Annotated in this window: 93 protein-coding genes and 2 pseudogenes (1 of these 95 cut by a window edge); 49 read left to right on the forward strand and 46 right to left on the reverse strand. The window is 61.5% G+C overall.

The window, feature by feature from the left end; all coding sequences use genetic code 11:
• Positions 1–70: 70 nt before the first annotated feature.
• The 5 genes from LFT47_RS09105 to LFT47_RS09125 all read left to right on the forward strand — a co-directional run bounded on the left by LFT47_RS09105 (position 71) and on the right by LFT47_RS09125 (position 6451).
• Positions 71–1117, forward strand: a complete 1047-nt coding sequence (locus tag LFT47_RS09105; RefSeq protein ID WP_236817415.1) for a zinc-dependent alcohol dehydrogenase — start codon at positions 71–73, stop codon at positions 1115–1117.
• Between the two features lie 78 nt (positions 1118–1195).
• Positions 1196–2701 (forward strand): aldehyde dehydrogenase, encoded by a 1506-nt coding sequence (locus LFT47_RS09110; protein ID WP_236817416.1) that lies wholly within the window; start codon positions 1196–1198, stop codon positions 2699–2701.
• 50 nt (positions 2702–2751) lie between these two features.
• Complete coding sequence (locus LFT47_RS09115; protein WP_236817418.1) at positions 2752–3513, forward strand: alpha/beta fold hydrolase; 762 nt, start codon at positions 2752–2754, stop codon at positions 3511–3513.
• Between the two features lie 244 nt (positions 3514–3757).
• The gene (locus LFT47_RS09120) at positions 3758–4522 is read left to right on the forward strand and encodes an SDR family NAD(P)-dependent oxidoreductase (protein ID WP_236818487.1); all 765 of its coding nucleotides are present in this window, start codon (positions 3758–3760) and stop codon (positions 4520–4522) included.
• A 348-nt stretch (positions 4523–4870) separates the two neighbouring features.
• Positions 4871–6451 (forward strand): ABC transporter substrate-binding protein, encoded by a 1581-nt coding sequence (locus LFT47_RS09125; protein WP_236817420.1) that lies wholly within the window; start codon positions 4871–4873, stop codon positions 6449–6451.
• A gap of 712 nt (positions 6452–7163) precedes the next feature.
• Here the strand turns inward: LFT47_RS09125 and LFT47_RS21365 are convergent.
• The 5 genes and pseudogenes from LFT47_RS21365 to LFT47_RS09155 form a co-directional block, all read right to left on the reverse strand.
• Complete coding sequence (locus tag LFT47_RS21365) at positions 7164–7523, reverse strand: ATP-binding protein (protein WP_272909621.1); 360 nt, start codon at positions 7521–7523, stop codon at positions 7164–7166.
• Positions 7524–7763: 240 nt separating this feature from the next.
• Positions 7764–7976 (reverse strand): annotated as a pseudogene (locus LFT47_RS09135) (IS21 family transposase); the annotation flags it as partial.
• Positions 7977–8302: 326 nt separating this feature from the next.
• Positions 8303–9511, reverse strand: coding sequence for a flavin reductase (locus LFT47_RS09140; RefSeq protein WP_236817399.1), 1209 nt, complete (start codon positions 9509–9511; stop codon positions 8303–8305).
• 231 nt (positions 9512–9742) lie between these two features.
• The gene (locus tag LFT47_RS21480) at positions 9743–10453 is read right to left on the reverse strand and encodes a GntR family transcriptional regulator (RefSeq protein WP_442863448.1); all 711 of its coding nucleotides are present in this window, start codon (positions 10451–10453) and stop codon (positions 9743–9745) included.
• Positions 10454–10839: 386 nt separating this feature from the next.
• Positions 10840–11163, reverse strand: a complete 324-nt coding sequence (locus LFT47_RS09155; RefSeq protein ID WP_236817422.1) for a carboxymuconolactone decarboxylase family protein — start codon at positions 11161–11163, stop codon at positions 10840–10842.
• Positions 11164–11336: 173 nt separating this feature from the next.
• Here LFT47_RS09155 and LFT47_RS09160 point away from each other — a divergent pair, with 173 nt between their 5' ends.
• From LFT47_RS09160 to istB, 11 genes and pseudogenes are all read left to right on the forward strand, one after another.
• Positions 11337–12632 (forward strand): LLM class flavin-dependent oxidoreductase, encoded by a 1296-nt coding sequence (locus LFT47_RS09160; protein ID WP_236817403.1) that lies wholly within the window; start codon positions 11337–11339, stop codon positions 12630–12632.
• 2 nt (positions 12633–12634) lie between these two features.
• Positions 12635–13723 carry an LLM class flavin-dependent oxidoreductase gene (locus LFT47_RS09165; protein ID WP_236817424.1) on the forward strand — a complete coding sequence of 363 codons (1089 nt, stop codon included), beginning with the start codon at positions 12635–12637 and terminating at the stop codon, positions 13721–13723.
• A 7-nt stretch (positions 13724–13730) separates the two neighbouring features.
• Positions 13731–14717, forward strand: a complete 987-nt coding sequence (locus LFT47_RS09170) for an ABC transporter permease (protein ID WP_236817407.1) — start codon at positions 13731–13733, stop codon at positions 14715–14717.
• Positions 14718–14786: 69 nt separating this feature from the next.
• The gene (locus LFT47_RS09175; RefSeq protein ID WP_236817409.1) at positions 14787–15686 is read left to right on the forward strand and encodes an ABC transporter permease; all 900 of its coding nucleotides are present in this window, start codon (positions 14787–14789) and stop codon (positions 15684–15686) included.
• Positions 15687–15694: 8 nt separating this feature from the next.
• The gene (locus LFT47_RS09180) at positions 15695–16579 is read left to right on the forward strand and encodes an ABC transporter ATP-binding protein (RefSeq protein ID WP_236817411.1); all 885 of its coding nucleotides are present in this window, start codon (positions 15695–15697) and stop codon (positions 16577–16579) included.
• A gap of 14 nt (positions 16580–16593) precedes the next feature.
• Positions 16594–17445, forward strand: coding sequence for an ABC transporter ATP-binding protein (locus tag LFT47_RS09185; RefSeq protein WP_236818491.1), 852 nt, complete (start codon positions 16594–16596; stop codon positions 17443–17445).
• 481 nt (positions 17446–17926) lie between these two features.
• Positions 17927–18469, forward strand: coding sequence for an NADPH-dependent FMN reductase (locus LFT47_RS09190; RefSeq protein ID WP_236817427.1), 543 nt, complete (start codon positions 17927–17929; stop codon positions 18467–18469).
• A gap of 706 nt (positions 18470–19175) precedes the next feature.
• Complete coding sequence (locus tag LFT47_RS09195; protein WP_236817439.1) at positions 19176–20738, forward strand: Re/Si-specific NAD(P)(+) transhydrogenase subunit alpha; 1563 nt, start codon at positions 19176–19178, stop codon at positions 20736–20738.
• Positions 20735–22198, forward strand: a complete 1464-nt coding sequence (pntB, locus tag LFT47_RS09200) for a Re/Si-specific NAD(P)(+) transhydrogenase subunit beta (RefSeq protein WP_236817441.1) — start codon at positions 20735–20737, stop codon at positions 22196–22198. Before LFT47_RS09195 ends, pntB begins: the two co-directional genes overlap by 4 nt.
• A gap of 645 nt (positions 22199–22843) precedes the next feature.
• Positions 22844–24060: pseudogene (istA, locus tag LFT47_RS09205) on the forward strand (IS21 family transposase).
• Positions 24060–24848 (forward strand): IS21-like element helper ATPase IstB, encoded by a 789-nt coding sequence (gene istB, locus LFT47_RS09210; protein ID WP_236817443.1) that lies wholly within the window; start codon positions 24060–24062, stop codon positions 24846–24848. The pseudogene istA and the gene istB overlap by 1 nt, the downstream one beginning before the upstream one ends.
• Before the next feature lie 463 nt (positions 24849–25311).
• On the opposite strand, the gene LFT47_RS09215 is transcribed toward istB, so the two are convergent.
• The 4 genes from LFT47_RS09215 to LFT47_RS09230 form a co-directional block, all read right to left on the reverse strand.
• A complete protein-coding gene (locus tag LFT47_RS09215) occupies positions 25312–26481 on the reverse strand; it encodes an acyl-CoA dehydrogenase family protein (protein ID WP_236817445.1) in 1170 nt (389 codons plus the stop codon).
• On the reverse strand, positions 26478–27305 hold the full coding sequence (locus LFT47_RS09220; RefSeq protein WP_236817446.1) for an HpcH/HpaI aldolase/citrate lyase family protein: 828 nt from the start codon (positions 27303–27305) through the stop codon (positions 26478–26480). Before LFT47_RS09220 ends, LFT47_RS09215 begins: the two co-directional genes overlap by 4 nt.
• Positions 27302–27787, reverse strand: a complete 486-nt coding sequence (locus tag LFT47_RS09225) for a MaoC family dehydratase (protein WP_236817448.1) — start codon at positions 27785–27787, stop codon at positions 27302–27304. Before LFT47_RS09225 ends, LFT47_RS09220 begins: the two co-directional genes overlap by 4 nt.
• An 82-nt stretch (positions 27788–27869) precedes the next feature.
• Positions 27870–29798, reverse strand: coding sequence for a flavin-containing monooxygenase (locus LFT47_RS09230; RefSeq protein ID WP_236817450.1), 1929 nt, complete (start codon positions 29796–29798; stop codon positions 27870–27872).
• A gap of 364 nt (positions 29799–30162) precedes the next feature.
• On the opposite strand from LFT47_RS09230, the gene LFT47_RS09235 reads away from it, so the two are divergent.
• Positions 30163–31215, forward strand: coding sequence for an NAD-dependent epimerase/dehydratase family protein (locus tag LFT47_RS09235; RefSeq protein WP_236817452.1), 1053 nt, complete (start codon positions 30163–30165; stop codon positions 31213–31215).
• Positions 31216–31579: 364 nt separating this feature from the next.
• On the opposite strand, the gene LFT47_RS21485 is transcribed toward LFT47_RS09235, so the two are convergent.
• Both LFT47_RS21485 and LFT47_RS09240 read right to left on the reverse strand, forming a co-directional pair.
• The gene (locus tag LFT47_RS21485) at positions 31580–32212 is read right to left on the reverse strand and encodes an enoyl-CoA hydratase/isomerase family protein (protein WP_442863463.1); all 633 of its coding nucleotides are present in this window, start codon (positions 32210–32212) and stop codon (positions 31580–31582) included.
• 96 nt (positions 32213–32308) lie between these two features.
• A complete protein-coding gene (locus LFT47_RS09240) occupies positions 32309–34393 on the reverse strand; it encodes a CoA transferase (RefSeq protein WP_236817453.1) in 2085 nt (694 codons plus the stop codon).
• Positions 34394–34892: 499 nt separating this feature from the next.
• On the opposite strand from LFT47_RS09240, the gene LFT47_RS09245 reads away from it, so the two are divergent.
• Positions 34893–35639 (forward strand): IclR family transcriptional regulator, encoded by a 747-nt coding sequence (locus tag LFT47_RS09245; RefSeq protein ID WP_236817455.1) that lies wholly within the window; start codon positions 34893–34895, stop codon positions 35637–35639.
• A gap of 56 nt (positions 35640–35695) precedes the next feature.
• Here the strand turns inward: LFT47_RS09245 and LFT47_RS09250 are convergent, their stop codons facing one another.
• The 12 genes from LFT47_RS09250 to aceA all read right to left on the reverse strand — a co-directional run bounded on the left by LFT47_RS09250 (position 35696) and on the right by aceA (position 50575).
• A complete protein-coding gene (locus LFT47_RS09250; RefSeq protein WP_336885433.1) occupies positions 35696–36040 on the reverse strand; it encodes a hypothetical protein in 345 nt (114 codons plus the stop codon).
• Between the two features lie 526 nt (positions 36041–36566).
• Complete coding sequence (locus LFT47_RS09255; protein WP_236817457.1) at positions 36567–37499, reverse strand: cytochrome b/b6 domain-containing protein; 933 nt, start codon at positions 37497–37499, stop codon at positions 36567–36569.
• A 37-nt stretch (positions 37500–37536) separates the two neighbouring features.
• Positions 37537–38508: an electron transfer flavoprotein subunit alpha/FixB family protein gene (locus tag LFT47_RS09260; protein ID WP_236817465.1), complete on the reverse strand. Its 972-nt coding sequence runs from the start codon at positions 38506–38508 to the stop codon at positions 37537–37539.
• A 17-nt stretch (positions 38509–38525) separates the two neighbouring features.
• Entirely contained in the window at positions 38526–39305 is a 780-nt protein-coding gene (locus LFT47_RS09265) for an electron transfer flavoprotein subunit beta/FixA family protein (RefSeq protein WP_236817467.1), read from the reverse strand.
• A 132-nt stretch (positions 39306–39437) separates the two neighbouring features.
• Entirely contained in the window at positions 39438–40013 is a 576-nt protein-coding gene (locus LFT47_RS09270) for a nuclear transport factor 2 family protein (protein WP_236817469.1), read from the reverse strand.
• Between the two features lie 43 nt (positions 40014–40056).
• On the reverse strand, positions 40057–40857 hold the full coding sequence (locus LFT47_RS09275) for an enoyl-CoA hydratase/isomerase family protein (RefSeq protein WP_236817471.1): 801 nt from the start codon (positions 40855–40857) through the stop codon (positions 40057–40059).
• The gene (locus tag LFT47_RS09280; RefSeq protein ID WP_236817478.1) at positions 40854–42470 is read right to left on the reverse strand and encodes an enoyl-CoA hydratase-related protein; all 1617 of its coding nucleotides are present in this window, start codon (positions 42468–42470) and stop codon (positions 40854–40856) included. Before LFT47_RS09280 ends, LFT47_RS09275 begins: the two co-directional genes overlap by 4 nt.
• 107 nt (positions 42471–42577) lie before the next feature.
• The gene (locus LFT47_RS09285; protein ID WP_236817492.1) at positions 42578–43345 is read right to left on the reverse strand and encodes an SDR family NAD(P)-dependent oxidoreductase; all 768 of its coding nucleotides are present in this window, start codon (positions 43343–43345) and stop codon (positions 42578–42580) included.
• 25 nt (positions 43346–43370) lie between these two features.
• Positions 43371–44510, reverse strand: a complete 1140-nt coding sequence (locus tag LFT47_RS09290; protein WP_442863464.1) for a thiolase family protein — start codon at positions 44508–44510, stop codon at positions 43371–43373.
• A gap of 565 nt (positions 44511–45075) precedes the next feature.
• Positions 45076–46476: an MFS transporter gene (locus LFT47_RS09295; protein ID WP_236817496.1), complete on the reverse strand. Its 1401-nt coding sequence runs from the start codon at positions 46474–46476 to the stop codon at positions 45076–45078.
• Between the two features lie 1007 nt (positions 46477–47483).
• Positions 47484–49136, reverse strand: coding sequence for a malate synthase A (gene aceB, locus LFT47_RS09300; RefSeq protein WP_236817498.1), 1653 nt, complete (start codon positions 49134–49136; stop codon positions 47484–47486).
• Between the two features lie 95 nt (positions 49137–49231).
• Positions 49232–50575: an isocitrate lyase gene (gene aceA, locus LFT47_RS09305; protein ID WP_236817499.1), complete on the reverse strand. Its 1344-nt coding sequence runs from the start codon at positions 50573–50575 to the stop codon at positions 49232–49234.
• Positions 50576–51122: 547 nt separating this feature from the next.
• Here aceA and LFT47_RS09310 point away from each other — a divergent pair.
• On the forward strand, positions 51123–51536 hold the full coding sequence (locus LFT47_RS09310) for a carboxymuconolactone decarboxylase family protein (RefSeq protein ID WP_236817501.1): 414 nt from the start codon (positions 51123–51125) through the stop codon (positions 51534–51536).
• Positions 51537–52049: 513 nt separating this feature from the next.
• On the opposite strand, the gene LFT47_RS09315 is transcribed toward LFT47_RS09310, so the two are convergent.
• Complete coding sequence (locus LFT47_RS09315; RefSeq protein WP_236817503.1) at positions 52050–53540, reverse strand: aldehyde dehydrogenase family protein; 1491 nt, start codon at positions 53538–53540, stop codon at positions 52050–52052.
• Between the two features lie 656 nt (positions 53541–54196).
• On the opposite strand from LFT47_RS09315, the gene LFT47_RS09320 reads away from it, so the two are divergent.
• The 11 genes from LFT47_RS09320 (at position 54197) to LFT47_RS09370 (ending at position 66967) form a co-directional block, all read left to right on the forward strand.
• The gene (locus LFT47_RS09320; protein ID WP_236817505.1) at positions 54197–55591 is read left to right on the forward strand and encodes a glutamine synthetase family protein; all 1395 of its coding nucleotides are present in this window, start codon (positions 54197–54199) and stop codon (positions 55589–55591) included.
• Positions 55592–55767: 176 nt separating this feature from the next.
• Entirely contained in the window at positions 55768–57147 is a 1380-nt protein-coding gene (locus LFT47_RS09325) for an aspartate aminotransferase family protein (RefSeq protein WP_236817507.1), read from the forward strand.
• 157 nt (positions 57148–57304) lie between these two features.
• On the forward strand, positions 57305–58753 hold the full coding sequence (locus LFT47_RS09330) for an APC family permease (protein ID WP_236817510.1): 1449 nt from the start codon (positions 57305–57307) through the stop codon (positions 58751–58753).
• A gap of 147 nt (positions 58754–58900) precedes the next feature.
• Positions 58901–60100, forward strand: a complete 1200-nt coding sequence (locus LFT47_RS09335) for a cytochrome P450 (RefSeq protein WP_236817517.1) — start codon at positions 58901–58903, stop codon at positions 60098–60100.
• Between the two features lie 28 nt (positions 60101–60128).
• Positions 60129–60317 (forward strand): ferredoxin, encoded by a 189-nt coding sequence (locus tag LFT47_RS09340; protein ID WP_236817519.1) that lies wholly within the window; start codon positions 60129–60131, stop codon positions 60315–60317.
• Between the two features lies 1 nt (position 60318).
• Positions 60319–61539 (forward strand): NAD(P)/FAD-dependent oxidoreductase, encoded by a 1221-nt coding sequence (locus LFT47_RS09345; RefSeq protein WP_236817521.1) that lies wholly within the window; start codon positions 60319–60321, stop codon positions 61537–61539.
• 43 nt (positions 61540–61582) lie between these two features.
• Positions 61583–63031, forward strand: coding sequence for an aldehyde dehydrogenase family protein (locus LFT47_RS09350; RefSeq protein WP_236817523.1), 1449 nt, complete (start codon positions 61583–61585; stop codon positions 63029–63031).
• A gap of 309 nt (positions 63032–63340) precedes the next feature.
• Positions 63341–64135, forward strand: a complete 795-nt coding sequence (locus LFT47_RS09355; protein ID WP_236817524.1) for a substrate-binding periplasmic protein — start codon at positions 63341–63343, stop codon at positions 64133–64135.
• Between the two features lie 142 nt (positions 64136–64277).
• Positions 64278–65033 (forward strand): type 1 glutamine amidotransferase, encoded by a 756-nt coding sequence (locus LFT47_RS09360; protein WP_236817526.1) that lies wholly within the window; start codon positions 64278–64280, stop codon positions 65031–65033.
• A 223-nt stretch (positions 65034–65256) separates the two neighbouring features.
• A complete protein-coding gene (locus LFT47_RS09365) occupies positions 65257–65628 on the forward strand; it encodes a hypothetical protein (protein WP_236817528.1) in 372 nt (123 codons plus the stop codon).
• A gap of 193 nt (positions 65629–65821) precedes the next feature.
• Positions 65822–66967 carry a LacI family DNA-binding transcriptional regulator gene (locus LFT47_RS09370; RefSeq protein ID WP_236817530.1) on the forward strand — a complete coding sequence of 382 codons (1146 nt, stop codon included), beginning with the start codon at positions 65822–65824 and terminating at the stop codon, positions 66965–66967.
• Here LFT47_RS09370 and LFT47_RS09375 read toward each other — a convergent pair.
• The 7 genes from LFT47_RS09375 to LFT47_RS09405 form a co-directional block, all read right to left on the reverse strand.
• Entirely contained in the window at positions 66939–67340 is a 402-nt protein-coding gene (locus tag LFT47_RS09375) for a (R)-mandelonitrile lyase (protein ID WP_236817532.1), read from the reverse strand. The two genes, LFT47_RS09370 and LFT47_RS09375, sit on opposite strands and share 29 nt — an antisense overlap.
• An 8-nt stretch (positions 67341–67348) precedes the next feature.
• Positions 67349–67681 (reverse strand): carboxymuconolactone decarboxylase family protein, encoded by a 333-nt coding sequence (locus tag LFT47_RS09380; RefSeq protein ID WP_236817545.1) that lies wholly within the window; start codon positions 67679–67681, stop codon positions 67349–67351.
• 52 nt (positions 67682–67733) lie between these two features.
• Complete coding sequence (locus LFT47_RS09385) at positions 67734–69314, reverse strand: Na+/H+ antiporter (protein WP_236817547.1); 1581 nt, start codon at positions 69312–69314, stop codon at positions 67734–67736.
• Between the two features lie 63 nt (positions 69315–69377).
• The gene (locus LFT47_RS09390) at positions 69378–69719 is read right to left on the reverse strand and encodes a nuclear transport factor 2 family protein (protein ID WP_236817553.1); all 342 of its coding nucleotides are present in this window, start codon (positions 69717–69719) and stop codon (positions 69378–69380) included.
• A 20-nt stretch (positions 69720–69739) separates the two neighbouring features.
• Positions 69740–70768 (reverse strand): aldo/keto reductase, encoded by a 1029-nt coding sequence (locus LFT47_RS09395; RefSeq protein ID WP_236817559.1) that lies wholly within the window; start codon positions 70766–70768, stop codon positions 69740–69742.
• A gap of 153 nt (positions 70769–70921) precedes the next feature.
• Complete coding sequence (locus LFT47_RS09400) at positions 70922–71953, reverse strand: zinc-dependent alcohol dehydrogenase family protein (protein WP_236817566.1); 1032 nt, start codon at positions 71951–71953, stop codon at positions 70922–70924.
• A gap of 103 nt (positions 71954–72056) precedes the next feature.
• The gene (locus LFT47_RS09405; RefSeq protein WP_236817568.1) at positions 72057–73508 is read right to left on the reverse strand and encodes an MFS transporter; all 1452 of its coding nucleotides are present in this window, start codon (positions 73506–73508) and stop codon (positions 72057–72059) included.
• Between the two features lie 102 nt (positions 73509–73610).
• Between LFT47_RS09405 and LFT47_RS09410 the strand changes: the two genes are divergently transcribed.
• From LFT47_RS09410 to LFT47_RS09430, 6 genes are all read left to right on the forward strand, one after another.
• Entirely contained in the window at positions 73611–74492 is an 882-nt protein-coding gene (locus LFT47_RS09410; RefSeq protein ID WP_236817570.1) for a helix-turn-helix transcriptional regulator, read from the forward strand.
• A complete protein-coding gene (locus tag LFT47_RS09415; protein WP_236817572.1) occupies positions 74489–75277 on the forward strand; it encodes an SDR family oxidoreductase in 789 nt (262 codons plus the stop codon). Before LFT47_RS09410 ends, LFT47_RS09415 begins: the two co-directional genes overlap by 4 nt.
• A gap of 136 nt (positions 75278–75413) precedes the next feature.
• Positions 75414–76241 (forward strand): SDR family oxidoreductase, encoded by an 828-nt coding sequence (locus LFT47_RS09420; protein WP_236817573.1) that lies wholly within the window; start codon positions 75414–75416, stop codon positions 76239–76241.
• A 273-nt stretch (positions 76242–76514) separates the two neighbouring features.
• The gene (locus LFT47_RS09425; RefSeq protein ID WP_236817576.1) at positions 76515–76661 is read left to right on the forward strand and encodes a type II toxin-antitoxin system RelE/ParE family toxin; all 147 of its coding nucleotides are present in this window, start codon (positions 76515–76517) and stop codon (positions 76659–76661) included.
• Positions 76662–76742: 81 nt separating this feature from the next.
• Positions 76743–77027, forward strand: a complete 285-nt coding sequence (locus LFT47_RS21490; protein ID WP_442863449.1) for a helix-turn-helix domain-containing protein — start codon at positions 76743–76745, stop codon at positions 77025–77027.
• A gap of 128 nt (positions 77028–77155) precedes the next feature.
• Positions 77156–77425, forward strand: coding sequence for a hypothetical protein (locus tag LFT47_RS09430; protein WP_236817578.1), 270 nt, complete (start codon positions 77156–77158; stop codon positions 77423–77425).
• Positions 77426–77526: 101 nt separating this feature from the next.
• Here LFT47_RS09430 and LFT47_RS09435 read toward each other — a convergent pair whose 3' ends face one another.
• The 4 genes from LFT47_RS09435 to LFT47_RS09450 form a co-directional block, all read right to left on the reverse strand.
• Entirely contained in the window at positions 77527–78255 is a 729-nt protein-coding gene (locus LFT47_RS09435) for an IclR family transcriptional regulator (protein ID WP_236817580.1), read from the reverse strand.
• Positions 78256–78372: 117 nt separating this feature from the next.
• Positions 78373–79044, reverse strand: coding sequence for a TetR/AcrR family transcriptional regulator (locus tag LFT47_RS09440; RefSeq protein ID WP_236817582.1), 672 nt, complete (start codon positions 79042–79044; stop codon positions 78373–78375).
• 13 nt (positions 79045–79057) lie between these two features.
• The gene (locus LFT47_RS09445) at positions 79058–81493 is read right to left on the reverse strand and encodes a glycoside hydrolase family 3 protein (protein WP_236817584.1); all 2436 of its coding nucleotides are present in this window, start codon (positions 81491–81493) and stop codon (positions 79058–79060) included.
• A 9-nt stretch (positions 81494–81502) separates the two neighbouring features.
• Positions 81503–82774: an MFS transporter gene (locus LFT47_RS09450; protein ID WP_236817586.1), complete on the reverse strand. Its 1272-nt coding sequence runs from the start codon at positions 82772–82774 to the stop codon at positions 81503–81505.
• A 459-nt stretch (positions 82775–83233) separates the two neighbouring features.
• Between LFT47_RS09450 and LFT47_RS09455 the strand changes: the two genes are divergently transcribed.
• Positions 83234–84709: a PAS domain S-box protein gene (locus LFT47_RS09455; protein ID WP_236817588.1), complete on the forward strand. Its 1476-nt coding sequence runs from the start codon at positions 83234–83236 to the stop codon at positions 84707–84709.
• A gap of 20 nt (positions 84710–84729) precedes the next feature.
• Here LFT47_RS09455 and LFT47_RS09460 read toward each other — a convergent pair whose 3' ends face one another.
• On the reverse strand, positions 84730–86019 hold the full coding sequence (locus tag LFT47_RS09460; RefSeq protein WP_236817590.1) for an amidase: 1290 nt from the start codon (positions 86017–86019) through the stop codon (positions 84730–84732).
• A 328-nt stretch (positions 86020–86347) separates the two neighbouring features.
• On the opposite strand from LFT47_RS09460, the gene LFT47_RS09465 reads away from it, so the two are divergent.
• Positions 86348–86968, forward strand: a complete 621-nt coding sequence (locus LFT47_RS09465; RefSeq protein ID WP_236817592.1) for a response regulator transcription factor — start codon at positions 86348–86350, stop codon at positions 86966–86968.
• A 90-nt stretch (positions 86969–87058) separates the two neighbouring features.
• On the opposite strand, the gene LFT47_RS09470 is transcribed toward LFT47_RS09465, so the two are convergent.
• From LFT47_RS09470 to LFT47_RS09485, 4 genes are read right to left on the reverse strand one after another with little or no spacing between them, the layout of a single operon-like run.
• The gene (locus LFT47_RS09470; RefSeq protein WP_236817599.1) at positions 87059–88030 is read right to left on the reverse strand and encodes a PDR/VanB family oxidoreductase; all 972 of its coding nucleotides are present in this window, start codon (positions 88028–88030) and stop codon (positions 87059–87061) included.
• A 7-nt stretch (positions 88031–88037) separates the two neighbouring features.
• Entirely contained in the window at positions 88038–88595 is a 558-nt protein-coding gene (locus LFT47_RS09475; RefSeq protein WP_236817601.1) for an aromatic-ring-hydroxylating dioxygenase subunit beta, read from the reverse strand.
• Positions 88585–89865 (reverse strand): aromatic ring-hydroxylating oxygenase subunit alpha, encoded by a 1281-nt coding sequence (locus LFT47_RS09480; protein ID WP_236817603.1) that lies wholly within the window; start codon positions 89863–89865, stop codon positions 88585–88587. The genes LFT47_RS09475 and LFT47_RS09480 overlap by 11 nt, the downstream gene beginning before the upstream one ends.
• Positions 89866–89893: 28 nt before the next feature.
• The gene (locus LFT47_RS09485; protein WP_236817609.1) at positions 89894–90388 is read right to left on the reverse strand and encodes a nuclear transport factor 2 family protein; all 495 of its coding nucleotides are present in this window, start codon (positions 90386–90388) and stop codon (positions 89894–89896) included.
• 339 nt (positions 90389–90727) lie between these two features.
• On the opposite strand from LFT47_RS09485, the gene LFT47_RS21370 reads away from it, so the two are divergent.
• The 3 genes from LFT47_RS21370 to LFT47_RS09495 all read left to right on the forward strand — a co-directional run bounded on the left by LFT47_RS21370 (position 90728) and on the right by LFT47_RS09495 (position 94049).
• Complete coding sequence (locus LFT47_RS21370; protein ID WP_272909622.1) at positions 90728–90862, forward strand: hypothetical protein; 135 nt, start codon at positions 90728–90730, stop codon at positions 90860–90862.
• 764 nt (positions 90863–91626) lie between these two features.
• Positions 91627–93015 carry an HIRAN domain-containing protein gene (locus tag LFT47_RS09490; protein WP_236817611.1) on the forward strand — a complete coding sequence of 463 codons (1389 nt, stop codon included), beginning with the start codon at positions 91627–91629 and terminating at the stop codon, positions 93013–93015.
• Positions 93016–93260: 245 nt separating this feature from the next.
• A complete protein-coding gene (locus tag LFT47_RS09495; RefSeq protein ID WP_236817613.1) occupies positions 93261–94049 on the forward strand; it encodes an HNH endonuclease in 789 nt (262 codons plus the stop codon).
• A gap of 41 nt (positions 94050–94090) precedes the next feature.
• On the opposite strand, the gene LFT47_RS09500 is transcribed toward LFT47_RS09495, so the two are convergent.
• A complete protein-coding gene (locus tag LFT47_RS09500) occupies positions 94091–94939 on the reverse strand; it encodes a nucleotidyl transferase AbiEii/AbiGii toxin family protein (protein WP_236817621.1) in 849 nt (282 codons plus the stop codon).
• The gene (locus LFT47_RS09505) at positions 94918–95415 is read right to left on the reverse strand and encodes a hypothetical protein (RefSeq protein WP_236817623.1); all 498 of its coding nucleotides are present in this window, start codon (positions 95413–95415) and stop codon (positions 94918–94920) included. The genes LFT47_RS09500 and LFT47_RS09505 overlap by 22 nt, the downstream gene beginning before the upstream one ends.
• A gap of 2676 nt (positions 95416–98091) precedes the next feature.
• Here LFT47_RS09505 and LFT47_RS09510 point away from each other — a divergent pair.
• The 4 genes from LFT47_RS09510 to LFT47_RS09525 are packed head-to-tail and all read left to right on the forward strand — an operon-like array spanning position 98092 to position 106455.
• Positions 98092–99717 (forward strand): TIGR02677 family protein, encoded by a 1626-nt coding sequence (locus LFT47_RS09510; RefSeq protein ID WP_236817625.1) that lies wholly within the window; start codon positions 98092–98094, stop codon positions 99715–99717.
• Positions 99714–100961, forward strand: coding sequence for a TIGR02678 family protein (locus LFT47_RS09515; RefSeq protein WP_236817627.1), 1248 nt, complete (start codon positions 99714–99716; stop codon positions 100959–100961). The genes LFT47_RS09510 and LFT47_RS09515 overlap by 4 nt, the downstream gene beginning before the upstream one ends.
• The gene (locus LFT47_RS09520) at positions 100958–105088 is read left to right on the forward strand and encodes a TIGR02680 family protein (protein ID WP_236817629.1); all 4131 of its coding nucleotides are present in this window, start codon (positions 100958–100960) and stop codon (positions 105086–105088) included. The genes LFT47_RS09515 and LFT47_RS09520 overlap by 4 nt, the downstream gene beginning before the upstream one ends.
• Positions 105085–106455, forward strand: coding sequence for a TIGR02679 family protein (locus LFT47_RS09525; RefSeq protein ID WP_236817631.1), 1371 nt, complete (start codon positions 105085–105087; stop codon positions 106453–106455). Before LFT47_RS09520 ends, LFT47_RS09525 begins: the two co-directional genes overlap by 4 nt.
• 272 nt (positions 106456–106727) lie before the next feature.
• On the opposite strand, the gene LFT47_RS09530 is transcribed toward LFT47_RS09525, so the two are convergent.
• The 3 genes from LFT47_RS09530 to LFT47_RS09540 form a co-directional block, all read right to left on the reverse strand.
• The gene (locus tag LFT47_RS09530) at positions 106728–107474 is read right to left on the reverse strand and encodes a hypothetical protein (RefSeq protein ID WP_236817633.1); all 747 of its coding nucleotides are present in this window, start codon (positions 107472–107474) and stop codon (positions 106728–106730) included.
• A 1204-nt stretch (positions 107475–108678) separates the two neighbouring features.
• Positions 108679–109824 carry a DUF4062 domain-containing protein gene (locus LFT47_RS09535; RefSeq protein WP_236817635.1) on the reverse strand — a complete coding sequence of 382 codons (1146 nt, stop codon included), beginning with the start codon at positions 109822–109824 and terminating at the stop codon, positions 108679–108681.
• A gap of 868 nt (positions 109825–110692) precedes the next feature.
• Positions 110693–111028, reverse strand: a complete 336-nt coding sequence (locus LFT47_RS09540) for a hypothetical protein (protein ID WP_236817637.1) — start codon at positions 111026–111028, stop codon at positions 110693–110695.
• A gap of 574 nt (positions 111029–111602) precedes the next feature.
• Here LFT47_RS09540 and LFT47_RS09545 point away from each other — a divergent pair.
• From LFT47_RS09545 to LFT47_RS09555, 3 genes are all read left to right on the forward strand, one after another.
• Positions 111603–111809: a ribbon-helix-helix protein, CopG family gene (locus LFT47_RS09545; protein WP_236817639.1), complete on the forward strand. Its 207-nt coding sequence runs from the start codon at positions 111603–111605 to the stop codon at positions 111807–111809.
• Complete coding sequence (locus LFT47_RS09550; protein WP_236817641.1) at positions 111806–112174, forward strand: type II toxin-antitoxin system death-on-curing family toxin; 369 nt, start codon at positions 111806–111808, stop codon at positions 112172–112174. Before LFT47_RS09545 ends, LFT47_RS09550 begins: the two co-directional genes overlap by 4 nt.
• Positions 112175–113450: 1276 nt before the next feature.
• A complete protein-coding gene (locus tag LFT47_RS09555; protein WP_236817643.1) occupies positions 113451–113624 on the forward strand; it encodes a hypothetical protein in 174 nt (57 codons plus the stop codon).
• A gap of 121 nt (positions 113625–113745) precedes the next feature.
• Here the strand turns inward: LFT47_RS09555 and LFT47_RS09560 are convergent, their stop codons facing one another.
• Positions 113746–114681 carry a LysR family transcriptional regulator gene (locus LFT47_RS09560; RefSeq protein WP_236817645.1) on the reverse strand — a complete coding sequence of 312 codons (936 nt, stop codon included), beginning with the start codon at positions 114679–114681 and terminating at the stop codon, positions 113746–113748.
• 125 nt (positions 114682–114806) lie between these two features.
• Between LFT47_RS09560 and LFT47_RS09565 the strand changes: the two genes are divergently transcribed.
• Positions 114807–115343, forward strand: partial view of a PrpF domain-containing protein gene (locus LFT47_RS09565; RefSeq protein ID WP_236817647.1) — the start only. Its footprint extends 603 nt past the window's final position; only the first 537 of its 1140 coding nucleotides appear in the window; it begins with the start codon at positions 114807–114809; the stop codon falls past the right edge of the window.

The raw sequence follows: 115343 nt of genomic DNA on the forward strand, positions 1-115343 counted from the left end.
ATTGAGGAGATAACTGATGGCTGGGATGAGCAGGTCTTGGGTCCAGAGCGGCCCCCGAAAGATGTCGTTGATGGAAGTTCCGCTCCCTGACACCCTGGCCGACGGCGATGCGCTTGCTCGCGTTGAAGCGTCGGGGTTGTGCGGCAGTGACTACGAGCAATACATCGGAAATTTTGACGAATCCGGCATTCTTGAATACCCATGCATCATCGGCCACGAACCGTTGCTCCGGATCGACCGTCTCACGCCGGCCGCGAAGGAGCGGTGGAACGTCGAGGAAGGTGACAGAGTGCTCACCTGGCCGCTTGGTTGCACGGTATGCCAGAACTGCGCAGCTGGAAACCGACTGGCGTGTACTTCACCCGGCCGGATCCGGCGTGGTTACGCATCGGTCGAGCGCGGTCTCTGGGGGAGTCTCTCCGAATATATGATGATCGCGGCGAACACAGTCATCCACAAGATCCCCGAAGGTGTTCCGGCTGAGGACGTATTGCTGTTCAACCCATTGGCGGCAGGATTTGACTGGGCCGTTTCGCGTGGGGGCGTCACCATCGGGGATGATGTGTTGATTCTGGGTTCCGGCCAGCGGGGGTTGGCATCGGTTGTGGCTTGCCGTGAAGCTGGTGCAAACCGGATCATCATAACGGGCACGCCCAACAGTACTGAGAAGTTGAAGATCGCCCTCAAGCTCGGAGCTACAGACGCCATAGTCGTGGACCCCAATGAGCCGAGCAGTCTCATCGATCAGATTGGTTCCGAGGTCGTGGACGTCGCACTGGATGTCACACCAAACGCCATGCAGCCGATCATGGACTCCCTCGTTGCCGTCAGGCGCTGTGGCACAGTAGTCCTGGGGGGGCTCAAGGGCATGAATAAGCTCCCCGACTTCGTGCCGGATCAGCTTGTGCTGAAGAGTCTCGACCTGCGCGGTGCGCTCGGCTATAGTGCGCGCAGTCAGAAGCGTGCAATCGATGCCATCCTCTCCGGCCGCTACGATTTCTCAGACTGGCACACACATACTCTGCCCCTCGACCGCGCCGAGGAAGCGATTCAGATTCTCGGCGGCGAGATCAAGACGGGGCGGGCTCCAATCCACGTCACAGTTATGGGGTCTTAGAGGACGACTCGAGCTGGAACAGAGATTCGGGATGAGGCACTCAGAGCAGGGAATATCAATGAATGACAGGGATGAGACATGACCTGGAGCGGTAGGTACGACCAGCTATTTATCGGCGGTGCGTGGGTGTCACCGACCTCGTCGGAGAAGATTGCGGTGGTTTCGCCTGCAACGGAAGAGGTAATCGCCTCCGTTCCTTCTTCTTCCCACGAGGACATGAATAGGGCAGTGGCCGCAGCCCGCGATGCATTCGACCGTGGACCGTGGCCACGACTCCCACTGGAGGATCGAGTTGCGGTACTTGAGCGGTTTAGGGCCATTTACGCCCTACAGCGCGAGACTTTCGCCGAGCTAATCACCAGCGAAATGGGCTGCCCAATCACGCTGTCACGCACGATTCAGGCGACGACGCCGTTGATGGTCCTCGATACATTCTTGGAGGTCGTTCGCGAGTATCCGTTTTCGGCCATTCGCCGCTCGGCGAATGGTGCGGCCCTCGTCACGAGGGAGCCCGTGGGGGTAGTCGCAGCGATTGTTCCTTGGAACGTCCCTCAGAGCATCATTATGCAGAAGCTCGTGCCGGCGCTCCTGGCAGGTTGCACCATGGTTATCAAACCTGCTCCAGAAACCCCGCTTGACGCCTACCTGCTTGCCGAGTTGCTGCAAGAGGCAGGTCTCCCGTCAGGCGTAGTGAACATAATTCCCGCCGATCGCGAGGTCAGCGAGAGTCTCGTGACTCACCCCGGAGTCGACAAGGTGTCCTTCACGGGATCGACCCTCGCCGGTCGACGGATCGCGTCTCTCTGCGGTCAAAACCTGAAGCGGGTCACTCTGGAACTCGGCGGCAAATCGGCAGCAATCATCTTGGATGATGCCGACCTGGAAATGACTGTGGAATCGCTTCGATTTGCGTCGCTTCGCAATAGCGGTCAGGTGTGCAGCCTCAAGACACGACTGGTGGTGTCGCGGCACCGTGAGCAGGAGCTCCTCGAACGTCTCGCTGCGCTGGTGGCCTCGATGCCAGTTGGTGACCCGCAGGACCCAGCCACACAAATTGGTCCAATGGTCAGCGAACGCCAGAGGGGGAACATCGAGCGATACATCGAAGCCGGGATTGCCGAAGGTGCCCGGGCGGTGGTCGGAGGTCGACCACGAGACTCCGCTCTCGGTTGGTATGTCGAGCCCACCATCTTCGCCGACGTCCGCCCGGACATGAGCATCGCACAGGAGGAGATCTTCGGCCCGGTGCTCTCGGTAATCCCGTACGTTTCGGTGGAAGAAGCGATATCGATCGCCAACGATTCGATCTACGGACTCAACGGCGCAGTGTTCACATCGGATCTTGACCATGGATTGTCTGTCGCCAGCAAGCTTCGAACGGGGACTGTCGAGCTCAACGGCAGCCCGGCAGGACTCAGAGCGCCAATGGGCGGCTTCAAGGCTAGTGGCATCGGGCGAGAGGCTGGACCCGAAGGGATTGACCCGTATGTGGAGATCCGATCCATTGGCCTTCCGAGTGGTTTCGCTACTGTGCTCGAGGATCGTGCGTCAGCCGTTACCGATAGAAAGGCAGATGTAGTGTGAATGACCCCGTAGACGCTAATCTTCACCAAAGCGGATCCGAGCTTGACTCTGTGGCGGAGGAGCCGAGGATCCTGGCGCCGCGCAACTTCGTTCTCGTCCATGGGGCCTTTCATGGTGGCTGGTGTTGGGGTCCCGTCCGTGATCGGCTTACCGCGCTGGGGCATCGTGTCTTTACGCCTTCTCTGACGGGACTCGGAGACAGATCGCATCTGCTGGGTCCGGATATTCATGTGGAAACGCATATTAGTGATGTCGTTAACGTGATCGAATACGAAGACTTGGATGACGTGGTCCTTGTTGGCCATTCGTACGGTGGCTGGGTGATCTCCGGTGTGGCAGAAAGGGTGCTTCCCCGACTGGCTTCGATAGTATTCGTCGATGCTGTCATGCCGGAAAACGGCGACAGCATTCTTGAGCAAGCTCCGGACGCTACTGGGGAGGTGCTCACGCGCCTCCGAGCGGAGGGCCGTTGGGGCCACACTCCGCCCCAGGCCGAGTACTTTGGAATCCAGACTGCGGAGAACCGGGCATGGGTCGATTCCAAGATGAGTCCGCACCCGATCAGCCACTGGGAAGACCGGATCACTTTAACTGGTGCACGAGAAGCCGTTCCCAAGAAAGCATACGTCTGGGCAAGCGAATGGAAGCACCCTGTTCCCGAGGGCTTTGCAAACAAGCACCCCGTGCTCGAAGGGTTCGCGAAGAAATTCGAGGCTACGCCGGGCTGGGTTAGATATGACGTCCCGTGTGGCCATGACGTCATGGTTGACCGACCGGAGAGGCTCGCTGGGATCCTGATCGACTGCGCCTGAACAGTACCTCGCGGCAGCCCAGTCTCTGCTCGTGAGTGGCGGGTGGGGACCCTGCGCTCTCATAATTCCCGTGTTATATCAAAGTTAAAAATATAATATTTGTTGACAGTGTGAATCGGATCCCGCTGGCCTCGGTTCATCCTGTCGGCAAGATCGTTGGGGCGTACGCGATCAACGCAAGAAGGCATGGCGAGGGCAACACATCCAAGTGGTGCCCATCATTCAATCGAGAGGGTTTTCTGACATGTTGCTTGAGGGTCGGAAGTTTGTAGTGGCGGGCGGATCAACCGGCGTTGGGGCGGGAGCCGTGCGAGCATTTGCCCGGGAGGGAGCTCGCGTGGCAATCCTCGACATCAATGTCGCTGCAGGCATTGAGCAAGCAGAAAAACTGGGCGATGCGGCGAAATTCTTCCAGTGCGACGTGGCTTCTAAGGAGAGCGTTGACAACGCTGTCGATGAGGCCGTGGCGTGGATGGGGGGTCTGGACGGAGCCATGGATACCGCGGGCAATAACGAGCGAGTCCTGGCGCATGAAATGACAGTCGAACAATGGCAACGTACGTTTTCGATCCACGTTTTGGGCACAGTTTTCGTCAACCAAGCGGCCTTTCGTCACCTGAAGGACAAAGGCGGGCGCATAATCAATTGTGGTTCTGGCGCCTCTGAGCGCGGACAACTCGTGCTTCAGAATAGCGGTAACGCCTTGTACGCCTCAGCCAAGGGGGCGCTGGAGTCATGGACGCGGGGCATCGCGCGCGAGTGGGGGCAATATGGCATCACTGCCAACGTTGTCACCCCCGCAATTGTGACACCGCTGCATGAAGAAGTCAGAGCCCGCCAGACGCAGGAAGAGCGGGATGCTTCAGACGCTCTGAACGCCCGCTTGATTCCTCTCGGTGGGAAGTTCGGCGACGCCGATCGCGACTTTGGTCCTGTCGCAGTGTTCCTCGCGAGCGACATGAGCCGGTTCGTCACCGGAAGGACTATACGAGTCGACGGTGGGTTTTGAGCCTCAATTGAGGTTGAGCGCATCTTTGAATAAGTGAGGGCATGCCGGCCATTTGCATCCGCGCCTCTGGGCACGTCGATATGCATTGAAATCGCTGGTGCCTGCCTGCCGTAATAGACCCCGATAGGGACTCCGAACGTAGGCAGAGCGGTATGCCCGCTGCGCGGAAGCGTTCAGGGCTGAGTCTCGCCCGGATCACGGTGGCTGTGGTTACACCTTGGGCTGTTGCGATCCCGGCGGCTTTTCGCCGCAGGGAGGCGGCGACCAAACCGTTGACCACATCACATTTTATATATAGTATTAGCAAAGCCCGCCTGGGGCCAAGTCGTGATAAAGGAGAATTCGCGCATGCGCAGACGTTCTATGAAATGGTTGGCTGTGGGGGTGGTCGTTGGTGCCCTTGCCCTCTCGGGATGCAGCAACAGTTCGAGTGGCGGATCGAACACCGCCGAGAAGACGCTAATTAGCGCCGTTGGCGACAATCCCCCTAACTTCAACCGGTATCTCGGTACTGGGGCCTCGACGGTCATCATCGGTTCCGGCACATTTTACGAGGGGCTGACCCAGTTGGACGCCAACTACAAGCCCGTGCCGCTCCTTGCAAAGTCGTGGACCGTCTCTGCTGATGGCCTCGTGTACACGTTTAAGCTGCAGGATGGAATTACATCCCAGGATGGCAAGCCGTTTACCTCGGCCGACGTGAAGTTCGACTTCGAAAAGCTAATGCCGCTGAGCGCTCAACTGGCGCCGATTACGAAGCAGATTAATTCAGTCGAAACACCGGACGCCACGACGGTTGTGGTGAACTTCAAAACTCCCTACGCACCGTTCCTTAGCGCCTTGGCTGGTGCATGGATGATACCAGAACACATTTTCACTACTAAGGACATTGCCACGGACCCCGCCAACATGAAGCCAATCGGCACTGGTCCGTACAAGCTCGATAGTTTCACGCCGGGCGATAAGGCAGTTCTGTCCCGCTACGACGGATATTGGGGGCAGAAGGGTGACGTCAACAAGATCATCTTCAAAGTCATGCCTGATACAAGCGCCCGCATGCTTGCCCTGCAAAGTGGTGACATCGATTATCTGTACGGCGCATATGTGGATAAGGCACAGCAGGCACAGCTCAATAAGAGTAAGTTCGATCTGCCAGACGTTTTGGGTGGAAAGGGGAGTGAAACCGTCTTCTTCAATACCGAACGTGAGGTCGTGTCCAACCCGCAGGTTCGGCGGGCGATCTACCAAGCAATCGACAAGCAGGCCATCGTCGACAAGGCACTGTTCGGTTTAGGAGACGCCGCCCGTGGCCCGATTCCCAAGGCTTTCAGTCAGCTGATCGATGGCTCTGTTGACTTCACAAAGGAGCTGCCGTATTCCTCGAGCGCAGCTGCGGCTGCTCTCGATCAGGCGGGCTACAAGGCAGACAGCAGCGGCAACCGTTTCACTCTGCGCCTGGCGTTTGATTCGACCCAAGCGGTGTACTCGGCCATCGCAAACCTGATCCAAGCCAACCTCAAGGCAGTAGGTATCACTGTTCAGTTGGAGGCCCTCGACTCGAAGGTCTGGGTAGACAAGACTTACACGAAGCGCGACTTCGACATGTCGTTGAACGGCTTCTTTACGTTCGAGGATCCGAGCATCGGAACCACCCGCCTTTATACCTGCAACGCAGGCAAGGTCCCCTACAAGAATGCGTCCGGCACCTGCGACAATGTGATCGACGATGCCTTTACGAAGGCGGGGCAAGTCACTGACCCGACAGAACGCGCCAAATACTTCGCAATCGCTGAGAAGCGCATCCTGGAAACGATGCCCAGCATGCCTCTAGTGTCATTGAATGGCTACTCGGTCGTTGACAAGAAGTTCAACATGGACGCAGCCAACGCGGTCAGTTCAACAGCCTGGGCGACTATTCGTTCGCGCTAAGTTCTGGCTTGGCGGGGGCAGAGCGATAGATGCCCCCACCACCGGCGCACCATGTAAAAGCTACTAGCGTCGATGCCCGGACAGAGGCAAGCAAACACGCGGGTCCAAGTGTTGCAGCGCAGCTACGGTGTGTAAATGGGGCCGTAGCGTCGAAGTGAGGTCGGGCAGTCATCCGAACGGTATGACTGCCCGACCTCACTTCTTTAAAGGAGGTAGCTCCACACAGCCGCCCAGAGAAACACTCAGTTTTGCGAGATGAGCCTACGCCCTGACGGCAGCTACCGACATGTTTGACGTCTCGGTCAGCCCGGCAATACGACGCGAAAGCAGATCGCCCGAAGCATCCTTTGGTTCGCGTTGTTGGCTGAAGCTGCTTTGGCGCTCGCAGTGGGGGACTCCACTTCAGATTCACGCCCAAACAGACGTCACGGCACGAGCTCATGCCGCGTGACGAGCAAAAAGGCTGAAGTCCTGTCCCGATTGCACAAGGCTGCTGCGGGCGTTGTGGACTGGTGTGGCTCGTATTTCAATGGAGTTCCGGCGAAGTTCCATACTGGGGACGGCTTGAACCGTCGCGCGCTTGGAGCCGCGGACAGCAAACCAGGTTTCACAGCCAGATGTGCCCGCTGGTGGTTAGCAAAACTGTCCGGTGTTGGCCAACAGATTTGCCCACTCTGGTTCGGCGGGATTAGCCATCGTCGTGTTTGTTAGTTCAGTTGGGTGCCTCCTTTTCCGACGAGGCCTGGGTGAGGCGGATGGAGTCGCCGCTGGTTTGGCAGACGTGGGCGTGGTGCAGGAGGCGGTCTACGGTGGCCGTGGCCAGGGTTTTGGGGATGAGCTCGTCAAAGGCCGCCAAGTGAAGGTTCGAGGAAATCGCGACGGGGCGCCTTTCGTAGGCGTCCACGACCGGGTAGAGGCCTTCGGCGGCGTCGGTGGCCACGGGCAAGAGGCCGATGTCATCGTTCACCACCAGTTCGGCGCGAAGGATCCTGGCGACGGCCCGGGTGACGCTGTCGTCGGTGCGGTGGGCGCGGATCAGGGCGCCGAGGTCCTCGAGCCTGAACCCAGGCAACCCGCATGCCGGCTTCGACGGCTTGCTGGCCGAGGGCTTCGAGGACCACGACTTTCAGGTGCCGGAGGGCCGCAAACGACGAGATTCTCTCTGCGGCCGATACATTCCAGGGTGCGCAGGGCCCGCTGGGTCGGAGCGGGGATGGAGGAGACGGTCGGGTCCCAGACGTCGAGGGTTTTGCCTGTGGGGAAACCTGACGCTTTGCGGCGGGTGGCGAGTATGGACCGGGCCCGTCCGGCTCCGGAGGCACCGGCCCAGGGCGGCGAACACGCTCGGCGCGGGGCGGTCACGCAGCGGCGTCACGATCCGGAATCTCGAGAACGCCAGCCAGGCCACGAACAGCATGGTCTTCACTCCGCCGACCCGGGGGCCGTCGCCGAAGTCGCACTGCAACCAGATCCCCGGCTCTGTAATCCACGGCCGATGGACGCGGGTGTGGCCCAGCCGCCACGCCGTCAGTGGGAATTTTCGTGGCCGCCTACGGGCAGTTTTTCATGGCCGCTAACATAAGTCCGCGCGGCAACCTGCATGGCGTGGGGCGGCACAGATCGACTCGACCGCACCGCCTCCAGCTCATCTCATAGATGAAACGGTAGGTCAGGGGCGGCGAGGGTCGAGCTCCATCGCGAAGAAGATCGAGGCCTGTTTCAGGATCTCGTTGGATTCCTTCGGGTTACGCATTTCGGTGCGCAGGCGATTGATCTCTTCCCGTTCTTCACTGCTCGGGGCCGCCTTCTCGCGGGCATCAATCTGAAGGGCGGAGGTGTCTGGTGTTGTGGTTAGTGGGTGTGTTGTGGGGTGGCTCGGTGGTGGTTTGTGATGGATGTTGATATGGCAGAAGAGACGTTCTTGGCACGGTCGACGTAGGTGTGGATGGTGTCCAGGGTCATGTCGGCGGGGAGGTCGGAAAGGGAGAGCACGAGTGCGACGTCGCCGTCGGCGGTGAACACGGGGACTCGGATGCGCTGGACCTGGGCCGCTGTTCCTTCGTTGAGTTGGGCCAGGGCGGTGAAGTTCTCGACGCTCTTGGCGGAGGCTATCAGCTGGCGTTCGAGGGCGGGGGTGGGGCCATGGTTTTCGATTTCATCCAGCACGGCCTCGTGGGAGGGTTCCTGGGCGGAGCGCAGTGTGATGGCGAAGCCCTTGTCTCGGATGAGTGCCATTTCGGTTTCGAGCATTTCAAAGCGTTCGTCTCCGGCTTTGATGCCTTCCTTGGCGTACCAGCTCTCGCGCTGCTGCTGCTCTGCCCAGGCGAGGAAAATCGTTCCCCATGGTGGCTGGAACGGCAGTCGGCGCCCGACGCGGCGCGGGAGTCGGCCGGAATCCTGCGGTTGGGCGGAAGCGACGATGTACTGGTGATCGCCGGCAACAGCGAGTGCGGTCGTCCCGACGCCGAGGTCATCGGCCAGTCCGTCCAGATGCGCCCTTGCGCGGTCCGCGAGCTGGAGCTGTTCCATGAGCTGGGGGTTGGCTCCCATGACGAGTGCTTCGGGTGCGAACCCGCCGTAGCCTCCCTGGAAGAACAGCAGGGGCAGCGAGGGGTTTTCAACGGCGAGGTTTTTCACGGCGCCAACCACGATGAAGTGGTCGCCGGCTTCATGGATTGATTCGATGGAACACTCGATCCATGCCACAACGCCGTTCAGTATCGGGGCGCCGGATTCTGATGGCCGCCATCCTACGGCGGTGAAACGGTCTGCGTTCTTGGCCGCGAAGGCTCTGCAGACTGATTCCTGGGAGGTCGCCAGGACATTGACGCAAAAGCTTCCGGCCTGCTGGATTTTCGGGAAGGTGGAGGAGGACTTGTCCGGGAGGAAGGCCACCAGGGGCGGGTCCAGCGAGACGGAGGTGAATGAGCCCACGGCCATGCCGACGGGTTCGTTGTCTTCGGAGATGGCTGTAATGACCACCACTCCGGTTGGGAAATGTCCCAGGACATTCCGGAAGGCGCGGGGATCGAACCCGGCTTGGACTTCTGCGCCGCTCATAATCATTTCCTCCAATTGGGTTTTGGTCCGGTGCGTGTGGCCGGCGGGTCAAGAACAGGGGACGAAAGTCCCTCGCCCCTGGCCTGACAGGCCCACGCAATCGCGGGGGAGAGCCGAAATCCGGGCAAACACCACGCAACCGGCCCACCACCCACACGAGGCCTCGCGTGTAAGAGTCCTAGCCCAACGGACGGCAGCCCGCTTGTGAGTTCACCATGCGCCGCGCCCCTATTAGGCGCTCGTCTCCACGGGAGCCCACAGTCCGTTCTCCTCTAGCATCGCAATCAGCCGATCTGCGCCGCTCAAAATGTGCTGCTCCATGACTGACCTGACTGTCTTATCGTCGCCCACCACCAAGGCCGCAAGGAGTTCAGCATGGAAATCCCCTGCACTCTCGACAGAGCCTTCGAGCGTCGCATAGAAGGCATTCGGGAGGTTCTTGACTACAGTTCCAAGGAGGGCAGCTAGTCGCGGGGAATCTGCAGCCAAGTTGATTTCCCTGTGAAATTGGTGACCGAGATGGACAACGGTCGGCCCGTCGCCGATAGCCAAGGCGCGGAAGTAATCGTCAACATTCTCTTGCAGACGCGCGAGATTCTCTGGGGTTATGTTTTGCGCCGCTCGTGCCGCGAGTTCACCGGCGAATTGCGACTGAACCCAAAAGAGATCACGGACATCCTGTTGCTTGAATGGTGCCACAACAAATCCTCGCCGGGGTACCAGTTCGACATAGCCTTCGCTCTCAAGTGCTCGCAAACCCTCGCGAACCGGGGTCGTGCTCACTCCCACTTCTTCCGCGATTCGTTCTAGCCGCAGATAGTCTCCCGGCCGAACGGCGCCTGAGAAGATTAGCGTCCGTATGTGAGCAGCCACCTCCTCGGGAAGCTGCTGCCTGCGGGGGCTGTTGGTGGCGGTCAACGAGGACTGCGAAGCCATGTCCATCTCCGTTCTGGGCGAATCCAATATTTCATATATTACTCGATTTTGAACTCCGCGCGGTGACCCCAGGCATCCTTAGTTTAAAAGAACCCAAGGTAGCGAATCATGGCACCGTTACCGAGGTAAGTGAATCAATCGTCGGATACTTCCACCGCAGGAAACCAAGCGGTAAACCTGTGAGGTCCGCGATCGACTCATACGAAATGTTTGAGGGATCTTGGGAGGACTTGACGGCCTCCACAGCGGCAACGATGCTCGCTACTCGCCGACTTTCCCGCTCGGCAAGAATCTGGCTCAGCGGCTTCCTATCTTTGGACCTATGCCCTCTTTGCCAATGTGTCATTGCGTGTCGCCTTCTGTATTGCTATTACCCGGCTGTCCAGGGTCATCTACTTTTGCTGGTTGGTGTCCAGCAGTTGCTGGAGGATGCCAATTGCTGTGACGGCGCTGGGCCATCCGGCGTAGAAGGCGAGGTGGGTGATGAGTTCCACGAGTTCTGTTTCCTTGACGCCGTTTTGCAGGGCGCGTTGCATGTGGAAGCCGGTTTGCTCGGGCCGGCAGGTCGCGACGAGGGCGGCGACCGTGATGAGGCTGCGGTCTCGCTTGCTCAGGTCGGTTCGTTCCCAGACGTCGCCGTAGAGCACGTCGGAGGACAGCTGGGCCATTTTGGGTGCGAGGTGTGCGTAGGGCGCGACGTGTTTTTCGGGTTCCATCAGGGGCCTCCGCGGGGTGGTCGTGTCTGGGTGTTGGTGCCGTGTTCCTGTCATCCACCAACAGATTACTGCATAATATATGAAAGGTGAATGCGGGGTTGTGATGTGACTAACATTGCTACATTATATATTTAAGACTATTCCGGCAGGTTAGTGGAAGGCACCTCAAGAGCATGGCGAATCCGTTTCGACTGATCTTTTTTACTTCGTATACGCCTCGGTTCTGGGACCGGCTGGATGCGGAGAACGGCTATGACTGGACGCGTCCGGAGCGGTACCGCGAGATGACGCGGCTGCTGGAGCGGGGAGGGTTTGAGGCTGTGATGTTCGCTGACACGCTCTCTGTCAGTAACGTCTTCCAGGGCAAGCCTGATGTGTATGTCAAGAACGGGATCGGGGAGTCCATCCATGATGACCCTCTTCCCCTGATCGCGGCGATGTCTCAGGCGACCCAGCGGATCGGGCTGGTTGCCACAATGTCCACGACGCTGTTCCCGCCGAAACTTCTCGCGCAGGTTGCCAGTTCGCTGGATCACGTGATGAAGGGCCGGCTGGGCTGGAATATCGTGACGTCCATGGGCAAGGAGGTCGCGAAGAACTTTGGCGTGGACGACCTGCTCAGCAAGGACGAACGCTACGATATGGCGGACGAGTTCGTGGACCTTGCCGACAGGATCTGGGCCGAGGCCAAAGAGGCGTGGGCCGGCGGGGAGGGGTTGCCCGGGTCTGCGGACCGGCTCCATCTTCCCCCGATGCCGCAGGGGCGTCCGGTGATCATGCAGGCGGGCGGATCCGAGCGGGGCCGTGAGTTCGCGGCCAAGCACGCCGACATGATCATCTCGCACCGGAATTCGCCGGCGGCGATGAAGGACTTCCGGGACGACATGCGGGCGCGTATGTCCTCTATCGGCCGGGATCCTGACTCGTGCAAGATCTTCTTCACCATTCGTCCCTATATTGCGGGCTCGGTCGAGGAGGCCGAGGCAATGCGGGCCGAGGAACTGGCCCTGCCGACGAGCAACCTGGAGACGGGCCTGGCGAACTTTTCCTCAAGGATCGGCTACGACGTTTCGCGTCTTCCGATCGACGAACCCCTGCCCGCGGACCTGAAGATCGCCGGTTCTGATGGTGTGCTCCAGCAGCACACCGAGAAGGGTGCCCCCACACTCCGGGAGATCGCGATGTCCGAAATCATGAAGGACACCCACCTTGTGCAGGGGACCCCGGAGCAGATCGCCGACGAGCTGGAGGCTGTGATGGAGGAGGTCGGCGGTGACGGCTTCGCGATCCGCGGCACGATGGTTCCCTCGGTCGTGGTGCCGCTCGTAGACCAGTTGGTTCCCGTCCTGCAGTCGCGGGGGCTAACCCGCAAGGGCTACCGGTATCCGACATTCCGGGAGAACATGGCAGACCCCTATTTCAGTGAAGACATTTCCCGCGGCATCGAGACCGCCGGATCGAGGCGATAACAGTGACGGATAAGCAGATGCACATTGGATGGTTGGCAGAAATCGGAGAGCCCGTAGGAAGTGCCGGCGCGAGGGCAGCAGGGCAGGCACCGCCGTGGTGCGATCCCGACGAGTACATCAGCCGCGCACAAATGATCGAGCGGGCAGGTGTGGAGTTCCTGGTACTGGCAGAGACCGTGCGGCCCACCCTGAACCCCAGTGTCCTGGTGCCCCTGATCGCAGCGGAGACATCCTCGCTCGGCATTGTCCCGGCACTGGCAATGACCGACTACCCGCCGTTCATGATGGCCAGGCTACTGACGACCCTGGACCACATGACACAAGGCCGCGTCGGATGGGCCGTCGCGACCGACATCGACGGCTCCTACGGCAGCAGTCCAAGCCGCGATGGCAGCAAGGCAACAGCCCAGCCGCTCTCAGTCGCAAACGAATACGCCCAGGTCTGCAAGGAACTATGGGGCTCCTGGGAACCGGACGCGCTCGTCCAAGACCGCACCCGGGGCACCTTTGCAGACCCCGCGAAAGTCAGGACAATCGACCACGTCGGGGAGCACTTCCGGGTCCGTGGCCCGCTGAACACCGTGCCCTCCCGGCAGGGAACACCCCCGCTCGTCAGCGCCATGTCCTCCACGGATGAGACCGACTTCGTCAGCCGGCACGCCGAAGTCGTGCTGGTCACCGCCGACGGGCCCGAAGAATTCCGCCGCGTGCGCAACGAGATCAAAAACACCGCATCCGAGGCCGGACGCGACCCGGACGACGTCAAGGTCTACCTCGCGGTCAGTATCCAAGTCGCCGAAACACCCGATCTGCTCCCGGCCCTCCAGAACCGCGGACCGCAGCGCTCATGGCCGCCGGTAGGCACCCCCTCGGTCCACCTCACCGGCCCTACCAACACCATCGCCACCGACCTCGAAGAACTCCACGACACCTCAGGCGCCGACGGCATCGTCATTCTCGGCACCTGGCCACTCTCCGAAGTCAGCGTCATCTGCAACCGCGTCCTGGCCACCCTCCGCCGCCGCGGCCGCATACACACCACACCACACACCAACCGCTCACTCAGAGAAACACTCCGCGGCCGCCTCTAGTGTTGGGATGACACTGTTGAAACATTTGATTCTCCATTATCTTCGTTTGTTGGGTTCGTCGTTGTTGCTCATTTTTGCTGTGGTTGTGGCGATGTTTGTTTTGCTGCAGTTGGCGCCTGGGGATCCTATTCAGGGTCTGGTGGGTGATATGCCGGTGACGGATGAGTATCGTGCTGTTCTGACGAGCACTTTTGGTCTGGACCAGCCTGTTTATGTGCGGTTCTTCACGTATGTGCAGAATGTGTTGTCGGGGAACCTGGGTTTCTCTTATGCGAATAATGAGCCGGTTCTGTCGATTATTTGGGGGCGGTTGGGTAATACCTTGCTGTTGACGATTCCCTCGTTGGTTCTTTCGGCTGTGGGCGGGATTGTGCTTGGTGCTTTGGCTGCCCGGACGAGGTCGAGGCGGTTGGACGCGGCGTTGTCGTATAGCGCTATTGCGTTGTTTTCATTGCCGGTCTTTTGGTTGGCTTTGATGCTGGTTCTCTTGTTTTCGGTGCAGCTTGGGTGGTTGCCGGCGCAGGGGATGTCGGATTTCGGTTCGGACGGGGTTTCCTTGAGCCATATGGTCCTTCCGGTTCTCACTCTGGCGTTCGGTGAGCTGGCGTTCTTCCTGCGGATCATGCGGTCGAGCATGATCGATGTGCTGGGGCAGGAATATATCGATACGGCCAGGTCGAAGGGCCTGACGCCGAATCAGGTTCTGCGCCGGCATGGTCTGTTGAATTCGATGTTGCCGATGGTCAGTGTCATTGGTTACAACCTTGGCCATGCGTTGGCGGGCGCGGTGCTGGTTGAGAGTGTTTTCGGCTGGCCGGGGATGGGGCTTTTGATGTACGAGTCCATCAAGCGCAGCGAGAACATGGTGGTGCTTGGGATTCTTCTCGTGGTGGCGATAACGGTGGTTGTCGTGAACATTTTGACTGATGTTGTTTACGGTCTTGTGGATCCGCGGGTCCGGGCACGGATGCGTCGACAGATGAGTGGTGCGTGATGCAGGGTGCAGTGCGGTCTTCTTCTGCGTGGGACGCGGCGCGTTCGGGCGGCTGGTATCGGGGTCGGCATGAGTAAGGAATTGATCGGCGTGAATGGTTCTTCTATGGTTGCGGCCGACGGCGCGACTCGGGTTTCGGGAAGGCGTTCCCTCGCGGGGCGGTTTTTCTCCAGACCTGCGGCTGTCGGCTTCTGCGGACTTCTTGTTGTTATCGCTTTGGCTTCGTTCATTGGCCCGTATTTCGCTTTGTCGCCCAGTGAGCCCAAGTTCGGTGTGTTGCTGGCGCCGAATGCGTCTCATTTGATGGGCACTGACTCGCTGGGGCGCGACGTTTTTGCCCGGGTCCTGGTCGGTGGGCAGATCAGTCTCGTGGTCGGGGTCGCTGTAGGGTTGTTGTGCCTGACGTTGGGGATTGCGTTCGGTGGTCTTGCCGGCTTCTTTGGCGGTGCCCTGGACTCGGCACTGATGAGGGTTTCGGAGTTCTTCCAGGTGGTTCCTGGCCTGGTGCTGGCTCTTGTGGCGACGGCGTTGCTGGGAAGCAGCATGCCGGTTGTGATCGTGATCCTGAGCATCACGATGTGGCCCGGAGTTGCCCGTCTGGTCCGGGTCGAAACCATGAAGCTCAGTGAACTGGGATATGTCGAATCTGCCAGGGCTGCCGGGTTCAGTCCGCTGCGGATCCTGGTCTCTGATGTGTTGCCCAACGCCTTCGCGCCGGTGCTCGTGGCGACCACGATGACAGTTGGGCGGGCGATCCTTTACGAGTCGGGTCTTTCGTTCCTGGGTCTGGGGAACGCGAACACGCCCAGCTGGGGGACGCTGTTGAACGAAGCCCAGTCCTTCATGCAGACGGCATGGTGGCTGACCGTGTTCCCGGGCCTGGCGATTTTCTTGGTTGTCTTGGCTGCCAACGTCCTGGGCGATCTGCTGAACGACACTCTCAACCCCACCCTCAGCCGAGTGAAATGAGTACGAGGATGATGAACTCTGAGATTGCGCCGGGGAAGGCCCCGGTGGTCCGCGGTGACGGCCACGGTTCGCAGTCGCTGCTGGAGGTCCGTGGTCTTGGCGTGCGGTTGCCGTCTGGTCCGAAAGCAGAAGTGCGGGCAGTCCATTCCGTGGACTTGTCCGTGGGCCGCGGTGAACGTGTGGGTATTGTCGGGGAGTCCGGTTCCGGTAAATCGGTGACAGGCCGGGCCATCGCCGGCTTGTTGCCGCAGTCCGGGCGAGTGGTGGTCGAGGGTTCCATCCGGTTCTGTGATGAAGAGTATGTCGGCGCTTCACCCAAAATGTGGAGAAATGTCCGTCGCGAGCTGGTCTCGATGATTTTCCAGGATCCATTGAGCTCGCTGAACCCGACCATGCGGATCGGCCGTCAGGTCGCCGAGTGCGGGCGGCCGTTGCTGTCGAACGAGAGAGTCTTCGAGTACCTTGAAATGGCAGGCCTGTCCGATCCGGCGGGCGTCGCACGGAAGTTTCCGTTCGAGCTCAGCGGCGGCATGAGGCAGCGGGTGTCGATAGCGATTGCCCTGGCCAAAGGCCCGGAGCTCGTGATCGCGGACGAGCCGACCACTGCCTTGGACGTCACGGTCCAGGCCAAGGTGTTGGCCACGCTGAAGCGCTCCGTGGATGAACTTGGTACTTCGTTGCTGATGATTTCGCATGATCTGGCCGTCATCGCCAAGATGTGCGACCGCGTCTATGTCATGTATAACGGTCGCGTGGTGGAGTCCGGTGATACCTATTCCGTGTTCACGCGTCCTCAGGAGAACTACACCCAGAGCCTGCTGAAAAGCGTGCGGAGTCTGTCCAGCGCGGACGATGCACTCTTCTCGTTCGAGAAAGACGAGACAAGGAAATGACCGAAGTGGAAACGATGCGTCTGAGGGCCGAATCCCTGACGAAGACATTCGGCCGGAAGCAACGGCCCGGGAAGCCGGGTCTGCAAGTGCGTGCCGTGGACTCCGTAAACGTGTCAGTGAACGCGGGGGACTTCGTCACGATCGTCGGAGAGAGCGGAAGCGGCAAGAGCACCCTGGCAAGAATGATGCTCGGACTGATCACCCCCGACGAAGGCCGTGTCAGCATCGGCGGTGTCAGCATCGCCGGCACATCACGAAAGGAGCAGTTCAAGTTCCGCTCCGCGGTCCAGGCCGTTCTCCAGGATCCTTCCGGATCCTTGAACCCGCGCAAGACAGTACGCACGGCACTGGCGGAAGTGGCCAGGCTCCACGGCGTGGCCACGAACCGCTCCGACATCGACGCCAAGGTCCGCGAAACGCTCAGCCTGGTCGGACTGACACCCGCAGGAACCTACCTCGACCGGTACCCACACGAACTCAGCGGCGGCCAACGCCAGCGCGTCCTCATCGCACGCGCGCTCATCCCCGGTCCGAAGATCATCGTCGCGGACGAAGCCGTCTCCGCCCTCGACGTGTCAGTGAAGTCCGGAATCCTGTCCCTCATGTGCGACCTCCAGAAACGCCTCGGGATCGGCTACCTCTTCATCACCCACGACCTGACCGTCGTGAAGAAAGTCGCCGACTACGTCTACGTCATGCAAAACGGCCGCGTCGTGGAAGAAGCCACACCCGCCGAACTCTTCACCAACCCCCAACACGACTGCACACGATCACTCCTCAACGCCCGACTCGAACTCGACGACGTCCTCCAAGAACGCTACACCAACCACGAACAAGGCCCTCCAGCCCTATCGGTGGGTCACTAGCGCAATTGGTTTGCCCAGCGGATCGTCTGCGCGGCTTCTCGACTTCGGATGAGACTTCTGAGTGGTGTTCAAGTCGTGCGGGCCACTGTGCTCGTCATGTCTCTCTACATGGGTGATGGCGCCGTGAGGGCGTCAACTGATGCGGTGCGAAGGCCCGCATTGAGGAACCACCGCCACTCGCGATGAATTTCTTGTTGGAAATTTGTGTCGCCGATGATACTTCCGTGACGGCTTACGGCTCTGAACGGTTCCGCGTCACCGCCGCCTCGACCAAATCGCACATAATATTCCATTTGGCTGCGAACGCTGGTAGTCTGACAAATGCAACGTAAGCCGTTGCGGGCCCACCGGGCCAAAAAATCTCGGTGGTGTGTGAGACACGTTGGGTGTTGCGCGCGATGGCTCGCCGTTCCTTCGTTAGCTCCCGCTGCACTTTCCAGCTGGTCTCACTTACCGTCAACATCTAATAAGTGAGAAATTGATGACGCTCAAAGTTTCGATCATTGTCGGAAACCCCAAACCCAAATCCCGCACGCTCAAAGTGGCCGAGACTCTGGTCGAGAAATTGCTTGAGGCGGGCTCGTACGAGGTTGACGTTATCGACCTGGCCGACCATACCGATGAGATATTCTCGTGGCCAAGCGAGAAGATGGCGTCACTAAACGCCAGCGTCGCCAGCAGCGACCTTGCAGTGTTCGCTTCACCGACCTACAAGGCTACGTACACGGGCCTGTTGAAGGCCTTTCTCGACCGGTACCCAGCCAACGGACTCGCGGGCGTTACGGCCATCCCGGTTCTGACCGGGGCAGACCTGACTCACTCGATGGGCCCCACCGTCAACTTAGCGCCGCTGCTCGTTGAATTAGGCGCATCGATACCTGGCCGGGGGTTCTACTTCGTGGCAAGTCAAATGGATCACCTCGAAGAACTAGTGGAAACGGCAGCAAACGAGTACGCAACGAACCTGCGCCAGCTTTCTATCGTGGCCGCCGGGCTGCCGCACGCCACCTCATCGGTAGTCTGAGATTTCGCCACATCTCTAGCCTGGGAGGCAACGCTGTATGGCACGGGCAACTATCCGCCCCTGCGAAAGCAGCCCCTTCGTCTCTGAACTCTCCCGGACGGCATCAGCAACTGTTGGTAAGCACCGCATCAGTGGTCCAGACGTCCGCACATTGTCGTACGGATCAGGTTTCCTTGTTAGCGTCGGACCTGTTTGTTGAGTTCCCCGCCCACAGCGAGTGCATCGCACTCACTAAGGGGTGTTGGACATCCTGATTCCCTTCAGTCAATGCGAATACTTTCTCAACGGCTGTACCGGCACCCCTCAGTTGTCCGGAGAAGTGCGACCCAGGCGAGGTGTCTTTGTGGTCTGGGTGGCCGGGGAAACGTGAATGCGGGACTGTCAGCGGCCGCCGAGAAGACTGGTTCTGATGACGTATCCCAGCGCTCACGCGGAGAAACTCGACAACGGTTTGCCACGAGCGGAGCCCGTTCGCAATGCGTGAAACACCAGCCAAGGGGTTCGGGGATCTACTGACACGGAGCACCAAACCGACGATCACGCACGGGCAGGCTGGAGTCCGACCTCCGCCTTCGAAAGTGAGGCGAATGCCTCACAGCGGATCACCGCTGGCGGGTATTACAGGTGCCGGTGGGTCGCGTCAACAGCCAAGTGCCCGGGCGGTTGTTCCACGCGGGCACAACATAATAACGAGAAAGAGAGCACAGTGACACGTATCGGTATCGTGGCCGAATTGGGCCACGAGACAAGGGTGGCGGCGACGCCCGTAACGGTCAGGCAACTGGCGGAGTTGGGCTACGACGTCGTAGTCGAGAAGGGCGCGGGGGAGTCATCGTCCTTCCCTGACGACGCATACGCCGAGGCCGGCGCAATGATTGTTGGCGCAGACGAGGCATGGGGCAGCGAAGTGGTGTTGCGGATCAATCCGCCCACCGAGGAAGAAATCGGCCGGCTCGCCGACGGCGCGACCCTGATCGGAACGCTGAGCCCGGCGCTGCGACCGGAACTGGTGGAGGCCCTAGCGGCACGGCCGATCACGGCGCTGGCGCTGGACGCGGTGCCACGCATCTCGCGGGCACAGTCGATGGACGTGCTGAGCTCCATGGCCAACATCGCCGGTTACCGGGCTGTCATTGAGGCGGCACACGAATTCGGGAGGTTCTTCACGGGACAGGTGACCGCGGCGGGCAAAGTCCCGCCAGCGAAAGTGCTGGTCGCGGGGGCCGGCGTCGCCGGTCTGGCAGCGATCGGTGCGGCGAGCAGCCTGGGCGCGATCGTGCGAGCGACGGACCCACGGCCCGAGGTGGCCGATCAGGTGAAGTCCATCGGCGGCGTTTACCTCAAGATCGAGGTCGAGGAGGTCATGGAGTCCTCGGACGGGTATGCGAAGGCCACATCCGAGGCGTACAACCGGCGCGCGGCCGAGATCTACTCCGAGCAGGCCCGGGACGTGGACATCATCATCACCACGGCCCTCATCCCCGGGCGCCCGGCGCCGAAACTGCTCACGGCCGAGGACGTGGCCGCCATGAAACCGGGCAGCGTGATCGTTGATATGGCCGCCGGCCAGGGCGGGAACGTGGAAGGCTCGGTCGCCGGGGAACGCCTGGTCACCGACAACGGCGTCGTGATCCTCGGTTACACAGACCTTCCTGCCCGGTTGCCGGCGCAAGCGTCGCAGCTGTACGGGACCAACATGCTGAACCTGCTCAAACTCCTCACCAAGGACAAAGACGGCCAATTGAGGATCGACTTCGACGACGTGGTGCAGCGCTCAGTGACGGTGGTGCGAGAGGGCGAGAAGACCTGGCCGCCGCCTCCGGTCCAAGTCTCCGCCGCCCCTCCGGCACAGGCGGAGATCAAACCGGCCGGAGAGTCGTCCGGCCACAAACCAGGAAAGAAGGGGATCAGCCCGGTTGGCAGGGCCGTGCTCTTCGCCGCCGGTATAGCAGCACTTTTTGGGATCAACGCCATCGCCCCGGCCCCGCTACCGCAGCACTTCACGGTCTTGCTGCTCTCGATCGTGGTCGGGTTCTACGTCATCGGGAAGGTGGCACATGCCCTGCACACCCCACTGATGTCCGTCACCAACGCGATCTCCGGGATCATCGTCGTCGGCGCCCTCCTGCAGGTCACCTCCGACAACCTCATCATGCAGGTCATTGGAGCTGTCGCGATCCTACTGGCCAGCATCAACATCTTCGGCGGCTTCGCCGTCACCCGGCGCATGCTTGCGATGTTCTCCCGGGGAGACCGGGCCCATGGATGAGCGCCGTAACCGAAGCAGCTGGAACTTTTACGAGGAGCTTAACCGTGCCTGATATTGGCTTGACCACAGAGTCCATCGCGGGGGCCGCCTATGTTGTCGCCGCCCTGCTGTTCATCCTCAGCCTCGCCGGCCTGAGCAAACACGAGAAAGCCCGCTCGGGCGTCAGCTACGGCATCACGGGCATGGTCATTGCCCTCGCCGCCACCATCTGGCTTACCGTCCAAGGTGTCTGGGGGACAGACCAGGGCCTAACCGGCCTCGTGCTCCTGGTCCTCGCAGTATTGATCGGCGGCGCCATCGGATTGTGGCGCGCCCGCGTTGTCGAAATGACCGGGATGCCGGAGCTGATCGCCCTGTTACACAGCTTCGTTGGCCTCGCCGCGGTGCTGGTCGGCTGGAACGGCCACTTGGAGGCCCCCCACCTGCCCGGGGCACTCATGGCGGTACATCATGCCGAGGTGTTCATCGGCGTCTTCATCGGAGCGGTGACCTTCACGGGCTCGATTGTCGCCTTCCTGAAACTCTCGGCCCGCATGAAGTCCTCTCCGCTGGTGCTTCCCGGGAAGAACGCCATCAACCTCGGTGCCTTGGTCGTGTTCGCCGCCCTCACGGTCTGGTATGTCCAGAACTCCCAGCTGTGGCTCCTGGTTGTCGTCACCCTTCTTGCCCTCGGATTGGGCTGGCACCTCGTCGCCTCCATCGGCGGCGGAGACATGCCCGTCGTCGTATCCATGCTCAACAGCTACTCCGGCTGGGCCGCGGCCGCGGCGGGCTTCCTGCTCAACAACGACCTCCTTATCATCACCGGTGCCCTGGTCGGATCCTCCGGCGCCTACCTTTCCTACATCATGTGCAAGGCGATGAACCGGTCCTTCATCTCCGTGATTGCCGGCGGGTTCGGGATCGCCGCCCCCACCGGAGCGGACGCGGACTACGGCGAGCACCGCGAAATCTCGGCCGAGGCAACCGCGGACCTGCTTTCCAACGCGTCCAGCGTCGTCATCACCCCCGGCTACGGCATGGCCGTCGCCCAGGCCCAGTACCCCGTCGCTGAACTCGCCCAGAAACTTCGAGAGCGGGGAGTGAACGTACGGTTCGGTATCCATCCCGTGGCCGGCCGGCTACCAGGTCACATGAATGTTCTCCTCGCGGAGGCCAAAGTCCCGTACGACATCGTGCTGGAGATGGATGAGATCAACGAGGACCTTGACGGGACCTCCGTTGTCCTTGTGATCGGGGCCAATGACACCGTGAATCCCGCTGCGGCCGAGGACCCTGGCAGCCCGATTGCCGGCATGCCGGTGTTGCGCGTCTGGGAAGCAGAAAATGTTGTGGTATTCAAACGGTCTATGGCCGCCGGATACGCCGGTGTGCAGAACCCATTGTTCTTCCGAGAAAACTCGCAGATGCTCTTTGGCGATGCCAAACAGCGAGTGGAAGATATCCTCCGCGCCTTCTAGCCCGCCCGTTGGCCTCCCGGTGTGCCGCTCTTTGCCTTGCGTCCCTACCGGGGGGCCATCTGGTTATGTGTGCCCGGCGCATCACTTGAAGCAGTGGCCACGACTTGCTAGTGGTCGTTGACGTGTAGCGGATTTCCAGGGCATTGACCGCGATTGCGCGTGAAGCAGGCAAGTGCGAGCCTGGCTTCTTAGCGCTGTCATGGATAGCGACGGCTTGTCGCAAATGTGGACGGGGTGACTTGCCCCAGTTTGAACTCCGTGTTGACCATCTCGCAGAGGGAACCTTCCACGAAAACAATCACGATAGTACGGGAGGCGCGGGAAGGGCATGCCGGAGATCGTGAATTGCCACCCCAAGGTTGAACTATGCGGCATCACACAGTCGTATGGAGTCAGTCAGCCAGCCGCAACAAAGGCTATTGCAGAAAGCAGCCCGGTCTCGGCTTCGGTACCGGGGCGCAAACTAGGGCGAAGGACCGGCCTCGATCTCGTGGAATCCGACAGCACCAGATCGATTTGGGCCGGCTGAAGAGTTGGTAGCCGGTCTGACACATTCCGCTATCTCAGCGAGCTGTCGGTGACGGTCGAAAAGTGAGCCATTGTGACGGTTGAAAACTGAGCCACTCGTTCCAAACGATTGGGTGGGTGATCACTGTGGAGGATTGGGCGCTTATTCGGCGGTTGCATCTTGCCGAGGGTGAGTCGATGAGGTCTATAGCCGCGCGGCTGGGCATATCGAGAAATACGGTTGCCAAGGCTGTCAGTGCCGAGGGGCCGCCGGTGTATGTGCGCGCGCCGCAGGACTCCGGGATCAAAGCCGTCGAGCCGGCTATCCGGGCGTTGCTGAAGGAGAACCCGCGGATGCCAGCCACCGTAATGGCAGAGCGGGTGGGGTGGACTGGGTCACCGGCTTGGTTCAGGGAGAACGTGGCCAGGATCCGGCCAGAGTACGCACCGGTCGATCCCGCGGATCGGATCAGTTACGAACCGGGCGACCAGGCCCAATGCGACTTATGGTTCCCGGAGGTGCGGATCCCGGTCGGGTCCGGGAAGCCGAAAATCCTGCCGGTGCTGGTGATGGTGTCCTCGCATTCGCGGTTCATCATGGCGCGGATGATTCCGTCCCGCATGACCGGGGATCTGCTCGCTGGCATGTGGGAGCTCCTTAGTGGTTTGGGCGCCGTTCCGCGGCGACTGATCTGGGATAACGAAACCGGCATCGGTCGCCGGAACAGCTTCGCGGCCGGTGTGTCCGCCTTTGCGGGGGTCCTCGCGACCAAGATCGTGCAGGTCAAGCCCTACGACCCGGAGTCCAAGGGAGTGGTGGAACGAGCCAACGGGTTCCTGGAAACATCATTCCTGCCGGGTCGGTCCTTCGCTTCACCCGAGGACTTCAACACCCAGCTCGGCCAGTGGCTGCCCAAAGCCAACGCCCGGCTGGTCCGACGGACCGGGGCCCGGCCCACGGAACTGCTTCCCCAGGCAAGGCGGCGATGCTGGCCCTGCCGCCGGTCCAGCCAGTGACAGGATTCGCCGCGAGAATCAGGCTCCCACGGGATTACTACGTCCGGATGGGATCGAACGACTACTCCGTCCACCCGCAGGCCATCGGCAGGTTCGTCGAGATCACCGCAGACCTGGCCAAAGTCCACATCACCCTGGACGGCAGAAGCGTCGGAGTCCACCCGCGGTCCTGGGGCACCGGACTGACCATCACCGACCCGGACCACGTCGACGCTGCCCGGACCCTGCGCAAAGCCTTCCAAAACCCCGCACCAGCCGAAGACACCGCGGGGCTGCGGGACCTTGCAGACTACGACAGTGCGTTCGGCGTCGCACTCGATGACGGGCAGGTCGCATAATGCCCGGGACCAAAGAAACCGCCGGCCAGATCGAGTACTACTCCCGGGCCATGAAGGCACCCCGAATCCGGGAAGCGGCAGCCCGGCTCGCCGAGCAGGCACGAGAGGCCGGCTGGACCCATGAAGAATACCTCGCCGCGGTCCTCTCCAGGGAAGTCGCCGCTCGCGAAGCCTCCGGAGCCGAAGCCCGTGCCAGGGCCGCCGGGTTCCCGGCCCGCAAATCGCTCGAGGACTTCAGCTTCGACCACCAGCCCGGCCTCAAACGCGACACCATCGCCCACCTTGCCACCGGGGCGTTCCTCACCGAAGCGTCCAACATCGTCTTGCTCGGCCCGCCCGGAACCGGGAAAACCCACCTCGCGACCGGGCTGGGACTGCGCGCTACACAACTGGGCCACCGGGTTTTGTTCGCTACCGCCATCGATTGGGTTGCCCGGCTTCAGGCAGCGCATCAGAACGGACGGTTACCGCAGGAGCTCATCCGGTGGCGGCGCTATGGGCTGATCATCGTCGACGAGGTCGGCTATATACCGTTCGAGCAGGACGCAGCGAACCTGTTCTTCCAACTCGTTTCCTCACGCTACGAGCACGCCTCGCTGATCCTGACCTCCAACCTGCCTTTCGCCCGCTGGGGTGATGTCTTCGGAGACCAGGTCGTGGCCTCTGCCATGATCGACAGAATCGTCCATCACGCCGAAGTCATCACCCTCAAAGGCTCCAGCTACCGGCTCAAGCACACCCAAACGGACTCATTACCCTCGACAAGACCAGAAAATACGGGAGAATAACCAACGTCAACGTGGCTCACTTTTCAACCCACGAAACGGCTCACTTTTCGACCAGCGCTGACACGAGCTCAAAGGAATTGGGCATCAGTCCGGCGATGAGGACGTCGCGGTGGCAGTGCCTGCCTCGGATTACTAGCCGAAGGCGTGTGATAGGGCCAGCGCCCTAAGGTCAGCCCATCGTGGAGGTATCGGATTCTGCGATCTGAGCCTCTAATTTAGTTCACTTTCAACCGCTGCGGGGTTCGGTTCGAGTACCACCAACCGTTGGCGGGGCAGTGCTCGCCAGTGCGAGCACTGCCGACCGTTCTTCTTGTCTCGCCGCCACGAGAACTGTTGGGAAGCGTGGTCATGTACTCTCCTCACAAATCGACGAATCAAAACGCTCGTCGGTTGATCTGAGTCATTCCCCAGGCTCAGCCAGATTGAACTAACCGATCCGTGTGCGGCCTACCAGAGCTTCGATTCAGTACGACTTGGGTAGCCCCAGGACATGCTGAGACACATAGTTCAGGACCATTTCCTGACTCACTGGGGCCAAACGTAGGATACGCGACTCACGGAAATAGCGCTCCACGTGGTATTCGCGGGCATAACCCATGCCTCCATGCGTCTGGATAGCTTGATCTGCAGCGCGGAAACCAGCCTCCGCGCACAGATATTTCGCCATGTTTGCTTCGCGTCCGCACGGAAGTCCTTGGTCGTATCGCCACGCAGCGTTCCGAGCCATCAATTCTGCCGCATCAAGATGCGTAACTGCCTCAGCTAAGGGGAAGGCGACTCCCTGATTCATGCCGATGGGGCGTCCGAACACCTCACGCTCCTTCGCATACCGGCTCGCTCGCCGGATCGCCGCGCGGCCGATTCCCAATGCCTCATGCGCCAACAGGATGCGTTCGGGGTTCAGTCCATCGAGGAGATATCTGAAGCCGTTCCCCTCTTCTCCGATGAGTGTCGATCCGGGTACACGCAAGTCGTCGAACAGGACTTCATACGACTGGACAGCATTTCGGCCCATCTTCGGAATCGCCTGGAGGTGAACTTTGTCGGAGTCGATATCAACCAGGAACAAAGACATGCCGTCCGTCGGCTTGGTTTCGTTTCGGGGAGCTGTCCGGGCAATGAGGATCATCTTTTGAGAGTCGGCCGCTTTGGTAATCCAAACCTTTCGGCCGCTGATGATGTAATCCGAGCCATCTCTGCGTGCAAACGTTGAAATCCGAGTGGTGTCCGTGCCGGCGTCCGGCTCAGTCACTCCGAAGCAGACATGGAGGCTTCCGTCAGCGGCCCGGGGAAGGATCTCTTGGCGTAGTTCTGCACTCCCGTGCTTCACGATCGTGTTCAAGCCGAAGATAGTTAAGTGCATGGTGCTGCAGCCGTTCATGCCGGCTCCCGACGCGGCAACTTCCTCTAGCAGTAGGGAAGCTTCGAGGATGCCCAGGCCACCGCCTCCGTATTCCTCGGGTATGGCAATGCCCAGCCACCCGCCCTCTGCGAATGTCTTATAGAATTCCCATGGAAATTCGTGCTTCTCGTCGCGCTCAGCCCAGTATTCGTCACTGAATGTGGCCGCGACGTCACGCACGGCTTGCCGAAGATCTTCTTGGTCCTGACTTAGAGCAAAATCCACGGTCACTTACCTCCGCTGTTTTGGGTGGGGTTGATAATGCGTCGGGCTTGAAGCAGGAGCGGCTCGTCGATCATGCGTCCTTGAAAGGCAAAGACATCTCCGCCATGTGAGTCAGCCATCGCTAGAACTTCGGCTGCCCAGGTCAGTTCAGTCTGAGTCGGGGCGAACTGTTCACGAATAATCCCAACGTTGTTGGGGTGGATGCACGCCTTGGCGTCGAAGCCCATGTCGACGGCTTCCGAAGTCTCCTTTCGGAGGCCTTCCATGTCCGTGAAGTCAACATGGATTGCATCGATCGCGAACTTCCCGGCTGCTGCTGCCGCGAGCAGTACCGAGTGCCTCGCTTGGGCAACGACTCCGTAGTACACACCTTGCGGTGATCGGCTCCGACGACCGCCGAGGTCAGCTATGAGATCCTCGCCTCCCCAGAGCAGAGCAATGCACTGGGGATGGGAGGCGATGGCCTCACTGTGAAGAACGCCGGCGGCCGTCTCGCAGATGGCGATCACATCAAAACCCTTAAGCGAGTCCAGCTGCGAAGGGGACTCAACTTTCGGAACCATGATTGTCTGCGCAGACGCCGTCCGCAGCGCTGCGACATCGTCCTCATGCCACGGCGTCCCGGGTGCGTTTACCCGCACTATGGCGTTGTCGCCGAGTTCAGGCAGGGCTGCACAGACATCCCGCCGAGCTTGAAACTTGTCACTAGCGCCTACCGCGTCCTCGAGATCGAGAATCACACTGTCTGCACGGGCGTGGGCCTTCAAAAACCGATCAGGACGATTTCCTGGGCAGAAGAGCAATGCGGGGCCTCCAAGGAACGCCTTCATGAGAGATGCTCCTGAGGTTGGACAAGCATCATCGCCGCCCGCACGGCCAACGCGACAACCTCGCCACGCTGATTCCTGGCCGTGTGCTCCAAGCGCACGATACCTGTGCCCGGTCGGGACTTCGATACGCGCTTCTCCAGCACTCGTGTCGAGGCGTAAAGGGTGTCACCGACGAAAACTGGAAGCGGGAACTCGACTTTTTCGAAACCAAGGTTCGCCACGGTAGTGCGCTGCGTCATCTGTCCCACACTCAGTCCAACCAGTGTCGAGAGTGTGAACATACTATTGACAAGGCGCATTCCGAACTCGTTAGCGGCGCTGGCGTGAGCGTCTAGGTGAATGCTGGCCGGGTTCATTGTCATGGTGGAGAAGAGGGTGTTGTCCGCTTCCGTCACTGTGCGCCCCGGGGCGTGTTCGTAGACAACGTCCAGTTCGAATTCGTCTAAGTACAGGCCTCGTTGCCGTTTTATGCTCTCCGTCATTCCCGGCTTCCTTCTTCCGCGGCCTCATCCGAGGTTGATCGGCCAATCGACAAACTGATCCGTTGATCGCCGAGGTTCCTCGTCACGCCTCGCTCCTTGTGTTGTAGTCAGATAAGTCCGCTTCTTTAGTCATTCGCCAAAAGTCAACTGTCCGCCACGGGCTATTGACCACGACCCGACCCCTCGAGTTTCGGTAATAGGTCGACATTCCTGGGTGGGTCCAGACCATGTTCTGGTGCAGGCTATCCATGGTTGCGTTGTACTCGTTGCAAACATCCTCCCGGCACTCAACCTCCGTTGTGCCGGTGTCGAACATTTTTTCCATCATGCTCATCACATAGTTGATCTGGCATTCAGTGATGAAGATAAAGCTGCCGCCATGCCCCAGCGATGTATTCGGGCCGAAGAGCATGAAGAAGTTCGGGAATCCTGGCGTAACCGTTCCCAAGAAGGCCTTGGGGTCGTCGTCGTCCCAAGCTTCCCTGATTGATATGCCTTCGCGGCCGTAGACATCGACGGGGGACAGAAAGCGGGCAACGTCGAAGCCACTAGCGACGACGATCACGTCCAGCTCTCTGTGCGTTCCATCCGCGTTTCGGATGCCGGTCGCGTCAACGCACTCGATGGGACTGTCAACGAGCTCGACGTGAGGCCTTGTGAGAGTCCGGAACCAACCATTGTCGAGCAACATTCTTTTCCCGTACGGGGGAAATTCAGGGACGACTCGGGGCGCCAAATCCTGCCGATCACCGAGTTCGTCCAAGATGTATCGCGTAAAGAAGCGCCGGTGTCCATCATTGATGGCGTTCAGTGAACGAGCCGGATCATGCCAGTCGGGATCTTTTTGCAGGGAGTCGTACACCTTGCTGTCAAAGATCCAGCTAAGCCTCAGCCGGTACCACCATTCATACAGCGGAACTTCTGCGAACAGGAACTGGACGCCATCGGGGATCTTCTTGTGCAGCTTGGCGAAGGGAGCTGCCCATTGTTTCGAACGCTGATAGACCTTTAGTGTCTTGACACGGTCCGCGATCGCAGGGACGAGTTGCATTGCGGACGCACCGTTGCCGATGACGGCAACGCGCTTACCTTCAAGGTCGAGGTCATCGTCCCAGTCGGCCGTGTGCACGATGGAGCCACGGAAATCCTTCAAACCCGCGATGTCAGGCCACTTTGGCTTACCGAACGCACCGACTGCGCTTACTACTACCCTCGAGACCGCTGTTTCGATAGAGCCGTCGGGATTCCGTAGTTCCAATCGCCAGCACTGTTCAGCCTCGTCGTATCTGGCGGCCAGAACCTCAGTGTTGAAGCGGATGCTATCGCGGATCCCAAAGTCGTCTGTGACTCTGCGGTAGTGGTCCTTAACTTCCTGGCGCGACGCGAAGTACTGCTCCCAATGCCCCTGCGTAAACGAGTAGCTATAGAGATGGCTTGGTGTATCTACACCGCAGCCCGGGTAGTGGTTCTGCTGCCACACCCCCCCAACGTCAGAGCCCTTTTCGATGACCGTGAAAGGAATCCCGGCTTCCTTTAGCCTTACCGCCAGGGCAATGCCTGACATTCCGGCTCCTACGACCAGCACCGAGAAGCCATCGGGGACGGATCCCGCAAGAGATCGTCCTTGCGGGTTCGTGTAGGAAGTCAGCTTCGCCGTCATCAACTCGGCGTAATCCTCGGGGATTTTTTCTCCGACCGATACCCTCATCATCCGCAGCACCTGAGACTTGGACGGTTCGGGAACTGCGATCGGCTTTCCCGAATGCCAATCGAGGATCGCCTGAATCGCAGCGTTGCGAATCTCATCCTGGATCTCCGCCGGGAGTCCGCCAGAGTCGTTGTCGTCGACGCCCTTGCATCGAGTCGGCTGATATGGCGGCAGCAGCCACCGTTCATCACCGGTCAGTTGCACACACAGCATCTGCAACGTCGGAACGTTGGCCTTCGCCACAGCATCTATCAACGATGCCTCGAAGTTGAGTTCTGTTATTTCAGTCAGTGGATTCGCCACGGTTCGACTGCTTCCTTCCCACGACAGACTTGCGCTCTAAACATAAAATATATTATGCAATGATAGCAGTCGAACTCGCTCAGTGACCAGTCATGAGGGAAAAAATCGTTCCAACTGACGTATATGTATTCGATATATCGTACAAGTCGAGTCCATGCTCGACCCTCGGGCGGCTCCCCATGAGGCGCTTGACTCTCGAAGATGTTCGGAATACTGTGCGTTGATATCTCATTCTGAACACTTGTGATCTTTCTCACCCCCAGCGTCTCATTCGCGGCGATTTTGCCCGGGGTGCCGGGGGATAGCTTGGGCTGTTCAGGGGAAGAGTTCACGTCTTGTGTTGGCCAAATTAAGGAGTGCCCCGATGTCGGTGATGGTGACAGGAATAGGCTTTGTCGGCGGATATGTAGTCCGCGACTTGCTGGCCGCAGGAGAGGACGTCGTACTCTTCGGATTCTTCGGCGGAAGTGGCTCAGCGGAGGACGCATTGCCCGACCTCGTGTATTTGGAACGCTTGCTTGGGGCACAAGATTCCGACCGGATTTCCGTAGTCGTCGGCGATATTTGTGATCTGCCATTGCTTCTGAAGACGATCGATCAATACGACGTTCGGTCGATCGTGCACCTAGCCTCCCTGATGTCCGAGTCCTCGGAAGCCGATATCCCGCGAGCCGTTCGGGTGAACATCGATGGAACCGTGAACATGTTTGAGGCTGCCGTTCAGCGGAAGCTGGAACGAGTGGTTTGGGCAAGCTCTATCAATGTTTTCGGCCCCCGTTCACTCTCAGACCAGGGAGTCATTAGCGATGACAGTCCTATCGATCCCAGCACCGTGTATGGCGTTTGCAAGGCCTTCTTGGAAGGTCTCGGACGGCGCTATTACAAGAATCACGGTGCCAACGTGGTTGGCTTGAGATTGAGTCGTGTCTATGGGTTTGGTGAGCACGTGAAAGCATCCAGGGGCAGCGGCAGCAGTTGGCTCTCGAACCTCCTGGAGATCCCGGCAACCGGCAGGGAACCGGCCATTGTCCCGTTCGGCGAACGCAGTATGGACTTCCAGTATGTTGAGGACGTGTCCGACGCCTTTGTGAGAGCAATCAAAAACAAAGGCGGAGGGGGCGAGACGTATCTGACCAATGGCGATTACCGTCCGATTTCCGATGCCTTCGCCTTTGTGAGGAAGCTGCTACCGGACGCCGATATCGTGCTCACAGAAGGGTCAGCAGCAGCCGGACTTGCTCCAGGAGCGCAGACGAACTGGGCTTACCACTATGACTCACGACGTGCGTCAGATGACCTTGGTATCCGGAGGCGATTCTCCATGGAGGCGGGCTTCTATCGCACAATTCGCGCATATCGTGAATTTGCCGGCTTGACAGAAGTCCGAGAGCCTGCGGAGGCGGCCATCTCCAGCTAGGCTAGGCGGCCAGCCACAAGGCGCCCCGATCAATGCGCAAGCGCTCGGGCGCCTTGCCGTCTCTCGCTCTATCCGAAGCCGGTTAGCCTGGTGTGCATGGGTGCGAGCAGAGGCGGGGTTTCAAAGCCGGCCTATTTTGGGATTTATTGCGCCGTGACGAGAAGGTCCTGACACGTTTGGCAGACCGGTTAAGGGCCATCCTCAACCATCCCGTTGCAGCTGCTTTCTCGGACCCGTTTTGCGGGCCTATTAGCCCCTCCACTCGGTGGGCGATGCCTTAGATATTTGAAAAGGCACCGCCCACCGGCCAAACGCGACTCGAGAGACCCCCGCGGAGGTCTCGGGGCGGCCTAGCGACTGCGTTTCATGACGAGGACTTCTCGTCAGCCCTGCCCCACATGAGTCCTCGCCCCCTGCTCGTCCAGGCATTAAGTTCAAACTGTCTGAGCGCCGACCGGCGTGTATCCACAAGCGCTGACATTGAGGCACGTGGTTGTTCCGCGATGCGCCCAGCAAGGATATCCGCCTGCGCGTGCAGTTCCGTCTCGTGCACCGCCCGTATGGCCACGCCCCGGGCAGCGGCCTCCGTGCCAGAGAATGCCCGCCCGGTAGCGACTACTTCCGTGGCGAAGGAATCGCCGGCCCGGGCTTGAAGCATCCACCAGAACGAACCTGAGTTGAGTCCATGGCTTACTTCAGGGGCCCGAAACTGTGCTGACTCAGTACACAACAAGAAGTCACACAGCAAGGCAAGTCGCAACCCCGCTCCCACGGCGTGCCCGTGTACCGCAGCTATCATCGGTTTCTGGATCTCCTGCGAAAGGACCATCTCAGACATCCGCCCTAAATCCCCAGTTGGCTCCGGGGGTCCTGCCGTCGGAATCTCGCGCAGGTCTGCTCCAGCGCAGAATGCCCGGCCCGCACCGGAAATCACCGCGACTCGTGCAGAGTCGTCTGCATGGAATTCATTGATCGCTGCCCGCAAGGCCCGCATCATCTCAGGATTAATGGCATTCAGAACATGTTCCCTTCGCAGCGTGATCCGCGCGATTCCCTCGCCACCTACGTCGTAGACCACGATAGGCTCCACGGGTCAGCCGTTCTCTGCGGGATTGATCTCGGGAGCTGCCCAGATTGGTATCGTGTCCGAACCAACAAAGTGCCATGGCAGCCCAGTAACGTCGTACTCGCCGAGGGCAGCGCTCTCCACTGTTTGGAAGAGTCCTGTACTCCTCAGGAACGGGTCGCTGGCGAGTTCCTGAGCGTTGAGAACCAAGGAAGCGGCGAAGCCTGCATCCAGGATCTTCTCCGCCAGTTCATGGTCATGTGTTGCGTGCAATGCGTCCAAGGGAACATCGATCAATTCACCCCGGACCTTCATTGAAGGTAATGACAAACCAATTAGCGATTCAAAGCGCAAGATCTCTTCCGCGTTGCGCAGACTTACAGCAATAAGCCGACCTAGCTGGGGTGTTCGGAGGAAGAAGTCAGCTTTGCCCGGTTGTGCCAGGTAGGCTTCCTGGGGATCCGACCCGATCAGCGACGTGAGCTGAGCTGCCATGATTTCGGCCATCGACATGTCGGCCGCCACGCTGGACGTCCGCTCGGTGGCGAGTGACCAAGCCAGAACCCAAGTTGCGATAGCCACACTTGTCAGAGGGTCCGCCCAAGGAGTTCCAACATCGTTCATCTCGCCCCGAGCATCGCGAGTGGCGGCGACAAGACCTGCGAAAGCGTGGATATTGTGGCCGTAAGCCCTGTAATGCGACCATTCCCCGATCCGACCAAACCCGCTGGACGACACTGCCAAACGTGGGACACTGTCGGCCACGGCGGTGGACAGGTCAACGCCAACGAGCTGAGCACGGCGGGGGCTAAGATTGTTGGTCACAACGTCGAAGGAACTGAGGTCGAGAGCACCGCCGTTTTCATCGACCCTTGCGATCATCTGTGTCTTGCAGAAGTTGAGCTGATTGAAGTAAGCACTTCGGTTGACCCCGGGTACCCCAAGGCTAAAGGGTCCTCGTCGCCTGTAGAGATCAAGTCGATCGGGGTCTTCGTGCTTCGTGACCCGCGCACCCATCGCCCCAAGCCAGGACGTCGCAAGGGGGACCGCCAACACGTGCCCAGCATCCAACACGCGAAGTTCCTTAAGGGGGATGACCCCAGACCGATCCTCGGCCGGTTCTTTTCCGGGCGTTTCTTCCACAATCGCCGGAAGGTTTGGTGCGTGGGCGCTCATGACATCTAGAGGTCGGCCAACTTCCCTCAACCGTTCCAGTAGTCTTTCGATCGTGTTGACGGCGGTGCACGGGACGCCTGCGGATTGAAGGATCATTTCACAGTGGGCCGCCGTTCGAGTGGAAGCCCAGGCAGCCATGGCCAAGTTGACTTCGTGGCTCCGGGTCCGTGCCTCTTCCAAGGTGACGATCGAGTCCAGCGTTGGGTGAAGGGTTGTTCGGAACGCTGCCCACTGGTGCTGCTCGAGAGTGCACACGAAGACGCTCCCGTCGGTGCACTCGAAAAATCCGGTCGGAGCACCATACCGGCCACTGCCGCCCTCATCCGGACAGTTTGCCAAGGCATGCGCCATTTCCAGTGACATTCCATTCGCCACTACGGCGCCTTGAGCGGACAAGTCGATATGAACGGGTTGACTCGTGGCCAAATGCTCATGCACTCCGTGCAGTGCAGCCATCGCCATGACGTCACCGGCCAATGAAAGACCGAGAGAACCAGCCGGCAGTGTCGGTGGTAGGTCGTCCGCGATTCTTGAGTGGCCAAGGATTCCGCCTGCGGCGAGAAGAGTCATTTCCGAGGCGAACGCATCGGCACGGCTATTAGACAGTCCGTATGCGCTTGCCGTGACCCACACAGAACGATTGTTCCTTGAAACGTAATCGAGGTAGTTTTGGGCGTTTCCTGCTGGCAAGCCAGGCAAATCAGGTGCGGCTTCGATGCGATCGACCAAGACGATATCGGGGTTACCCCATTGATCGTTGGAACTTAGGTCTGCACCATCGATGACGTTAGCGCCAAACTGCGAGAGGACCTGCCCCGCTACCTTGAGCGGCGATGAGTCACCAATCTTGACGACTCGAAGAGCGGTGAGCCAAGACGTGCCTAAGGCCGAGGGGCCATTCGCAGTGTCCACGTTGGCGGTCGAGGTACTAAGCATTCTCGTATTATCCTTCCAGCGCATCAGACCGACAGAACGCCGGATGAGGCATTACGCCTTTGCGGCTTCGCGCGCGCCCGTCCATGGGTCGGTACGGCGTTGTCGAACTTCTGGGCAACCTTCTGGGCAGGCATCGACTTCTCGCATTCCGAACAGCCACCGGCCCAGCTTGACAAACCCAGCATACGACGGAAATTCAGCATATGATATAGCCGTTCGATATTACAAACGAAATGAGGAGGCTCAGCTGGAGATCCCCGGCTCGTGCGCTCCGCTGCAACGCTCCCCGCCGGGTTGCGGATGAACGCATCCCACCGGTCCCGTTATGATTGCGCGGTAGACGAGGAGGACTTCGAGGCGCCGAAGTCCTCTTGGCGGCTAGTGTTGACGTTCAGCCACATCCAGCGGCAACGCCTTTGAGCGTTCGCCCGGGGGCACAAGCGTTATTGACATGCGAGTAGCAGCCGAACAGCGCTAACAGGCGAAGGAGAAGTGCATTATGGCACCAGGAACAGCCGGCAACGAGAGCGCATTGCCGCGCGCTGCCGAACACCGTACGGTCACCCGTGTGATGGGAATCCTGGAGGCTGTGGTCGCTGCCGAACCCAACGGTCTCAGGCTGGGCGACCTCGCCGAGGCTGTCGAGGCACCGAAGTCCTCGATACACGGACTCGCAAAAGGCCTCGTGGCTACGGGCTATTTGAGTGAACGGAGCAGCCGCTACTTCAGAGGTCCCGCCGTGACTGGCCTGCTAGGCGGAAACCTGCCCACGTTGCCGTCCGTCTACCGCCATGCTCTGGAAGACCTCTCAAAGAAGCTAAATGAGACTGCGATTCTCGCATCACTCGTGGGCGAGTCTGTCGTCCACCTTGACGCGGTCGAGGCCTCACAGATGGTTCGAGCCTCCCCGATGCTCCATCATCGACGGGACCTGTGGCCACTGAGCCACGGAAAGTGTTTCCTTGCGTACATGCCGGCGCGCCGGCTTGATCTGTACCTTCGGCGCCACTTTGCGATCGCCGATGAACGCGATCGCGTTCGAGCAGAACTTGAGATGGTCCGAGAATCCCGTGTTGCAATTAATAGGGGGGGAAGTGATGAGTATGGTGTGGCTAGTCCCATCATTATCGGTGGATCGGACGTTGTGCTGAGCATCGGCGTTGCTGGCCCCTCCTTCCGGATGGCCGACAGGATCGACGACATTGCCAAGCAGGTGCGGGCAACAGCAGAGTCATTATCGGCATGAACAGGCGGCCGACGCTGGGGTTGAGTCATCTGTCAGGCGGCAGCGTCACCCCACCACTAAGTTCCGCAGAAGATATAGGGCAACTGAAATGCCGGCGATGTCCAAGGGAAGCGAGATCCTCTTAGCGCATTTGCGACGGGCCGGTCCGAGTGGTCGTGGGTGACGTAACAGCGGGTTGCCCGGTCAAGGATCCGCCGGATGAACAGGACTGCTGCTTCCACATAGTCACTCGCGGAACTCGGTGCGAGATCGGCAATCTTGTCCACGAACCAAGAAAGCTCATAGGACTCTCGGATCACAAGGAAAGCCCTGGCTACGGCCGCCGCAGTTGCGTTCGTCCCGTCCGTGGCGCGAAAGGCGAAGGTACTCTCGCGCAAGTTGATAATGTCGCTGGCCACCACGGTGCAAATGATCTGCCTCCGAAGAGGACAGCAGCGCCGTGAGCAGTAAGCCGAACGTCTTCTAGGACCCTGCTGAGGCGTTCGGCAAGCTCGCCAGAGACTGTTTCATCCCCACGCCTTGCCGATTTCTTCGGCACTCCAAATTTCGATTCTGCCAATGGACGACCACGGCCCTTCAACGGAGCCATTCGGGGAGGGGCTGCGCTGGACGCGAAGCAACTGGTGCGAAGACGGATCGCGAAGGACTTGAAGTCGCTTATGTACGAGTATCCGCGCCGAGGTACGGCATGTGAAAGCTCCGCGATTAGAGGGGACCATGTATGGCATATCCTCCGACACCACTGCGGTAACGCTGGCATTGAATTCGTTCAGGACCTCGACCGCGGACTGCCCAAGCGGCAGTGACCCGGCAACTCGGGCGAAGATTTGCGGGACATGTCACGACGCCCCAACCCGAAAATTACGAACCGTCGAACAAGGGCTTTCCTATCATCGCCGTCATCAGGTGAAACGTCGAGTATTTCCCTTAGCGGCCGACTTTGCCTGTAAGCGAAGCGATCGGGCGCAGAAACAGCGGGCGAGCCAAGAACCATGCCGCCACCATGGCAACCAGAGTGGCTGCAAAGATCCAGAAACCCATCCAGTTCTCGTCATCCAGCCCGGCGTACATATGGTTGAGATTTCGTAAAGCCCCCGTGGCCAGGACTAGGGCAACATGCACGATAACGAAGCCGACGAAGCCAAACATCACCGGGAAGTGGATGGCGCGAGCCGCTTCGATGGGGAAGATCCTGTTTAGTTGCTTGGCCTGCTTTGGCCAGGCTGAGGACATCCTCAAGCCGGTTACAAGAGCGAGTGGGGCCGCTATGAAGACGATAGTGAAATATGCCAGAACTTGCAGGCTGTTGTAGTTAACCCAACCGTTCTCCGTAGGCCAGTTCAACGAGGCGTATTGAATTGCAGTGGAAAGTGCATTTGGGAGCACATCCCAGCTCGTCGGAACTGTGCGCATCCACTGACCGGTTATGAAGAGCAGCACGACGAAAATGATGCCGTTCAATGTCCACAAGGCATCCAGACTGAGATGAAACCAAAGGTCCAGGCTGATCTTGCTTGGCGGGTTCTTTGTCCGAATGAGTCCCTTGTTGTTCCTGGTCCAGTAGGCCTTTGGGCGCGTGGTGGTTCGAACCAGCCAACCTGAACGGACAATGAGCACAATGAAAAATGCGTTTAGGAAGTGCTGCCACCCCATCCATGCCGGAAGCCCGGTTGGTGCGCCCGAGAGGAGGTCGGAATGTCCCGGATAGTCCAGCAGGAACTCCTGAACCGGAGACAGGGTCCGCGCCCATTTTGCCAGCAGCACCACGACCAGCAGAGCCATGATCGCCAACAGGCCGAAGACCGCGGGCTTGAACCACCTGCTGCCAACGACGGCTGGTCGTTTCGATGACGTCGACATCACTAATTACTCCTTTTTAGAAAAACCGGTTTCGGCGTCAGTTGGCGCGCGCTTTTAGCGCTGCGATCAGCTGCGGGACAACCTTGAAAACATCACCTACGACGCCGAAGTCAGCTATGTCGAAGATCGGCGCGTCCTCGTCCCTGTTGACCGCTATGATCGTCTTCGCTGTCTGCATCCCGGCCCGGTGTTGGATCGCCCCGGAGATGCCCAGAGCAACATAGAGTTGCGGTGAGACTGAAATGCCAGTCTGACCAACCTGAAGCGTCTGCGGCACGTATCCAGCATCAACGGCCGCGCGGGAAGCCCCTATTGCTGCACCTAGGGCGTCGGCCAACTGCTCCACCAAGACGAAGTTTTCCTTAGACCCGAGGCCTCGGCCACCGGATACGACCCTGGAGGCGTTTCGCAGGACGGGGCGCCCAGGAGCCGCTGCTGCCTCATTGACTGCATCGATTGCTGCCGCGTTTGAGGGCTCAAGCGACAGTTGTACGGTTGTGAGATCCGGTGCAGCTGACGGTACGGACTCGTCAACAGCTCCTTCGCGAAGGGTGATCACGGGCAAGCCGCCCTCAACGACGGAATCAACACTGAATGCGCCACCGAAAACGGAGTGCGTAGCCACGATCCTGCCTCCATCAGAACGGACATACACAGCGTCGGCGATCAACCCACCACCGATGCGGACAGCCAGCCGCGCGGCGGCTTCCCTACTCTCCACCGAATTTGCGACCACGACGGCGGTCGGGTTCAGCGCTTCGACGGCCGCGTACAGGCCTTGCGTTTGGGCTGCGGCAAACAGCCTTCCAACTTGATCGCTTTCAGCGACAAAGATGCGCTTCGCGCCCAATGCACCGAGCTCGTCTACGAAAGAGGAGCCGCCGTTGGGCGAGGTCACGACCACGGCCACCGGAGTGCCAAGGCGTCCCGCAGCCGCCAACAAAGAAGGCGCCGAGTCCTTGATGGTTCCGGCGCTCGACAATTCTATAAGTGCCAGTACGTTTGCCATTTTCAGTCTCCTCAAAATCAGATTATGCGGCCGGCCACAAGGAATTCGGCTAGCTCAGCGCCTGCGTTTCCCGTATCGACAACCTTCTTGCCAACCGCTCGAGCGGGTCGTTCAATTACAGCCAAGACGACCGAACGTGCGCTGGTTGCTGGGTCTGCGGGCTCGATGTCCAGGTCGTCCAGAGACCACGTGGCCAGTGGCTTACGCTTGGCAGTCATGATGCCCTTGAAGTTTGGGAAGCGAGCCTCCGCCGACCGTTCCGTCACGGAAATAATGGCCGGAAGCGTGGCCCTTACCGTCAGAGTTCCGGTTTCGACGCTGCATTCACCCACCACGCGCTGGTCCGAGATGTCAGCCGAGTTCAGAGAACTAAGCATTGGAAGGCTCAGATACTCTGCAATCATCGCTGGCACGACTCCACCCCGCCCGTCTGTGGACTCATTGCCTGCGATCACGAGGTCAAATCCAGTCCTCGTCAACGCTGCGGCAAGGACTGCCGAGGTCCGCATAGCGTCCGACCCGGCCAACGCGTCGTCTAGGATATGAACCGCCGAGTCAGCCCCCATGGACAGCGCCTTGCGCAGGACTGGGGTCACAGACTTTGGGCCCATCGAGATGACCTTTACTTCGGTGCCCTTGTGTACATCTTTGTAACGCAGGGCAACTTCGACTGCTCGCTCATTGATCTCGTCAGCGACACCATCAGTTGCGGCCCGATCCAGAAGGCCGGTCGCTGGGTCGATCCGGCGTTCCTCCTCGGTGTCCGGCACCTGCTTCACCAATACAACGATCTTCATGACTTTCCCTTCTTGTTAACAGCAACGAACACTAAATAGGAGACTCACGACCGCATGCCTGTTGAGTCACGCAGGAACCCTGACTGCGGAAATTCCGGATTCAACACGCTCTCCAGAGCGCGGCGGATCAGACTAGGAGTTGAGCCATTCAAGTGACTTGTAAATCAGGTCCTCTTGCCCACGAACACCTCGGGGGCCATCGCCCAACGGCATAAACCGATGGGCGTCGGAACGACTCCACTCGCGAACTACCCAGCGCTCAGCGATTGCCCAGCGGCCGCTTCGCTTCTCCATACGGTCGATCTGCCGGAATCCGCTTGTAAAGTTCAGCGGGTCCGTGCGGTCGTTCATCCAATGCACGCCCATGCCATACGTTTCCGCAACGGCACGGTTCCCGTCGATGGCTGACAAGTGGTTGCTGACAATGTGCATCATCCCGTCGTAGCGTGGAATGGTCTGCTCAAGCCAGCCGACATAGTCGTCGATTGTGCCGTCGAAACCGGTGTGATGCTCCATGGCGTCTTCGTGATATGCAGCCCTCACGAGACTCATGTCCGCGCGGTCGACACCACGGCAGTACTTCAACACGACCTCGTAGATGTCCTGTTTGACGCCGTCCATAAAGAGCATTCCTCCTATTGATGTTTCGTCCGGTTTTGCTGCCGGAGTACGGGATTCTGCAAAGATGTACCCTTTGCGAAATGCCATTGTTCTGCCCGTTTATTCCCGCGGGAGATTCCTTCTGCGGGTCTCAGGATGCGGTGAACCGGGGTTCCCGTCGCTCCGCATTAGCTAAGACTCCTTCGCGGAAGTCGTTGGTCCGCCGGAGGATTCCTTGTTCCAGCCGCTCCTGGGCGAGCGCAACTGCGACATCTGCGTTCAAGCGTTCTCTCAACGTTCGCCTAATGGATGCCACAGCTAGGGGGGCTGAGGATGCAATGTCTGCCGCCAGCCGGTGTGCCTCGCGAGACACGTCGTCTGGTTCTACTAGCCTGTCGCACAGGCCGATCTCGAATGCTTCGGCTCCCGTGACTCGGCGTCCGGTGTACAGCAGTTCGGCCGCGCGCTGGGCACCTATGACTGACGGCAGGGTTGCCGACAAGGCAAAACCTTGACTAATGCCGAGCCGGGCAAAATTGGCCGCAAATCGGGCCCTTGGGGTACCGACTCGAAAATCCGCAGCCATCACCAGGCCCAAACCTCCACCAATCGTCGCACCATTGATCGCCGCAACGAGGGGTAACGTTTGTGCGAAGAGACGCGGGACTACATCGTCGTAGATGTGTGGTCCGCCGTCGTCTTCCAGATTGCGTGGTTGAAAATTCATTCCTGCGCAGAAGTGCTTGGCAGAGCTTTCGAGAACAATGGCTCGGACCCCGGTATGTGCCAACCCTTCCATGGCCGTGACGAGACGGTCCAGCAGGTCCATGTCGAAGTAGTTGTTCGTGCCCCGCCGAAACGTGATGGTTGCTACATGAGTAGCTGAGTCTTCTCGAACGTGAACGTGGGTTTCACCCTCTTCGTTCGTCAGCTCCGCAGAGTCGGAGTTCATTTGTCTACCTTTCGTTTCCAAGGCTGGACTGCTGCCTTCACGCCAAATTCAGATTCCGAAGCCTGATACAGGTCCATCGCCAGACGGTGACCGTGAGCCATCCAGTTCGCCACACCGCCGGTCCAACCAGGAAAACCACCTGCTCGAACTGATGCAACATCCGCGTCCTCGGGGAAGACCAAGGTGCCTGACGCGACGGCATCGATGCCAGCCTGCGCGATGTGATTTAGCAGCCTACAGGCCAGGCTCACATCTTCTTGGATCGACGATCGGAAGGGTTCTTGGGAGCCCGGCGGTCGACGCGACGGCAGGTCAGCCCAGGCCAGTGCTCGATCAACGGCCGCTGCGCCATAGCCGAGGCTTTCGCAGTCTTTGACGGCTTGGGCAAGAGCAGCCGCGAGGATCCGCCCGAAAGACCCCATGCCGGGGGCGACGGGAATCGCCACGACGCCGGCGGTGGCCAACGTGGAAATGGCAGCTTCTCCTGCGCGGGAAACGCCCGCGGCATACTCAGCCACACGTTGACCGTCGCCCACGAAGTCCGGAGCTAGCCACATTTCGGGCCATTCCCCCTCGGCCATCAGGGGCAGTGCGACGTTCACATCCGGACCGTTCGCGTTTCCCACCGCACAAGTAGATTCGCCCACATCGGCTACTTCACCCCATGAACCCGCCTTCAACTTGTCAGCCGCAGACTCGTCGCGGGGGATGAGAAGGAGTTTGGAGGCGGGGAGTCCTGAAAGGTTCTTCGCGCGTTTCCTTACGGCATTAGTCGCGAAAAAGTGTGTCCGGATGCTGTTCTTCGTAGCGTCGGAGACCACAACGCTCCCAAACATATCGGACTCGAAATGCAACGCCGTCTCTAAATCTGTGTGCATAGAGCGGTTGGCTACACGGACGATCGCCCGACGGGTGGGGGTGGCCGTGGGCCGCGGCAGTGGGCGAGGCGTCTTAGGCATGGATGTTGCAGAGCGGGCAGCGACACTCGGGTTCGACAGGATCCATTTTCTTGCTGCGGCGTCGGCCGCTTCTGCCGATGCCGCTACATCATCGATAAGCCCGATATCTACGGCTTCCCGGATTGGCAAACGGCGGCCAGTGAGAAGCACGCTGTCCAGAGCCTGATCTACGCCCAGACGGCGGACAGTCCTGACAATGCCGCCCGCACCTGGAATAAGGCCCAGCGTTGGTTCCGGCAGACCGACGATTGTGCTTCCACTGTCAACGCCAATGGACCTGTGGCAACAGAGTGCCAGCTCAAGCCCTCCGCCCAATGCCGGTCCATTAATGATGGCCACCACCGGGCGTTTCAGCATTTCCAACCGTTGCGTGTACGACTTGCGCACATTGAGATCGTCGACGAACTCACGAAGTCCAGTTGGGTCGACGGCCATCAGCCTATTAAGATCTCCGCCAGCCAGGAAGGACTTCTTGGCGGAGCTCAAGATGACGCCGGCAATGCGGTCTTGGACTAGCTCCAGTCGTTCAACCGAGGCAGCGAGGGCCTCGATGAATGCGCTGTTGACAGTGTTCACGCTCCGGTCCGGATCGTCTATGACGAGACTCACGATCCCGTCATGCGATTCGTGCCAGTGGATGGCTGTGTTGAGCATGCTTCGTTGTGCTCCTTCCGGCTCGCTGCTTTCAAATCGACGCGGAACCACGAATCAGATTCGACGGCGCCGATGCGCCGACTCGGCCTAGGGTGTGGTCGATTTCTCTACGGACGCGGCGGCATTCGAACAGCGCCGTCGATGCGGATCGTCTCCCCATTCAGCATCGGATTGTCAATGATGTGTTCGGCCAGGTGCGCGAATTCAGCCGGATCACCCAGTCGTTTCGGGTGTGGCACCGGCTCGTATAGACGAGCCTTGACGTCCTCCGAGAAGCGACTGAGGATCGGAGTATCAAACACGCCCGGCGCGATGCAATTGACTCGGACTGCCCGCTGAGCAAGATCCCGGGCGGCGACCAGGGTCATGGCAACGACCGCGGCCTTCGATGCAGCATAGGGCAGCTGGCCAACTTGACCCTCGTAGGCGGCCACAGATGATGTGAGCACGATGACGCCTCGGTCATCCCCGACGATGTCATTCTTGGCCATGGAGCTCGCCGCGAATCGCAGGAGGTTATAGGTGCCATTTACGTTGGTCCGAACCACTGTCTCAAAAAGTTCAGGGTCGCCAGGACCTCCTTCCCGGTCCAGCACGCGCACGGTGCCGCCGCGGCCTGCGCAGTGGATGGCTGCACGTAGCGGGCCCCGCGATTCCGCGGCGGCGATCGCAGAAGCCAATTCGTCGCCGATGGTGACATCCGCGGGTTCGAAGTGTGCGAATTTCCCCAGTTCGAGTGCCCGAGCGGCACCCTCCGACCCGGGCAAGTCCACCAAGGTGATCGAACATCCGCGTGAAACCAGGCGGCGTGCAGTTGCAAGGCCCAGACCGGATGCCCCGCCGGTGATAATTACAGATGCGTCTTTTAAGTCCACTTTCTTCTCCTGCTTTACTTAGTTGTCAGAGACGCTCAATGACCATTGCATTAGCCATCCCGCCCGCCTCGCACATGGTTTGAAGGCCGTACCTGCCGTGTGTCGATTCCAGGCTGCTGAGAAGAGACGCAAACAGGCGGATCCCAGATGCCCCAAGGGGATGACCGAGCGCGATGGCTCCTCCGTGCGCGTTGAGCCTCTGGTGGTCGAATCCAAACTCGGACTGCCACGCAAGTGGGACCGATGCGAAGGCTTCGTTCACTTCGACGTAGTCGATTTCCTTGATGGCCAGCTTCGCTCTCTCCAACACTCTGTGCGTTGCGGGGATGATCCCTGTCAGCATCAAGAAAGGATCGTCTCCGGCTACGGCAGATGCGACGAAACGCGCCCGAGGTTGAAGGCCGAGCTGGGCCGCGCGTTCTTCGCTCATGATCAAGGCTGCGCCTGCTGCGTCCGCGAAAGAGGATGAGTTTCCAGCGGTGATCTTCCAATCAAGAGAAGGAAAACGGGTACGAGCTTCATCTGTTGCGAAAGCGGGCTCAAGCTGCGCAAGCACCTCAAGACTGGTGTTCGGGCGGATGGTCTCGTCCGTGGATACTGTGACGCCGTCGGGGCGGATGATGGGAATAATCTGCGAGTTCAGCAGTCCTGCCCGTGCGGCTGCGTCCGCTCTCGCATGGGAGTCAACACTCAGCGCATCCAAGGCACTGCGGGACAGGGAGAACTTTTCTGCTATCAGCTCGGCGGCAATTCCTTGCGAGACAAGTTCTGGGAACCGCGCATGCACCCCGGGTCCGGCGGGGTCGGAGTCCTTGCGATTTGTGCCCATGGGAATGCGGCTCATGGACTCAAGTCCACCGGCGATCACCATGTCGTAGGCGCCAGCCTGTACGCCCTGAACCGCAAAGTCAATCGCCTGTTGCCCGGACCCACACCTCCGTTCGATGGTGGTCGACGGCACGGACACCGGGAAGCCGGCTGAAAGCCATGCATGACGGCCCGGTGTTCCGGATTGCTCGCCAACCTGACCCACGCATCCGATTAGAACATCGTCGACCTGGCCGGGGTCTATACCGTTCCGGCCGACTAGACCGGAAAGAACCTGGGCAAGTAACTCGACTGGATGTAATGGCGACAGGAGGCCGCCAGGCTTGCCCCGTCCCATCGGGGATCGTACAACGTCTACGAGAACGGCCTGTGCCAAGAGCTATCTCCTTCGTCTGTGGTTCAAATCGGATTCAGTGTCCTCTGAGGGTCCATTGCCTTATTGGTTCGGGGGGACAACATGCAGGGAACACATCGTGTTCCCTATGGCCATCTGACCGGCACGCCCTCGTACACAAAGATGAACGTCTATTCGTATATACGACTGAAGATTACACCAGCCGGGCTCCTCTGGCAATGGTGGGTCGCGTTTTCAAGCGGTGCATTGGCGCGGAAGTCGGTCAGATAGGTGAGGGAAGCCCCTTCATTAGCGGGGCGGATCGTTCTGCTTCGCGTCATCGCGAAGGCTCGATACTGCGGAAGCGTGGTGATTCAATCAATGCGGGGGAGCGACGGCCATCAGAGGCGAAGCGGTCTGGTTGTCGCGTAGTGTCCAAACAACCGTGCACTAAATACGGGGCAATTTGTGCTCCGAGTCGCGAGCAAAAATTCCCGCTAAGGGTCTTCATGGAACGCCGCCCGCGAGAGTTGCGTCCGCTGTCCGCCAGCGAGGAGGGGAGCCAGGCCTATCGGAGTTCTTCTTTTGCAGATCTCGCTTGATGGTGCCAAAGAAGGTTCAAAGCCAGGGCCGCAGCAACGATAGCGCACCCGAGTGAACTGACCGCCAAGGTAGCATCGATGGCCTTCCCCACGGGGTGCAGGTCAGCGGCAAGGTGGGCACCGAGCACTGATCCGGAGACGGCGCTGCCAAACGAACCTCCGATTGTGCGAAGAACTTGATTGAAGCTGACCGCGCTGCCGAGTTCGGTGGCGGCAACTGTCCTGGTAATGAGTCCAGGCATCGCGGCATATGTCATGCCTGTGCCGGTGCCGAACAGGAGCATTCCGACCAAGATCTCCCATAACTCACCGTGGGCCATCCACAACAGGACCGTGGAGATCGTTACGATGCAAGCGCCGAAGGGGAGCAGGGTTGCCATGCGGAGGCGGTGCGATATTGCACGCACAAGCCGGTTCGCACCGAGACTTCCCATCGACAATGGGAGCATCACAAAACCTGCCCACGCCAAGGGCAACGCAGCACCGTATCCTGTCGACACAGGCGCCTGCGCAATCAGACTGACGATGGAGAGGGTAGCGTACATCGCGGCGCCTAGTCCGATCGCAGTGGCATTGGCCAGGAGCACTTCGCCGTTCTGTAGCACCCGGAGATTTATCAACGGGTGCGAGGCGTGCAGCTCAACGACCGACCATGCAGCTAGGACACCCGCAGAGAACACGAGGCAACAGACAGTCAATGGTGAATACCATCCCCAAATGGACCCTTCGCTGACGGCTACGAGGAATGAAGCGAGTCCGATCCCCAGCAGTATGGCACCTGTGTAATCGAACGCGACACTCGGTGCCCGCACGTCAGGGCCGGGGGGCACGAAGCGCAGCACAACAATGATGGCGGTAACTAAGAACAGGACTGCGAATATGAACGCGGACCGAAAGCCGAAAGCTCCGGCGAGGATACCTGTCAGAGGGTATCCCGCCCCGAGCCCGGTGGACACTGTCACTGACAAGCTGGAAATCCCGAAATGCACCTTGCCCTCTGTGAGATGACGCCGGGCTAGAGCAATGGTGACCGGAACGATGCCGTACGTCAAACCTTGCAGTGCTCGTCCCAGTAAGAACACGACAAAATTTGGCGCCGCCGTGGCAATGATGGAGCCGAGGAGTATACCTGCGAGAGCCACAAGTAGCAGGCGTCTCTTGTGCGGACCATCGCTCATCCGGCCCATTATCGGAGTGGCCATCGCCCCAATTAAGAGGTTGACCGTGAGCATCCATTGGGCCGTGCTGACGGAGACGTCCAACTCATGTGAGACTTCCGGCACGAGGAGCATGCCTAAGGAACTGACGATTGCACTCGTCAGTGCGGCATAGATGAGCGCGGGCAGTAACTTTGATTGCGATCGCATCGACCGGATTGCCCCTTTCGCCCATCCTCGTTGAGGCCGATTCAAGAGCAGGCTCCTGAATCGGCCTTGGTGGGCGACCCGCATACACCATTCCGCATCGCGAAACTGTGATGATCCCCAGTCACGCCGGTTCGATTCGTCCCAATGAAGAGAACGGCCGGCGCGCTGGCCAGCAAGTCGGTGACGAGCGAGACTTTTACAAGTGGTTCGCCAACGCACGCCCAAGGCTCCCCGAGACCGATCCTGATGGACACAAATCCGCGAGAACCGACAAGAGACCTATGAACGCCCCTGGTCGAGTTGCACTGAGCGCTTCCGCCTCGCTCGAGCCTCCGCCGACGTTGGCCTCGCACATCGCCTTGCCATCAGAGACTTCGAGTCCGAGCTGCCATCATTCGATAATACGACTTGATATTCGATATTTCAAACGGCCTGGCCGGACGGTCACCCAGTATTGCCCGCCGCCGCCGGAGCCATCAATCCACGGGAACTGAAAGTATGGTCAACTCCCCGTCATCGTTCGCGTGGACGTGGTCGATGGTGAAGCCTGATACGGGGCCGTTCTGCTTCGAAGCAGGGTTAGCAGAATCGAGCCACACTTCAAAGCCATCATTCTTAAGGAAGAGCGTACGAGGCTCCGCTCCGTGACCTTCTAACCACAACACGTCGGCGGCAGGTGTTACTGCGTCAACGCAGCCGGAGCGCACGACTCGGCCGTTCTTTGTGATCCGCACGGTCTGGCCTTCTAAGACGCTCCAGTCATTGACCGGCCCTGCGTCAGGCGCAGCCATTGTTGAGGTGGATCTTGTAGTCATCTTTCGAGAGCCTCAGCTAATAGTTCCCTTGGAAATGGTATATAAGCGCTCGCTACAGTGGCGAGCTCTCGCGGCTTTTCCACTATGGACTGCGTAAGCGGTTCGGGCGTTGAGAGTCCGCGTCGCTGGGCTGCCTCCCCGGCCATCGGGGTCACTTGTTGCGAAGAGTGCAGGCAGCCCAGCGGCGGGGGTTCAGGCGGCGACGAGTTCTTCCTTGGTGGCTTCCTCGCGGGCTTCGGTGAGGTAGCGGGCGTAGGCCGGGATGGTCAGGAAGGTAGGGAATTCTTCGGCGAGGGTGACTTCTTCGAAGATGCTGCGGGCATCGTTGAAGCGGTCGTCGTCGAAGCGTTCCAGGCGTGCGAACTCTTCGTCCAGGAGGTCGGTGACCCATTCGCGGGTGATGAGTTCTCCGGTGTCGGTGATGGCGTGGGAGTAGATCCATTGCCATAGCTGTGAGCGGGAGATCTCGGCGGTGGCGGCGTCTTCCATGAGGTTGTGGATGGCGACGGCGCCGTTGCCTCGGAGCCAGGACTCGATGTAGCGGATGCCCACTTCGATGTTGTTCCGGATGCCGGTCTCGGTGATCGTGCCCTCGGTGGAGGCGACGTCGATCAGGGCGCGGTCGTCGGGGGTGACGTCCTCGCGTGAGCGGTCCAGTTGGTTCGGACGCTCGCCGAGTACGCCGTCGAACACTTCGCGGCAGACCGGAACCAGGTCCGGGTGCGCAACCCAGGAACCGTCGAAACCGTCGCCGGCTTCGCGGGTCTTGTCCGCGCGGACCTTCTCGAGTGCCGCCGTGTTGGCGGCCTCGTCCTTGCGGTTGGGAACGGCGGCGGCCATGCCGCCGATTGCCATGGCGCCGCGGCGGTGGCAGGCGCGGACGAGTTGTTCGGTGTAGGAGCGCATGAACGGCTGGGTCATGGAGACCTGGGCGCGGTCCGGGAGCACAAAGCGGGGGCCGCGGGTGCGGAAGTTCTTGATGACGGAGAAGATGTAGTCCCAGCGGCCGGCGTTCAGTCCCGAGGCGTGATCGCGCAGCTCGAACAGGATCTCCTCCATTTCGAATGCCGCGGTGATGGTCTCGATCAGCACTGTGGCGCGGATGGTGCCCTGCGGGATGCCGAGCAGGTCCTGGGCCAGGATGAAGATGTCGTTCCAGAGGCGTGCCTCGAGGTGGTTCTCGATCTTGGGCAGGTAGAAGTACGGGCCCTTGCCCTGTGCCAGCAGGCGGCGTGCGTTGTGGAAGAAGAACAAACCGAAATCGACCACGCCGCCGGCAACGGGCTTCCCGTCGATGAGCATGTGCTTCTCCGGCAGGTGCCAGCCGCGGGGCCGGACCACGATGGTCGGCAAGTCCTCGGCAGCACGGAGCTTGTATTCCTTGCCCTCCGGGGAGGTGAAGTCGATCCGGCGTTCCAGTGCGTCCGTGAGGTTCAGCTGGCCCTGGATGACGTTGCGCCAGGTGGGGGTGGAGGAGTCTTCCATGTCGGCCAGCCACACCTTGGCGCCGGAGTTGAGCGCGTTGATGGTCATCTTCCGGTCCACCGGTCCGGTGATCTCGACCCTGCGGTCTTCCAGGCCCGGGGCCGGGGGAGCGACGCGCCAGTTCGGATCGTTGCGGATGTCCGCGGTCTCCGGGAGGAACCGCGGATCCTGGCCGCTGGAAATCTGCCCGCGGCGGGTATGCCGCGCCTGCATCAACTCCTGGCGGCGCTCCGCCGTCGCGCGATGCAGAGTTGCCACGAACTCCAAGGCATCCGGAGTAAGAACCTCGTTCTGCCGGTGAATGGGCTGGGCGGTCAGCGTGATGCCGTTGATCGTGTAATTGTCGGTGAAACTGTTCATGGGAGTGGCTCCTTGAATGGTTCCCAACTGGCTCGCAGTAGGTGTCGTTTTGAGGGCTCAAAACGACACCTACTGCTACCTAGTTGGGGAAAGTTTTAGTGGAACTGGCCTTCTTCGGTGGATCCCACCAGGGCCAGGGTGGATGCGTTCGGGTTGAGCGCAGTTGCAATGTCGTCGAAGTAGCCGGTGCCGACTTCGCGCTGGTGCTTGGTTGCGGTGTAGCCGCGGGACTCGGAGGCGAATTCCTTTTCCTGGAGTTCGACGTAGGCGCTCATGCCTTCGCGGGCGTAGCCGTGGGCGAGGTCGAACATCGAGTAGTTCAGGGCGTGGAAGCCGGCCAGGGTGATGAACTGGAAGGTGAAGCCCATGGCGCCGAGTTCACGCTGGAACTTCGCGATCGTGGCGTCGTCCAGGTGCTTGCGCCAGTTGAAGGACGGCGAGCAGTTGTAGGAGAGCATCTGGTCCGGGAATTCGGACTTGACGGACTCGGCGAACTTGCGGGCGAGCTCGAGGTCCGGGGTACCCGTTTCCATCCAGATGAGGTCCGAGTACGGGGCGTAGGCCTTGGCCCGGGCGATGCAGGGTTCGATGCCGTTGCGGACCTTGTAGAAGCCCTCCGCCGTGCGGACCGGCTGTCCGCCTTCGCGGAGGATGAATTCCTGGTCGCGCTCGTCGACGTCGGAGGTGATCAGGGTGGCCGCCTCGGCGTCGGTGCGGGCGATGACGACCGTCGGGGTGCCTGCGACGTCGGCCGCGAGGCGGGCGGCGTTCAGGGTCCGGACGTGCTGCTGGGTGGGAATGAGCACCTTGCCGCCGAGGTGGCCGCACTTCTTTTCCGAGGCGAGCTGGTCTTCCCAGTGCACGCCCGCGGCGCCGGCCTGGATCATGGATTTCATGAGTTCGTAGGCGTTCAGCGGGCCGCCGAAGCCGGCTTCGGCGTCGGCGACGATCGGGACCAGCCAGTCCTCGACGGTCTGGATGCCCTCGGAGAATTCGATCTGGTCGGCCCGGAGCAGGGCGTTGTTGATGCGGCGGACCACGGTGGGGACCGAGTTGGCCGGGTAGAGCGACTGGTCCGGGTAGGTGTGGCCGGAGTTGTTGGCGTCGGCGGCGACCTGCCAGCCGGACAGGTAGATGGCCCGCAGCCCGGCCTTGACCTGCTGCACGGCCTGGTTGCCGGTCAGCGCACCGAGGGCGTTGGTGTAACCGCCGGTGGCCGCTTCTTCGCTGAGTTGCTTCCACAGCTTCTCGGAGCCGCGCCTGGCCAGGGTGTGTTCTTCGGAGACGCGGCCGCGGAGGCGGACGACGTCGGTGGCCGAGTAGTCGCGGGTGACGCCTTCCCAACGCGGGTTGGCAGCCCATTCGAGCTCCAGTGCGGCGGCCTGCTCGGTTGCTGTCTGCTGAGCGGCGGGCTGTCCTGGTTCAAATGCTGCGGTCATTGTCTGTCTCCTTTGACGCTACTTTGGCGTGTTGCTGTCTATGTAGCCCCGGCCGATCTTCGCTGCGCCTTTGCAGTCCAGGCCGGCCGAGGGTTTCCGTAGTTCTTACTTTTCAGTACTTCCAAGAGGCTTTCTAGAGGAAAACCATGGAAAGAAATGCACTTCTTTAGATCCTGACAAGAAATGCGTCTTTATCCTCGGGTAGAATTTGCAAGTATCCACAATATGGACACTTTTTCAAAGAGGTTTCACATTGTGGAGCGCCTAGAACGGAGTCATCCACTGCATTGACAGGTCAGGGCAAAGCTCTCTAGCCTCAGTTCATGACTGGCGCGTCCACAAAATGGGCAGTTTGTTCGATGCGGACTAACTCGAACCACGGAGGCACCAGCCGTCAGAGGCCTTTCGATTGGTGGGGGCAGAGCCTGACTAGGACAGCAAGCGATTCCTTGATTAGCTTTTGAGCCCAAACGAGGGGCGGCAAGCGGCCTTTCGCGCGCGACGTGAAGACATCAGGCAACTACGAATATGACGAGAGTGAGGCAGGGTGACGAGTACCGAGAACCACCGGGAGCGCTACTTTGCTGGGCTGAAAACCCGGCAAAAGGTAATGGGGGCCTCGCACGTTGAGAAGTCACTTGGTCAAGCGAGTGAATTCTCGCTGCCGATTCAGGAAATCATCACGGAGTACGCCTGGGGGGAGATCTGGGGAAGACCTGGGCTGGACCTAAGAACCCGCAGCATGCTGAACCTGGCCATGCTGACGGCGCTCAATCGCTCCCATGAGCTGGCGGGGCACGTCCGCGGAGCACTGAATAACGGCGTCACCGAACAGGAAATTCAAGAAGTTCTACTTCAGACCATGATTTACTGCGGCGTCCCTGCGGCTCAAGAATCCTTTCGGATAGCCGAAGGGGTAGTCACGGAATTCACAAGAGCACGGGAGAGTGCCTCCATCTGAGTCAGGTGATGGAGGGGTTCCGCCGACACGTACCGACATTTCACCGTCAAACCGCCAAACCCGCTTTGTCGAAGACGAGCTTAGACCGACTGGGCCCGCCACGGACGCTCAACGCCAGGCGTGGGCGCGTTGTACGGGTCAAGAGCCGTCCAGCACGACTGGTCGGCAGCCGTGCTGGAACATCAGATCCTGACCCACACCACACTCGCACGGGCGCGGCCCCGAACAATCTCGAGGCAAGACGACCCGGCGAAGGCAACGAGTGGGCATGGGATGTCGCAAAGGGCTCTCTGGCGCTTGTCTTTCTGGACGCCCCGATCAGGTGCGGGAACGTGACATAGACGAGCCCACGACGTTGCGTTGGCCCGGGCCCAGCCGAGTTCGGATCTGGGTTCGCTTTCGTCGGTCGCTAGGATCACATCGACGTTGCCTCTTCCTGGGTGTGAGGCCAATGTATGAGAGGAGCGCACCCAGGAAGAGGCCCCCTAGGACGCCCGGGACCTTTGATGGAGGTCAGCGGTCGAGTAGGGCAACGACGGATTTGGCCTCAAGATACGCGTCGACTGCTTCGGGCCCGTTCGCGCATCCCCAACCCGACTGCTTGTAACCGCCCACCGGTACTTGCGCTCCGCCGGCCCGGTGCACATTGATACCTACCCGCCCGGCACGAAGCCTCCGCGCGATCGAGTGGGCTTCACCCACGTCACGGGTCCACACGCTGGCCGCCAAACCGTATTCCGAGTCGTTGGCTGCAGTCACCGCCTCATCGATATCGGAGAAAGGCAACGCGCCGATGACGGGACCGAAGATTTCCTCCTTCATCATGCGCATCGAAGGGGTGACGTTCGCAACGACGGTGGGCTCGAAGAAATATCCCTTCTCGCCGATCCGCGATCCTCCACTCACGATACGTGCACCCTCTGCAACGGCACCTTCGACGTACTCAGTGACCCGATCGAGCTGATTCTGGGAAATGAGAGGCCCCAGGTCCACGCCGGCATCGGTAGCGTAACCGGCCTTTAGCTTCCGTCCTTCTCTGGCGATTCCTTCCACGACTTCATCGAATATTTTCTCGTGTATGAGGAGCCGGGTGCCTGCCGAGCAGACCTGTCCCGTGTTCCAGAAGATGCCCGCTGCGATTCCCGAAATGGCGGAGGGAAGGTCAGCGTCGGCCAGTACGATTACCGGTGACTTCCCACCTAGTTCGAGGGTGAGTTTCTTCAGGTTGCCGGCCGACGCTTGCACAATCGATCTGCCGACCTCGGTGGAACCGGTGAATGCGACCTTGTCCACATCCTCATGTGCGGCGATCGCAGCGCCGACTACTGACCCAGACCCAGTCACGATGTTGACTACCCCGTCGGGGACACCGGCTTCTTGAAGTAGTGCTCCAAGCCGCAAGGCAGTGAGCGGCGTCTCGCTAGCCGGCTTTAGGACGCACGAACAGCCCGCTGCCAGTGCCGGCGCGAGTTTCTGGGAGGCAGCGATGAGCGGCACATTCCACGGGACGATCAGTCCCGCTACGCCAACAGGTTCGCGAAGCGTGTAGCCAAGGATGCGGCGTTCGGCGGAACCGACGTCGATTGTCTTGCCGTGGATCTTGTCCGCCCATCCGGCGAAGTAGCGGAACTGGTTGATCGCCTCGACCACCATGCCCCGTGCCTGCGGCAGGGGAATGCCTAGGTCGAGGCTCTCCAGTCGCGCCAGCTCGTCAGCATTTGCCTCAAGCAGTTCAGCGGTGCGCCAGAGAATGACCCCCCGATCTGCACCCGAGAGCCGGCGCCAACGTTCGTCTTCGAACGCGCGCCTGGCCGCCTGTACCGCCAGGTCGACATCCCTTTCGTCCGCCTTGGCTACCTTAGCGATCACTTCGCCCGTGCCGGGGTTGTAGACGTCGAAATAGTTGCCAGATATTGAAGGGATCCAGGATCCGTCCACGAGCATTTGCAGTGGGTGTTCCAGGCTGTCGATGGCGGTCGTCTGGTCCGTGGCTGTTTTAGTCATTTTCTCCTCCACAGGACGGTGGGTCACGCTGCCGTTAGTCGGCGAGGCGAAGCCGTCCTGCACCATGTTGACAACGCTCAGCGTTGAAGAATTGCAAAAGAGGTCAGCAGAATTGCGCCTGAAGTGGTCCAGGGGAGCTCCAGCGGGATGTAATTCTCGTTGGTTTCGCGAGGCATCCGCTGGAACGCGACATCGCGCGGGCTTTCTCCCTGATCGGATTCGCCCCGCTTCGGCCGCTTGGCTGATCACACAGTCAAGCTCAAGGAACAGCTTTACGCATTTTATATGATTCGTCAACGAGCCTGCTGTCGCGCAGCCTGAGCCAAACCCGGAGCCGACATGATCTACGCTCGCAAGGTCAAGTCGCACTTGGGGGGTTGACAATCCATATCTGGCACGCCCATCGCGCACCAAACCTCCTTGCGCCGCGGAGTTGCTCAAAATTGCCTAAATTGGCCATTGACAATAATCCTCTAACATTAGAGGATAGGTTCTTAAGTCTTCGGCTTACTGACTTCGCAACAACGAATCAGCCAAAGTACGTATGTTTCAAATGACCCCGCATCTGGTCCACTTCTACGTTGGGGGAGTGAAGTGGAGGCAGGGCCGGGGACACGGGGCTCGAAGTAGCCCGTCGCCGACAAAGGAGAAATAAGTTGCCGATTCCCACCCTTGGCCAGTTGTATGCCGATAGTGAGCGTACAGCTCGGATTTTGGAGATAGAACAAGAACTGCGGTCGGCGGGCGTTAAGCACGTATACCTGCAGTATGTCACCCTGCAGGGCCGAGTGCAGGCCAAGGTCGTGCCGACTGAGTACTGGGTCCAGGCCGCGTCGAAGGGCATGAACTGGGCGTATGTTGTCGCTGGAGGCAACCATATGACGCTCGATGGACGCACCGTCGGTTCAGGGGGTGCGGCGACCCAAGAGGGTCTCATGCTTCCAGACCTGGACACGCTGGCGATCCTTCCTTGGGACACGCGGATCGCACGTGTCTTCTGCACGCATTACCGACGGTTGGAAGAAGACGAGGCTCCGGGTGAAGTGGCCGACGATGACTGTCGGGCAATGCTCAAAATTGCGTTGGACGATCTGCAAACCGATCTTGGAATCGAGGCGGCAAGCGGGTGCGAGCCGGAGATGAGCTGGTTTAAGGACGCAGATTCGATGGACGCCTCCCGCAGCCACTTCCCGTCCCATGTCGGTACGTCTTATCACGTCCGTCATCTCGACGATGTGCGGGACGTCCTGACTAAGGTCACGGAGTACGCCACTGCTTTGGGATTCACGATGATTCAGGCGGACTACGAGGACCCCGGACAACTAGAGATCAACTTCCAGCATGACAACTTCCTTGCCACGGCCGATCGTCTGGTGACCTTCCGGCAGATCTGCCTGCAGGTTGCCAAGGAGCTGGGCATTATCGCCACCTTTATGCCCAAACCGGTCGCTGGGATCATGGCCAACGGCTGTCACCACCATGTCAGCTTCTGGCGTGACGGAGAGAACATCATGCTTGATCCGGACGTCTTTTCGCGGCGTAACCTCAACGATGTTGGACTCCACGCAGTCGGCGGACTTCTGGCGCATGCTCGGGGAATGATGGCGCTCCTCGCCCCGACAGTGAATTCCTACAAGCGCTTCCTTGATTCGAATTGGTCGCCGACCGAAACGAACTGGGGATATGACAACCGGGCCTGTGCCTTCCGCGTCGTTCCGGGCCGCGTCGAAGTTCGGAGCCCCGATGCGAGTACGAACCCCTACCTCTCGCACCTAGCGATTCTCGCTGCGGTACGGGATGGCTGGGAGAACAAAATCGACCCCGGGCCAGCACAAGACGGGGTATCCAGGGACGGAACGTTTGACTTCCCTGCGCTGCCTATGACGCTCGGTGAGGCGCTCGACGCGTTCGAGTCCGATGAGGTGATTTCGTCCGCATTGAGTCCGTCACTTCGTGAGAGTTTTGTTGATGCCAAGAGGGATGAGTGGATGCGCTTCTGCGGTGCGATCACAAGCTGGGACTTCGATAACTACCTCAACTACGTCCCGTAGGGCAGATGATTGCGGCTCCGCCATCGTATTTGCGGAGCCGTAATCGGGCCCTCGATTGCAGAGACTTCGATCCCGAGCAACGAAGTCAGCAAAAACTTGAAACCAGGTGTCCGGTAGGGGACCCGACTTGGCGTGGGCATCGCCGCGCGTTGCCAAAGACTATGAAGGAGCGACACATGATGACCGAAACACTGCGTACTGAATCGTTACCGACACTCCAGGCGGCCGCACATCGCCATCTCTGGATGCACTTTGCCGACATGTCCTCTTACGAGGATCGTGAGATCCCGACCGTGGTGAAAGGCGAGGGCGCCTACGTTTGGGACGATCGCGGGCGTCGTTACATCGACGGCCTTGCATCGCTTTACTGCGTCAATGCAGGACACGGAAGGCGTGAGATCGCGGATGCTGTCCATAATCAGCTCAAGGATCTCGAGTACTTCCCGGTCTGGAACTACGCGACCCCTCCGGCTGTCAAGCTGGCAGAGAGGGTCGCCGAATTAGCGCCCGGCAATCTCAACCGGGTGTTCTTTACCTCCGGCGGTTCGGAGTCTGTCGAGTCAGCGTGGAAGCTTGCACGCCAGTACCACCGTCTGCGCGGCCACGAGGGGAAGACCAAGATCATCGGCCGGACCGGTGCCTACCATGGGACGACGATGGGCGCGCTGTCGATCACCGGAATCCCGAGCATGCAGGAGCCCTTCCTCCCGCTCGTGCCGGGCGTCTTGCATGCGCCCAAGGTCGATAACTACCGGGCGACCGTCGGCCCCGAACAGCATGCCCTCGATTGCGCGAATGCGGTTGCCGACATCATCAAGGCCGAAGGAGCCAACACTATTGCCGCGATCATCGTGGAGCCGGTGCAGAACTCCGGCGGTTGCCTACCTGCAGATCCGATCTACTTCCAGCGGCTGCGCGAGATCTGCGATGCCAACGATGTGCTGCTTATCTCGGACGAGACGATCTGCGCCTGGGGACGGACAGGGGCCTTCTTCGGGTCCGCAGCTCTCGGCTACCAGCCGGACATCATCACCACCGCCAAGGCGATCACCTCCGCCTACATTCCCATGGGTGCCGTGATCGCCGGTGATCACGTAGTGGAGCCGTTCCTCAGCCGGGGTGCCGTTTTCGAACACGGCCTGACGTTTGGAGGCCATCCGGTAGCCGCGGCGGCTGGTCTCGCGAACATCGAGATCATCGAGAACGAAAACCTGTGCGGCCGCGCCACCGAGCTCGGCGCGCGCCTGCGCGCTGGACTTGAAGGACTCTATGACATCCCGATCGTCGGCGATGTCCGCGGCGCGGGCTTCTTCCAGGCGATCGAGTTGGTCAAGGACCAGAAAACGAAGGAGTCCCTCCCCGCTGAGACGTTGTTGAAGTGGTCGAGGGAGGTTCCAGGAATGCTATTTGACCGGGGTCTCGTGTGCCGTGCGATTCACCGCGGGGCACCCATCATCCAGTTCGCCCCGACGCTTGTCTCAAGCGAGCAAGACGTGGACGACATCGTTAGCATCGTGGACGACGTCCTCCGGATCAAGCTGGCAGAACTCGGCTGAGCCCGTCGGTTCGGTCCGTTCGGGGGAGCTGACTCCGGTCTGGTCTCTCAACTACGCCAGACCGCTGGATCCAAGCGGACCACATCGACACCTTTACGTTCGAAATATTTATCCAATCCCGTCGTCCGTCGAGGACGCCAGAATAAGGAGAAACTCGATGTTAAATCCGGAAGTTTCAGAGCTGAAGGAAGCCGAGCCGAAAACACAGCTCCCCAAAGGTCTAAAGGGAAATCTTGGCGTGTGGGGTGTGGTGGCGCAAGTCCTCGCGGTCATCGCACCGATGTTCGGCGCTTCAGCCGGCGTCGCGACCGTCGTCATCGCCGGCAACGGTATTGGCGCCGCGCTGACGATCTTGGTCACCGGTGCCGTGCTTGCGCTGTTCTCTGTCGGCTATTTGCAACTCGTTCGAGCGGTCAAGAACCCAGGGGCGTTCTATGCCTACATCACCGCTGGTCTCGGCCGTGAGTTCGGCCTCGCCGCGGGCATGCTTGCTTTGGTCACGTACTTCTTCGGCGTGGTCGCCGTTAGCGCATTTGCTGGCGCCCAAGTTGCCCATTACCTAGGCATTTTCCCGTGGTGGGTTTGGGCGGTCATTGCTACGCTGCTTTGCGTCGTGCTGGTCTCACGGGGCATCGACTTCTCGGCTCGCCTCCTCGGGGTCTATGTCGCCGTTGAACTCATAGTCGTCCTGGTGTTTATCGTCATCGCGCTCATCAACGGCGGTCCCAATGGGCTCACCACGGAACCGTTCACGTGGCAGGCATTTACTTCGTCCGGCTCGATCGCCGTCGGCGCCCTGTTCGCGATCAGCATGTTTCTCGGCTTCGAGGCTACCACCATATTCCGTGAAGAAGTTCGCGATCCGGAGCGCACGATCCCGCGCGCTACCTACCTTGTCGTGGTGCTGATCGCAGTGTTGTACGCTGCGGCGGCTTGGGCCACGATCGTGATGTTCGGCGTCGATAATGTTGTCCAACAGCTGACCAGCGATTTGTCGGGTTCATTCGCCACGGGACTCGCGATGCACACCAGTCCCGTGGTTGGCGAGGTCGCCACACTCTTGCTACTGGGCAGTGCGCTGGCCTCGTTGCTGGCCCTCTGCAACGTCGCCATCCGCTACGCATACTCGTTGGGTGCGGACGGGATCTTCCCGCGCAGTCTGGGTACCCCGCACGCCCGAATCGGTTCCCCGCACCGTGCGGCTGCCGCCCTCGGTGTGGTCGCGACAGTGCTTCTGCTGGTACTGGCGCCGTTCGGGTTCAGCGCTGACGATATCTACGTCTGGTTCGCGGGAGGCCTGGCGCTAGGCATCCTGACGACGATGTTCCTGGTGAACGTGGCCGTCCTCACCTACTTCCTTCGGCGTCGTGGAGGCGAGGGATGGTCGTGGCCCAAGATGGTAGTCCTGCCTGCAGTGAGTCTCGTGACCCTTGGCGTGTTGCTTTTCATGGCCAGCACGCAGTTTTCCCTGTTCGTCGGGGACAATAGCGCCGTCGTTCTAGTGATGCAGGGCACTCTCTATGTCGCCATCGTAGGAGGCCTGCTGTACGCGCTGTACCTGCGCAAAGCCAAACCGGACACGTATGCACGGATTGGTCGTCAGTAGCCGCGCGTAGGCGGCGTCCAAACGTCCTTTTTGCCCAAAGGGGTCTCGGCCCCGCCGGCTCAAAAGTTACCCAACTGAACTATTGAGTCTGAACATCTAAAATTACATGATAAATCTATAAAATCTTCGCTATATCAGGAGACACGCATGAGCTCTGCAACCACTGACGTTCCGTATTTCGACATGTTGGACCCCGACTTCGCGATCACCTCCGACGAAGTCCATCAGGCGCGTGAGCGCTCGTGGTATGCGGAAACGAACTACGGGCTGGCCATCCTCCGGTATGACGAGCTCACACGGCTCATCAAGCACCCCAAACTGCGTCAGGGCAGTGGTTCATGGATGGCGCTCAACGGCATCCATGACGGGCCGCTGGCCGAGTGGTGGGCTAGCTGGATCCTCCACCATGAGGGCGAGGCCCACCATCGACTGCGCCGGCTCCTGAACCCATCGTTCACTCAGAAGGTCGTCGCGCCCCTCGCCCCACGGTTCAGTGCCCTTGCGAATGAAGTCATTGATTCCTTCGCCGACAACGGAAGCTTCGACTTCGTTTCCGAGTTCGCCGATCCCTACGTGGCGCGGGCCATCTCGATCCTTCTGGGGATCCCCGAGGAGGAATGGCCGATCATCGCAGAGGATGCCACGACCCTCGGGCTGTCCCTGGGCGTTACGGTCAAGCAGGACCTTCCGAAGATCGAGGCCGCTCTGGGCCGCCTGCAGGGGTACGCCGACACCATCATCGCGGATCGACGGGCTAACGACCGGGGAGACTTCGTGAGTTCCCTCGTGGCATCGTCGAAGGAACCGAACGGCCTCACCGCCAACGAGCTGCGCGACGTTCTGGCGCTTCTGGTGCTGGGCGGGTACGACACGACTCGCAACCAACTCGGTCTCGCGATGCAGACCTTCTTGGAATACCCCGACCAGTGGAACCTGCTGGGCGAGCAGCCCGAGTTGGCCCGTGCGGCCGTCGAGGAGGTTATGCGCGTGAACCCGACGACCCGGTGGGTAACTCGTCAGGCGGTCGAAACCTTCGAATTCCAGGGCCTGGTCATCGAGGAAGGCACAACGATTCACATGATCAACGAGTCCGCCGGCACCGATACCCGTTCATTCGAAGAGCCGGAGTTCGACATCACCGCCGAGCGAAAGCCGCATTTCGGCTTCGGTGGCGGCGTGCACCACTGTCTGGGTCACTTCGTGGCCCGTAGCGACATGGGCGAAGCGTTGGTTGCCCTATCGAGTCGTCTGCGCGACCTGCGTCCGAAGACCGGCGACGGTTGGCTCCCCGACTCGGGCAACACTGGCCCGACGAAACTCCCCATCACATTCACCGCTGTCCGCTGACGGCAGCATCACTACAAGGAGCAATAGCATGCACGTGAAAGTTGATCTCGACCGGTGCCAGGATCATGGCCTTTGCGCGATCGCAGCGCCCGTGGTCTTCCAAATGGACGCTGACGGCAAGTTGGTTTACGAGGGAGATCCCGACGACTCGCAGTTGGATTACGTAGAAGAGGCCGCGGACGGGTGCCCCGTCGCAGCCATCCTCATTGGCGAGTAACATGACAGCACACATCGTCGTCGTAGGGGCGTCCATCGCTGGCCTGCGAGCGGCTGAGCAGTTGCGCAAGGTGGGCCACGACGGCCCGATAACTGTCCTAGGCAAAGAACCCCAGGGTCCGTACAACCGGCCGCCACTGTCCAAGGAAATGCTCGCGGCGCCGGAGAACCTGACGGTCGAGGACATTCATGCCCGTCTGGCGTTCCCGCGCAAGGCAGCCACCGCTGATGTCGATATCCGGCTGGCCTGCGCAGCAGTGATGGCCGATTTCGAAAACCGCACGGTGACCACACGCGACGGGGAATCGATCGCCTTCGACGGTCTCGTCGTCGCTACCGGTCTTCGCCCGCGCAGGATCGGCGCGGCTGGGCCAACGGCCGGCCGGCACGTGCTACGTACAATTGAGGACTGCATCGGTCTGCGATCCGAGGTCGGACCCGGTACCCGGGTCGTCGTCGTCGGCGCAGGGTTCATCGGCTGCGAGGCCGCTGTCACTCTTAGCGGCATTGGAGCCACCGTAACAGTGGTCGAACCGACCGCACGACCGATGCTTCGGGTCGTCGGCGAAGAGTTGGGCCTGGCAGTCCAACGACACCACGAGCAGGCGGGTATCGAGTTCCGTGTCGGTTCGTCGGTGGTCGCGTTCAAGGGTGACCAGCGTGTCACCGGCGTGGTGCTTGACAGTGGGGAAGTGCTTGCGGCAGATGTTGTTGTCGAGTCCGTCGGCTCGGTTCCGAACGTCGAATGGCTCGCAGGCACCGGCGCGTTGGACCTTAGCGACGGCGTATTGTGCGACAACAGCCTGCGCGTCGTCGGATTCCGGGCTGCCGTTGCCGCGGGCGACGTGGCGCGGTTCCCCAACCCGCGGTTCGGAAACATCCCGAGGCGTGTGGAGCACTGGACGATGTCGAACGACACCGCCAAGCAAGCTGCTCTGACTCTGCACCGTGAGCTCCAAGGGCTCGAACCGGACTGCGCCGACTTTGTTCCAATGCCGTCGTTCTGGAGTGACCAAGGCGAGTTGCGCATACAAAGTATCGGCGTCCCGGCGATTGCTGATCGTGTCGTGATCGAGTCCGGTGATCCTGCGAACCTTCGCGGCGGCCTACTCGCGATTTACCATGCCGGACCTCAGGTGTGCGGCAGTATCTCGATCAATCTGCCTGCGTCTCGACAGGTCGAGATGAGGGACGCCATGCAGATGGTCCCCATGGTCCGATGAGGCCGGCCCGAGCAACAGCCAGAACTACAAGAGGAACACATCAATGATTTCTGCACAGGACAGCGCCACAGCTGCGTTGCAATTTGACAACCTGATTGGCGGCACCTTCGTCCGCGCATCCAGCGGCGAGGAGGACGAGGTCCTCAATCCGGCGACCGGTGACGTGATTGCGCGGGTGCCGCGCGCTGGCCTCGCCGACCTCGACCTGGCCGTCGAAGCTGGCAGGAAGGCGTTCGAACGCTGGTCCCGCACAACCCCTCGCGAGCGGTCGATCCTCCTTCTGCGGTTGGCCGATGCGCTTGAAGAGCGGATCGAGGAGTTCGCGGCGATTGAGTCCCTCGATGTAGGCAAGACCATGGCCCAAGCCCGCGGTGAGGTGGAAGAGGCTGTGGACATTTTCCGGTTCTTCGCCGGAGTTGCGCGCAATCTCGGCGGTGTCGCTGCCGGTGACTACCGCGAGAACTACACCTCGATGTTGCGACGCGAGCCCCTCGGCGTTGTCGGCCTGATCAGCGCGTGGAACTTCCCTCTAATGATTGCGGCGTTCAAGATTGCTCCTGCCCTGGGTGCAGGCAACGTCGTCGTCTTCAAGCCGTCGGAGATCACACCACTGTCGACGCTCAAATTCGCCCAGCTTGCCAGCGAGATCTTTCCGCCCGGCGTGGTGAACGTCTTGACAGGTCTCGGTTCTCTCGGTGCGGGAATCGCCGGCCATCGTGGAATCAGCATGGTCTCGTTCACGGGAGGGAGCGAAACCGGACGCAACGTGGCCCGCGCTGCCGCCGGCAATTTGAAGCGCGTCTCGATGGAACTCGGTGGCAATGCGCCGGTGATCGTCCTCGACGACGCAGATGTCGACGCGCTTGTCGCACGGCTGCGTTTCGTCTCCTTCGTGAATTCCGGGCAGGCCTGTACGGCCGCATGCCGGGTGATCGCCCAGGAAGGCGTATTCGAGAAGGTACTTGAGGCACTCGTGCCGACCATCGAGTCCATCCGCGTGGGCGATCCGGCAAGCGGACCCGAGATCGAAATGGGGCCGTTGGTGTCGGCTGCGCATCAGCAGCGGGTGCTCGGCTACCTGGGACGCACCCGTGGCGAGATCCTGACCGGCGGTGGCGCCATCGGCGACAAGGGCTTCTTCGTCCAGCCCACGCTGGTCGCTGGTCTCGATCAGCGTGACGAAATGGTGCAGGACGAGATCTTCGGACCGGTGGTCACAGTCCAGCGCGTCTCTTCGCCAGAGCAAGCCATTACCTATGCCAACGACGTCAAATACGGATTGTCGGGCTCGATCTGGACGCGGGACATCGGTCGCGCCATGAGCGCGGTCCAGCGTCTCGACTTCGGGCAGGTGTGGGTCAACGACCACTTGTCAAGCGTCCCCGAGATGCCCAACGGCGGGTTCAAGGACTCTGGCTACGGTACAGACTCCTCGGCCTACGGTCTGGAGGAGTACACGCGGATGAAGCATGTTTGGATCGCAGTCAACTGATCCGTCACCGCCACTGTCCGGAAATGAGAAGTGGGTGGGGACTCTGCAGGTGCCCGTCCACTTCTCATTTTGGCTGTCTCGGGGCCCATCGTTGGGTTGAAGCCTTGATGTTTGTCCTGCGTTATTGGGCAGCGTTCGTGATCCGGGCTTTTAGTTGATCCGCGGATGTGGCGGTCGTTGGTTGAACAGCAGTACTGTGCTCGACGCCACGTACATCGGCGAGCCAGCCTGGGTTGTTGAGGAATGCGATCGCAATTCGCCGGAATTCGTAAATTTCAAACATAAATTTTGACATAGGAAAGGAATCACGTGGCAGGGAAACTTTTTGGAGACATGAACCTCGTACACGACGACTACCTGACGTTCGGCGGGTGTTCGGGTAGCGGGCCGACCCAACTGATCGGGAGCGATGGTGAACGCTCGGGCTTCGAGCCGGCTGTCGCGGAAGCGATCGGCCGCCAGCTCGGAGTCGGTGTGCGATGGAAGACGCTCGAATGGACTGATCTGTATCCCTCACTCGAAGACGGCCGGATTGATGGGGTCTTCTACAATCAGGCGATCACTCCCGAGCGACTTGAGAAGGCGGACTTCACCGAACCCTACGGCGTGTTCCACGAGGCGATTCTCGTGGCAAAGGATAGCCCGGTCCGGGGCCTTCCTGACCTGGTTGGCCTTCGGGTAGGAGCCGTTCGCCAGACGACAAACCTAACATTGGCCGAGGCGATTCCGGGCGCCGAGGTCGTTCCCTACGCACCCAGCGTGGAGGACTTCCACACTATGGTTGACGACGTTCTTCTTGGACGCATCGATGCGCTCGTCGACGACGAGCTATTCCTCGAGCAATATGTGGCGAAGGGCTACCGAATCGCCTTCACGGTCAAGACCCACAACCCCTACGGAATCGCAGTGCGCAAGGATTCGGCGCTGAGGTCCGCGCTCAACGGGGCACTGCGAACCGTCCGTGAGTCCGGTGAACTTGAGCAAATCTGGAATAGTGCTTTCCCGCACACCCCATATGAGCAGCCCACACCGAAGCCCGATAACGACCACGCCAGCCTGCGCGCGATCCTGGCCGGTCCGGATGCTATCCGGGTACGGGACTGACACAACTGCGACGGGCGTGGACGCCCCGCTCGCTCATATCGTTCGACACACAGACAGGTTTCCAAACAAATTGAGTCATTCAGCCGTCGCCGACGACGCTCGTGAGGAGGGATGCGATGTCATCCCAGAACGGATAAAGGTTATGTCGAATCAACAACCGCGCGCAGATTCCGGGAAAACGATCCTCGGACTTGTACACAAAGAAGGGGCGAGCCCGGGCTACTTCGCCAACGTTGTGAATGATCACGGATATGAATTCGAGATCGCCAACTTCACAGTCGGCGATCTTCCTGACCGCCCCCTCGAGACCTACGCCGCACTGATCGTCTTCGGCGGATCCCCCCAGGTCGATGAGGAGGATATCCACCCTTGGCTTGTCGACGAGAAGTCGTACATGCGCCAGGCGCTGGCCCTTGACCTGCCGCTCATGGGTGTGTGTCTCGGGGCCCAACTGCTCGCTGAGATCACCGGCGGCAAGGTCGGCCCGGCTGCGGTGCGCCGCCGCGGTTGGGGCGATGTCGGGGTCGACGATGAAGCATGCGACGATCCCATCTTCAGCCGTCTGCCCAAGACCTTTCGCACGCTCGTCTGGCACGCGTACGAGTTCGGATGCCCGCCGGACGCAACTCCTCTGGGTCGGAGCACAACCGCGCTTCAGGCATTCCGGATGAACGACAAGCGCGCTTGGGGCGTACAGTTCCATCCGGAAGTTGACCCCGCTGAGATGGACGAGTGGTTGGGGCTGCTGCGCGAGTCCGGCCCCGCGGCCGCGAGCGAGGCGGAATTGAAGCGCTGGGCCAGCGAGGCGTCTCTCTATGCTGACGATCAGCAGGAACTCTCACGCGTCATCTGCGGAGGTTTCATCAAAACGGCCGTCGAGGGCGGTTCTGCACGATAGTAACTTGACAACGTCGTGGCCATCGCCGGTCGTGTCACGACATCCGAGCTACTGAGGTCCCCGCCTACAGTCGGTGCGCTGCTGGCTCGCCGGACCGAACACTGCATGTTGTCGCGCGGCGAGTGCACCGGTCAGGGCGGCGATGACCTGTGCGTATGGTTTGGGCTGGTCGGCTCTTGGAGCGGCCGAGAACTGTTGGCGCAGAAGCACGATCCCCGCCGCCGTGCTTGGGAAGAGCCACATCAAGGGTCACGCCGATGTGGTTGATGTCCAGGTGGTGGAAACCCAGGCGTTCCTGCGGCCAGAAGCCGAGGGTGTGGCCGATGAAACTGAGGACATCGACAGGGTTTTTATCGTGAGGGTTTCCAGGTCTTTCTCTTTCAGTCATGGCCGACGTTGGCCGTGGCAGTTAGGTTCCTGCATCGTTCTGATACGGGGACCGCTGCTGGGCATGAGGGGCCGGAGTGCAACTTGGGGAACCGGAAACAATCCAAAAATTCGCGAGGAAATAAGTGACGAAGGAGCGCCGACCGAAGTTTTGGATTGGGTCCGGCGCGTGGCGGCCTGGTTGCGCGCAGGACCAGCCCAGCAATAATCGAGCATCAGAAATGACAAACAGCGAAGATTCTTCTGGCTATTAATGGCAGTGTCGTGGCGCGGCATGACGCAACACTTCCTGCGTGGTTCGGGCGGAACGACACCAACTAGTCCTCGGTCGGAAGGGTGCCCACATGTGCGCACGGCGCTGATACTTACCCGCAGTTGCCGACGTCGCCCGGCACGCCGGGGTGTCGCAGGCTGCGGTCTCAAAGGTCCTTAACGATGGATACGGTCTCAGCGACGCGATGCGTGCCAAGGTCGAGGCTGCGATGGAGGCCTTGGGCTATCGCCCTTCCGCGATGGCCCGGGGAATGCGCGGGCGCGGCTACACCCTCGGAGTATTTCTCGTGGACCTGCGTAACACCTTCTTCAGCGTGCTCATTGACGGCATCCGCGATACCGCCGAAGCCCAGGGATACCAGGTCTTCATCGGCCAGGCCCGGTCCGGACTCGACGCCCAGCGACGGTTGATCGAGGCCATGGTGGACCGCCGCATGGACGGCTTGGTCCTCATCGCCCCTTTCGGTCCGGCAGAGTGGCTTGAGGAAGTCGGCAGGACAACGCCCACCGTCGTCCTCGTGCGCCATGGTCCGGGCAGGAACTACGACACGGTGGCCAGTGATGACATCGCCGGCAGCGGGCACATCGTGGACCATCTGGTTTCCCTCGGCCACCGCAGGATCGCCCACCTGAAACACCTCGGGGACGAGAAGAACCAGCCGGGCATGCCGCAGGAAGTCCGGGCGCAGGGCTACATCGAAGCGATGGTTCGGAACGGACTTCAAGACGACATCGACGTAATTGAGGCCAGATGGAGCCGGGAAGGAGGCCAGCGGGCAGCGGAATTGATCCTCGACTACCCGCAGGCACCCACCGCCATCCATGCGGGATCCGACATGCCGGCATTGGGGGCAATGGAGGATTTCTCCCGCGCCAACTGGAGTGTTCCGGGCGATATCTCAATAGTGGGCTACGACAACATACCCATGTCATCCATGCATCCGCTCTCCCTGACCACCATCGACCAGGCCGGCACGGAAATGGGGTCCCTGGCCGCAACACTGCTCCTGGAACGCATCAAAGGCAGAACCTGGCCGGTGTCCACCCTGGTCACGCCCCGGCTGGTGCTTCGATCAACCACTGCCCCGCCACCAGCTCATGGGACCGCGGGCGCGGATCGGCAGAAGGAACTCGGGGCGTCCCTGAATGAAGGCACGCCCCCGCCATCACCTGAAGGAATAATCAACCGAATTCCATGGAAACGCACCCCTTCGACGTCAAGGGCTGATGAATTGCCTCCGGTGGTCAGCGACCGTTGTATTCGTCGTCGGTGATGCGCTCAGCCCAGGTGGTGGTCTTGGATGGGTCTTCGCCGTTTTGGAGCATGGCGATGTGTTCCATGAAGCAGCCTGGGGCGGCGGCGTGCCAGTGCTCCTCACCGGGCGGGGTGTAGAGCGTCTGGCCGGGGTGGACCTCGATGATCTTCCCGTCCCGGGTACCGAAACGGCCGACGCCCTGGGTGACGCGGAGGTATTGGCCGTGTTCGTGGGAGTGCCAGGCGGTGCGGGCACCGGGCGCGAACCGGACGGTCGCGACGACCATCGGCTGGTCGCTTTCATGTGGCAGTGCGATCGGGTCGAGCCAGACGTCGCCGGCGAACTGGGCGGCCGGGTTCTTGGTGGTCGGCACGGTGGGTTCGATGTTCATGGTCGTCCTTAGTTGTTGTCTGTGAAGAGTTGCTTAGCGACGCCCATCGCGGACATGCCCTTGGGCCAGCCTGCGTAGAACGTGACGTGGGTGATGGCTTCGATGAGTTCCTCCTGGGTCACGCGGTTCTCGAGGGCGCGGCCGAGGTGGAATCCCAGTTGCCCGGTGTTCCCTCCGGCGGTGAGCACGGCCACGGTGATGAGGCTGCGGTCGCGTGCGCTCAGTTCGGGCCGGTTCCAGACGTCCTCGAAGAGCACGTCGTCGGTGAGTTCGGCGAGCTTGGGGGCGAAGTCGCCGAACATCTTCCGGCCACCTCCGATTTGCTTGGGTTGGTCAGTCATGGTGTTCCTTCTCTTGATTGGTCATGGACGTGGTTGGTTGTTCGGAAGACTGTCAGTCGATGTCTTCGACGCCGGTGGGGCGTTGTTCTTCGACGTCGGGCCTGGTTTGAAGTCGCCGGGCGACCGTGTCATCGACCGTGCCGGCGAGGCGGAGGTCCAGGAGCACTTCTCGCTTCCTGTCGAGCACGGCCTGGCGGAGCGCTGTTTCTTCCTGGTGCCACTGGGTAGTTGCCGCCGGATCGGAACTGGCTTTCAGTGCCTGTGAGACCGCCAGGTGGGATCGATACTCGTCTGCGAGGCGGCCGTGCACATCTGAGCTGGTCCGGAGCTCGTGGGCGAGTTCGTCGACGGCGGAGACGGCGGCGGAAGCGATGGCCAGTTCGGCCAGGCGGAGTTCCTCCTCCTCGGGCTCCTCGGGAAGCCTGGCCCAACGGACTACCGCGGGCAACAGGGGTCCTTGGACGAGCATGGTCAACACGATCACGCCGGCGCTGATGAAGATGATGTCGTCGCGTCCCGGGAGCGGGCTGCCGTCGTTGAGCGCCGACGGCACGGACAAAGCGATCGCGAGGGACACTGCCCCGCGGAAGCCGGCAATGGAGCTGACGACCCGGGCCCGGTAGCTCATTCGGCGCTGGCGTTGGGAGGGGCGCCGGTCCAGGGCCCGGATGGCGGTGATGCTGAGGGTTTGGAACACGAACCGGATGATGATGAGCGCCAGCCACACGGCCACGGTGGACAGCACCAGGCTGCCCACATCGCGGGGGTCGATCTCGTGGACCGCGGCCTGCACTTGGAGGCCGATGAGGACGAACAGGGCACCATTCAAAAGGTAGGAACCGAGCGGCCACGCCGACTCGGTCTGGCGGCGTGATGCTGCCGTGCTGATGCGGCTGGAGGTGAAGGAGATGATCAACCCGGCGACAACAACTGCCAGCACGCCTGAGGCTCCAACTCCTTCAGCGAGCAGGAACGCAGCAAACGGAGTGATCAGCAGGCCGATGTTGATGATGAGCGGATCGCGCACCCGGACCAGCAAAAGGTAGGCGGCGCCGGCGACCAAGATGCCAGCGACCGCCCCGCCAACATAGGAGAGGGCGAACAGGCCAGCGATGTCGGCCGGCGTGTAGCTGCCGCCAAGTGTCGCACCCAGGGCGATGGCGTACAGCACCAAGGCTGTTCCGTCATTGGTGAGGCTCTCGGCCTTGAGCAGCATGAAGTTCCGACGCGGCAGCATCCGACCCAGAGCCGAGACGGCTGTCGCGTCCGGAGGAGCCAGCGCCGCCCCGAGGATCAAGGCAGCATTCCATGGCAGACCGAGGAGGTGAGCCACGCCCGCCACGGCGAGAGCGGAGGCAACGACCAGCAGAGTGCTGAGCAGAACGATGCCGCGCAGGTCCCGCCGGATGGAGCGGAGCGAGGTGGTCAGGCTCTCCCAGAACAGCATGACCGGCAGGAAGATCAGCAGCACCGTCTCCGGTGGAAGCTTGATCTGTCGCAGCTGGGGGATGAAGCCAAGGGCAAGGCCCAAGACCAGCAGCAGCAAGGGCGCGGCGAGACGGAGCCGAGGAGCCAGGATCGCGCCCGCGAGCACTGCGATACCCAGGAGGACGACGGTCTCCAGGCCCTCCATCACACTTCCTCTCTATATATGTGTTCGTTGGCTCCCGTCCGAAGGCGGTCTGCCGGTGTCTTGTTACCATGTTGATGCGACGGTGCGGGCTATGACCCAGTCGTCTCCGCGGGGGTCGAACCAGGAGCGCAGCGTCAGGCGCCACGTTGCCCTGGAACCCCAGATCGTGGCGTCGGTAAGGGTTCTGGCGGTCAGTGCGGGCATGGTCCCCTCGGTGCCGAGGGTGGCCTCGACCGTGTCCGTCCGGTGGTACTGCATCTCGCCGGACCCGATCGCCTCAAGCCATTCCGCTTTCGACTGCACGTATCCGGTCATGTGCTTAAGGGTGAAGTCTTCGGAGAGGATGCTGTCCAGTTCGGCCAGGTCTCCGGCCACCATCGCCTCACACAGGGCTTCATGGAGCATTTTTAGCTCCGCCTCCGCCGTCACGGCTGCCGCCGTCGTCGGGCCTGCGGCGTGAGTTCGTGGGTTCCGTAGCTGTTGTCGTCGGTGTTGACGGTGACTCCGGGTGCGACGAGTTGGTCGATGCGGTCCAGCACGTCTGTGCTCAGGGTGATGTCCGCGGCGGGCAGGTAGGACTCGAGCTGTTCCATGGTGCGTGGGCCGACGATGGCGGCCGTGACGCCGGGGTGGTTGATCACGAACGCGATGGCCAGCTCGATGAGCGTCATACCGGCTTGTTCGGCGAGCTGGGCCAAGTCTTCGACGATGTCGAGTTTTCGCTGGTTGGCCAGGCTGCCCATGTCGAACCGGGCGCTAGGGCGGGCTGCAGAGGTGGGTGCGGACGCGGAGTTTTTGCGCCAGCGTCCGGAGAGCCAGCCGCCGCTGAGCGGGCTGTAGGTGAGGGTGCCCATGCCGTGTCGTTGGACAGTGGGAAGGATGTCTTCTTCGATGCCGCGGACCAGGATCGAATACGGCGGCTGCTCGGTGACGAACCGCTCCAGGTTCCGTTCCCTCGATGCCCACTGGGCTTCGACGATCTGGGATCCGGAGTAGGAGGAGGAGCCGATGTACCGGACTTTGCCTTGGCGGACGAGGTCGGTGAGGGCTCCGAGGGTTTCTTCGACGTCGGTGTCGGGGCTGGGCCGGTGGACCTGGTAGAGGTCGATGTAGTCGGTGTCCAGGCGTCGAAGGGAGTTCTCGACCTCACGGATGATCCAGCGGCGGGATCCGCCGCGCTGGTTGGGATCGCGTTCGTTCATGGGCATGAAGAACTTCGTGGCAAGGAACACGCCATCACGCCGGCCGTCCAGTGCCTGCCCGACGATTTCCTCGGATGCCCCGCCTGAATAGACGTCTGCGGTGTCGATGAAGTTGATGCCCGCGTCAAGGGCGCGGTGGATGATGCGGACGGAATCGGCGATGTCGTTGTTGCCCCAGGGGCCGAACATCATCGCACCGAGACACAAAGGGCTGACTTGCACGCCGGTGCGGCCGAGGGGACGGTATTCCATGGTGTTCCTTCTCTTGGTCTTAGGTCTTGGGGTCTCAGGCTTCGGGGATGACCACGGCAAAGCGCTCCGGCCGCCAGTGCGGCCTAGACGGCCGCCGCCGTCTGCTCCGGGGCACTTCGGAAGACACCCAGGCCGGGGGCGGCATTGTTGTCGTTAGGGGCGGACGAGTACTTTGAGCGCTTCGCGGTCGGCCATGGCCTTGTAGCCAGCAGGAACGTCGTCCATGCCGATGGTGCGATCGAAGACCTTGCCAGGGTTGATGGTGCCGTCGAGCACGAGCGGCAGCAGTTCCTCGATGTATGCCCTTGCGGGTGCGACGCCACCGGTGAGCGTGATGTTGCGCATGAACTCGGGGAAGCCGAGCGGTACCTCGGAGAACTGAGGGGCACCGACCCGGCTGATGACGCCGCCGTCACGGACGACGCCGATCGCCATCTCGATCGCCGGCTTGAGGCCGACGGCTTCGAGGACGGCGTGGGTTCCGTCGCCGTTGGTGAGTTCCTTGACCTTGGCGATGCCCTCTTCGCCGCGTCCGGCGACGACGTCGGTCGCACCGAATTCGCGGCCGAGTTCGGTGCGGGCCTCGTGCCGGCCCATGAGGATGATGCGCGAGGCGCCCATGAGCTTGGCGGAGAGAACGGCGCAGAGGCCAACTGCGCCGTCGCCGATCACGGTGACTGTCTCGCCCGGCTGGATTCCGGCCTTCTTGGCCGCGTGGTATCCGGTTGACATGACATCGGAAAGGCTCAGCAGTGACGGGATCAGCTTCTCATCGAAGCCGGACGGGACGACGACGAGGGTGCCCGCTGCCTGGGGGACCCGGGCGAATTCGCCCTGGCCGCCGTCGTCGTGCCCGCCCCAGTGGGCGCCGTGGCGGCAGGATGTCTGCAGGCCTTCCTTGCAGAAGTCGCAGGTGCCGTCGGAGGCGACGAACGGTGCAATGACAAAATCACCGATCGCCAGACCGGTCACCCCGGAGCCGAGTTCCTCGACGATGCCGACGAACTCGTGGCCCATGCGGGATCCTTCGGCCGAGTCCGGCCTGGAGGCGTAGGGCCACAGGTCGCTGCCGCAGATGCAGCCGGCGACGATGCGCACGATGGCGTCGGTGGGCTCCTGGATGGTGGGGTTGGGGACGGTTTCGACGCGTACGTCTCCGGCGCCATACATCAGTGTTGCTCGCATGTTGGGATTCCTTACTGGGTAGTCGGCCGGTTTCCAGTCAACACCGGTCACGGACCTTGTGGGAGTGCATGTCAGTACCCCGTTGAAGTGCGGGGTTGATGGGTCAGTGCGTGGTCTCGGCCAGGGCCATGGGCTGCGCCGCTGGAAGTGTTCTGGTGCGGCGGGCTGCCAGGTCGGCGGGCAGGATGAGGGCCGCGGTGACGGCCAGTGCCAGGAGCAGGAGGATGCTGCCTGTCGTGAGTGCGGTGCTGGCCTGGGCGGCCAGGTGCGCGACGGCGGAACCCGCCGCCGGGACGGTGGCTGCGGCGGCGACCGCGATGCCGAGCCCGAGGCAGGTGCCCACCTGATGGAAGGTGTTCACGAGCCCGGATGCGGCGCCGGCGTCGGACGCGGGGGCTCCCGTGATGCCGAAGGAGGTCAGGGGCGCGAACGCGAGGCCCTGCCCGGCTCCGATGAGGATCATCGGCAGGGCCACCCCGGTCAGATAGCTGGAGTCGGTGCCGGCCCGGCTGAGCCAGAACATCCCGGCGAGGGTGATCAGTATCCCGGCCAGGAGCGGGAGCGAGCCCGGCATCTTGCCAACGAGCCGGGGGATGCTCATCGCGACGGCGAAGTTCACTGCTGTCATGGGCAGGAATCCGAGTCCGGCCTGTAGGGGGTCGAAGCCGAGTACTTCCTGCATGAACTGGGTGGTGAAGAAGAAGAACGCGATCATGGCTCCGAGGTACAGGAAGCGGGCGACGTAGGCGCCGGTGCGGCGGCGGCTCCGGAACAGGCGCAGCGGCATGATCGGCTGGGCCGCTCTGCGTTCGATCAGCACGAACACGACCAGGAGCACGACGCCGGCGGTGACGGCGGTGAGCGTGACCGGCGGGTTCCAGCCGGCGTCGGCGGTGTTGATGATGCCGAACACGAGCGCGCCGACACCGAGGGTCGCGCTGAGCGCGCCGAATGCGTCGAAGCGGCCGCGGGCCCGGCCTGATTCCGGGATGAACCGGGGAGCGAGGGCGATCATCGCGGCGCCGATCGGTACGTTGACGAAGAACCCGGCCCGCCAGGAGATCCAGTGGGCCAGGGCACCGCCGATGACCAGCCCCAGGCTGGCGCCGATCCCCGCGGTCGCGCCGTACAGGGCCACGGCCCGGGTGCGCTCACGTCCTTCCGGGAAGCTCGCGGTGAGCAGGGACAGTGAGGCGGGTGCGACGATCGCCGCCCCGATACCCTGGACCGCGCGGCCGGCGATCGCCCACCAGCCCTCCGGTGCGACGCCGATCAGCAGCGAGGCGATCGAGAACACCACGAGCCCGAACACGAACACCCGACGGCGCCCGAGCAGGTCTCCTGCCCGGGAGCCGAGGAGCAGCAGGCCGCCGAAGACCAGCGTGTACGCGTCCTGGACCCAGGAGAGCTCGCCGGTGCTCAGCCGCAGTTCTGCCTGCAGGCTCGGCAGGGCAGTGAAGATGACAGAGTTGTCCAGGAGGATCATGAAGTAGCTGGCGAGGATGATCGCCAGGATCGCTCCCGGGTGGGAGGCTGTTGCGCGTTCAGGTTTCATGCTTTCCATGCAACCGTGATTCCGTGCGGGCCGGGAGTCACGGCCGTTCCGGGTAACGCCAGTGCCTCCCTCGTCCCGTCGACCGCGCGTAGCGTGGATGCCATGACACACAGCGAGGACGTGCGGAAGTTCCTGACCTCCCGCCGCGCAAGGATCACCCCCGATGAGGCCGGGCTGCCGGTCTACGGCGGCAACCGGCGGGTTAGCGGGCTGCGCCGGGAGGAAGTGGCGATGCTCGCAGGGATGAGCATCGACTACTACATCCGCCTCGAGCGCGGAAACCTCTCCGGCGCCTCGGACAGTGTCCTCGAAGCCCTCGGCCGTGCGTTGAAGCTCGACGACGCCGAAACGGCCCACCTCTTTGACCTGGCCCGCGCAGCCTCCGCTTCGCCCCGGGTCCGGCGCCGGCACAGCCCGCAGACGGTGCGGCCGAGCGTGCAACGGGTCATCGAGGCGATCACGGCGGCACCGGCCTGGGTCCGCAACGACCGCGGGGATGTCCTCGCCGCCAACGAACTGGGCCGTGCCCTGTATCTGGACATGATGGCAGAGGTGACTGCCCCGCCGAACAGCGCGCGCTTCACCTTCCTGAACCCGAAAGCGCGGGAGTTCTTCGCCGACTGGGAACGCGCAGCGGACGACATCGTCGCTGTCCTGCGCTCCACCGCCGGGAAAAACCCGTACGACAAGGACCTCACGGACCTGATCGGTGAACTCTCCACCCGCAGCGAAGAGTTCCGCACCCGGTGGGCCCGTCACGACGTGAAGTACCACCGCGCCGGCCGCAAACGCCTGCACCACCCGATCGTCGGGGACCTGGACCTTAGCTTTGAAGCTCTGGAACTCCCCGCGGACCCTGGACTGCGTATCAACGTCTACACGGCGGACCCCGGGACCCCCTCCGAGGACGCCCTGAAAGTCCTCGCCAGCTGGGCCGCCACCCAGCGGGAGACCACGCACAATGCGGTCAAGGAGAAACAATGAACGGCCGTCCCTCCACTGTCCTGATCGTCGGTGCCACGGGCAGCATCGGCCGCCATGCCGTGGCGGAGGCGCTGAGTCAGGGTTACGCGGTCCGTGCGCTCGTGCGTGACCAGGCCCGCGCCGCCCGCCTTCTTCCCGAAGGGGTGGACCTGGTGATCGGGGATCTGACCCGTCCGGACACCCTCGGCCCGGCCGTCGAGGGAGTCGACGCGATCGTGTTCACCCACGGATCCACGACCAGTGAACAGGACGTGCGGGACAACGACTACGCCGGCGTCGCCAACGTCCTCCGCGCCGTGGACGGCCGCCGGGCACGCATTGCCCTGATGACCGCTATCGGCACCACCCGACCCGGCGTCGCCTACGCCCAATGGAAACTGCGCAGCGAGCGGCTCGTCCGCGCCAGCGGCAACCCCTACACGATCGTGCGGCCCGGCTGGTTCGACTACAACCAAGCCGGCCAGCGGACGATCGTCATGCTCCAGGGGGATCGGCGACAGACCGGCTCACCCAAAGACGGCGTCATCGCCCGGGACCAGATCGCCCGCGTCCTCATCGACAGCCTGCACCTCGATGCCGCCGACCACAAAACCTTCGAACTCATCGCAGACTACGGACCCGCACAAGACGACCTCACCACAGTCTTCCACTCCTTGACGCCGGACTCAGCAGGGTCTCTCGACGCGCCCGAAGACGTAATCAACCTCCCTCTGGACCGTGAACCCGAAACGTTCCGTCATGACCTCGCCACGATTTCGGCAGGGAACGACACCGCCGAAGGCTAGCGGCTGGCCTCCTCACAGGGTTGGGCTGCCGGGCTTGGCGTCACTTTCGCCGGACGGAACAGGAAACTCCGGGACGAGCCCGCCACACGCACATCTTGCCATCGCCCCATCCACGACAAAGAAACAGGGGATCACCATGAGCGAGGTCATCGTTGTCATCGGGGCCGGGTCGATCGGCGAGGCCATCGCCCGCCGCGTGAGCGCGGGCAAGCACGTTGTGTTGGCGGACCTGAACCAGGACAACGCCGACGCGGCGGCCGAAGTGTTGGGCAATGCCGGGTTCGACGTCAGCACGATGACCGTTGATGTGTCCTCCCACGAGTCCGTCCGCGCCGTGGTCCAGGCGGCCACAGCACTCGGCAACGTCACCGGGCTCATCCACGCGGCAGGTGTCTCACCCAGCCAGGCCTCGCCGGCCGCCATCCTCGCCGTGGACCTCTACGGGACCGCGGTGCTGCTCGAGGAATTCGGGAACGTCATCGCACCCGGCGGAGCCGGCGTCGTCATCGCCTCACAATCAGGGCACCGCCTCGGCGCGCTGACCGCCGAAGAGAACGCCGCCCTCGCCACGACACCGGCCGATGCTCTGCTGATCCTGCCCATGCTTCGGCCGGACCAAGTCACGGATTCCCTCCACGCCTATCAACTGGCCAAGCGCGGCAACTCGCTACGCGTCAAGGCCGAAGCCGTACAGTGGGGTAAACGCGGCGCGCGGATCAACACCATCAGCCCGAGCATCATCTTCACGCCCCTGGCCAAAGACGAGCTGACCGAGCCCCGCGGAGAGGGGTACCGGTACATGATCGAACTCTCCCCAGTGGGACGGGGCGGAACCCCTGACGAGGTCGGCACCGTGGGAGCGCTCCTGATGGGCGCCGACCGTGCTTTCATCACAGGCAGCGACTTCCTCATGGACGGTGGCGTCACGGCATCCTTTTTCTACGGTGAGCTCGCCCACCACTGAGCAAGGCCCTGGGCGGGCCGGCGACTTCCGAAATAGCAATACTCAGCGACAGCCCGCTCAACATCTCGTGTACCGTCGGGTACCGGTTCCTCTTCGGGCCCAACAATCCGGCTACACGGGTTGCTCTCTTAGGCAAGCTGAAGACTGCTTAGACGAGCGTCTGCGGGTTCGAATATAGCCCTGAAGTTGTAGAACCCGTGGGGAATATCATGGATTCGGTGTGGATTGTTGACGTACGGCTTGCGGAGCCGTGGTCGCTCGGAGTTACGGATCTTGTTCGCCTTTGACCCGGAGCCGAATGCGATCTTGCTCGTCGCAGGAGACAAGGCCGGTAACTGGAGCAAGTGGTACAAAACAAATATCCCGATTGCGGATCAGCTGTTCGATGATCATGTGAGGATTCTGAAAGGAGGATCGTAATCGCAAAGATTATCGAGGAAATCTTGGCCAAGCGGCCTGTTGACCGGGTGGCTGTGGACGCCCACAAGAAGCTCCTGCTCGATGAGGCCCGGGCCGATCGGCTTCGCGGAGCTCCGGGAGGCATCCGACCTGACGCAGGTCGAGCTGGCTGCGCGTCTGCACGTCAGCCAGAACAGGGTGTCCCGTATCGAGCACGGTGACATGGACCGCGCCGCCCAGGTCGATACGCTGCGGTTGCCCGCCCGCTGGCGAACTCCAGGGGCTTGGAGTCGGAGATCGAATATGGGATCGCCCCAATGCGCTCAATCTTCACGGGTGCCTTCTGGGGACGGCAAAGTTGCCGGCGAAGGTGATGCCTTCCCCTAATTTCCTTGCGTTGAATTTCCGTGCGTGAAAATGCGAGAAACCATTGGCCAGGGTAAAGCTATCTGCCCTTCCGGGGTAAGGAAATCCTTCATACTCTGCTCATAAACAACGTGAAAGGAGAACGTCCGATGGCCCATCCCAGGAAGCACGACCGGATGTTTCTGACCTGCTATGCCGACACATTCGGCTACGGCTGGCACCATGTGGACCTGTTCGTCCACGACGAGAACGACCTGGAGGTGAACTGGGTGCACTGGCAGGCGGACCAAGACGGACCGGAGGCAGCCGATGCCGTCACTGCCCGGATTGAACCGCAGCTCAAGCGTATGACTGAGTGGAAGCATGGAATCAGCGCGAACGGTTCCGAATACTGGACCGCCGACGCTGCTTGGGCATGAAACGGATTGCCGCAAGCCGGCGCTGACGCACGAAGGAAGGTCCCGTTTGAAGATCCAAACGGGACCTTCCTTCGTGCGTTGGATCTGCCTTGCTATTTCGCTCAGAAACCTGCAGTTTGGAAGTCTCGGGCTAAGGTTCGTCCCACCGCGATCATCTCGGGCGCAAGCCGCGCGACGTCGATTCTGCTGATTGGGCCGACTACCGTCAGTGTGGCAGCCGCCAGGTCCCCGATCATGATTGGCACTGAGACAGCGCCGAAGCCGACCACAAGTTCTTGCCGATCGACGGCGAAGCCCTGTCGGCGCGTCTTCTCAAGCTCCGCGCGAAGTTGTGCGGCATCGGTGATTGTCCATGGGGTCTTTCGCCGCAATGGCGCGGCGAGTATCCGCTCACGGAGTTCGGCGTCACCGAATGCCAATAGCGCCTTGCCGGAGGCTCCGCAGTGAAACGGGACCCGGCCCTCCACCTGGGTCACGGTGACGCCTCCGCCTCGCCGGCTGAAATACTTCTCCAGGAAGAGCACTTCGTTGTCACCGGCATACGCCAGCACGACGGTTTCCCCCGTGCTACGAGCGAGGTCCTCGAGGTACCTCGCCGCGATCAGGCGGAGCTGGCGGGTGCGCTGGACACGCTGTCCGAGTTCGAAGAGCAGTGGACCGAGCTCGTAGCGTCGCCCCCGCCGGTTCAAGAATCCGACCTGGACCATCTCCGTCACCAAGCGCAGAACCGTGGTCTTCGCGAGCTGGGTTCGCCGTGCGAGCTCGGATAAACCCAGTACGGGGGACTCCGCGTCGAAAGCGCCGAGGATTAGGCGGGCTTTCCCCAGCACTGACTCTTTGTCAACACGAGCCACGATCGTTCACCGCCCTTCGCCCAGGCAAGCCGCTGTCCCTGCAGCCAGCATGACATGCCTGGGGGGCGCCCAGGGAGGAAACTCATCGCGTCCTCACGTGACGGCCGAGAGCGCTGCTGAAGCGGACTCCATTTCAGTGACCTGCCAGCAGGCGCGCAGTCCGGCGATGTGGAAGCCGAAGGCTTCGACCATCGAGAATTTCGATGGATCAATCAGCCACTGTTGCTGCAGTCCATCTAGGACTGCGATCGTGGTTCGGACCAGGTGATCAACCGGGGCATCAGAGACGATCTCGCCTCGCACCTGACCGAAGCGGACAGCGTCGGTCAGCCATTCCTTCATTGCCGCGTAGCGATTCTCGAGCCACTCGTGGGCCGGATGGTCCTCCTCGACGGCCTCAGCGGCCATCTTCACGTAGAGGCCGACAAATTGTGGACGGGAGGAGTTGCGGGCAACCAGGGCCTGGAGGGCGTCGAAGGCTTCCCAACCCATCGGCGCCTCACCATGTTCGGTGTTAAGGAACTCCCCATCTTCAGCATCACGTGCTTCCAGGACGGCCGACAGCAATTTGGCCTTGCTCGGGAAGTGGTGCAGAAGCCCTGATTGTGACAATCCCGTGCCCGCAGCCAATCTTGCGATGGTGGTCCCCTTGAACCCTGAGGTGGCGAAGAGTGCCAGTGCTTCACGCACTGCCTTTGCACGTGAGGCTTCTCCGGTGATCCGCCGGGACTTCGGAGCCATATGGTAGCGAGGCGGAAAGGACATTTCGGCCCCTGTTCTAACCGGCTGCCGGCATTGTGAGGCGTACGTCACCGAGCCCACGGGCGAGCAGCACCTCACCCGTGAGTGGCAATGGCTGCCATCCGCCATCATGCCAGCGCCTCTGGGTCCAGTGTTCGACCGGCACTTCAACCAGAGCCTTCTGGCCTGGCTCTAGGCAGACCCCGGACCAACCGATGAGCCGAACCGGTTCATTTTCGGGCCGCCAGTATACCTGCACGACTTCGCGGCCAGCCCGCGAACCGACATTGGCGACCTCGACGCGTACCGAGCGGATGGTGTCATCGGCGATGACCTCGGCGTCGGCGTAGCTCCACTCCGTGTAACCGAGCCCGTGCCCGAACCAGAACAGCGGCTCGGTCTGCCACCCCCGGTAGCCGACCGCGATTCCCTCGTCGTAGCGCATTTCACCGTTCACAGGGATGGGCGACCAAGTAGGGGCGTCACCCTCCCGCGCCGGAAACGTCGTGACAAGCCGGCCGGCGGGTTCCACCTCTCCCGTCAGGGCGGCAGCTACAGCCGCGCCTGCTTCCTGCCCGGGCAGGCCGGCCCACAGGACGGCGTCCACCTGGTCGAGCCAGGGCATCAGGACGGGAGTGGCGGCGTTGACGACGACGACGGTGCGCTTGGCTGCAGCGGCGACCGCGGAGACCATGGCATCTTGCTCCCCTGGTAGCGCAAGGGTGATCTTGTCGACTTCCTCGCTCTCTTGCTCCGGGGTCAGACCAACGACGACTACCGCGATATCGGCCTCGCGTGCTGCCCGTGCCGCAGCGGCGATTGCGACGGCGGGGGGCTTGGGTGCCACCCGGGCCGCCAGGGCCAGGATTCGGTGGCCGGGTTGTGCGTCCGTGACCGCGGTTAACGTGGCACCGGGCTGTAGGGCCATGGAGACCGTTCGGTACGGCAGCCTCAGGACTTCACCGGCATCGTCTACACGGTCGAGACGGACGCGCTCGTAGTGGTCGGGTACCGAGAAAGTCCAGTCCCCACGACCGCGCACCCCTACCTGCAGGCGCGTCTCCTTTTCCACAGCGAGCTCGGCTTTCAGCTCGATTGTTGCCGCGGACTCCAGCCACGGGCTTTCCCGCGTCGATACTTCGGTCCAGGAGACGTGCCGGGATTCGATCAGCGCGCCGTGCGCGTCGCTGGTTGTTACCCGCATGCCGGGTTGCCCCGTTTCGGGGTCGCGCAGCAGGGCGAGGTCGGCGACCAGCGGGTCGGTGCGTACCTCGACGCCGTCAACGACGATCACCCTGTCCGCGCCGAGCGCCTGCTTGATCCCGTCCTCGATACTGACGACATGTGGGGGGCGTACCTGCGCGGAGCCGGCACCTTGCGCCACGGTCTCGCGGGCGTGGCGCCCAATGACCGCGACCGTGCCCACGTCCGTGAGGGGAAGGGTTGATTCCCGATTGACGAGCACGGTCATTCCCCCGGCGGCTAGTTTCTTGAGCTTGGTGCGCCGCTGCAGGTCATCGGGCGCGAGGACTTCCCGCGGCCACTGCCGATGGGCTCCGAAAGCACCGACTCGACCCGCTAGCCTCAGGAAGCGTCGCACGTGCTCGTCGATGGTGGTTTCGGCCACCTCACCTCGTCGTACTGCGGCGACGAGCTTGTCGCCCCACGGCCCCTCGGGGCCAGGCATCGTCAGATCCAGACCAGAGTTGGCGCTCTCAGCGGTGGATTCGGTTGCATACCAGTCGGACATGACTAGACCGTCGTATCCCCACTCCTCCTTGAGGACGCCGCTGATCAGCTCTGCGTTGTCTGTAGCCGGAACTCCATTGACACGGTTGTAGGCGGCCATGATGGTCCACGGGTTGGCGCCTGCCACCGCCATCTCGAATGGCAGCAGATAGACCTCCCTGAGGGTCCGTTCATCCACGACCGCGTTCACCGTCTTCCGGTCGGTCTCTACCTCGTTGGCGACGAAGTGTTTCACTGTCGCCGCTATGCCGCGGTCCTGCAACCCTTTTACGTATGCGGTGGCAAGTGCTCCGGTCAGGAGCGGGTCTTCGCTGAACGACTCGTAGAGGCGCCCACTGAGAGCGGTGCGGTGGAGGTTGACGGTCGGGCCGAGTACGACGTGGACATGTTGGCTGGCTGCCTCCTCGGCCAGTAATGCTCCGACCTGCGCGGCCACCTCAGTGTCCCAGTGCTGGGCCACCAGAGTGGCGTTCGGCAGCAGGCAGGCCTTGCGACCGCCGGTGAAGATGGGGCCGCGTACCCCGGTCGGGCCATCGGAGAACACCACTTCGGCGAGATTGATCGCCGGCTCTTCATGGAGGGTGAAGCCGGAGGCGCCGGTCAACAGCCGAATTTTGCCTTCCAAGTCCAGAGCATTGATGGCCTTGTTGATGAGCGTCTCGGGTTCCTCCCCTTCTCTGGCAGATGCGACCCCGAGTCGGGTCTTGTCTTCATTAGCCGTCATCGTCATCCCTTAACGCACCTTCTTGATGGGGAGGATGAGCAGAGCACCCGCCACGCTAACTGCGGCCGCGGTACCCAGGAGCAGATCGTAGTTGTGACCGCCGCCCACTCCGATAAGGACAGCACCAATTCCTGGCGCGATGGATTGAGGGAGTACCTGAGCCATGTTCAGTACTCCCAGGTTCTTCGCCGAATCATTCAGGCCGGGAAGGACATCGATGACCAAGGCTAAGTCGACAGCGATGTAGATTCCGAATCCCAGGCCAAGCACGAGTTCGGCTAGGTAGAAGTCTCCGGCACTGCTGGCTTGGGCGAGCATCCACATGCCGACTCCAAAGATCGCAGCGGCGCCGATGACAAACAGCTTGCGTCGGCCCACCCTGTCGGACAGCCAGCCGGCCGCCTGTCCGGCCAGTGCGAGAGTTACCGTGTAGATCAACACTCCCGTGGCCAGTACGGCTGTCGCGTCAGCGGTGGACAATTTGAGTTCGTGCTGCATGTAGAGCAGGCGGTATGTCATGAACATGTACAACGCGGTGGTGAGGAGGAATCGGGAACCCCAAGCGAGGGCGAAATCGGGGTGTCGGCGCGGTGACAGCCAGAACGTCTGCAGGACCTCCCGGAAGCCCTCAGCCCGGGGAGGCTGGACAAGCCGTCGGTCCGGAAGCATCATCAGGAATGGCAACAGAAGAAGAACTCCTGCGAATGCTGGAAGCGCGAACATCAACAGGAGGTTCCCGACGAGGAACTGGGCAATGTACGCCGAACCAAGCTTGCTGCCCTGCTGCATGAGGCCGATAAGACCACTCACCCTTCCTCTCTGCTCGGGCGGAATCTGGTCAGCGATGGTGGCAAGAAGAGCAGCCTGTGCGGCGTTGGCGAACGCCTGGGCGGCGAACCAAGCGATCGCGATCCCAAGCACATCCGGCATGAGGACAAGGACGATCTCACTCACCGCGAGACCGACGACACCCAGTAGGAGCCAAGGCCGCCGTCGACCGAAACGGGAGGTAGTCCTGTCGCTGATCCGGCCGAAGATGGGATTGGCAAGGAACGCAGCAAGCGCTCCGATAGTGCTGACGATGCCGAACACAGCAACTACGTTGTCCTGGCCGACGACCGACTGGACCTTGATGGTCAGGCTTGCGGTGACTGGCGTAAGCAACGCGACGGAAAGACCGAATTGGGCCATCGCCATTGCTGCTATTAGCTTGGCTGAGGCCTTCTTCGTAGGGGCCGAGACGGCCGATTCGGCGGGTAGTACCGCTCCTGTGGTGGTCATGGGTCCTCCTTTTGGCCCGTGCAGTAGCGCGGGCCCAATGTCAATTACACCAACAGACCGAGCACTTGGTCTGTTTGGTTAACAGATCTCAGTATCGTGTGGTGTATTAGTGGTGGGCGGTGGTCAGCTGGGCGTCGCCGATGTTGCGGTCGGATCGGGCATCAAGCGGGAGCTTCAACAGGACCGGTTGCCAAGGATTCTGGAAGACTACATATCCGATTAAGCGAATCCAATAGGAACGGTCCGCTCTGCGGACCAGTTCCCCCAACGCCTACTTGTTCTGCAACAGTCAGGCGACATTAGCATTGAAGGGATTTCCCAAAAGAGCCTGTTGTGAGGATTCAAGACAGCGGCCGAACACGGCTGTGAACCTGGGCGGCCCTAGCGTGGAGTAGTGCCGGGGCCGCTCGAGCGGCTCCTGCTCCGATCCAAGGCCCTAATGAAGAAAGGAGCCAAGTGGTGAGTTTTAGCCGTGGTGAGTTCCGGAAAATAATCGAGTTGATGGATCACGCTGTGTTCCTCCAAGATGTCGCGGCCGAAAAGATCCTGTGGGCAAACGACGCGGCATGTGAGCTTCTGAGTGTCGAACCAAAAGACGTTTCCAAAGTCGCCCCGACTTCATTGGATTTCTTTGACATGGACACCAGGGAACGTATCCACCCATTTGGGAAACAATATTTAGGGGCGGCCAGTGGAAGAATTGGCTGGGACCGACGAACCCCGGCAGGGCGTCATATTATGACGCCGGGAACCGCGAAGCTGATAAGCATCGAGAGTTCTGAATTCATAATGTTTCAGTTCGCCGATGTAGAGCATGAGCGGAATGCTTCCACGTCCTTGGCCAGGGCGCAGGCTGAACTAGCATCTCTCACTCAAAAAATTTCGACCGGCCTCATTGTGTTTAATCGATCAGGAATTATCACAAATGCTAACTCCGCGGCGATAAATATCGTCGGGCTCTCGCGGCAGGAGGTTATCGGAATGCATATTTCGCTCGTCGCTGAGCCCAGGTTGAGGGCTTCATTTCAGGAGGACATTACAAGGCGTTTGCGTCAGGGTGCGGGCCCAACCTTTCGCACGAAGGCGGTTCATCCGGATGGCCGGGAAGTGTGGATCGAAGGTACTGCCGAAGAAATCCTCATTGACAACGACTTCTACGGCAATCTTTTGACACTGATGAACATTTCTCAGCGTGTAAAGCTCGAGAACGAACTGGAGCGTAAAGAGGACCACCTTAGCTACCTTGGACGATACAACGCCATGGGGGACATGGCGATGACCATAGCTCATGAGCTCGGACAGCCCCTCGCGGCTGCGACCAACTTCTTGGCTGGTCTAAGTACGCGCATGGTCGGGAAGGAAATCCCGCGCGCGCAGATCCAGTTCGGACTGGAAAACGCGATGGCTCAGATAACAAGAGCCAACCAAATAGTCTCAAGCGTCCGTGGTTATGTCACCAAATTGGAACAAGTGGCAGAAGATGTTGATCTCAATACGATCTTTGACGAAGCCCTATATTTCATCCGGCTGCGGGCCGAAACCCAACGCGTCCGTGTTGATGTCCACAGAACGGACCTACCGCTCGTCGTCCGTTGCGAGAAGATCATGATCTCTCAGGTGATCCTGAATCTTTCAAATAACGCTATCGATGAGATGGCGCGTTGGCCGGAGGCGGACCGGGCAATCTGCATCCGGTCATTCGCCAAAGACGGCACCGGATTTGTTGAAATCGTCGACAAGGGTCGAGGCCTGGAACACATTCCCGAGGGCAGGGTTTTTGACGGGGCATTCACATCCAAAGCCGACGGCAATGGCATCGGACTTGCGCTCTGCCACCGCATTGTTACCCGGCACATGGGTGTCATCACGGCCGAGGAGACCGTTCCTCACGGCTCTACAATGCGGTTCGGCTTGCCTCTGGTGGTGGCGAATTGACGGTCTCGCGGAATCTTGGGTCAAACGGCAACTTGTGGAGCCAAGGATTCTTCGATTCGCTGCGCGATGGAGAAAAGGCGGCGTTCGCGGCCAGGGATACCGATCAGCTGAAGTCCGAGCGGCATGCCGGCGGGGTCGCGCAGGCCAGGGATCGTGATGACGGGGAGGCCCAACGCCTGCCACGGGCGGCTGAGTAGGGGCGTACCTGTGGCTTCAAGCCCTTGGGGAGCGGCTCCCAAGGCGGCAGGCCCCAGTATCGCGTCGAACTTGTCCAGCCGGGCTTGAATGAACTTTCGGGCGCCGGCAATACGGGCAACTGCTGCCACATACTCTGCCTCGGGTGCGACCGCGCCAGCAGCCAGCAGTTCCGCCAGGGGTACACTCACTTGGTCCAGGTGCTGCAGCTCCCAGGAGCGCTCGCGGGCTGCCTCGAACGCCATGATTGTGGCGTGGTCGTCCGCGAGCTGCCGAACAACGCTGTGGCTTGACCATTCGGCGCAAGGGGCACCGCTATGCCTCATCGCCGCGGCGGCACGTTCCACGGCGGCTGCCATGTCTGCGGACACCTCACCAAGGCCGCTGCCGTTCCACAGCAGGATGCGCGGAGCGCCGTCGTCGGGCAGATCGAGAAGCCCTGCATCCGAGCCCATGAGCGTGCTCCAGACAAGGCGAAGGTCCGCCACTGTCCGGGCCAGAAAGCCAAGGGAGTCCAATGAGGGGCTTAGCCCTGTAATGCCGGTGGTCGAGAACTGACCTTTGGCGGCGACGAACCCTGCGACCCCGCAGAATGAAGCGGGTCGCGTGAGTGATCCTGCTGTCTGCGTTCCAATTGCCAGTGGGACCATTCCGGCGGCGACGGCGGCTGCCGATCCGCTGGATGAGCCGCCGGGTGTGTGGGCCGGATTGACAGGGTTGCGCGTGGGGCCAGGGGCGAAGTAGCCGAACTCGGTGGTGACGGTCTTGCCCATGACCACGGCGCCCGCCTGCCGGAGAAGCTTCACACAGTCGGCATCTGTGGCAGCCGGTTCTCCGCCGGAAAGAACGCTGCCACAGCGGGTTGGAAGGCCCTGGACGTCGATCAGGTCCTTGATGCCTACGGGCATTCCCCAAAGCACCCCGCGGGCGTCGGCCGAGCGCTCAAGTTCCGAGGCGGCGCTGCGGGCAGCGCCGGCGTCGATCTCCACCCAAGCTTGGATCTCGGGTTCAGCTGATTTTATAGCCTGCAGAGAGTGTTCGACGGCGGAGCCTGGCGTCTCAGCGCCGGAAGCCAAGGCTTCGGACAGCCCGCGAAGGGTACCAAGGGAGCTCAAGCGACTAGTTCCGGAGTCGCGGAAAGGCGATGAAAGTGGATCTCAAAACTTACGATCGCGGGTCGGGAATCTTTCTGGATTTGTGTAAGGTCGGACATTTCTGTTCTCCAAGCGTCGTAACCGGTATTCAGGTAATCCCATGAATCCTTGTATAAGAAATTTATGTCGGTCCAGATCTGATGGGTATTCCGATTAGTCCCACTCCATTTCAGAATTCGCTTCAGTTGTATAAGTAGTTTCCTTACGGCGTTATCGATTGACTGCCATGCTTGGAGTCGATACCGTCAAGTTCCACCCTCTTTTCGTCCAAGCAATGCAAGGTCCCCACATGGATTCCCCCGAAGCCCTCGTTTACATCGTCGATGACGACCAGGAGTTGTGTGCTTCCCTTGCCTGGCTTCTGGAGTCCGTCAGTATTCAGTCGCGGAGTTTCTACGACGTTGCGTCGTTCCTGGCTGGGTACGATCCCAATATCCCTTCCTGCCTTGTCTTGGATGTGAGGATGCCTAGGACCGGTGGCTTCCAGCTGCAGGAGACCCTGAACCAGATCGCTTCGCCGATCCCCGTCATCTTTGTTTCCGCGCACGGAGACATCCGCATGTCCGTGAAGGCATTGCGCCAAGGCGCAGTCAATTTCCTTGAGAAGCCCTATGATCCCCAGCACATGCTCGACGTCGTGCAGGAAACGCTTGAGCTCGCCAGAACACGTTTTGAGTCCAGCCGTGGACGCCGGGAAATCGAGGAACGGATCGCCAGCCTGACGCCGCGCGAACGCGAAATCCTCGCCCTCGTTATCGACGGCCTTCCGAGCCAGAACATTGCCCGGAAGCTAGGAACGAGCGTGAAAACAGTTGACGTCCACCGGACCCGTATCAAAGCGAAGACGGGTGCAGACAGCATAGCCACCCTGGTGCGGGACATCCTGCAGAACAACGTCACGGTGGGCTGAAGGCTAACTAGCTAAACCCGTGGTTGATTCCTGTGAATCAACCACGGGTTTAGGTGCTTTTGGGTACCGTCAGGACTCCGCTGGCGGATTTCAGAAAAGCTCCAGTACCAGCCTTGGAGACTTCGACCGGGAGACGCAGGCGGCGATCTGGTCGTTGGCGCTCTTTTCGCTACTGGACATGCACTGATCGCGGTGATCGGGTTCGCCCCTCAGCACGCCCATGATGCATGTGCCACAGATGCCTTCCCGGCAGGTGGTGTCCACCTCGATGCCGTTGTCTCCGAGGACCTGGACGATGGACCTACCGACGGGGACCTCGTAAACCTCGTCGTCCAGCTCAATTTCGAAGGGAGCATCAGAATCGGTGTCAACGGGCTCGCCGGCCTGGAAGTGCTCGATATGTACGTTGTCCTTGGGAATGACCGACGACGCTCGCTCTAGAACACCGTCCATGAAGCCCTGGGGTCCGCACGTATAGACATGCGAGGCGCTGCTGAGGTCCGCGAAGGCGCCATCCAACACATCGGGCTGATCTTCGCGCTGCAGCCCGAAATGGAAGTGGACGCGCTCGCCAAAACCACTCCGTTCGCCCAGGAGGTCACGGAAGGCGGCCTCCTTAGCCGAACGGGCAAAGTAGTGCAGCTCGAATTCCTCGCCGGCCCGGTGAAGGTGGTACGCGATGCTGATCATCGGCGTGACGCCGATGCCTGCCCCCACCAGGATGTGCCGATCGGCGTCCTCCGCGACGGACAGGAGGTTGCGCGGGGCGCTGATCTCCAGTTCATGGCCTACCTCGACGTGGTCGTGGAGGGCCTGGGAACCACCGCGTGACCCCGGCTCAAGCTTGACCGCCACAACGTACTCGTCCAGGTCGTGCGGCGGGCTGCACAGCGAGTACTGCCTGACGACAGCGGTGGGGCCGACGACGTCAATATGCGCGCCCGCAGGATAGGGATCGAACAGTGCCCCGTCCACGCGCTTCAGGCGGAAGGACTTGATGTTGCTGGTCTCCTCCAGCACTTCGGCTACGCGTACTTTGAACATACCCATGTTGTTGTTCATGGTGATCCTAGAGGAGGAAACCGGAAGCGTTGACGGCGGAGTCGGAATTGACCAGGCGGATGACTTTCAGTTCAATCCGAGCATCGTCGCCAGCCAATCGGATGCGGTGAGTCAGATCGGCCCCGAGCATCTGGAACGTGTCCCGCTTGAAACCAACCAAGACTTGGGCCGAGCGCAGGGTGACGGTGTCCTCAGTGGTCTCTTCCACCGTGAAGCGCGAGATGGTCCGGGACGTACGCGCCGCGGCGACGGCGGACATCGAGTACCCCTGCACCAGGCGGGTGACGCGCATGTGGCGCATCCGCGCGTCGTCGTACACCATGTTCAGCGAAGACTCAAAGTCCTCCGTATCCGGGTCGACGGGGATGACGTACTTGGCGTCCTCCGTGTAGAGGGTCTGCCAGGACTCATAGTCCTTGTCGTCCAGGAGCTGTGCTTCGCGCCAGATCAGTTCGATCGCTCGCCCGACCCGCGGATCGGCGAGCCTGCCGAGTCCCAGTTCGAACGATTCGCACGCAGGCCGGTTGTCGATGGGGGCCACTTCTTCGACTGTCTCAGTTTTCATCGCTCATCATCCTTTTCCACATTGCGTAGGATTCGCGCATGCCGGTTTCGTCGGTCACATGCGAGGTCTTCCAGCCTTCATCTACGGTCACCTCACGTCCCAGGCCACGGTTGACCAGGATCGGCATGTCCGGGTTGGCTACGGCGCCGCGCTGAACACGGTCCCAGGCCTCGGAGTCATCCGAGGTGCCGAAGCCGAACGGCCCCTGGAAGTGCTCGTGGATCCGCAGGCGCTCGCGGTTCACGCTCTCGGGACCGCCGTCGAGGCCAATCGCCATGTGCTGGATTTCCGTCTCGTCGACGGAGATCGGGCGCAGGACCCGGAAGAAGGACATGGACAGTGAAAGGTTGGGGAACAGGTTCAGGTTGTAGCCCGCGCCGTGCATGGAGCGAACGATCCGGCGGACCTGGTCCTGCGGCATGGTCTCGGAGAGCTCATCGATGATGTGGCGGAAGCGCTCCTGCAGTTCCTCAGTGCCGTCGTCCTCCTCCAGGTCCACGTGCTCGGGGACCATGATGGCGACGCTGTGCCCGTTGCCGAGGGCATGGGTGACCGCGCTCTCATCGGTCATGAAGGACAGCATGTCCGCGGTTTCAGCATCTACGGACGCCATCCAGGAGCGGTGGACGATGGGGAAATGGTAGCCATCGGTGGTGTTTTCCAGCTGGATCTTCCAGTTGCCGTTGAAGCGGAACTTGTGCTCTCCCTGGACCTTGACCGGGAAGCCGGCACCCTGTTTCATGAAGCGGTCGATCCAGGTTTTCGCATCGCCGAGGAAGTCCTCGAGCGGTTCGATGTCGGTCTTGAAGCTGGCGAAAATGAGGCCGTTGTAGCTCTCAACGCGCAGGCCCTGCAGGGGGAGGTCGCGCTTCTCGGTGACGCCCTCGTAGCCGTCCGGGTAGGGGATGCCGCGCAGGTTGCCTTCCAGGGAGTAGGACCAGGAGTGGTAGGGGCAGGTGAAGCCGTTCGCCTTGCCCTTGGGGACCTCGCAGACACTGGCGCCGCGGTGGCGGCAGCGGTTGAGCAGGACGTTGAAGTTGCCTTTGCGGTCGCGGTTGACGATGACCGGCTGGAGGCCGATGTGCGACATCTTGAAGCTGCCGGCCTCCGGGATCTCGCTCTCGTGCGCTACCCAGACCCAGGTGCTGTAGAAGATCCTTTCCATTTCCCAGTCGAAGATCTCGGGGTCGGTGTAGAGCCGGGCGGCGACGCGGTCGCCTTCGGCAAGGCCCGCGAATCCAGCGGCTCTTTCTGATGTTGGTAAACTCATGGGGTACTCCTTGGTTTCTTTCTCGGGGCTATGCGTGGACTGGCTTGACGAGCGCGGCGGTAAACAGCTTTTCGGTGCGGAAATGTGAGATGCGGATCGTTCCGTCGCTGAGCTCGAAATCGACCGTGAGGCGGGCCGAGATCAGTTCGGTCCCGCCGCCGTCGTACTCCGAAATCTGCTGCATGATCCACTGGCCGCTGGCGGTGCCGCCAGTCGCAGCGACACGACCGTTACCGAGTAGATGGACGTTGCGCTTGAAGTGCGGCGACGGCGGAAGAAAGTCCGCAAGCATCGCGAGGATCGCTGACCGGCCTCCCAGACGTCCGAACTTCCCGGTGTATTCGGGGCCGACGCCTTCCCAGACCGCATGCTCGGTAAACAGCGAAGCCATGTCCTCCCACGGGAAGGAATGCCGCGGGACGTCGCACAGGTCCATGTAGCGGGCGAGCGTGGCCCGTGCCGATTCCTGGAGTTCCAGCACGGACAGACGCTCGGCCAAGGTAACTGCCGTGTCGCGTTCCATGTGGCTAGCCAGCCGTTTCGACGTCGTGGCGCATGGCCGAGGCCCGGCCGATGCGCGCCTCGACTGCGCGGGAAACAGACGGCCGGCGAGCTACACATTCGGTCCGTCGGCGTACGGCGCGGGCTGCGCATCGGAGAGGAGGAACGTCCAACACAACGGTCATCGAAATGCTCCAATCAATACAGTCAACAAATTGGTCTGTGTCAAAAGTATTTGCGCTTCTTGTTGCATTCAATTGGGTTTTCTTCCCCAATGACCAAGGAAAATCAAGCGAGAGGTAAGGGAAATGCTTATGTGGAAAATGCGGGGCGGCGGCTGAAACTGTCCGTGCATATTCTGATGCCCGCAACCCTTGAACATCCACGACGCCGGCAGTCAGTGGATGATGAACGACTCGCCCAGCCTCTGACCCGATACATCCTCATTAACGACGCCGCGGACATCCTGCCAACCATGCGGGCCCTTCGCGGATGAGCGTGGTTAGGGCCGTTTGAGGCCGGCCAGGATCCTGGCCCGGTGCTGCTCCGGCGTGGTGCGGGAGGTCGGGGCCGCTTTGGATTGGTAGAGACCAGGCTCCAAAGTCAAAGAGACTGTCGATCCCCGGCCTTTGCCCAGAAAGCCGGGGACGCTATGAGGGAAGCGTCGTACTATGTGTCGAAACCCTGTGGTTGAGTTCCGTCCGCCGCAGGCTTACTCCACGGAAACGATGAAGACGCAGACATGTCGCCGGTCTTGCGCCGCATATGAATCCGCTAGATTCTGCGGATTTTCAAGCAAACACCAACCTTTGGCAGACAACGAAATATGCCGTCCCATGGGAAGAAGTCGGGAGTTCGGATCTCCTCAGCTTCACGGGTAAGACACGCGACGGGAGGGTCGATGAGGCCGTCTCTTCGGTCTCTGACGGGCTACAGGCCCATTCTCGACTCCCTGAGGCTTAGAATCTCCCTTACGGGGACGAACGCATCCTCGTGTTTGCCTATTTTTGGGGGTGCGAGTTGGGGTTTCGTTACCGCAAGTCGAAGAGTTTCGGGCCTGTGAGGATCACGGCGTCCAAGCGCGGGGTGAGTGCGAGCATTGGGGCAGGCCCGTTCCGGGTGACGAAGTCCACGACAGGCCGGACGACGAGCACAGTGCGGGTCCCCGGAACGGGGGTCTCGTATGTGACCTCCAGCTCGAACCGCCGATCGACACGAAAGGCCGCCGCCCGGGCGCCTCAACCGGCCCGCCGACAGGTCGTGCATCAGATCATCAGCGACGAGGCCTGGCGGAAGCTCCTCGCTGCCGATGGGACGGCCCCGGCATCGAAGTTCCAGCGCGACTTCGTTCGCGCGGCCGTGGCGCGGGCGACGGGCAAGCGCCCGAGCCTGCTGCACCTGACTTTGGGACAGGCGGCACGCGTCCTGGAACGTGTCGGTCAGAGTCCGGCTAAGCTGACCGCCGGCGGCCGCGGCGTTCCGGGGCTGGAGAAGGCCGGGACGTATGCGCAGTGGACTTTGTTCGGGTTGCTGGTGTTGATGGTGACGGTATCCTCGCCGGCAGGGTTCCTGCTGGCCGCGGGGATCGTCGGGCTGATGTTCCTGTTGCGGAAGCGCCGCCGTGACCGGCAGGCGTGGGAGGACGCGACATGGTCGGCGAGTCCGGCCGGCACCGTGCAAGGAGTCGCAGTTCCTGACGCCCGGATAGGGGCAACGGCAAATCTTGCCGCGCCAGGGCCGGCTGCTGTTGAGGGGCAGATGCCACTTTCGTCAGTCACCCGGCCCGTTTCCTCAAACCGGGGGCTGTACCGCGTGTCGCTCGGCCGTTCTGAATGGCCGAACGTAGAAGTCGTCGGCGAGCACGCGTACAGCCAGGCGATCAAAGCCGCGCTCCGCGCCAGTAAAGCGCCGACCACTGTAGGTCGCGACAGTGAAGCTGAAGGCGTCCAGGTGGAACTCGTGGCCGAGCCGGACAACCCCTACGACGTGAATGCCATCAGCGTTCGGTGGCGGAACCAGGTCCTGGGCTATCTCAGCCGCGAAGACGCAATCCGCTACACGCAACCGATCAGGAGAATCATTGCCAGTGGGCTTACTGCGGCTACGACGGCCCGCATCTGGGCGTACGACGCCGGCGATCGGCTCCAGGCCCGGGTCACCGTCGCCCTGCCCGAGCCGGAACTGATCGCCCCGCTCAACGAGGCCCCGGCGGGCGTCACCACTCTTGTCCCGTGGGGATCGGCGATCCAAGTCCTCAAGGAAGAGAACCATTTCGACATCCTTTGTAACCACGTGCCAACGGACGGGGCCGGCCTCCTGCTCGTCAGTCTCCACAAGGCGACACGCACTCTAAAAAACGCTACGGAGCGTCCGTTTGTCGAAGTCCGGCTCGACGGCCGACGCGTCGGTGAACTCAGCAACGTCACCTCCGCACACCTGTTGCCCCTTCTCGAGCACACCGAGACTATCGGCGAAACCGCTCTCGCTTACGCAAAGATCACCGGTTCTGCCCTCGCTGCCCAGCTCGTTCTGCACGCCGCCAAGGCCACAGAGATCAGCAACGACTGGTTATCCGAAGGGCCGCACCCCGCACCAAAGCTCCTCCCGCGGGCGGCGGGATATGACGTCCCACCCGCTTACGCCACATAGGAGACACTCCAGACAGATCCCTCCCGACAGAAGTGGGCACTGATACCGCCTATGAGATGTCGTAAGGCCTAAAATAGGTTGGCCTGCGACGATTCAGTGCCATGATCGTCAGTGTGACTGAAATGGAAGCGGGAGCTGAGGCGTCCGCTGTATCGCCCAAGACTGGTAAGCCCGGAGTGATAGCGTTTGTGACTGGGCATGGCACAGCTCGTGGAATCCCGGAAGTCCATCAAGTTTCACTCCAAATGGATGACGGCTCCGTTCTCGAGACGCGTATGCCGACCCCGCAAGGCGTAAAGGTCTCGGGTGGATTGCTGCCGGTTGATGTCGAATACTTCAACTTCGGCGAGTGCCCAATTTGTCTGGTACCGGGCCCGTTAAGCCGAGAACACGTTCCGCCGCATTCTATCGGCGGCAATGTGCGGACGCTCACCTGCGAACGATGCAACAACGAGGTCGGAAGTCGGTTCGAGCCGCACCTTCAGGCCTGGTACGAACGGTCACTCGGTCGGGTTCTCATCTCAGGCGGAGATGTCCCCGGTCGCCGCAACGGCGGAGAATATCTCTATCGAGAAACGCCGACGGGCGAATTTGTCCTCTTTCAGACTGGGCGTTCCGACCCAAACTTCGACCGCATGATTCAAAGCGGCAAGATCGAAATCACGTTCCCGGCATTCAACGATAAGGCGTTCCGGCTCGCGGCGCTCAAAACAGGGTACGTGGCGGCCTGCCTCATCATGAAGGAGGTTCCTCGCACCGAACGCGCGACTGCGATCCGCGCCGAGCTGATGGCCGCACGGGACCGTGATCGAGGCGAGGACTACGAGTTGAGCGCCCTCGCCCAATCGATCCAGGTGAGTCGCGCCGCGGCCGATCCGGTGCCCGGCGAGATCGCCCTCGTCGAGATGACGGCAGCCGACGGTTCGAGGTTCTTCGCCGTCAGCTTCAACCGTGTCTTCGCCGTCGATTGGCCCCTTGACCCGATCTTCATCTTGGAGCCAGAATCTCCAGATCTTTCAGGGACGCAGCCGTAATGGGACAACGGCTTGGTTCTTCTGCCGGAGTACGGGCCCGCTCACACGGGAAGATGTAACTGGGTCCCAAGCTCAACAGTCATGTTGTGGATCTGGGGCTCCGCCAAGTCACCTTCGCCTGCAGGAATTGCACACCTTTCTCTGGGCCGACCAGGTATCTGTTTCGACTCACTGTTCCGTCCAGGTTCGGGGTTTGGGGCCCCGGTGAGGTTGGGTGTGTCTGTGCGGGTCGTGCCGGGGCTGTGGCTGGTTTTGTGGATTGTTTCGGCGAAGTCCAGGAGGGTGGTGCTGAGGGTGGGAAGCTCGTTGGGTTGCAGGCCGTATTTGGTGAATTCGGTGGTGGGGAGCGTCCGGTGCCTGGAGATGGCAGCCGCGAACATTGGCAGGTCCAGGGTCGGGTCCCGGCGTTGGCAGAGGGTGAGCAGTTGTTGGTGGGTGAAGCGGTGGCTGGTGATGATGGAGTAGGCGTCGAGGTAGTCGCGGGCGTATCCGCGTGAGTAGACGGCGAGCAGCTTGGACGCGACGGAGTCTTTCAGGGAGAGGACGGGGCCGATGTCGATAATGGCGGGGGAGTTCTCCCACCAGTCCAGTCCGAGGTCGATGACGACGGCTTGTTCATTGTGTCCTACGGTGACGCTGGCGAATTCCTCGTACTGTCGGGTGATCTCGACGGTGTATCCGGCCGCTTCGAGGGCGGCGGTCATTTTCTGCACCGATGCGGCGAAGGTTGCCGGGGTGTGGCGTCGGTGCAGGGCGAAGAGGTCGATGTCGTCCGAGAGACGTTCGGTGATGCCGTGTTCGATCAGGGCCTGGCCGCCGGCGAGGAGGAAGCCGTCAGCTGCCAGGATGGCAAGTGCGATCTTGGCTGCTACGCGCTGAGCGTCGTCCATGATGGGTGTTCCTTCGCTTCGCGGGTGGCGGGGAGCTGGGGGAAGGTGGTTTCCCAGAGCTGCCTGCATCGTGCGGGCAGGATCATGGTCGGCCAGAGGGCGGTCAGCCGTACTGCGTTGACGATGCGGCAGATTTCTTCGATGGATCCGGAGTTCTGCAGGGTGAGTTGGTACAGCACGGAGCAGCTGCCGTCGTCGTCCACGTTGTAGGTTCTTTCCGGACCCCAGTCCAGGTGCAGGGGGAGTTCCACGGTTCCCGCGGCGGGCCCGTGCAGGTCGTCCAAATCGTCCGGCACGAGGTACACGAGGGAGTCGGCGATGGTGTGGCGGTGCTTGTCCGGGGCTGCGACGTACTCGTGGAGCCGGGTACGGATGAGTTCGGACACGGACGTGCCTTCGCGCAGGGCTTTGCGGTGCGCTTCGTTCCACAGTTCGTCGCTGATGCGGATGGTGTGCCGTGGTGTCCCTGCCGACATGGCGCGCTCCTCTCAAAGGTTTGACCTTCACGACCAAGTCTACGCGGTGTCATGACACCCGAAGGAGAGTTTCGTGACACGGTAAGAGGCGGGTGTTCGACGCTGCCAGGAAGGCCCGAACCGTCGTGGCCACCTGCTGACGAGGCGTTGAAGCGCGATCGCCGCGGAAAGCTCCACGCCTGAAGGTTGTATGTTGAGCGGCCGATGGGGGAAGATCTGCGGGTGTTGACAGTGTCAACACATTTGGCTCCGGACTGCGCCGTACATCGGCCGGACTGGACCGTACTGGCCATGTTTTCAGGAGTTCCCCCTGTTTCCAAGGCCTGGAACCCGGTTCGAGTCCCACCTCGGGCACTGCATGACCCCTCGTCAGAGGGGTTTTTGCTTTAACGTGTGTACAAAGCTTGTGATGGCGTCCCTCTGACGCTAAGTTCGCGGGCCTTGGCCTGGCCGCCGAGGTGGCCTATTCAGGTGTGTGGGTGACGGGTTCAGGGCCCTGGCTGGTGGGCCCTCCGCTTGCTCTGTACTGGAGTCATGCGTTCCTCTCTTGGTGCGTTCGGTAGGTCGTGGTTGGCCTACACCTCTTCATGGGTAGGAGGACTGAGCACAACATGACTTCGAGATCCTGCGTCAAAGATCCTTGGTTCGGCTCGTTCCTGGAGCGATGAGACCTGGCTGGGGGATGCGTTGTCAGGCCAAAGGGGGTGTGGACATTGTCCACACTTAAATCTCCTTTACTGTCACTGATTGCAGCCATGTGCTTGTCGCTTGTCCCTCCGTCGGCCTACATCTACTCATGCATATGAGTGGCCATAGCGACATGACGTCGACTCGCCAGCGCAACAAGCAGGTCACTCCCGGCCTGAGAGTCCAGTCAGTATGTTCGACCGGGTGCTTCGAGCTGGTCTCGTCCGTGTCGTCAAGCGACACTTCGAATGAGAGGGGTCCCAACACAGATGACTACTGCTTTGGGTGCCTCCGGAGTCTTGGCAGCACAAACAATCTTCGGCTGACCATGCAAAGCCGACCAGCCTGCCGATATGTGCCCTTCTGTCGTCGGGGTTGACGGAAGGTCTTGTCATGATGCTCGGTGTCGTCTCGGCCATGAAGGGGGTGCAGCCACTGCCCGAGGCACCATTCGCGGCGTGTCTGTCGTTTGGGCCGAACCGAAGCTCCGGTAGTCTCGTGTTATCGGGTTTGCGAGTAACCGTTGACGGCACCCTCCGACTGGGGTTGCCTGTTAAGAAGAAGCACGGCTTTTACTCGTTCTTAACCATCACCCGTTTTGACAGACACGCGTCCTGTTTTCTGAGTCGGCAGGAAATCTGGAGGACCTCCGTGCCTACGTCAATACCGCCCCGCCTCGCCCGGCTCCGCGCTCACGCAACCGGCGAAAGCTATCAGATCGCACTCCGGGCAATCGAACGCACCACGGCAGACGAACCCGTAGTTCCAGCGCCCGCCCCTGGGCAAGAGCAGCTAGAGGGCTGGATTGTCAAAAGACTCCACAACCTCTCCTGGTACTCATCCCGGCCGGGCTCATCACACTTTAGTATTCAGCGGATCACGCCCGGATTCGACCAGCTCATCATCGAATTAGAGGAGGGGTCGTCCATCAGAGAATTCGTCGGCCATGTGATGCCGGTGGTCCTGCCGGCAGCCGATGAGCTGGTCGGAGTCCCGGGGCTTCGCGCCCGTCCTCACCTCGCAGGCGTCAGCCTGTGCCGCCCTGGACTACAAGGAGAGGTCATCGTCCGCGGCACTACGGCGGATCAGTGGGAGGCAATTCATGAAGCGTCCTACCACGGCCCAGATGGGATGGATGGGTGTGCGGCAAGGGTAAGCCCCTGAAGTGGACCCGAGCTGAGCGAGACTTCGATCCCTGGCGCAGGGACCAGTTCGGCGATCCGGTTCTCCAGCGTGAGGCGGAGGGCCACATCCTGCGGAGTGCCCTGTTACGGAGGATCGGCCTATTCAACGGGCTGCGGCCCGCATCAATCAGTACATGGCGCAGCATCGACCGAAAAGGCATTGTCGTCGAAGTCTTTCAGCCCGACTGCAGTGCACTCGACCGTGACGTATTCATTCGAGCCCTGACCTCCCCGAGGTTCTTTCCTCACCTCGAACTGGTGAAGGCACGCCCTGCCGACCCGTACGGCTACCTAAGACTGGGGACGACGGCTTTGGCCAGCATGATCGAGCTACGCCTGGTCACCTTGTCCTGATACACGTAAGACCGAGAGGCGGCCAGGATGATCTTGGCCGCCCTCCCTTCCAACTTGCAATTCTCAATGGCAGCCGGCGAAACACCAGCCTGACGCAGAACGCAGGAGAACCGGCCACGAAAGGCATCATGACCATCACCCCTACGAGAAACTTCTCCGCGTTGTTAACGGCACTCCGCCTGGCGACCGCACTGAAACCGGCACGATCTTCTGCGGTGGGCAAATCTGCATGTTCTGCCGCTCGTTCGCGTGCATGGCGCCCTAAATTTCATGCTGGTAACACGCGCCGAATGCCGGTGACGGTCAGCGGCTCTGAACGGCTGGCCTGGTTTTCTCGCGGACCTGGAACCACTGAACGGGCGCCTCGGCTTAGCAGGCGCAAACGCTTATTGGCATTATTTTCGCCTAACAGACCTACGACTGTCAGTGCGTCATGGAAGGATCTGTTGCTATGACGGATCCTCAAGACTCTTCGATGCCAAATGCCATTGGCTTGTCAGGCAGCTACGGCCCCTTCGCCTATCTCAGCACGCCCAATGCGCCGCTGTACCGGCGCGTCATGCGTGCGTTGATGGCGGAGAAGGAGCGGTTCACAGTCCACGTCCGCCCGGAGCAGGTCTGCCTGGCACTCAGGGCCGACGGCGGGGAGTCGGTCGAGGAGGGCGCGGTCACCGAGGCCCTGGAGCGATTGGCCCAGCCCAGCTGGGCTAATCTGCTTGCCTTTCCCGACTCGAGCCGGGTCACAGCGCTGGAGGATTTCTACCGACGGCGGATGCTGTACCAGATGTCGCGTGAGGGTGAGGCAGCCGAGCGTGCGCTCGCGCAGTATGACTTCGCGCTGGGCAGTCGCGGCGCGTTGCAGTCGGTGGCGTTGGAGGACATCGTGGTGCTGCTCACGAACCTTTGTGACACTGTTGCCGCTCACAGCGCGGGCGAGTCCGTGGACGCGGCCCTGACCCACCAGACCCTGCGCAGCCTGCGCGAACGTTTCGCCGAGTTGGCCGAGAACGCGGTGGCGTTTATGGGATCGGTCCAGCGCACCCTCGACCTCCATGACGCCGACGTGGGCGCCGTCCTGGCCTACAAGGAGCAGCTCATCGACTATTTGGAGCGGTTCATCAACGACTTGCTCACCCGCGGGGCCTCGATCGCCGACCGTCTCGGCAGAATCCCGGAGGACGGAGTGCTGTTCCTAGCGGCCACCGCCGCCGAGCGTGAGGCCCTTGACGCGGCCCCGGGTGAGGCAGACACAGCGTTCACGAGAGCGAGGGAGGTCTGGCTGCGGCAGTGGTCGGGCCTGACCAACTGGTTCATAAGCACGCCTGGCCGCGAGAGTGAGTCTAAACTTTTGCGGGCGCGGGCGCGGGCGGCGATCCCCGCGCTCCTCGCCGTCGTACGCGCGTTGCACGAGAAGGCTGGCGGCCGCACGGATCGCACGCAGGACTTCCTCACCCTGGCGAGGTGGTTCGCAGAACTTCCCACCGACGGCGACCGTCACCGGCTGTGGCGCTCGGCCTTCGGATTGGCACCTGTGCGGCATTTGAGCGTCACCGCCGCAACCGAGGACGCCTGGGCCGCGGCAGATCTTGGGAACACAACATCGTGGGCCGAGGCGCCACCGCTTCAGATCAGCCCCCAGCTGCGCCGGAGTGGATCGTACGAGCGCCGCGGCAAATCGGTTAGGGTCACAGACCGGACCGGAGCGAAGGCCCTGCTGGCCGAGCGCGCTCGGCGCGAATTGGAGCAGACGGAGGCAGCGCGGCGTCGGATCCTGACCAATGGGCCACGGCCCCTCTCCGCGTTCAACCAGCTGGACCCGGAGGCCTTCCAACTTTTCCTCGGCCTGCTAGGCGATGCGCTGGCTGCCATGGGGCCGCAGGGGACTACTTCGCAGGTGCACACTTCCGACGGAGAGCTCACTGTGACCCTCACCCGGATCCCAGGAAAGAGGACCGCGGTCATCAGAACGCCCGATGGGGAGCTGTCGGGGCCTGATCATCTGGTCGACATCGTGTCGGCTATTGATACCCCAGAGACAGGTCCTGCTCTCGAGCAGCTTTCGGAGGCGCACGCGTGAGGCCGGCCGATCTGGCCCCGAGCGTCTCGGGGGCGCTGGAGATCCGCGAGGCGGAGGGCCGGGCTCGGGCACTGCGGGCGCTGCTGGCGCACGCGACGCTGAGTGCGCAGGCTGACGGCGAGCTGTTCCGCCTGGCTCGGCGCCATGTCGACGGGCTACGCGATTGGTTCGATCGGGAGACGGGCTGGCGCCTGGTCGTGGAGTCGGAGACAGTGCGTCTGCTGACGTCGTACGTCCCGCACGGCCCCACGGCAACTGCCATCGCCGAGCGACATCCGGCCCGCGGACGCAGGGGCGATCCCCCCTTCACCCGTCGTCGCTACGTTCTCCTGTGCCTGTCCCTGGCTGTGCTGGAGCGGTCGGACCCGCAGATTTCGCTCGGTCGACTGGCCGAAGAGGTCGTGCTTGCCGCCCGTCAGCCAGGTCTGGAGGGAGTGGAGTTCACCCTTCATGGTCGGGAGGAGCGCTCCGACTTGGTCGCGGCGATCCGGCTGCTGCTGGGCTACGGGGTACTTGTCCGGGTGGCGGGCGATGAGGAGTCGTACGTGTCGGCTGATGGGGATGCCTTGTACGATGTCCACGGGCGGGTGCTGGCCACGATGCTGTCGACCGTCCATGGGCCCGGTCTGGTCGGTTCCGCGCTGGGCCCGGGTCCAGCGATCGGCCGGATCGAGGCAGCCCTACACGAGGCGCCGCCGGCTTACACCGAGGAGGAGTCCACCAGGCGGCTGCGGCATGCGGTCTCGCGGCGTCTGCTGTGTGATCCGGTGGTCTACTACGACGAACTGTCCGACGACGAGCGGAGCTACCTCATCGGCCAGCGGGTGCAGTTGACCCGTCGCCTTGCCGAGGCCACCGGGCTGGTGCCCGAGCTGCGAGCCGAAGGTGTCGCCCTGGTGGACCCGGAAGACCAGCTCACCGATGTGCGGATGCCGGACCAGGGCACCGACGGGCACGCTACGCTGCTGCTGGCCGAGCATCTGGCGGCCACGGGTTCCGCTGATGTGGCGGCTCTTCGACATCGTGTACGAGAGTTGGCCGAGGACAATGCGGCTTACTGGCGTAAGACGACCCGGGAGCCGGGAGCGGAGAATGCGATCGTTGCTGAGGCACTCGACCGTCTGGTAGGTCTTGGCTTGGTACGGGTTACCGGTGACGGGCCGCGCGCTGTCGCAAACCCGCTGCCGGCACTTCGACGCTTCGCTGTGACCGTCCCGACCATCATGCAGAGGAGGGCACGATGAGCAGCCTGGATGGAGCAGTGGAGCAGGCATTTGCGCACGGGGTGGGGTCAGAAGGCGTTCTACCTCGTCCCAGCAACCAGCGCTGGCAGCCCCTACGACTCGGTTTGGTGGACCTGTTCTACTACGACGACGAGCAGTTCTGGTTCCACGACGGGCGCCTGCTCCTGCGCGGCAACAACGGAACCGGAAAGTCTAAGGTGCTGGCCCTGACACTACCGTTCTTGCTGGACGGCTCGATCGCGCCGCGACGTGTGGAGCCGGACGCCGACCCCAAAAAGCGCATGGAGTGGAACTTGCTGCTGGGGGGCACCCACAAGAGCCCGGAGCGAACCGGCTACTCGTGGATCGAGTTCGGGCGCGTGGACGCCGACGGAACGGAGTCTTTCACCACGCTCGGTATCGGCCTCAAGGCGGCTGCGGGCCGGGGGATCGTCAAGACGTGGTACTTCACCACTACGCGCAGGATCGGGGATCTGCGCCTCTTGGACGATAGCCGTATGGTGCTGAGTCAGGAACGCCTCCGTGACGAGCTGACGTCCACCGGGTCCGGGCAAGTCCACATTACCCAGGAGGCCTACCGTCGCGCAGTAGACGAGATGTTGTTCCGGCTGGGTAAGGAGCGGTATGCCGCCCTCATCGACCTGCTAATTCAGCTGCGCCAGCCTCAGCTGTCCAAAAGGCTTGACGAAGAGGCGCTGTCGGCGGCACTGACAGAAGCGCTCGCACCACTTGATCAGGCTGTGGTCGCTGACGTCGCCGAGTCTTTCCGGTCCCTGGAGGAAGAGCGCAATGGTATTGCGGAAGCCAAGGACACGCTCGCAGCGGCAGAGGGCTTCCTGCGGCACTATCGCGTTTACGCCAAGGTGGCGTCCCGGCGGCACACGACGGCAGTAAGGCTGGCCAACTCCGCTTACGAGCATGCGGGCCGTGACCTTCGCGAGGCGGAGGAGCAGTTGGCTGCCGCTGTGGAGGAGGTGGAGCGGCTAGCCGGGCTGCAGGAGGACACCGAGGAGCGGCAGAGTACGCTGCAGGGGCAGGAGCAGGCGCTGCGGGCAAGTCCCGAGATGCGTGATGCCGACCGCCTGGACTTGGCCGAGCGCGAGGCAACAAACATGGAGCGCCAGGCTACGGCCACAGGCACCGAGGCAGAGCAGGCGTCTATCAAGGCCCGGAGGGAGAGCGAAGTCAGTGCCGATGCGGCTCGCCGACATGAGCAGGCGGATGCTGAGGCCAAGAGGCAGGATTTGGAGGCGGCCGAACTAGCGGTCGCGGCGGGGCTGCGGGCCGAACACGCGGTGATCGCCGTCGATGCCGAAGCTGCTCATCGGGCGGTGACTCGGCGGCGTGATCATGTAACGCACGTTCGTCGGCTGGTGGAGGCGGCAGAACGCGCCGCGTTAACTGCTACTGGTCAGCGGCAGTTGCTCGATGTGGCCGAGGCTGAGGCGGCAGGGCGTACCGAGGATCTGCAGGCCGCGCACGAGACGGTCGAGTCGACAGTGCAAGCCTATAGCCACAGCGCAAGGGCCCATGCGGACGGGCTTTCCGCCATTGTCCTGGACAAAGCGGTGGACGAGCTCGCTGGCCTATCCGAGGGGTGGGCGCGGAGCATGTCCGGGCAATCACCCATGCGGGCCGCGGTGGAGGCCGCAGCCACGGAGGCGCTCGAGCGAGTCGGGCGGGAGCGGGCCACCGCCGAGCACGAGGAGGAGCAGCTCGCCGATGAGCTGGCCAAGACTCGCACAGAGATTGCTGCCTTGGAGGATGGCCGCGATCCGGAGCCGCCGTCAGCTCCGGGGCGGGATCATAGGGCCCGAGCAGCCCGGCAAGGCGCACCCCTGTGGCGGCTGACTGACTTCCCCGACTCCGTTTCTGATGCCGATCGAGCCGGCATCGAGGCGGCCCTGCAGTCGGCAGGAGTGCTGGACGCCTGGATCTTCCCCGACGGCACCGTGCAGATCGATGGCGACGTGGTGCTCGGCCCGAACGGAGCAAAAACGGTTACGTCACTGGCGGCGGTGGTGATACCAGCCACCGGGCCGGACAGTGCGGTCGGTACCGACGTTGTCATGGCCGTCCTCGACCGGATCGGGTGGGGCGAGGCGTCAGAGGCTGCCCTGTGGGTGGACCACCGTGGGCGCTGGGGATCAGGCCCTGCACGTGGGTCCTGGTCCAAAGAGCGGGCCGAGTTCATCGGAGCCGGCGCTCGGGAGGCTTACCGGCGCAAGCTGCTCGCGTCCCTGCATGCCTGGGTCGGGGAGATAGAGGCCAAGCGTGCGGCTGCCCAGGAGCGGGTCACCGATGCCGCCCGGAAAGCCGAGGACGTACGAGCCGAACGTGCGGGCTATCCAGTGCAGCTTGAGCGCGCGCTCGCGTCCGCGCACAATCGCGTCGCCACCGCCCAGCTGGAAGTGGAGCGGGCACAGCAGAAAGTCACTGAGGCTCGCGAGGTGTGGGAGCGTGCAGACGAGGCAGCGAATCAGGCCAACGACGAGCTCGCCGAACAGGCCGCGCAACTCGGGGTCAGCACCACAGTCGCCGGGATCGATGCCACCGTAGTAGCCGTCTCGGCATATGCCGAGGCACTGGCGGAAGTGCGGAGCGCAGCCCGCGCCCTGTCCGACGCGGCGACTGCCCGGGATCAGGCCGCCGAGCGTGCCGCCGAGGCGAATGAATTTCGGGAACGGAAAGAGTCCGAGCACCGCGACCTAAGAGCCCAGGCCGCCAGCCTGCGGGCGAAGTACGAGGCGCTTAAGGATACCGTCGGAGCATCAGTCGCCGAGCTTCAAGGGCGGCTAGGCGAGATCACAGCCGCCATCAGGGACGTGGCCGAAAAGCTCAAGCAGATTGTCAAGGAACAACTCACCAGCGCAGCGGAACACGGACGATCGAAGGAGACGGTTCGCGAGCTGGAACGTCGACGCGAGGAGACCGCGACTGGACGCGAGGAGAAGATCGGCTGTCTAAGGGACTTCACCGCGACGGGGCTACTTCGGGTCGCGCTGCCCGAGTTCACCGTTCCGGCACCCGATGCGCCCGAGGAATGGAACGTCACAGCGGCCGTGAGCCTGTCCCGCAACGCCGAGCAGCAGCTGCACGAGGTCGATGAGTCCGACGATTCCTGGGGCCGTGCCCAGCAGCGCGTTTCCAGCGCCTCGACGGAGCTGGCAGCGCAGATGAGTCGTCACGGGCACACCGCCTTCGTCGAGCAACGCGGCGAGGTGCTGGTGGCACGCGTACGCTACCTGCTCGACGAGGTCGACGTCGACAGACTGGCGAACAGGCTGGCGGAAGACCTCGCGGACCGTGAGCGCCTGCTCAGCGCTCGCGAGCGGGAGATCCTCGAAAACCACCTGGTCAACGAAGTGGCCGGTCATCTGCATGAACTGCTACTAACGGCAGAGTCGCAGATCGACCGAATGAACCGCGAGTTGGTCGAGCGAAAGACCTCGACAGGTATGCAGCTACGTGTCCTATGGCGTGCGCGTGCGGATGGTCCGGCCGGACTGACGGCGGCCAGGGACCTGATGATCCGCTCAGACGCCGCTTGGACCCCCGAGGACCGCGATGCGATAGGAGACTTCCTGCAAGAACAGATCGCGGAGGTCCGTGCGGCCGACCCGACCGGAGGCTGGCAGGAGCACCTGGAGCAAGCCCTCGACTACCGGCAGTGGCATACCTTCGTGGTCGAGCGGCGGCAGAACGGGCAGTGGAGGTTAGCATCCGGCCCGGCCTCGACCGGCGAGAAGGCGCTGGCGGTCTCGGTGCCGCTGTTCGCAGCCGCATCGGCGCACTATAACTCGGCCAGCGCGCATGCCCCCCGCCTCATCCTGCTCGATGAAGCATTTGCTGGTGTGGATGATGATGCCCGAGCCAAATCACTTGGGCTGCTGGCCGCCTTCGATCTCGACGTGGTGATGACCAGCGAGCGTGAATGGGCCTGCTATCCGCAGGTGCCCGGACTCTCGATCGCACAACTATCCCGCGTCGAGGGAGTCGACGCCGTGGGCGTCACCCGCTGGCGGTGGGACGGTCGGCGACGACATCGAATCGCGGAAGTGGATGGAAACGCACAAGCCGGGGGCCTCTCCCCGGTTCCGTCAGATGAGGCGGCATTGTTCGGATGACCGCGCAACAGCCTGCTGGAGACCGTGCCGCGTTGGACCGACTCCTCGGTGTCCCCGAGATGGGCTGGCTCCTCGACAGGGTGCGCGGGCGGATCCTCGGCTCCGGTGGAGAGCCGCTCAAAGGCGTCGTCCAACTGAACGAGTCGACTGCCGAGCAGCGCTTGGCTGCCGTGAAGCTCGTGGGACGGCCGAAGCGAGCCGGGATGGCGCTGCGGGTGGACCTCAACGTTGTTGAAGAGATCCTACGCCGAGGGCCATGGCCGGCTGGCCTGGCCGACGCCGTCGAGACGCTGACCGGACCGGTGGTCGATCGCAGGGCCGAACGGGAACGGGAAGCAGCCGCGTGGGACGTTGCTCGCGATGGCCTGGCTCCGGCGGCCGCCCGCTTCCCTCGGCTCCCCGACTGGTGGGACGGCTGGTGCTCAGCCGGTGGACTCAAGCGAGCCGCGAGGGCCGAAGCGGCGAGGACCGGCACGAAGCCATCGCCTGCGGTGGGTGCGGCCCTAGTGAGTACGTTATTAGCGGTGCTCGAGTTGCTTCCGGCGCACGGGGACCCGCTGGCCATCCTCGCTCGAAGAGCGGTGGGTGACGCTCACGCTCTGGACGCGTCGAGGCCGCTCGGCCGGCTGTCTGTTTCCGTGATCCGGGCGGCGTTCCTGCCTGACGAGGCGGTCTCGGATGGAGAGTCGTCTCCCCGCGATGTGTGGGCTGCTGCAGGAGTCGTGCTGTCGAACCTGGCCTCAACCGTCCTGTGCCTGGGCGTCCCAGGAGTGAGTCCTGATTCGGAGATTGTCAGTCACCCATCGCAAACTGCGACGGCGAGCTCCTTGGAGGGCATGCGGGCAGCCCGCATGCCCGTGCTCCTGACGCTCGACCAAGTGCGCTCCGGGGGAGTACAAGCGCTCCCGCACGGTAGCGTCATTCACATCTGCGAGAACCCGACGGTCGTCGAAGTCGTGGCCGACCGCTGGGCGCGAATTACAGCAGTGGCCGGTACGTCCGGCGCTGGAGGACCAGTCCTTGTGTGCACGTCCGGCCAGCCGAGCACGGCGGTAGTCGAGCTGCTGAGGAGACTCACCGGAGAAGGGGCGGAATGCCGGTATCACGGTGACTTCGACTGGGCAGGTCTACGGATCGCCCGCTCCCTCAGCGCACACGTGAAGTGGATGCCGTGGCGCTACAAGGCCACCGACTACCGTGCCGCTTTGCGGGACGGCAAGCCTTCGCTTCGTCTGGCGGGAAGCCCAGCGGGATCCCCGTGGGATCCGAACCTGGCGGTCGCCATGGCCGAATGCGGCCTCGCACTCGAGGAGGAGGCCGTGGCGAACCTGCTAGCCGGGGACGTGTTGGCGGCAAGGCTCTCTTGAGTTGGCCGTAACCACGAGAGGGACGGGGCGTGCCGTCTAACGATCTCAGCCGTGACGCCTGTGGTCGAGCACTTCGCCCACCTTTTCACGGACTCGCTCGCGGGCCTTTTCCCGCGGCACGCCCGCCGTGAGCAGTGCCGTAGTCAGTGTTTGGTGGAGAATGAAGGCCACGACGGCGAACTCAGCAGCTGTTGGTCAGGGCGTCGGCAGTGCGGCTGACCCGCTGCGCGCTGACCTGGTGCCCGGCGCCTCAAAGTGGTGCGGCACGTAGGTCAAGGCGTGGAGGGTCGCGCCTTCTGTCCGCGTGATGCAGGGGAGGGTCGCGCAGTGAGGGAGGCGCTGATGCGCTCTGTGCTTGTGAACCACGAGAGTAGCTGCGGGTCGATGGAGCCGATGACGGTTCGCATGTTGACGAGTTGGGCTGGGACGTTGCTGCTGATGATGGGTTCCAGGTGAGCTATCCGGTTCCGGAGATGATAGACGCCTTCGACTGCGCGTTCGAGCTCTCGGGGAGTCCGGCGTAGATGGGGAAATCCCTTGCAGAGCGCTTCGTCCCAGAGGCGTTGTTTTCCGGCGTCGTGGCGCCCGGGCAGGATGAATCGCCAGGTTCCGAGGGACATTGCGGCAAGGATGTCTTCGTGTAGAGGTTCACGTTGGCCCTGTGGCCTGCGTGTGGTGGATTTGAGTGCGCGACGTCGGGCATCGGGGATGTCGCGGCCGGCGATGCGGAGCAGCAGTGCACTTGGATCGAGGAGCCAGTCGGAAGAATGCAGTCGTCCGCTCTCAGGTTCGGGCTGGGTGGCGTTCCAACTACAGAGCTGCTCGTCGATGGCGTTGCGTAGGACGACTTCGAAAACGTGTAGGGCTTCGTAGACGGCGCCTGAGAGATCTATGTTCCACCTGTAGAGCCGAATGGCTTCATGCAGGGTTGGTGTTTCTCGGATGTAGGGTGCGAGGCGCTCCGGGCTGATCCTATGCTGGAGGACCCGTTCGATCGGTGTTTGGTGCGCTGCGGCCATAGGACTAAACTGTAGAGGAAGACAGGGGCAGGTTCCCTGTTATGGATTACTGAGGGTCCCGCGGCCAAGCGCTGCGGGGCCCTCAGCCGTTAACCGCATTTGCAGCATCTCGGCTTGCGATGCTTGTCGATATTTCGCCCCTAGAGGCCGGTCGCCCGACCGCCTGCCGCCCGAATGGGAGATTCGTTGACTGCGGCGACGGTCATGTGATCGTGGGCCGATCAGGCCATGGAAAGGCTGAAGGGAGTGAACCGCCGTGAAGACCTTGGAGACCATAAGTGCGCCAGATTCCCTAAGCCAACGCGTCATTCTCTCGGGAGAGGTGTGCTTACAAGCGCGGTTGAACACTTCCAGCACTCCAATCCATGTCGGCGCAAAGAAGGACCGCACCCCTTCGTTGCGGGGTGCGGTCGGTGGTTGGAAAGCTGAAGCGGCGAATTTGGGGACGTTGACAGTGTCAACACTTTTGGCTTCGGACTGGGCCGTACATCGGTCGGATCGGGCCGGATTCCGCATGATTCCCGGAGATCCCAATGATTGCAGGGGCGGGAATGCAGTTCGAGTCCCACCTCGGGCACAGCATTCCCCCTCGTCAGAGGGGTTTTTGCTTTAGCGTGTGTACATTCTCGTGGGTCAGCTCCCTCTGACGCTGGTTCGCGGCTGTGGCCTGGCCGCCGCGGTGGCCTATTCAGGTGTGTGGGTGGCGGGTTCAGGGCCCTGGCTGGTGGGCCTCCGCTTGCTCTGGGCTGGGGTTATGCGGTTCCTCGCTCCGGTTCGGTCGGGTTGGTCGTGGATGGCCAATACCGTTCATGTATTGGGGGAGCGAGGACGACATGACTTCGGAGATCTCGCCAAAGAGCGCCCCGGGAGTCGGTCTTACGGCGTGCCCACAAGAGTCGCGCCCCGAGGTATGTCCTGCCAAAGAGGGTGTGTGGACAGTGTCCACACCTACGTCTGCTTTATCGAAGGCCGAGTGAACTTGAGTCCGAAGTCAGGTGGGGCCCCAACACGTCGTCTTCGGATGCCCCTCCGCGGGTGCAAGAGGCAGTCAGGCCAGCTCTCGCCTGCCTCTATGCCTCGAAACGCTAGGGATTCGAGGCATTGAGGTTTCGGGACACATCACGTCGATTTATGCGATGCTCTTCGTGTCCGCAAGGGGATCCTTCACCGCTCCTCTCGGCCAGGAACGTATGCCCGTGCTGCCTTAAAGCCCGGTGACGGTTCCGTCAATAGATAGTGATGCTGGGTCTGGTTCGTTCACATACATTTGCGGCGGGGTCCATGTCGCTTGAAGGCGGCGTGCACCTTGGTGCGCAGGACCGAGTGCAAACGAATCGACCCGCGATGCGGATCCGTCGGTAATCAGTTGTTCGGCGATTAGCAGACGTGCGATCGGACGCAGAACGCTGTCGTCAAGACCAGATCCCCGTAACGGGGCCAAGGGATCAGTTGGACGTGCGAGCCACCCAGCTTGCTCGCCGAGCGTAGAGGTTCCGAAGAGGCCATCAGACAGTGTGCGACGTGCCACTTCATCGGCAGAAATGCCATTGAGTGCAGCCCGCATGTGCAACGTTCGCCGTTCCTGAGCTACCAGCGTCAGACGCTCCTCGTGTGCGATGGTCGAGATTGTTCGTGTTGATAGGTCCGTCAACTGCACCGACAGAGCTTCAGTCGGAGAGGCAAAGGCGACGCCGCTAGCCCGGCCGTCGCGCAGACGCACCAACTCGGCATGCACTGCATCACTTCGCACGACGGCCGTGATCGAGATCCTCCTGCCGTCACTGGTGATCTCACGTGCCCGAAAGAGTGCTCGCCCTACGCGCACCCATGGTGCTAGCTCCTCACCTGCCAGATCCTTTAGCCGCCGAATTACGCGCTGTTGTAGATCTGCTGAATCGCTCCAAGAACTGGTCGTATACAGGTTGCGCGCGCCCTGAATGAGATCCCGTTGTGCACCGTCCATCTCGCCCGATGACTCGCCATGCACGAACAGGCAGAGCCTCAGTCCGTTGCGTTCGGCCTCTCGATACTCGGCATGGGTCGCCGAGTATCCGTCGGGCATGCGTACGCCATAGCGTGGTCCCCACATGCCCACGTAAACCTCGGAGCTGCGGACCCCTGCCAGGTAAGCCTGATCTGCGGACACATCCAAAGGACCTAAATCCTCGAACATCACAGGTGTCGCGCCGATACTCTCGATTGCTGCGCGAACTGCAGATCGTTCCTGAGGCATGTCGGTAATAAGACTGGAAACGAACACACGTCTTCCGCTCGCCCACGCCCTCACATCTTGCTCCGAAGCGGTTAAAGATGCCGAGCGTTGATCAACCAGCAAGGAGGCGTCAGTCATGCTCCAAGTCCACCACAGAGGCACGACATTTACACTTCGGCCAGCAGGATTCCGGTCGTGCTGTATCGCAATGTGTCGCCGAGAAAGTCAATTTATAGGGGGGAAGTGGCCCTGTCCTCGGGTTATAAGCCTGTCCCGGAAAAGATCTTTGACGCCCCCTGGCTACCATTTATTCACGAATGAGAACGTGTCCGCGGCGTTTGCTTTCCTGGAAAGCATCACGCAACTCGCGCTGCACCACGTCGCTCAAATTGGCCGGAACTGTGCAGCCACCCCCGCCTCCGGGCACGTAGCCTTGGCCAGCGTCCGGCGTGCAACGAAGCTCAGGCGGTACCTGGCGTTCAATGCTGACGCAAAGCTCGTGCTGGTGCCCGCTCCTGCAGCTGAAAATCACGCGGACTCGTCGATCAGGTGCGCTCATAATTGTCCCCATAAGTTTCATATCGGTCCTTTGAACCGTATGGAAAGAATGTATCGCCCCTCCCTGACATTTGGAGGGCCAAAGGTTCAAGGCGGCGGAGCAGTAGTACGCCTGTAGGCGGTCGTCTAGCGCGCAGCCATACATGGGTTCTCCCTTTTGCCGCCGCTGCTAGCCTCTAAACCACACGTTTACCCCGCACGGTGAAATGTACGGTGAATGTGCCTTAACCGGTCCGGTCCTTCCTGGCGTTCAGCGGGAGTAGCCTGCAGCGGAACATGTCGGGGAGACGTCGGGGTCGCAGGGATCGAACGCCTAAGGCAGCACCGCCTTGACGACGGCGCCGCAAAGGGCCTTCTTGTACTCCATAGGGTGCTCACAGAACTGCGGCTCTCTGTAGATCTTTGGGCTGGAAAAGAAAGTCCTTGATGGCGTCGACCTTGCCGATATTCAGTGGAAGCACCGTCTGTGGGACGCCTCGGCCGCCAGGGCGCGGCTTGTCGAACCTATCCAGACTCGCGATGAGCTGCTTACCGGACAAAGGCGGCCTGTCCCCTTGGTGGCGAGGTCATCCAGGAGGGCGTCAAACAGCCGGGAGTGGTCGCCGCTGAGCGCGTGGTTGTACCTGGGCATTGGTATCACAATAGGCTCGTGCCCGTCGGCGTCCACGGTGAAGCTGATGACGTCCGGGCCTCCGTCGCCGTGCTCGCCGAAGCTGTCCACGTCATGCAGCGTGACTGCTTTGATGTTGCTGCGGGGAATTACTGCGACGCCACGACGATTCATTGGACTTGAGCAGGTGCTCGTGGATCGCCTTGACCTGGTCAGTTTGCTCCTGCGTCACTGCTTCCCCCGCTGGGTTGATGCGGTCGGCACACATTGCACCAGACACCTCTTCCAGCATAGGGACGCGGTACGACAACGGCGGGGCGCCTAGCGTTAAAGGGTTGCCAGAGGGACGTTTCGCCAAGGGGCGCGAACGTAAATAACCGCTACGCTCCGGACTGTCTCGAAACTCTTGGGAAACGAGACGCCTCGACGAGCGAATAGTCGTCTGACCTGCACAGTTGCAGATTTTCTGCGGAATCTTGCATGCGCGAGGGCAAGGATGATTCTCGTAACTATGTCTCATAACTTCGTAGCCAAAATCTGGTACTGATCCTTGGTTATGAGGCAGGTGAGCGCGCGTCGGCTCGAGGGGGACTAGAGCGAGGCCGGAAGTAAACACACTTCTGGATCCAGCAGCCTAGCTTCTTGAAAAACTTTCCACGACACCGCGGCCCTGCTCGGGTGCGTCTGGTCCCTTTAGCGGGACGTGCAGTCCAGTCAAGAACGGGTACCGCTTTGGTACCATAGTGACATGGCTATGAATCTCCGTGTCCCTGAAGACCTCGATCGACGGCTGGAAAGGTTGGCTGCCGAGCAACACACGTCCAAGTCCGCGCTTCTGTTGCAGGGCGCGGAGTTGGTTCTGCAGCGCCACGCGCGCCGGCGTGAAATCAGCGATGGCCTTGATTTTGTTATGAGTCATGACGCTGAGCTGCTGAAGCGCCTTGAGGACGCGTGACAGCGTACCTGGACATTGAGGATGCACTTCAGGTAGTTGATCGGTACGGCTTCCATATTCGTGATGTCGGGTTGTTGGCCTCGGCTTTGGCCAGGCCGGCTACGACTGTCATGGGCGCGGAGACTTATCCGGAACTGGCGGTGAAGGCGGCAGCGTTGTTGGAGTCCGTCGCACGGTTCCATCCACTCATTGATGGCAACAAACGGACGGCGTGGACGCTGATGGTGCTGCTGCTCTGGATCAACGGTTACCGGCATGCCTTCACGACGGATGAAGGCTTCGACCTCGTCGTCGGAGTCGCCGCGGGCACTGTCGACTTGCTGGACTCTGCCGCCGAGATTTCCAGGCATCTGGTGCCCCGGTAGTCCTCCAGCGGCCCCTGAAAGGGGGTGTGGACAGTGCCCACACTTTCCGCCTCTTACGGGCTCGCACAGCCCTCGGACTGTCCCGGATTCCGCACGTTCTCGCGGCTTCCCAGTGTTTTCAAGGCCTAGAAGACAGTTCGAGTCCCACCTCGGACACAGTGTTTCCGCAGGTCAGAGGCGTTTTCTCCTTTTAGTATTGACAAAACTTGACTTTTCGGAAGTCTTCGGATTACAGGGACGCAGCCTCTGTTGCAATTGCGCCGATACTCGGCAAGTTCTCCCGCACGTAGCAACCGAGATGTTCTCTCTAAGGGGCCTCATCCCGTTCCGTCGCCGAGGGATAGCCGGGACAGGGCGGGTCATGCGGTATATGCGCTGGGGCGACACGGGCCAGTCCGGACTCCGTTGCCGCACGCGCGCAGAGTTCACCGCATATGCTGTGTCCTGGATTGGGGGAGGGAGCCGTTTGGATTTCTATGAGCGTCTTTCGATGCGGGGCGTGCTCTGGGCGCATCTGCATGACCTGCACGGGAACGCATTCGAGGCATTTTTCACGATGTGATGACGCTCTGCGTCCCGGGCTTGTCGAAGTGCGCACGCACGGAAACCTCGGTGATCTGGCCAGCGATGGGCTGGACCTGCATGCGGGCAGGCTCTACGCCTGTTATGCCCCGGAGACTTTGAACGCTGCCTCAACTGTCGAGAAGTTCAAGTCTGACCTGGCTGGCGTCATTGAGAAACGGTCAGTGCAATTCTCGACCTTCGTGTTCGTCCACAATGACGTTCGTGGCTGCGGACCAGCCATCTCTTCAGCACCGCGATTTCCTCGTTCTTCTGGCCGAGTTTGCGGTGGATGATTGCTGCCTGCTCCGTATACGCCGGCGCGGGCATTCCACGTCCGGCGTCACCCTCTGCCCCCTTTGATCGCTTTGTAGCAGAGGACGAGTGCTTCTTCGAGGCGTCCTTCACGTTTCAGCTGCTTGATCGGCTCAATGAGCTCGAGGTAATGGACACCGTCGACCATGCCGCACTGCTTTTATCATTTAGCGGTCCTTCCGCAGTGACTCGCCGCTAACAGTCCAGGTTGTCTGTCAGTCTCGGGCGGCGTTCAGATAGCGGGAGCACGGCTGGGTCGAGGGGCCGGAGTGCAATTTGGGGAACCGGGCACGATCCAAAAGTTCGCGAGGAATGAAGCGACACCGGTGCGCCGAACGAAGTTTTGGATCGGGACCGGCGCGTGGCGCCCTGGATGCGCCGGAGGACCCGCCCAGCGACGATGGAGCATCAGAACGACAAACAGCCAGGCTCCTTCTGGTCCTTCATGGTCGCTCGGGAAGGACGAGGCATGCCGTGCTCCGTGCTCGCACCCGTGAGACCCGTGAGACCCGTGGCCCGGGAGTTCGCCAAGGGCTCGGATGAGAACCTCAGCCTGACCGGCCGCGCCAGCTGATCCCAGGTAGCCGTGCAGGTCTGTAGTTAGTGCCATGATGGCCGTGCAGCGGCAGGTGGCATGATCGGTGGCCGCGGGCAGCCTCGACAGAGGACCTAACAAACGACTACGACACGAGTTACTACACGCTGGGGTTGCCTGCCGCGGGTGCCGGGGTCTGGATCCGTTTCGCCGTTGCACGGAATACGGATGCGGCTTGCTGGCCGGCGGGGCTGAGCCTGCGGTTGGCAAGGTGGGCGAGGAGGATCCTCCGTGTCGGGGAGCTGGCGAGTGGAACGGCGATGATGTCGGGACGAAGCGCGCTCAGGGCGAGCTGCGGGGCAAGGGCGATGCCGATGCCCGCGGCGACCATGCCCTGGGTCTCTTGGTAGTCGTTGGCGGCGAAGGCGATGCGCGGTTCGAAGCCGGCATCGCGGCAGACCCGTCGGAGGACGTCGGCCACGGGGTGTTCGTCGCGGACGATCCATTCCTGGTCGCGGAGCGTGCCGATCCCCACCGACCGGCGCGCCGCGACAGGGTGGTCGCGGGGTACGAGCAGCATGGTGGGGTCGTTCATGAGCCGAACGACGGTCAGGTCTTCGTCCTCGATGCGCTCCCATGGGTAGTCCCACAGCAGCGTGAGCTCAATGTCTCTCCGCCGCAGCCGCTCAAGGAGGCCGTCGCGACGGGCGCTGACTACCGTGACGGCGACCTCCGGATGGCGGGCGCGGAAGGCGAGCACGACGTCGGGCATGAGGGATGCGCCGACGGTGGGGAACGTCCCCATTCGCAGTTGGCCTCGCCTCAGCCCGGCGAACTCGCCCATCTCGGCCCGGGCGGCCTCGATTGTCCTGTCGATATCGTCCGCATATCGCAGTAGGGCCTGACCTGCATCGGTGAGCACGACGCCTCGTGGATGGCGGTCGATCAGGGCGACCCCCACTTCGTGTTCGAGCTTCGCGATCTGCTGGGAGACGGCTGACGTCGTGAAGGAGAGGGCCGTCGCGGCGGACGTCAAGGAGCCGGAACGGCTTACTTCGCGGAGCAGATGGAGTCGGTGCAGGTCAAGGTCGGCCATGGATTGAGTTTAGCAAAAGTGAAGTCCTGTGGAGAATCCTGTGATTGTGCTGAACTGTCGGAGAGTGGATCGTAGAAGGAGCAGGCGCCCCGAGGCGCGATCACGACACTTGAAGGAAGAAGACCATGCAACTCCGCGGTCATTGGTACCGGGGCGGCACGAGCAAGTGCTGGCTCTTCAACGCCGAAGACGTGGCACCTCACGCCGGCAGCCGCGAGGAGATCCGCAACCTGCTGGCGGATGCCTTCGGCGCAGCGGATGCCCGCCAGCTCGACGGCGTCGGCGGCGGCACCTCAACGACGTCCAAGGCTGCAGTTATCCGCGCCACTCCCGAGGGACCGGCGGACCTCGACTACCTCTTCGCCCAAGTCGGGATCGGTGATCCCACCGTGGAACTCGGTTCCAATTGCGGTAACTGCGCCACCGCGATCGCCCTGTACGCCGTCCAGTCGGGTGTCGTTCCTCCGCGGGCGGGAACAACGCGGGTCAGCATGCGCAACCTCAACACGGGAGCCGTACTGAGCGGCACGATCGCGACCCCAGGCGGCCACATCCCGACGTCGGGCATGGCGAAGGTTCCGGGCAGCAGCGCGCTGGGCGTTCCCGTCAGCCTCTCGTTCCACGCCCCGTGGGGGCGGACCACGGGCGCGGTTCTGCCGTCC

Source organism: Arthrobacter sp. FW306-2-2C-D06B (genome assembly GCF_021789175.1).
Classification (GTDB): domain Bacteria; phylum Actinomycetota; class Actinomycetes; order Actinomycetales; family Micrococcaceae; genus Arthrobacter.

What these genes read in the sequence shown, in the direction of transcription:
- LFT47_RS09105 (WP_236817415.1), top strand. Translation starts at nt 71, where the DNA reads ATGGAAGTTCCGCTCCCTGACACCCTGGCCGACGGCGATGCGCTTGCT.
- LFT47_RS09110 (WP_236817416.1), top strand. Translation starts at nt 1,196, where the DNA reads ATGACCTGGAGCGGTAGGTACGACCAGCTATTTATCGGCGGTGCGTGG.
- LFT47_RS09120 (WP_236818487.1), top strand. Translation starts at nt 3,758, where the DNA reads ATGTTGCTTGAGGGTCGGAAGTTTGTAGTGGCGGGCGGATCAACCGGC.
- LFT47_RS09125 (WP_236817420.1), top strand. Translation starts at nt 4,871, where the DNA reads ATGCGCAGACGTTCTATGAAATGGTTGGCTGTGGGGGTGGTCGTTGGT.
- LFT47_RS09140 (WP_236817399.1), bottom strand. Translation starts at nt 9,511, where the DNA reads ATGAGCGGCGCAGAAGTCCAAGCCGGGTTCGATCCCCGCGCCTTCCGG.
- LFT47_RS21480 (WP_442863448.1), bottom strand. Translation starts at nt 10,453, where the DNA reads ATGGACATGGCTTCGCAGTCCTCGTTGACCGCCACCAACAGCCCCCGC.
- LFT47_RS09155 (WP_236817422.1), bottom strand. Translation starts at nt 11,163, where the DNA reads ATGGAACCCGAAAAACACGTCGCGCCCTACGCACACCTCGCACCCAAA.
- LFT47_RS09160 (WP_236817403.1), top strand. Translation starts at nt 11,337, where the DNA reads ATGGCGAATCCGTTTCGACTGATCTTTTTTACTTCGTATACGCCTCGG.
- LFT47_RS09170 (WP_236817407.1), top strand. Translation starts at nt 13,731, where the DNA reads ATGACACTGTTGAAACATTTGATTCTCCATTATCTTCGTTTGTTGGGT.
- LFT47_RS09175 (WP_236817409.1), top strand. Translation starts at nt 14,787, where the DNA reads ATGAGTAAGGAATTGATCGGCGTGAATGGTTCTTCTATGGTTGCGGCC.
- LFT47_RS09180 (WP_236817411.1), top strand. Translation starts at nt 15,695, where the DNA reads ATGATGAACTCTGAGATTGCGCCGGGGAAGGCCCCGGTGGTCCGCGGT.
- LFT47_RS09185 (WP_236818491.1), top strand. Translation starts at nt 16,594, where the DNA reads ATGCGTCTGAGGGCCGAATCCCTGACGAAGACATTCGGCCGGAAGCAA.
- LFT47_RS09190 (WP_236817427.1), top strand. Translation starts at nt 17,927, where the DNA reads ATGACGCTCAAAGTTTCGATCATTGTCGGAAACCCCAAACCCAAATCC.
- pntB (WP_236817441.1), top strand. Translation starts at nt 20,735, where the DNA reads ATGAGCGCCGTAACCGAAGCAGCTGGAACTTTTACGAGGAGCTTAACC.
- istB (WP_236817443.1), top strand. Translation starts at nt 24,060, where the DNA reads ATGCCCGGGACCAAAGAAACCGCCGGCCAGATCGAGTACTACTCCCGG.
- LFT47_RS09220 (WP_236817446.1), bottom strand. Translation starts at nt 27,305, where the DNA reads ATGAAGGCGTTCCTTGGAGGCCCCGCATTGCTCTTCTGCCCAGGAAAT.
- LFT47_RS09225 (WP_236817448.1), bottom strand. Translation starts at nt 27,787, where the DNA reads ATGACGGAGAGCATAAAACGGCAACGAGGCCTGTACTTAGACGAATTC.
- LFT47_RS09235 (WP_236817452.1), top strand. Translation starts at nt 30,163, where the DNA reads ATGTCGGTGATGGTGACAGGAATAGGCTTTGTCGGCGGATATGTAGTC.
- LFT47_RS21485 (WP_442863463.1), bottom strand. Translation starts at nt 32,212, where the DNA reads ATGATGCGGGCCTTGCGGGCAGCGATCAATGAATTCCATGCAGACGAC.
- LFT47_RS09240 (WP_236817453.1), bottom strand. Translation starts at nt 34,393, where the DNA reads ATGCTTAGTACCTCGACCGCCAACGTGGACACTGCGAATGGCCCCTCG.
- LFT47_RS09245 (WP_236817455.1), top strand. Translation starts at nt 34,893, where the DNA reads ATGGCACCAGGAACAGCCGGCAACGAGAGCGCATTGCCGCGCGCTGCC.
- LFT47_RS09255 (WP_236817457.1), bottom strand. Translation starts at nt 37,499, where the DNA reads ATGTCGACGTCATCGAAACGACCAGCCGTCGTTGGCAGCAGGTGGTTC.
- LFT47_RS09260 (WP_236817465.1), bottom strand. Translation starts at nt 38,508, where the DNA reads ATGGCAAACGTACTGGCACTTATAGAATTGTCGAGCGCCGGAACCATC.
- LFT47_RS09265 (WP_236817467.1), bottom strand. Translation starts at nt 39,305, where the DNA reads ATGAAGATCGTTGTATTGGTGAAGCAGGTGCCGGACACCGAGGAGGAA.
- LFT47_RS09270 (WP_236817469.1), bottom strand. Translation starts at nt 40,013, where the DNA reads ATGGCATTTCGCAAAGGGTACATCTTTGCAGAATCCCGTACTCCGGCA.
- LFT47_RS09275 (WP_236817471.1), bottom strand. Translation starts at nt 40,857, where the DNA reads ATGAACTCCGACTCTGCGGAGCTGACGAACGAAGAGGGTGAAACCCAC.
- LFT47_RS09280 (WP_236817478.1), bottom strand. Translation starts at nt 42,470, where the DNA reads ATGCTCAACACAGCCATCCACTGGCACGAATCGCATGACGGGATCGTG.
- LFT47_RS09290 (WP_442863464.1), bottom strand. Translation starts at nt 44,510, where the DNA reads ATGGGACGGGGCAAGCCTGGCGGCCTCCTGTCGCCATTACATCCAGTC.
- LFT47_RS09295 (WP_236817496.1), bottom strand. Translation starts at nt 46,476, where the DNA reads ATGCGATCGCAATCAAAGTTACTGCCCGCGCTCATCTATGCCGCACTG.
- aceB (WP_236817498.1), bottom strand. Translation starts at nt 49,136, where the DNA reads ATGAACAGTTTCACCGACAATTACACGATCAACGGCATCACGCTGACC.
- aceA (WP_236817499.1), bottom strand. Translation starts at nt 50,575, where the DNA reads ATGACCGCAGCATTTGAACCAGGACAGCCCGCCGCTCAGCAGACAGCA.
- LFT47_RS09315 (WP_236817503.1), bottom strand. Translation starts at nt 53,540, where the DNA reads ATGACTAAAACAGCCACGGACCAGACGACCGCCATCGACAGCCTGGAA.
- LFT47_RS09325 (WP_236817507.1), top strand. Translation starts at nt 55,768, where the DNA reads ATGATGACCGAAACACTGCGTACTGAATCGTTACCGACACTCCAGGCG.
- LFT47_RS09330 (WP_236817510.1), top strand. Translation starts at nt 57,305, where the DNA reads ATGTTAAATCCGGAAGTTTCAGAGCTGAAGGAAGCCGAGCCGAAAACA.
- LFT47_RS09335 (WP_236817517.1), top strand. Translation starts at nt 58,901, where the DNA reads ATGAGCTCTGCAACCACTGACGTTCCGTATTTCGACATGTTGGACCCC.
- LFT47_RS09340 (WP_236817519.1), top strand. Translation starts at nt 60,129, where the DNA reads ATGCACGTGAAAGTTGATCTCGACCGGTGCCAGGATCATGGCCTTTGC.
- LFT47_RS09345 (WP_236817521.1), top strand. Translation starts at nt 60,319, where the DNA reads ATGACAGCACACATCGTCGTCGTAGGGGCGTCCATCGCTGGCCTGCGA.
- LFT47_RS09350 (WP_236817523.1), top strand. Translation starts at nt 61,583, where the DNA reads ATGATTTCTGCACAGGACAGCGCCACAGCTGCGTTGCAATTTGACAAC.
- LFT47_RS09360 (WP_236817526.1), top strand. Translation starts at nt 64,278, where the DNA reads ATGTCGAATCAACAACCGCGCGCAGATTCCGGGAAAACGATCCTCGGA.
- LFT47_RS09375 (WP_236817532.1), bottom strand. Translation starts at nt 67,340, where the DNA reads ATGAACATCGAACCCACCGTGCCGACCACCAAGAACCCGGCCGCCCAG.
- LFT47_RS09380 (WP_236817545.1), bottom strand. Translation starts at nt 67,681, where the DNA reads ATGACTGACCAACCCAAGCAAATCGGAGGTGGCCGGAAGATGTTCGGC.
- LFT47_RS09385 (WP_236817547.1), bottom strand. Translation starts at nt 69,314, where the DNA reads ATGGAGGGCCTGGAGACCGTCGTCCTCCTGGGTATCGCAGTGCTCGCG.
- LFT47_RS09390 (WP_236817553.1), bottom strand. Translation starts at nt 69,719, where the DNA reads ATGCTCCATGAAGCCCTGTGTGAGGCGATGGTGGCCGGAGACCTGGCC.
- LFT47_RS09395 (WP_236817559.1), bottom strand. Translation starts at nt 70,768, where the DNA reads ATGGAATACCGTCCCCTCGGCCGCACCGGCGTGCAAGTCAGCCCTTTG.
- LFT47_RS09400 (WP_236817566.1), bottom strand. Translation starts at nt 71,953, where the DNA reads ATGCGAGCAACACTGATGTATGGCGCCGGAGACGTACGCGTCGAAACC.
- LFT47_RS09405 (WP_236817568.1), bottom strand. Translation starts at nt 73,508, where the DNA reads ATGAAACCTGAACGCGCAACAGCCTCCCACCCGGGAGCGATCCTGGCG.
- LFT47_RS09410 (WP_236817570.1), top strand. Translation starts at nt 73,611, where the DNA reads ATGACACACAGCGAGGACGTGCGGAAGTTCCTGACCTCCCGCCGCGCA.
- LFT47_RS09415 (WP_236817572.1), top strand. Translation starts at nt 74,489, where the DNA reads ATGAACGGCCGTCCCTCCACTGTCCTGATCGTCGGTGCCACGGGCAGC.
- LFT47_RS09420 (WP_236817573.1), top strand. Translation starts at nt 75,414, where the DNA reads ATGAGCGAGGTCATCGTTGTCATCGGGGCCGGGTCGATCGGCGAGGCC.
- LFT47_RS21490 (WP_442863449.1), top strand. Translation starts at nt 76,743, where the DNA reads ATGAGGCCCGGGCCGATCGGCTTCGCGGAGCTCCGGGAGGCATCCGAC.
- LFT47_RS09430 (WP_236817578.1), top strand. Translation starts at nt 77,156, where the DNA reads ATGGCCCATCCCAGGAAGCACGACCGGATGTTTCTGACCTGCTATGCC.
- LFT47_RS09440 (WP_236817582.1), bottom strand. Translation starts at nt 79,044, where the DNA reads ATGTCCTTTCCGCCTCGCTACCATATGGCTCCGAAGTCCCGGCGGATC.
- LFT47_RS09445 (WP_236817584.1), bottom strand. Translation starts at nt 81,493, where the DNA reads ATGACGGCTAATGAAGACAAGACCCGACTCGGGGTCGCATCTGCCAGA.
- LFT47_RS09450 (WP_236817586.1), bottom strand. Translation starts at nt 82,774, where the DNA reads ATGACCACCACAGGAGCGGTACTACCCGCCGAATCGGCCGTCTCGGCC.
- LFT47_RS09465 (WP_236817592.1), top strand. Translation starts at nt 86,348, where the DNA reads ATGGATTCCCCCGAAGCCCTCGTTTACATCGTCGATGACGACCAGGAG.
- LFT47_RS09470 (WP_236817599.1), bottom strand. Translation starts at nt 88,030, where the DNA reads ATGAACAACAACATGGGTATGTTCAAAGTACGCGTAGCCGAAGTGCTG.
- LFT47_RS09475 (WP_236817601.1), bottom strand. Translation starts at nt 88,595, where the DNA reads ATGAAAACTGAGACAGTCGAAGAAGTGGCCCCCATCGACAACCGGCCT.
- LFT47_RS09480 (WP_236817603.1), bottom strand. Translation starts at nt 89,865, where the DNA reads ATGAGTTTACCAACATCAGAAAGAGCCGCTGGATTCGCGGGCCTTGCC.
- LFT47_RS09485 (WP_236817609.1), bottom strand. Translation starts at nt 90,388, where the DNA reads ATGGAACGCGACACGGCAGTTACCTTGGCCGAGCGTCTGTCCGTGCTG.
- LFT47_RS21370 (WP_272909622.1), top strand. Translation starts at nt 90,728, where the DNA reads ATGCCCGCAACCCTTGAACATCCACGACGCCGGCAGTCAGTGGATGAT.
- LFT47_RS09495 (WP_236817613.1), top strand. Translation starts at nt 93,261, where the DNA reads ATGGATGACGGCTCCGTTCTCGAGACGCGTATGCCGACCCCGCAAGGC.
- LFT47_RS09500 (WP_236817621.1), bottom strand. Translation starts at nt 94,939, where the DNA reads ATGGACGACGCTCAGCGCGTAGCAGCCAAGATCGCACTTGCCATCCTG.
- LFT47_RS09505 (WP_236817623.1), bottom strand. Translation starts at nt 95,415, where the DNA reads ATGTCGGCAGGGACACCACGGCACACCATCCGCATCAGCGACGAACTG.
- LFT47_RS09510 (WP_236817625.1), top strand. Translation starts at nt 98,092, where the DNA reads ATGACGGATCCTCAAGACTCTTCGATGCCAAATGCCATTGGCTTGTCA.
- LFT47_RS09520 (WP_236817629.1), top strand. Translation starts at nt 100,958, where the DNA reads ATGAGCAGCCTGGATGGAGCAGTGGAGCAGGCATTTGCGCACGGGGTG.
- LFT47_RS09525 (WP_236817631.1), top strand. Translation starts at nt 105,085, where the DNA reads ATGACCGCGCAACAGCCTGCTGGAGACCGTGCCGCGTTGGACCGACTC.
- LFT47_RS09530 (WP_236817633.1), bottom strand. Translation starts at nt 107,474, where the DNA reads ATGGCCGCAGCGCACCAAACACCGATCGAACGGGTCCTCCAGCATAGG.
- LFT47_RS09535 (WP_236817635.1), bottom strand. Translation starts at nt 109,824, where the DNA reads ATGACTGACGCCTCCTTGCTGGTTGATCAACGCTCGGCATCTTTAACC.
- LFT47_RS09540 (WP_236817637.1), bottom strand. Translation starts at nt 111,028, where the DNA reads ATGAATCGTCGTGGCGTCGCAGTAATTCCCCGCAGCAACATCAAAGCA.
- LFT47_RS09545 (WP_236817639.1), top strand. Translation starts at nt 111,603, where the DNA reads ATGGCTATGAATCTCCGTGTCCCTGAAGACCTCGATCGACGGCTGGAA.
- LFT47_RS09555 (WP_236817643.1), top strand. Translation starts at nt 113,451, where the DNA reads ATGGAGCATCAGAACGACAAACAGCCAGGCTCCTTCTGGTCCTTCATG.
- LFT47_RS09560 (WP_236817645.1), bottom strand. Translation starts at nt 114,681, where the DNA reads ATGGCCGACCTTGACCTGCACCGACTCCATCTGCTCCGCGAAGTAAGC.